The organism is Ensifer soli, from assembly GCF_041928815.1.
In the GTDB taxonomy this organism is placed as follows: Bacteria; Pseudomonadota; Alphaproteobacteria; order Rhizobiales; family Rhizobiaceae; genus JBHFEI01.
Genome location: NZ_JBHFEI010000001.1, coordinates 338,857 through 450,823 on the forward strand (window position 1 = coordinate 338,857; position 111,967 = coordinate 450,823).

Annotated in this window: 103 protein-coding genes, 3 tRNA genes and 1 riboswitch (1 of these 107 cut by a window edge); of the genes, 58 read left to right on the plus strand and 48 right to left on the minus strand. The window is 67.3% G+C overall.

Annotated features, from left to right (window positions below; all coding sequences use genetic code 11):
• Positions 1-1,331: the 3' portion of a 3-hydroxyacyl-CoA dehydrogenase NAD-binding domain-containing protein gene (locus tag ACEVQ6_RS01495; RefSeq protein WP_374887114.1), read on the plus strand. It extends 880 nt beyond the left edge of the window; only the last 1,331 of its 2,211 coding nucleotides appear in the window; the start codon falls outside the window, past its left edge; the stop codon is at positions 1,329-1,331.
• Between the two features lie 201 nt (positions 1,332-1,532).
• On the opposite strand, the gene ACEVQ6_RS01500 is transcribed toward ACEVQ6_RS01495, so the two are convergent.
• A complete protein-coding gene (locus ACEVQ6_RS01500) occupies positions 1,533-2,627 on the minus strand; it encodes a calcium:proton antiporter (protein WP_374887115.1) in 1,095 nt (364 codons plus the stop codon).
• A 273-nt stretch (positions 2,628-2,900) separates the two neighbouring features.
• Here ACEVQ6_RS01500 and ACEVQ6_RS01505 point away from each other — a divergent pair, with 273 nt between their 5' ends.
• The 3 genes from ACEVQ6_RS01505 to ACEVQ6_RS01515 all read left to right on the plus strand — a co-directional run bounded on the left by ACEVQ6_RS01505 (position 2,901) and on the right by ACEVQ6_RS01515 (position 4,876).
• On the plus strand, positions 2,901-3,566 hold the full coding sequence (locus ACEVQ6_RS01505; RefSeq protein ID WP_374887116.1) for a S24 family peptidase: 666 nt from the start codon (positions 2,901-2,903) through the stop codon (positions 3,564-3,566).
• A gap of 46 nt (positions 3,567-3,612) precedes the next feature.
• Positions 3,613-4,407, plus strand: coding sequence for a thermonuclease family protein (locus ACEVQ6_RS01510; protein WP_374887117.1), 795 nt, complete (start codon positions 3,613-3,615; stop codon positions 4,405-4,407).
• 61 nt (positions 4,408-4,468) lie between these two features.
• Positions 4,469-4,876, plus strand: a complete 408-nt coding sequence (locus ACEVQ6_RS01515; protein ID WP_374887118.1) for a tellurite resistance TerB family protein — start codon at positions 4,469-4,471, stop codon at positions 4,874-4,876.
• Between the two features lie 122 nt (positions 4,877-4,998).
• Here ACEVQ6_RS01515 and ACEVQ6_RS01520 read toward each other — a convergent pair whose 3' ends face one another.
• Complete coding sequence (locus tag ACEVQ6_RS01520) at positions 4,999-5,814, minus strand: transporter substrate-binding domain-containing protein (RefSeq protein WP_374887119.1); 816 nt, start codon at positions 5,812-5,814, stop codon at positions 4,999-5,001.
• Positions 5,815-5,920: 106 nt separating this feature from the next.
• On the opposite strand from ACEVQ6_RS01520, the gene ACEVQ6_RS01525 reads away from it, so the two are divergent.
• Positions 5,921-7,843 carry a glycosyltransferase family 2 protein gene (locus ACEVQ6_RS01525; protein ID WP_374887120.1) on the plus strand — a complete coding sequence of 641 codons (1,923 nt, stop codon included), beginning with the start codon at positions 5,921-5,923 and terminating at the stop codon, positions 7,841-7,843.
• A 20-nt stretch (positions 7,844-7,863) separates the two neighbouring features.
• Here the strand turns inward: ACEVQ6_RS01525 and ACEVQ6_RS01530 are convergent.
• Positions 7,864-7,937, minus strand: a tRNA-Gly gene (locus ACEVQ6_RS01530).
• A 51-nt stretch (positions 7,938-7,988) separates the two neighbouring features.
• Positions 7,989-9,086: a 2'-deoxycytidine 5'-triphosphate deaminase gene (locus tag ACEVQ6_RS01535; RefSeq protein ID WP_374887121.1), complete on the minus strand. Its 1,098-nt coding sequence runs from the start codon at positions 9,084-9,086 to the stop codon at positions 7,989-7,991.
• 78 nt (positions 9,087-9,164) lie between these two features.
• Positions 9,165-9,244, plus strand: a riboswitch (SAM riboswitch).
• 47 nt (positions 9,245-9,291) lie between these two features.
• Between ACEVQ6_RS01535 and ACEVQ6_RS01540 the strand changes: the two genes are divergently transcribed.
• Both ACEVQ6_RS01540 and apaG read left to right on the plus strand, forming a co-directional pair.
• Entirely contained in the window at positions 9,292-10,476 is a 1,185-nt protein-coding gene (locus tag ACEVQ6_RS01540) for an O-succinylhomoserine sulfhydrylase (RefSeq protein ID WP_374887122.1), read from the plus strand.
• Positions 10,477-10,663: 187 nt separating this feature from the next.
• Positions 10,664-11,056, plus strand: a complete 393-nt coding sequence (apaG, locus tag ACEVQ6_RS01545) for a Co2+/Mg2+ efflux protein ApaG (protein ID WP_374887123.1) — start codon at positions 10,664-10,666, stop codon at positions 11,054-11,056.
• Between the two features lie 37 nt (positions 11,057-11,093).
• Here apaG and ACEVQ6_RS01550 read toward each other — a convergent pair whose 3' ends face one another.
• The 3 genes from ACEVQ6_RS01550 to ACEVQ6_RS01560 form a co-directional block, all read right to left on the minus strand.
• Entirely contained in the window at positions 11,094-12,083 is a 990-nt protein-coding gene (locus ACEVQ6_RS01550) for an Hsp33 family molecular chaperone (RefSeq protein WP_374887124.1), read from the minus strand.
• Between the two features lie 161 nt (positions 12,084-12,244).
• Positions 12,245-13,162 carry an ornithine carbamoyltransferase gene (argF, locus tag ACEVQ6_RS01555; protein WP_374887125.1) on the minus strand — a complete coding sequence of 306 codons (918 nt, stop codon included), beginning with the start codon at positions 13,160-13,162 and terminating at the stop codon, positions 12,245-12,247.
• Positions 13,163-13,204: 42 nt separating this feature from the next.
• The gene (locus ACEVQ6_RS01560) at positions 13,205-14,404 is read right to left on the minus strand and encodes an aspartate aminotransferase family protein (RefSeq protein WP_374887126.1); all 1,200 of its coding nucleotides are present in this window, start codon (positions 14,402-14,404) and stop codon (positions 13,205-13,207) included.
• A 437-nt stretch (positions 14,405-14,841) separates the two neighbouring features.
• Between ACEVQ6_RS01560 and ACEVQ6_RS01565 the strand changes: the two genes are divergently transcribed.
• A complete protein-coding gene (locus ACEVQ6_RS01565; RefSeq protein ID WP_374887355.1) occupies positions 14,842-15,378 on the plus strand; it encodes a GcrA family cell cycle regulator in 537 nt (178 codons plus the stop codon).
• 105 nt (positions 15,379-15,483) lie between these two features.
• On the opposite strand, the gene phoB is transcribed toward ACEVQ6_RS01565, so the two are convergent.
• The 7 genes from phoB to phoR form a co-directional block, all read right to left on the minus strand.
• Positions 15,484-16,167, minus strand: a complete 684-nt coding sequence (phoB, locus tag ACEVQ6_RS01570) for a phosphate regulon transcriptional regulator PhoB (protein ID WP_374887127.1) — start codon at positions 16,165-16,167, stop codon at positions 15,484-15,486.
• A 151-nt stretch (positions 16,168-16,318) separates the two neighbouring features.
• Positions 16,319-17,029, minus strand: a complete 711-nt coding sequence (gene phoU / locus ACEVQ6_RS01575) for a phosphate signaling complex protein PhoU (protein WP_374887128.1) — start codon at positions 17,027-17,029, stop codon at positions 16,319-16,321.
• 28 nt (positions 17,030-17,057) lie between these two features.
• A complete protein-coding gene (pstB, locus tag ACEVQ6_RS01580; RefSeq protein WP_374887129.1) occupies positions 17,058-17,873 on the minus strand; it encodes a phosphate ABC transporter ATP-binding protein PstB in 816 nt (271 codons plus the stop codon).
• Between the two features lie 13 nt (positions 17,874-17,886).
• Entirely contained in the window at positions 17,887-19,206 is a 1,320-nt protein-coding gene (gene pstA / locus ACEVQ6_RS01585) for a phosphate ABC transporter permease PstA (RefSeq protein WP_374887130.1), read from the minus strand.
• The gene (gene pstC, locus ACEVQ6_RS01590; RefSeq protein WP_374887131.1) at positions 19,203-20,687 is read right to left on the minus strand and encodes a phosphate ABC transporter permease subunit PstC; all 1,485 of its coding nucleotides are present in this window, start codon (positions 20,685-20,687) and stop codon (positions 19,203-19,205) included. The genes pstA and pstC overlap by 4 nt, the downstream gene beginning before the upstream one ends.
• A 203-nt stretch (positions 20,688-20,890) precedes the next feature.
• The gene (locus ACEVQ6_RS01595) at positions 20,891-21,925 is read right to left on the minus strand and encodes a PstS family phosphate ABC transporter substrate-binding protein (protein WP_374887132.1); all 1,035 of its coding nucleotides are present in this window, start codon (positions 21,923-21,925) and stop codon (positions 20,891-20,893) included.
• 192 nt (positions 21,926-22,117) lie between these two features.
• On the minus strand, positions 22,118-23,392 hold the full coding sequence (phoR, locus tag ACEVQ6_RS01600; RefSeq protein ID WP_374887133.1) for a phosphate regulon sensor histidine kinase PhoR: 1,275 nt from the start codon (positions 23,390-23,392) through the stop codon (positions 22,118-22,120).
• A gap of 149 nt (positions 23,393-23,541) precedes the next feature.
• Here phoR and ppk2 point away from each other — a divergent pair, with 149 nt between their 5' ends.
• A complete protein-coding gene (gene ppk2 / locus ACEVQ6_RS01605; protein ID WP_374887134.1) occupies positions 23,542-24,438 on the plus strand; it encodes a polyphosphate kinase 2 in 897 nt (298 codons plus the stop codon).
• Between the two features lie 32 nt (positions 24,439-24,470).
• On the opposite strand, the gene ACEVQ6_RS01610 is transcribed toward ppk2, so the two are convergent.
• The gene (locus ACEVQ6_RS01610; protein ID WP_374887135.1) at positions 24,471-25,583 is read right to left on the minus strand and encodes a biotin transporter BioY; all 1,113 of its coding nucleotides are present in this window, start codon (positions 25,581-25,583) and stop codon (positions 24,471-24,473) included.
• 315 nt (positions 25,584-25,898) lie between these two features.
• Here ACEVQ6_RS01610 and ACEVQ6_RS01615 point away from each other — a divergent pair, with 315 nt between their 5' ends.
• Both ACEVQ6_RS01615 and ACEVQ6_RS01620 read left to right on the plus strand, forming a co-directional pair.
• Positions 25,899-26,873: an NAD(P)H-dependent flavin oxidoreductase gene (locus ACEVQ6_RS01615; protein WP_374887136.1), complete on the plus strand. Its 975-nt coding sequence runs from the start codon at positions 25,899-25,901 to the stop codon at positions 26,871-26,873.
• A 130-nt stretch (positions 26,874-27,003) separates the two neighbouring features.
• A tRNA-Thr gene (locus tag ACEVQ6_RS01620) sits at positions 27,004-27,079 on the plus strand.
• A gap of 610 nt (positions 27,080-27,689) precedes the next feature.
• On the opposite strand, the gene ACEVQ6_RS01625 is transcribed toward ACEVQ6_RS01620, so the two are convergent.
• From ACEVQ6_RS01625 to ACEVQ6_RS01640, 4 genes are all read right to left on the minus strand, one after another.
• Positions 27,690-28,316 (minus strand): hypothetical protein, encoded by a 627-nt coding sequence (locus ACEVQ6_RS01625; RefSeq protein ID WP_374887137.1) that lies wholly within the window; start codon positions 28,314-28,316, stop codon positions 27,690-27,692.
• A 199-nt stretch (positions 28,317-28,515) separates the two neighbouring features.
• Positions 28,516-28,592: transfer RNA gene (locus ACEVQ6_RS01630), tRNA-Arg, on the minus strand.
• Between the two features lie 173 nt (positions 28,593-28,765).
• Positions 28,766-30,247: a sensor histidine kinase gene (locus tag ACEVQ6_RS01635; RefSeq protein ID WP_374887138.1), complete on the minus strand. Its 1,482-nt coding sequence runs from the start codon at positions 30,245-30,247 to the stop codon at positions 28,766-28,768.
• A gap of 141 nt (positions 30,248-30,388) precedes the next feature.
• Positions 30,389-32,392 (minus strand): methyl-accepting chemotaxis protein, encoded by a 2,004-nt coding sequence (locus tag ACEVQ6_RS01640; RefSeq protein ID WP_374887139.1) that lies wholly within the window; start codon positions 32,390-32,392, stop codon positions 30,389-30,391.
• Positions 32,393-32,767: 375 nt separating this feature from the next.
• On the opposite strand from ACEVQ6_RS01640, the gene rpmH reads away from it, so the two are divergent.
• The 5 genes from rpmH to yihA all read left to right on the plus strand — a co-directional run bounded on the left by rpmH (position 32,768) and on the right by yihA (position 36,926).
• Positions 32,768-32,905 carry a 50S ribosomal protein L34 gene (gene rpmH / locus ACEVQ6_RS01645; RefSeq protein ID WP_374887140.1) on the plus strand — a complete coding sequence of 46 codons (138 nt, stop codon included), beginning with the start codon at positions 32,768-32,770 and terminating at the stop codon, positions 32,903-32,905.
• Positions 32,906-32,958: 53 nt separating this feature from the next.
• Positions 32,959-33,345 (plus strand): ribonuclease P protein component, encoded by a 387-nt coding sequence (gene rnpA / locus ACEVQ6_RS01650; protein ID WP_374887141.1) that lies wholly within the window; start codon positions 32,959-32,961, stop codon positions 33,343-33,345.
• Entirely contained in the window at positions 33,345-35,144 is a 1,800-nt protein-coding gene (yidC, locus tag ACEVQ6_RS01655; protein WP_374887142.1) for a membrane protein insertase YidC, read from the plus strand. The genes rnpA and yidC overlap by 1 nt, the downstream gene beginning before the upstream one ends.
• 156 nt (positions 35,145-35,300) lie before the next feature.
• Positions 35,301-36,212, plus strand: a complete 912-nt coding sequence (locus ACEVQ6_RS01660; RefSeq protein WP_374887143.1) for a DMT family transporter — start codon at positions 35,301-35,303, stop codon at positions 36,210-36,212.
• A 60-nt stretch (positions 36,213-36,272) separates the two neighbouring features.
• Positions 36,273-36,926: a ribosome biogenesis GTP-binding protein YihA/YsxC gene (gene yihA / locus ACEVQ6_RS01665; RefSeq protein ID WP_374887144.1), complete on the plus strand. Its 654-nt coding sequence runs from the start codon at positions 36,273-36,275 to the stop codon at positions 36,924-36,926.
• Positions 36,927-37,174: 248 nt separating this feature from the next.
• Here yihA and ACEVQ6_RS01670 read toward each other — a convergent pair whose 3' ends face one another.
• The 3 genes from ACEVQ6_RS01670 to ACEVQ6_RS01680 form a co-directional block, all read right to left on the minus strand.
• A complete protein-coding gene (locus ACEVQ6_RS01670; protein ID WP_374887145.1) occupies positions 37,175-37,735 on the minus strand; it encodes a fasciclin domain-containing protein in 561 nt (186 codons plus the stop codon).
• A gap of 400 nt (positions 37,736-38,135) precedes the next feature.
• Positions 38,136-38,846 carry an anti-sigma factor gene (locus ACEVQ6_RS01675; RefSeq protein WP_374887146.1) on the minus strand — a complete coding sequence of 237 codons (711 nt, stop codon included), beginning with the start codon at positions 38,844-38,846 and terminating at the stop codon, positions 38,136-38,138.
• The gene (locus tag ACEVQ6_RS01680; RefSeq protein WP_374887147.1) at positions 38,843-39,388 is read right to left on the minus strand and encodes a sigma-70 family RNA polymerase sigma factor; all 546 of its coding nucleotides are present in this window, start codon (positions 39,386-39,388) and stop codon (positions 38,843-38,845) included. The genes ACEVQ6_RS01675 and ACEVQ6_RS01680 overlap by 4 nt, the downstream gene beginning before the upstream one ends.
• A gap of 171 nt (positions 39,389-39,559) precedes the next feature.
• Between ACEVQ6_RS01680 and argB the strand changes: the two genes are divergently transcribed.
• On the plus strand, positions 39,560-40,447 hold the full coding sequence (argB, locus tag ACEVQ6_RS01685; RefSeq protein WP_374887148.1) for an acetylglutamate kinase: 888 nt from the start codon (positions 39,560-39,562) through the stop codon (positions 40,445-40,447).
• Positions 40,448-40,451: 4 nt separating this feature from the next.
• Here argB and ACEVQ6_RS01690 read toward each other — a convergent pair whose 3' ends face one another.
• Entirely contained in the window at positions 40,452-41,243 is a 792-nt protein-coding gene (locus ACEVQ6_RS01690) for a sterol desaturase family protein (RefSeq protein ID WP_374887149.1), read from the minus strand.
• 178 nt (positions 41,244-41,421) lie between these two features.
• On the opposite strand from ACEVQ6_RS01690, the gene ACEVQ6_RS01695 reads away from it, so the two are divergent.
• The 3 genes from ACEVQ6_RS01695 (at position 41,422) to ACEVQ6_RS01705 (ending at position 43,606) form a co-directional block, all read left to right on the plus strand.
• A complete protein-coding gene (locus ACEVQ6_RS01695; RefSeq protein WP_374887150.1) occupies positions 41,422-42,126 on the plus strand; it encodes a pyrimidine 5'-nucleotidase in 705 nt (234 codons plus the stop codon).
• Between the two features lie 147 nt (positions 42,127-42,273).
• Positions 42,274-42,801, plus strand: a complete 528-nt coding sequence (locus tag ACEVQ6_RS01700) for an EF-hand domain-containing protein (RefSeq protein WP_374887151.1) — start codon at positions 42,274-42,276, stop codon at positions 42,799-42,801.
• Positions 42,802-42,967: 166 nt separating this feature from the next.
• Positions 42,968-43,606, plus strand: a complete 639-nt coding sequence (locus tag ACEVQ6_RS01705; protein WP_374887152.1) for a FecR family protein — start codon at positions 42,968-42,970, stop codon at positions 43,604-43,606.
• Between the two features lie 4 nt (positions 43,607-43,610).
• Here ACEVQ6_RS01705 and ACEVQ6_RS01710 read toward each other — a convergent pair whose 3' ends face one another.
• Positions 43,611-45,479, minus strand: a complete 1,869-nt coding sequence (locus ACEVQ6_RS01710; RefSeq protein ID WP_374887153.1) for a CHASE2 domain-containing protein — start codon at positions 45,477-45,479, stop codon at positions 43,611-43,613.
• Positions 45,476-46,180: a Crp/Fnr family transcriptional regulator gene (locus ACEVQ6_RS01715; RefSeq protein ID WP_374887154.1), complete on the minus strand. Its 705-nt coding sequence runs from the start codon at positions 46,178-46,180 to the stop codon at positions 45,476-45,478. The genes ACEVQ6_RS01710 and ACEVQ6_RS01715 overlap by 4 nt, the downstream gene beginning before the upstream one ends.
• Before the next feature lie 260 nt (positions 46,181-46,440).
• Here ACEVQ6_RS01715 and ACEVQ6_RS01720 point away from each other — a divergent pair, with 260 nt between their 5' ends.
• Positions 46,441-46,824, plus strand: coding sequence for a DoxX family protein (locus ACEVQ6_RS01720; RefSeq protein WP_374887155.1), 384 nt, complete (start codon positions 46,441-46,443; stop codon positions 46,822-46,824).
• Between the two features lie 76 nt (positions 46,825-46,900).
• Here ACEVQ6_RS01720 and ACEVQ6_RS01725 read toward each other — a convergent pair whose 3' ends face one another.
• A complete protein-coding gene (locus ACEVQ6_RS01725; RefSeq protein WP_374887156.1) occupies positions 46,901-47,329 on the minus strand; it encodes an RbsD/FucU family protein in 429 nt (142 codons plus the stop codon).
• Positions 47,329-48,558 carry an ROK family transcriptional regulator gene (locus tag ACEVQ6_RS01730; protein ID WP_374887157.1) on the minus strand — a complete coding sequence of 410 codons (1,230 nt, stop codon included), beginning with the start codon at positions 48,556-48,558 and terminating at the stop codon, positions 47,329-47,331. The genes ACEVQ6_RS01725 and ACEVQ6_RS01730 overlap by 1 nt, the downstream gene beginning before the upstream one ends.
• A 316-nt stretch (positions 48,559-48,874) precedes the next feature.
• On the opposite strand from ACEVQ6_RS01730, the gene ACEVQ6_RS01735 reads away from it, so the two are divergent.
• From ACEVQ6_RS01735 to ACEVQ6_RS01765, 7 genes are all read left to right on the plus strand, one after another.
• Complete coding sequence (locus ACEVQ6_RS01735; RefSeq protein WP_374887158.1) at positions 48,875-49,900, plus strand: sugar ABC transporter substrate-binding protein; 1,026 nt, start codon at positions 48,875-48,877, stop codon at positions 49,898-49,900.
• 221 nt (positions 49,901-50,121) lie between these two features.
• Entirely contained in the window at positions 50,122-51,204 is a 1,083-nt protein-coding gene (locus ACEVQ6_RS01740; protein ID WP_374887159.1) for an ABC transporter permease, read from the plus strand.
• Entirely contained in the window at positions 51,204-51,986 is a 783-nt protein-coding gene (locus tag ACEVQ6_RS01745) for an ATP-binding cassette domain-containing protein (protein WP_374887160.1), read from the plus strand. The genes ACEVQ6_RS01740 and ACEVQ6_RS01745 overlap by 1 nt, the downstream gene beginning before the upstream one ends.
• The gene (locus ACEVQ6_RS01750; protein ID WP_374887161.1) at positions 51,983-52,612 is read left to right on the plus strand and encodes a nucleoside triphosphate hydrolase; all 630 of its coding nucleotides are present in this window, start codon (positions 51,983-51,985) and stop codon (positions 52,610-52,612) included. Before ACEVQ6_RS01745 ends, ACEVQ6_RS01750 begins: the two co-directional genes overlap by 4 nt.
• 121 nt (positions 52,613-52,733) lie before the next feature.
• Complete coding sequence (pyrC, locus tag ACEVQ6_RS01755; protein WP_374887162.1) at positions 52,734-53,774, plus strand: dihydroorotase; 1,041 nt, start codon at positions 52,734-52,736, stop codon at positions 53,772-53,774.
• Positions 53,775-53,777: 3 nt separating this feature from the next.
• Positions 53,778-54,476, plus strand: coding sequence for an orotate phosphoribosyltransferase (locus ACEVQ6_RS01760; RefSeq protein ID WP_374887163.1), 699 nt, complete (start codon positions 53,778-53,780; stop codon positions 54,474-54,476).
• Between the two features lie 40 nt (positions 54,477-54,516).
• Positions 54,517-55,443: a carbohydrate kinase family protein gene (locus tag ACEVQ6_RS01765; RefSeq protein WP_374887164.1), complete on the plus strand. Its 927-nt coding sequence runs from the start codon at positions 54,517-54,519 to the stop codon at positions 55,441-55,443.
• Between the two features lie 59 nt (positions 55,444-55,502).
• Here the strand turns inward: ACEVQ6_RS01765 and pgi are convergent, their stop codons facing one another.
• Together pgi and ACEVQ6_RS01775 are read right to left on the minus strand one after the other, a co-directional pair.
• Positions 55,503-57,128 carry a glucose-6-phosphate isomerase gene (gene pgi / locus ACEVQ6_RS01770; RefSeq protein WP_374887165.1) on the minus strand — a complete coding sequence of 542 codons (1,626 nt, stop codon included), beginning with the start codon at positions 57,126-57,128 and terminating at the stop codon, positions 55,503-55,505.
• A 122-nt stretch (positions 57,129-57,250) separates the two neighbouring features.
• Complete coding sequence (locus ACEVQ6_RS01775; RefSeq protein WP_374887166.1) at positions 57,251-58,945, minus strand: long-chain-fatty-acid--CoA ligase; 1,695 nt, start codon at positions 58,943-58,945, stop codon at positions 57,251-57,253.
• Between the two features lie 398 nt (positions 58,946-59,343).
• On the opposite strand from ACEVQ6_RS01775, the gene ACEVQ6_RS01780 reads away from it, so the two are divergent.
• The 3 genes from ACEVQ6_RS01780 (at position 59,344) to ACEVQ6_RS01790 (ending at position 62,409) form a co-directional block, all read left to right on the plus strand.
• Positions 59,344-60,555, plus strand: coding sequence for an MFS transporter (locus ACEVQ6_RS01780; protein ID WP_374887167.1), 1,212 nt, complete (start codon positions 59,344-59,346; stop codon positions 60,553-60,555).
• Between the two features lie 165 nt (positions 60,556-60,720).
• A complete protein-coding gene (locus ACEVQ6_RS01785; protein WP_374887168.1) occupies positions 60,721-61,926 on the plus strand; it encodes an AI-2E family transporter in 1,206 nt (401 codons plus the stop codon).
• Positions 61,927-61,989: 63 nt separating this feature from the next.
• Positions 61,990-62,409 carry a DUF4174 domain-containing protein gene (locus tag ACEVQ6_RS01790; protein ID WP_374887169.1) on the plus strand — a complete coding sequence of 140 codons (420 nt, stop codon included), beginning with the start codon at positions 61,990-61,992 and terminating at the stop codon, positions 62,407-62,409.
• 10 nt (positions 62,410-62,419) lie between these two features.
• On the opposite strand, the gene ACEVQ6_RS01795 is transcribed toward ACEVQ6_RS01790, so the two are convergent.
• Complete coding sequence (locus tag ACEVQ6_RS01795; RefSeq protein WP_374887170.1) at positions 62,420-62,878, minus strand: Lrp/AsnC family transcriptional regulator; 459 nt, start codon at positions 62,876-62,878, stop codon at positions 62,420-62,422.
• Between the two features lie 144 nt (positions 62,879-63,022).
• Here ACEVQ6_RS01795 and ACEVQ6_RS01800 point away from each other — a divergent pair, with 144 nt between their 5' ends.
• Positions 63,023-64,276 carry a D-amino acid dehydrogenase gene (locus tag ACEVQ6_RS01800; protein ID WP_374887171.1) on the plus strand — a complete coding sequence of 418 codons (1,254 nt, stop codon included), beginning with the start codon at positions 63,023-63,025 and terminating at the stop codon, positions 64,274-64,276.
• A 220-nt stretch (positions 64,277-64,496) separates the two neighbouring features.
• Here the strand turns inward: ACEVQ6_RS01800 and ACEVQ6_RS01805 are convergent, their stop codons facing one another.
• The 3 genes from ACEVQ6_RS01805 to ACEVQ6_RS01815 form a co-directional block, all read right to left on the minus strand.
• Positions 64,497-65,117 (minus strand): YceI family protein, encoded by a 621-nt coding sequence (locus ACEVQ6_RS01805; protein WP_374887172.1) that lies wholly within the window; start codon positions 65,115-65,117, stop codon positions 64,497-64,499.
• A 47-nt stretch (positions 65,118-65,164) separates the two neighbouring features.
• Entirely contained in the window at positions 65,165-65,980 is an 816-nt protein-coding gene (locus ACEVQ6_RS01810; protein ID WP_374887173.1) for an arylamine N-acetyltransferase family protein, read from the minus strand.
• Between the two features lie 85 nt (positions 65,981-66,065).
• Positions 66,066-66,527: a cupin domain-containing protein gene (locus tag ACEVQ6_RS01815; RefSeq protein ID WP_374887174.1), complete on the minus strand. Its 462-nt coding sequence runs from the start codon at positions 66,525-66,527 to the stop codon at positions 66,066-66,068.
• A gap of 178 nt (positions 66,528-66,705) precedes the next feature.
• On the opposite strand from ACEVQ6_RS01815, the gene ACEVQ6_RS01820 reads away from it, so the two are divergent.
• Entirely contained in the window at positions 66,706-67,179 is a 474-nt protein-coding gene (locus ACEVQ6_RS01820) for a pyridoxamine 5'-phosphate oxidase family protein (RefSeq protein ID WP_374887175.1), read from the plus strand.
• Positions 67,176-68,519, plus strand: coding sequence for a pyridoxamine 5'-phosphate oxidase family protein (locus ACEVQ6_RS01825; protein ID WP_374887176.1), 1,344 nt, complete (start codon positions 67,176-67,178; stop codon positions 68,517-68,519). The genes ACEVQ6_RS01820 and ACEVQ6_RS01825 overlap by 4 nt, the downstream gene beginning before the upstream one ends.
• Positions 68,520-68,616: 97 nt before the next feature.
• Here ACEVQ6_RS01825 and ACEVQ6_RS01830 read toward each other — a convergent pair whose 3' ends face one another.
• A complete protein-coding gene (locus ACEVQ6_RS01830; RefSeq protein WP_374887177.1) occupies positions 68,617-69,519 on the minus strand; it encodes an AraC family transcriptional regulator in 903 nt (300 codons plus the stop codon).
• Positions 69,520-69,619: 100 nt separating this feature from the next.
• Between ACEVQ6_RS01830 and ACEVQ6_RS01835 the strand changes: the two genes are divergently transcribed.
• Positions 69,620-70,363 carry an SDR family oxidoreductase gene (locus ACEVQ6_RS01835; protein ID WP_374887178.1) on the plus strand — a complete coding sequence of 248 codons (744 nt, stop codon included), beginning with the start codon at positions 69,620-69,622 and terminating at the stop codon, positions 70,361-70,363.
• 297 nt (positions 70,364-70,660) lie between these two features.
• On the opposite strand, the gene ACEVQ6_RS01840 is transcribed toward ACEVQ6_RS01835, so the two are convergent.
• Positions 70,661-73,396 (minus strand): caspase family protein, encoded by a 2,736-nt coding sequence (locus tag ACEVQ6_RS01840; protein WP_374887179.1) that lies wholly within the window; start codon positions 73,394-73,396, stop codon positions 70,661-70,663.
• Between the two features lie 278 nt (positions 73,397-73,674).
• Between ACEVQ6_RS01840 and ACEVQ6_RS01845 the strand changes: the two genes are divergently transcribed.
• Positions 73,675-74,769: a helix-turn-helix transcriptional regulator gene (locus ACEVQ6_RS01845; protein ID WP_374887180.1), complete on the plus strand. Its 1,095-nt coding sequence runs from the start codon at positions 73,675-73,677 to the stop codon at positions 74,767-74,769.
• Positions 74,770-74,774: 5 nt separating this feature from the next.
• Here the strand turns inward: ACEVQ6_RS01845 and ACEVQ6_RS01850 are convergent, their stop codons facing one another.
• Positions 74,775-75,038, minus strand: coding sequence for a hypothetical protein (locus tag ACEVQ6_RS01850; RefSeq protein ID WP_374887181.1), 264 nt, complete (start codon positions 75,036-75,038; stop codon positions 74,775-74,777).
• Between the two features lie 230 nt (positions 75,039-75,268).
• On the opposite strand from ACEVQ6_RS01850, the gene ACEVQ6_RS01855 reads away from it, so the two are divergent.
• The gene (locus ACEVQ6_RS01855; RefSeq protein ID WP_374887182.1) at positions 75,269-76,294 is read left to right on the plus strand and encodes a LacI family DNA-binding transcriptional regulator; all 1,026 of its coding nucleotides are present in this window, start codon (positions 75,269-75,271) and stop codon (positions 76,292-76,294) included.
• Positions 76,295-76,605: 311 nt separating this feature from the next.
• Here the strand turns inward: ACEVQ6_RS01855 and ACEVQ6_RS01860 are convergent, their stop codons facing one another.
• Both ACEVQ6_RS01860 and ACEVQ6_RS01865 read right to left on the minus strand, forming a co-directional pair.
• A complete protein-coding gene (locus ACEVQ6_RS01860) occupies positions 76,606-77,556 on the minus strand; it encodes an alpha/beta hydrolase (protein ID WP_374887183.1) in 951 nt (316 codons plus the stop codon).
• Positions 77,556-78,722: a Gfo/Idh/MocA family protein gene (locus ACEVQ6_RS01865; RefSeq protein WP_374887184.1), complete on the minus strand. Its 1,167-nt coding sequence runs from the start codon at positions 78,720-78,722 to the stop codon at positions 77,556-77,558. The genes ACEVQ6_RS01860 and ACEVQ6_RS01865 overlap by 1 nt, the downstream gene beginning before the upstream one ends.
• Positions 78,723-78,895: 173 nt before the next feature.
• On the opposite strand from ACEVQ6_RS01865, the gene ACEVQ6_RS01870 reads away from it, so the two are divergent.
• From ACEVQ6_RS01870 to ACEVQ6_RS01910, 9 genes are all read left to right on the plus strand, one after another.
• Complete coding sequence (locus ACEVQ6_RS01870; RefSeq protein ID WP_374887185.1) at positions 78,896-80,296, plus strand: ABC transporter substrate-binding protein; 1,401 nt, start codon at positions 78,896-78,898, stop codon at positions 80,294-80,296.
• An 80-nt stretch (positions 80,297-80,376) separates the two neighbouring features.
• On the plus strand, positions 80,377-81,231 hold the full coding sequence (locus ACEVQ6_RS01875) for a carbohydrate ABC transporter permease (protein WP_374887186.1): 855 nt from the start codon (positions 80,377-80,379) through the stop codon (positions 81,229-81,231).
• On the plus strand, positions 81,228-82,064 hold the full coding sequence (locus ACEVQ6_RS01880; protein WP_374887187.1) for a carbohydrate ABC transporter permease: 837 nt from the start codon (positions 81,228-81,230) through the stop codon (positions 82,062-82,064). Before ACEVQ6_RS01875 ends, ACEVQ6_RS01880 begins: the two co-directional genes overlap by 4 nt.
• A gap of 2 nt (positions 82,065-82,066) precedes the next feature.
• Positions 82,067-82,888, plus strand: a complete 822-nt coding sequence (locus tag ACEVQ6_RS01885; RefSeq protein WP_374887356.1) for a sugar phosphate isomerase/epimerase family protein — start codon at positions 82,067-82,069, stop codon at positions 82,886-82,888.
• A gap of 10 nt (positions 82,889-82,898) precedes the next feature.
• Positions 82,899-83,975, plus strand: coding sequence for a Gfo/Idh/MocA family protein (locus ACEVQ6_RS01890; protein ID WP_374887188.1), 1,077 nt, complete (start codon positions 82,899-82,901; stop codon positions 83,973-83,975).
• Complete coding sequence (locus tag ACEVQ6_RS01895; RefSeq protein WP_374887189.1) at positions 83,975-84,793, plus strand: sugar phosphate isomerase/epimerase family protein; 819 nt, start codon at positions 83,975-83,977, stop codon at positions 84,791-84,793. The genes ACEVQ6_RS01890 and ACEVQ6_RS01895 overlap by 1 nt, the downstream gene beginning before the upstream one ends.
• 34 nt (positions 84,794-84,827) lie before the next feature.
• Entirely contained in the window at positions 84,828-85,553 is a 726-nt protein-coding gene (locus tag ACEVQ6_RS01900; RefSeq protein WP_374887190.1) for a ribulose-phosphate 3-epimerase, read from the plus strand.
• On the plus strand, positions 85,550-86,542 hold the full coding sequence (locus ACEVQ6_RS01905; protein WP_374887191.1) for an ROK family protein: 993 nt from the start codon (positions 85,550-85,552) through the stop codon (positions 86,540-86,542). Before ACEVQ6_RS01900 ends, ACEVQ6_RS01905 begins: the two co-directional genes overlap by 4 nt.
• Positions 86,535-87,617 (plus strand): ABC transporter ATP-binding protein, encoded by a 1,083-nt coding sequence (locus ACEVQ6_RS01910; RefSeq protein ID WP_374887192.1) that lies wholly within the window; start codon positions 86,535-86,537, stop codon positions 87,615-87,617. Before ACEVQ6_RS01905 ends, ACEVQ6_RS01910 begins: the two co-directional genes overlap by 8 nt.
• 156 nt (positions 87,618-87,773) lie before the next feature.
• Here ACEVQ6_RS01910 and ACEVQ6_RS01915 read toward each other — a convergent pair whose 3' ends face one another.
• Both ACEVQ6_RS01915 and ACEVQ6_RS01920 read right to left on the minus strand, forming a co-directional pair.
• Positions 87,774-88,112 (minus strand): antibiotic biosynthesis monooxygenase family protein, encoded by a 339-nt coding sequence (locus ACEVQ6_RS01915; RefSeq protein WP_374887193.1) that lies wholly within the window; start codon positions 88,110-88,112, stop codon positions 87,774-87,776.
• 32 nt (positions 88,113-88,144) lie between these two features.
• Positions 88,145-90,208: a TonB-dependent hemoglobin/transferrin/lactoferrin family receptor gene (locus ACEVQ6_RS01920; RefSeq protein WP_374887194.1), complete on the minus strand. Its 2,064-nt coding sequence runs from the start codon at positions 90,206-90,208 to the stop codon at positions 88,145-88,147.
• Positions 90,209-90,380: 172 nt separating this feature from the next.
• Here ACEVQ6_RS01920 and ACEVQ6_RS01925 point away from each other — a divergent pair, with 172 nt between their 5' ends.
• The 6 genes from ACEVQ6_RS01925 (at position 90,381) to ACEVQ6_RS01950 (ending at position 97,480) form a co-directional block, all read left to right on the plus strand.
• Entirely contained in the window at positions 90,381-91,289 is a 909-nt protein-coding gene (locus ACEVQ6_RS01925; protein WP_374887195.1) for a heme/hemin ABC transporter substrate-binding protein, read from the plus strand.
• On the plus strand, positions 91,286-92,374 hold the full coding sequence (locus ACEVQ6_RS01930; protein WP_374887196.1) for a FecCD family ABC transporter permease: 1,089 nt from the start codon (positions 91,286-91,288) through the stop codon (positions 92,372-92,374). The genes ACEVQ6_RS01925 and ACEVQ6_RS01930 overlap by 4 nt, the downstream gene beginning before the upstream one ends.
• Positions 92,371-93,153, plus strand: coding sequence for a heme ABC transporter ATP-binding protein (locus ACEVQ6_RS01935; protein ID WP_374887197.1), 783 nt, complete (start codon positions 92,371-92,373; stop codon positions 93,151-93,153). The genes ACEVQ6_RS01930 and ACEVQ6_RS01935 overlap by 4 nt, the downstream gene beginning before the upstream one ends.
• A 114-nt stretch (positions 93,154-93,267) precedes the next feature.
• Positions 93,268-94,311: a calcium-binding protein gene (locus tag ACEVQ6_RS01940; RefSeq protein ID WP_374887198.1), complete on the plus strand. Its 1,044-nt coding sequence runs from the start codon at positions 93,268-93,270 to the stop codon at positions 94,309-94,311.
• Between the two features lie 189 nt (positions 94,312-94,500).
• On the plus strand, positions 94,501-95,811 hold the full coding sequence (locus tag ACEVQ6_RS01945; RefSeq protein ID WP_374887199.1) for a calcium-binding protein: 1,311 nt from the start codon (positions 94,501-94,503) through the stop codon (positions 95,809-95,811).
• Positions 95,812-95,965: 154 nt separating this feature from the next.
• Positions 95,966-97,480, plus strand: coding sequence for a calcium-binding protein (locus ACEVQ6_RS01950; RefSeq protein WP_374887200.1), 1,515 nt, complete (start codon positions 95,966-95,968; stop codon positions 97,478-97,480).
• A 40-nt stretch (positions 97,481-97,520) separates the two neighbouring features.
• On the opposite strand, the gene ACEVQ6_RS01955 is transcribed toward ACEVQ6_RS01950, so the two are convergent.
• The 5 genes from ACEVQ6_RS01955 to ACEVQ6_RS01975 form a co-directional block, all read right to left on the minus strand.
• Positions 97,521-98,111, minus strand: coding sequence for an IMPACT family protein (locus tag ACEVQ6_RS01955; protein ID WP_374887201.1), 591 nt, complete (start codon positions 98,109-98,111; stop codon positions 97,521-97,523).
• Positions 98,112-98,306: 195 nt separating this feature from the next.
• Entirely contained in the window at positions 98,307-101,993 is a 3,687-nt protein-coding gene (gene putA, locus ACEVQ6_RS01960; protein WP_374887202.1) for a trifunctional transcriptional regulator/proline dehydrogenase/L-glutamate gamma-semialdehyde dehydrogenase, read from the minus strand.
• A gap of 152 nt (positions 101,994-102,145) precedes the next feature.
• Positions 102,146-102,454, minus strand: coding sequence for a YkgJ family cysteine cluster protein (locus ACEVQ6_RS01965; RefSeq protein WP_374887357.1), 309 nt, complete (start codon positions 102,452-102,454; stop codon positions 102,146-102,148).
• 36 nt (positions 102,455-102,490) lie between these two features.
• Positions 102,491-103,297 (minus strand): 2', 3'cyclic nucleotide phosphodiesterase SpdA, encoded by an 807-nt coding sequence (gene spdA / locus ACEVQ6_RS01970; RefSeq protein WP_374887203.1) that lies wholly within the window; start codon positions 103,295-103,297, stop codon positions 102,491-102,493.
• A 20-nt stretch (positions 103,298-103,317) separates the two neighbouring features.
• A complete protein-coding gene (locus tag ACEVQ6_RS01975) occupies positions 103,318-104,091 on the minus strand; it encodes a LamB/YcsF family protein (protein WP_374887204.1) in 774 nt (257 codons plus the stop codon).
• Positions 104,092-104,212: 121 nt separating this feature from the next.
• On the opposite strand from ACEVQ6_RS01975, the gene ACEVQ6_RS01980 reads away from it, so the two are divergent.
• Together ACEVQ6_RS01980 and ACEVQ6_RS01985 are read left to right on the plus strand one after the other, a co-directional pair.
• Positions 104,213-104,929: an SDR family oxidoreductase gene (locus tag ACEVQ6_RS01980; protein ID WP_374887205.1), complete on the plus strand. Its 717-nt coding sequence runs from the start codon at positions 104,213-104,215 to the stop codon at positions 104,927-104,929.
• Between the two features lie 110 nt (positions 104,930-105,039).
• A complete protein-coding gene (locus ACEVQ6_RS01985; RefSeq protein WP_374887206.1) occupies positions 105,040-106,074 on the plus strand; it encodes a proline racemase family protein in 1,035 nt (344 codons plus the stop codon).
• A 2-nt stretch (positions 106,075-106,076) separates the two neighbouring features.
• Here the strand turns inward: ACEVQ6_RS01985 and ACEVQ6_RS01990 are convergent, their stop codons facing one another.
• Positions 106,077-106,976 carry an LOG family protein gene (locus tag ACEVQ6_RS01990; RefSeq protein WP_374887207.1) on the minus strand — a complete coding sequence of 300 codons (900 nt, stop codon included), beginning with the start codon at positions 106,974-106,976 and terminating at the stop codon, positions 106,077-106,079.
• 98 nt (positions 106,977-107,074) lie between these two features.
• Between ACEVQ6_RS01990 and dapD the strand changes: the two genes are divergently transcribed.
• From dapD to ACEVQ6_RS02010, 4 genes are all read left to right on the plus strand, one after another.
• Positions 107,075-107,929 (plus strand): 2,3,4,5-tetrahydropyridine-2,6-dicarboxylate N-succinyltransferase, encoded by an 855-nt coding sequence (gene dapD, locus ACEVQ6_RS01995; protein WP_374887208.1) that lies wholly within the window; start codon positions 107,075-107,077, stop codon positions 107,927-107,929.
• A gap of 31 nt (positions 107,930-107,960) precedes the next feature.
• Positions 107,961-108,284, plus strand: coding sequence for a DUF805 domain-containing protein (locus tag ACEVQ6_RS02000; protein WP_374887209.1), 324 nt, complete (start codon positions 107,961-107,963; stop codon positions 108,282-108,284).
• A gap of 72 nt (positions 108,285-108,356) precedes the next feature.
• Entirely contained in the window at positions 108,357-109,553 is a 1,197-nt protein-coding gene (gene dapE, locus ACEVQ6_RS02005; RefSeq protein WP_374887210.1) for a succinyl-diaminopimelate desuccinylase, read from the plus strand.
• The gene (locus ACEVQ6_RS02010; RefSeq protein WP_374887211.1) at positions 109,540-110,136 is read left to right on the plus strand and encodes a hypothetical protein; all 597 of its coding nucleotides are present in this window, start codon (positions 109,540-109,542) and stop codon (positions 110,134-110,136) included. Before dapE ends, ACEVQ6_RS02010 begins: the two co-directional genes overlap by 14 nt.
• 10 nt (positions 110,137-110,146) lie before the next feature.
• On the opposite strand, the gene truA is transcribed toward ACEVQ6_RS02010, so the two are convergent.
• Complete coding sequence (truA, locus tag ACEVQ6_RS02015; RefSeq protein ID WP_374887212.1) at positions 110,147-110,890, minus strand: tRNA pseudouridine(38-40) synthase TruA; 744 nt, start codon at positions 110,888-110,890, stop codon at positions 110,147-110,149.
• Positions 110,891-111,829 carry a methionyl-tRNA formyltransferase gene (gene fmt, locus ACEVQ6_RS02020; RefSeq protein WP_374887213.1) on the minus strand — a complete coding sequence of 313 codons (939 nt, stop codon included), beginning with the start codon at positions 111,827-111,829 and terminating at the stop codon, positions 110,891-110,893.
• Positions 111,830-111,967: the final 138 nt, after the last annotated feature.

Genomic DNA, 111,967 nt, shown 5'->3' on the forward strand with positions numbered 1-111,967 from the left:
CGACCGAAGCGTTTTCGATGATCCGCTCGCTGTTCATTTCGATGCAGGAACTCGGCAAGGGCGCGCGCCGGCCGGCCGGCATTGCGAAATCGCGCTTCGCCAAGATCGGCGTCGTCGGCGCCGGCTTCATGGGCGCGTCGATCGCCTATGTGACGGCCGCCGCCGGCATTCCGGTGACGCTGATCGACCGCGACATCGCGGCGGCGGAAAAGGGCAAGGCGCATTCGGAAAAGCTGGTGAAGGACAGCGTCGGCAAGGGCCGTTTCAGCCAGGAAGAGGGCGAGGCGCTGCTTGCCCGCATCACGCCGTCGGCCGACTATCAGGATCTCGCCGATGCCGGCCTCGTCATCGAGGCGGTGTTCGAGGACCGGGCGGTCAAGACCGCCGTGATCAAGGCGGTCGAAGCCGTGATCGCGCCGGACGCGATCTTCGCCTCCAACACCTCCACCCTGCCGATCTCGGGTCTGGCCGAAACCTCGATCCGGCCGGAGCAGTTCATCGGCATCCACTTCTTCTCGCCTGTGGAAAAAATGATGCTGACCGAGGTGATCCTCGGGGAGAAGACCGGCGACGGGGCGCTGGCGACCGCGCTCGATTTCGTCGCCGCGATCAGGAAGACGCCGATCGTCGTCAACGACACGCGCGGCTTCTACGTCAACCGCTGCGTCTTCCGCTACATCCACGAAGCCTATGACATGCTGATCGAGGGCGTGCCGCCGGCGATGATCGAGAATGCGGCGAAGATGGCCGGCATGCCGGTCGGACCGCTGTCTCTCAACGACGAGGTGGCGATCGATCTCAGCCAGAAGATCCTGAAGGCCTCGATCGCCGATCTCGGCGCGGCCTCCGTCGATCCGGAGCACATGGCGCTGATCGACCGGATGGTCGACGATCTCGACCGGCGCGGCCGCAAGAACGGCCACGGCTTCTACGAATATCCGGCGAAGCCCGCGAAGAAATATCTCTGGCCGGAGCTGAAGACCTTCTACCCGCAGCAGCCGGCGGAGGCGGTCGATGTCGAGGTCTTGAAGAGCCGCTTCCTCGTCACCATCGCGCTGGAGGCGGCCCGCACCGTCGAGGAGGGCATCGTCACCGATCCGCGCGAGGCGGATGTCGGCTCGATCCTCGGCTTCGGCTTTGCGCCCTATACCGGGGGGACGCTCAGCTATATCGACGGCATGGGCGTGAAGGCCTTCGTCGCGCTCTGCGAACGGCTCGCGGCCGACCACGGCGACCGCTTCCGCCCGACGGCGCTGCTTGAGGAGATGGCGGCGAAGGGCGAGACCTTCTACGGCCGCTTCGACCCTTACGCGAAGAGCAGGGCGGCCTAAAGCGTGTCTCGCAAAGGTGTGCAGCAGTCTTGCGAAAAGACACGCGTAGAAACAAAGACCTAAAGCTTACAAGCGAATCTGAAAGATCGCGACACGCTTTAAGCCATGTCCAGCCGGAGCGGGATCGCTTCGGCGTCGGACACAGCGCAGAAGCCAGAGGAGAGAGCGCTCTGGGGACCCCGCTCACCGGAACGCCTGAGATCACAGCCCCAGGATCGAGAGCATGACGAAGGTGGCAAAGAGCACGAAATGCGTCATGCCCTCGATCGCATTGGTCTCGCCGTCGTTGAGGTTGATGGCGGCGACGACCAGCGTGATCGCGACCATCACCGTCTGCACCGGCGTCATCGCCATGATGAAGGGCTGGCCGGTATAGAGCGCGATCGCCTCCATCACCGGCACGGTGAGGATGACGGTGGAGAGCGACGCGCCGAGCGCGATGTTGACGACGGCCTGCATCCGGTTGGCGAGCGCGGCCCTCATCGCCGTCAGGATCTCCGGCGCGGCCGAGATGGTCGCGACCACGATCGCGGCGATCGCCGGCGGCGCGCCGCTGCCGCGCAGGCCCTCGCCGAGCAGCGTCGACATCATCTCTGCCAGGACGCCGATCACCACGATGCCGAGGACGAGGAGGCCGATGGCCCGCGTCACCGGTTCCTCCTCCTCCGTCCCGTGCTCCGCGGCGGAGGCGGCGCGCGGCGCGCGCGGATAGGCATAGGAGAAGAAATAGCTGTGCGCGCCCACCTGCATGCGCAGGAACAGCGTGTAGAGCAGGATCATCGCGCCGATGGTGAAGGCGGAATAGAAATGCCATTTCGCCTGCGGGATGAATTCCGGCACCACCATCGAAATGCCCATCGCCGTCAGGATCATCACGCTGTAGGTGCGGCTGGAATCGTCGTTGTAGGGCTGCTCGCCGTGCTTCAGGCCGCCGAGAAGCGCGGCAAGGCCGAGGATGCCGTTGATGTCGAGCATGACGGCGGCGTAGATCGTGTCGCGGACCAGCGTCGGCGAGCTTTCCCCGCCCATCATGATCGCCAGGATGATCACCTCGACGAGCACCGCCGACAGCGTCAGGATCATCGTGCCGTAGGGATCGCCGACCCTGGCGGCCAGCACCTCGGCATGGTGGGCGACGCGCATGGAGGCGGCGACGATCGCGACGATCAAAAGCCCCGCACCGATGAGCGCCGTCATTCGTCCCGCGTCGAGCAATGTGTGCTCGGCCATGGCCCCGGCCGCGGCGGCGAGGATGGCCGCGATCAGCAGGCGTTCGGATTTCAGGATGGACAGCATGGGAAAACTCGCTGGGATCGACGGAATAGGGCGCACCCGTGAACGGTCCGCCGGGCAATCGTCCGGAACACCTTCCTTCTTTGTTTTAAAGTGATCGCCGATGCAAGGGCGGATGGACCGTTTGCCACCGGTCTGTCCTTAGGTCCCACGCCGAGACGCCTGCGAATTCAGGATTATTTTCCTCTCCATATTTACTCAGGGAACCGCTTCGGCTAGGGTATCCCATGCTCGTTCCCGCACCGTTCGGGCGTGCCGGCCTTTCCGGGATCCAGGATGCTTTCACACGACCGCATATGGGGCGCGATCGATGCGCTCGCCGAAAGCCACCAGCTTTCCCCCTCCGGTCTCGCGCGCCGCGCCGGTCTCGACCCGACCGCGTTCAACAAGTCGAAGCGCCAGTCCGGCGATGGCCGCGAGCGCTGGCCGTCGACGGAATCGATCGCCAAGGTGCTGGAGGCGACCGGCGCCTCCCTGGAACAGTTCATGGAACTGATGCGCCCGGCGCCCCCCGCCTCCGGCCTGCCGGAGGGAAGCTTTCCGCCGCAGGCCGGCTCGATCCCGCTGCTGGGCTTCGCCCAGGCCGGGTCGGGCGGCTTCTTCGACGATGGCGGCTTTCCGGCGGGACAGGGATGGGACATCGTCGAGTTCCCGAAGAGCCCCACGGAGCAGACGGGGGTCTACGCGCTGGAGATCCAGGGCGACAGCATGGCGCCGCTCTACCGCGACGGCGACGTGCTGATCGTCGACCCGGGCGCGCAGGTGCGGCGCGGCGACCGCATCGTGCTGAAGACCCGCGACGGCGAGGTCATGGCGAAGATCCTGCTGCGCCGTTCGCCCCGCAGCATCGAACTCCTGTCGCTCAACCCCGAGCATCCGAACCGCAGCTTCGACCTTGCCGATGTCGAATGGATCGCCCGGATCATCTGGGCCAGCCAGTGATGCGGACGCGGCAACCGGGCCTCCGCGCCCTAGGATCATTTTCCTGATGCGTGGGCAGATGTTTCTCTCCGCCGGCCATGGCGTGGCGATCCTCGCCTTTCTCGGCCTGCTCGCCGCCGGCAGCGTCCGCATCGGCGCGCGCGAGGCGGACCCGTCCACGACCTTCGTGCTCGAGACGCCGGACGGCGACGGGGCGGAGGTCGATCCCCCGGGAACGCCGTCCGAAGATCCCATGCCTTTCGACGCAGGGACGATGCCACCGGCAACCGACGAGGCGGTGGAGAGCGCACCCTTGCGCGAGGTGCCGGCCGACCCAGGCGTGGACGCCAGGGACGGCACGCCGCTCGAACGGGTCGCGCCGCGCCCCGCCGCGTCCGGCACACAGGGTGAGGCGCCGGCGAAGCCGGTGCTCCTTGCCCGTCCGGTGCCGCTCAATGCCGGGTTGATCGCCTTCGATCACAGCCGGCGGCTGCAGCTCGACGGGATCGAGCCGCAGGATGCGGCGCGGCGCTGCGGTGCCGACGAATGGCCCTGCGGCGCGCTCGGCCGGACGGCGTTCCGCAACTTCCTCCGCGGCCGCTCGATCGCCTGCGACGTGCCCTCCGCCACCTGGGAGGAGACGGTGACGGCCCGGTGCACGGTTGCCGGCCAGGACCTCGCCGAATGGCTCGTGCGCAACGGCTGGGCCGAAGCCGGTCCCGGCTCCGCCTTCGCCGAGGCGGGGGACGACGCGCGGGCGGCCGGCCTCGGCATCTTCGGCACGGACCCGCGCCGGCGGCCGGTCCAGCCGTCGCCGCTGCCGCCGATCATGCCCGAGGACGGCGCGACGGACACCTTGTAAAGCGGCCCCGCGCTTCCCACACTGAAAGGCGCTCTCCACACTCCAACAGGATCCTTCCCGCATGAAAACGCTCAGCCACCACGACGCCCTCGTCTATGTCATGGTGACGATGTCGGCCGTCGACAGGACGATGACTGACCAGGAACTCGCCCGCATCGGCCGCCTCTGCCGCTTCCTGCCGGTCTTCGACGGTTTCGACGACGAACGGCTCGTCGCCGTGTCGCGCGAATGCGGCGCGCTGCTCGCCGGGGCGGAGGGTCTCGACATCGTTCTCGAAGTGATCCGCGAGGCGCTGCCGCCGCGCCTCTTCGACACGGCCTATGCGCTCGCCGTCGAAATCGCCGCCGCCGATCTTTCAGTGCGCGACGAGGAGATCCGACTCCTGCAACTCTTGCGCGACCGGCTCGGCCTCGACAAGCTGACCTGCGCCGCGATCGAACGCAGCGCGATCGCGAGGTTCCGCGCCTGAGGTCTCAGTCCGATCCAATCGAATCAGAACGACGCTCCCAGCGCTCTGTTTTGAAGCATGGTCTTGCGGAGGATCCCCGTTCCACTCCGTCCGGATGATGCTCCAAGGCCACGCAGAGGCGATCAGTAGATGCCGTCCGGGAAATAGCGCAGATAGAGATCCGCGAGTCGCCCCTGACGCGACAGCGCGAGCAGCGCGTGGTCGAGCGCCTGCGTCAGCAGCGGCGCATCGCGGCGATGCAGGATCGCAAGCCCCTCGCCGAGGAAACGCTGGGAGACATAGGCGCCGTCGATGAGGCTGCAGCAGCCGGCGGCCTCGGTGCTCGCGACCCAGAAGGAGAGCTGCACGCCGTCGGAAAAGGCGGCGGCCACCTCTCCCATGCGCAAGGCCGACAGCATGGCGCCGCGCGCCGGAAAGGCGCGGGCGTTCAGCTTGGGGAAGAAGGCGCGGAACATCGCCTCATGCGTCGTTCCCGCGACCACGCCCACCGGCTTCCCCGCAAGGCCTGCGACATCGCCCTTACCGCCGGCCGCCTTCGTGTTGACCGCGAAGCGGGCCGGAAGCTGCATGTAGGGCCGCGAGAAGGCGTAGCGCCCGCGCAGCTCCGGCGTGACCGCGATGCCGGCGATGATCGCCTCCCCCTCGCCCGCATCGAGCGCCGGGCGCAGCTCGTCGAAGGGCAGCGCCTGGATCTGGCATTTCGCCTCGATCTCCAGCTCCCGGCAGATCTCGCGCGCGAGATCGACATGGAAGCCCGACAGCTTCCCCGACTGGTCGATGAAATTGAAGGGCGGGAAATCCACCGTCGTCAGGAAGCGCAGCCGCGCCAGGGGCGTGAGATCCGGCTGGGCGATGCGCTCGCGCGCGTCGAAGAGCAGCGGCAAGGCCGGTCGCGCCGGATCCTGCGCCCGAGCCTGCGGCAGGCAGAATGCGGACATTGCGGAGACAAGCACGAAAAGCCCGTAAAATCTTAGGGATGTCCGGAACGGGTTTGGCATTATCTTCAAGGACCGGGAATGCCGCGTCGGCGGGAGTTGCGGAGGCATGCAGACCTATCCCTACAGTGATGCCGCAGCCCCGGTCAATCTGGAGGGGGTGCCGGCGGCATCGTCGCCCCTGCCCGCCCCCGCCGCCTCCGTCGACCTGTCGGACCGGTTCCGGGAATGGCGGACGCTGTACGACCTCGGCATCGAGCGGGCGCTGCTCGCGCGCTGCCTCATCGGCGCGCAGAAGGGAGGCACGACGATCGAGGCCCAGCTCGTCGCCTGCGGCGAGGCGGTGCAGCGGATCTACTTCGCCGCCGTCGCGCGCGTCCTCGGCCTGCCCTTCCTCGCCGAGATCGAACCCGACGCCGTTCGCGACACGCCGGCCCTCGACCTCCAGCTGCTCTGCCCGGAGCTGGTGCGCGTCTATCATCCGACGCGCCCGCCCGTGGTGGCGATCGTCCCGCCGCTTGCGGGCCTGGAGGCGATCGCCGAGGCGATGGCGGCGCGGCCCGGGCTTGGCGCGAGCCTCGCCGTGACGACGCCGGCGGCATTGCGTCGGGCCGTCTGGGGCGCGGGCGGGCGGCGCAGGGTCGAGGCGGCGGTCGGCACCCTCTTCGAGCAGGCGCCGCATCTCAGCGCCCGCGTCACCCTGCAGGGAATGCAGGGCTTCGCGATCGGCCTTCTGGTCTGGGGCATCGCGACCGCGGCCTATGCCGTGCCGCTGGCGAGCATCATCGCGCTCCATCTCGCCCTCTCGCTCTTCTATCTCGGGCATCTGGCGATCCGCATGATGGCGCTCGGCGCGCGGCTGCCGGAGCGGATCGCGCCCCTGCCGGGCGAAGAGGCGGAGCTTCCCGTCTACACGGTGCTGGTCGCGCTCTATCGGGAACGCGCCATCGCCGCCCAGCTCGTCGGCGCGCTGAACCGGCTCGACTGGCCGCCGGACCGGCTCGACATCAAGCTCGTCTGCGAGGCCGACGACCGCGAGACGATCGACGCCCTCAAGGCCGAAGGTCTGGCGGCCCATTACGAGATCGTCGAGGTCCCGCCCCGCCTGCCGCGCACCAAGCCGAAGGCGCTCGCCTATGCGCTCGCCGGCGCGCGCGGCAGCCTGATTACCGTCTACGATGCCGAGGACCGGCCGCATCCGGGCCAGCTACGCTCCGCCTATCGCCATTTTCGCAAGGGTCCGGACCGGCTCGCCTGCCTGCAGGCACCGCTGATCGTCACCAACAGCGGCCGCTCCTGGCTGAGCGCCCTGTTCGCGCTGGAATATTCCGCCCTCTTTCGCGGCCTGCTGCCGCTGCTCGCCCGCGTCGGCCTGCCGCTGCCGCTCGGCGGCACGTCGAACCATTTCCGCACGCAGGCGCTGAGGGACGCCGGCGGCTGGGACCCCTACAACGTCACCGAGGACGCCGATCTCGGCCTGCGCTTCTGCCGCCTCGGCTATACGGTCGGCGTCCTGCCGGAGCCGACGCTGGAGGAGGCGCCGACGGAGGTGCGGGTCTGGCTGGCGCAGCGCACGCGCTGGTTCAAGGGGTGGCTGCAGACCTGGCTGGTGCTGATGCGCGAACCGCGCCGGCTGAGGCGCGAGATGGGCAGCGCCGCCTTCCTCGTCTCGCAGGTGCTGATCGCGGGCATGCTCCTGTCGTCGCTGAGCCACCCCTTCATCCTCGCCTTCCTCGTCTATCTCGGCTGGCTGCTGGCCTTCGGCGACTTTGCCGCGCGGCCGGTCCTGAACGGCGCGCTGCTCGGCTGCGACATCGTCAACATCTTCGGCAGCTATACGGTGTTCATCCTGCTCGGCCTGCGCAAGATGGGCCGCCTCGAGCGCCGTGCCGTCGGCTGGCGATGGCTCGCCGCGCCCGGCTACTGGCTGCTGGTGTCGCTCGCGGCCTGGCGGGCGGTCGTGGAGCTCAACCGCCGCCCGTTCCAGTGGAACAAGACGCCGCACAAGCCGGTGTCAGCCGGAAAACCATGAGCATTGGATCGTGGGAGGGCTGGAGCGGGCAGCGGGAATCGAACCCGCACGAAAAGCTTGGGAAGCTTTCAGGCTACCACTACATCATGCCCGCAGCCGGGATGCAAAATCCATGAAGCGGCGCGTCGTGTCAAGCCGGCCGGCGTCACGCCATGCGGAAATGCTTGGAGAGCTTCAGCCCCTGCGCCTGGTAGTTGGAGCCGAGGCCGAGGCCGTAGAGGCCGGCGGGGCGCTCCAGCATGTGCTCGTAGACCAGCCGGCCGACGATCTGGCCGTCCTCGAGGATGAAGGGCACCTCGTGGCTGCGCACCTCCAGCACAGCGCGGCTGCCGCCGCCGCCGGCCGGGCCATGGCCGAAACCCGGATCGAAGAAGCCGGCATAATGGACGCGGAACTCGCCGACCAGCGGATCGAAGGGCGTCATCTCGGCCGCGTAGAGCGGCGGTACATGCACCGCCTCGCGCGAAACGAGGATGTAGAACTCGTCCGGATCGAGGATCAGCTCGCTGCGGCCGCGATTGTGGAGCGGCTCCCAGAAGTCGAGCACGTCGTGCACCGCCTTGCGGTCGACGTCGATCACGGCGGTGTGGTGCTTGCCGCGATAGCCGATCAGCCCGTCCGGCCCCGTGCCCTTGAGATCGATCGACAACGCGATGCCATTGCCGGTGACGTTCGGGCTTTCGCTCGCCACCAGGGTATCGGTCCCGTGCAGGGCCGTCAGCGCCGCGCCGTCGAGCAGCGCGTCGCCGATGCGGAAGCGGATCTGCGACAGGCGCGAGCCGCGCCGCACGACGACCGGGAAGGTGCGCGGGCTGATTTCCAGATAGAGCGGCCCGCGATAGCCGGGCGCGATCTTGTCGAATTCCTGCGCCCGGTCAGTGATGACACGGGTGAAGATGTCGAGGCGACCGGTCGAGCTCTTCGGGTTGGCCGAGGCCGACATCTCCTCCGGCAATTCCAGGCTTTCCATCAGCGGCACGATATAGACGCAGCCCGTCTCCAGCACCGCCCCCTCGGTGAGGTCGACGACGTGCAGCTTCAGCCTGTCGAGCTTGTCGGCGACGAGATGGGCGGGGCCCGGCAGGAAGCTCGCCCGCACCCGATAGGCCTTGGGGCCAAGGCGCAGGTCGAGGCTCGCCGGCTGGATCTGGTCGCCGTCGAGCGCCGCGTCGGCCTTCAGCCGGCCGGTTTCGAACAGCGCCGCGATCGCGCGGTCCGGGAGTATTCCTGAAGTCCGGCCCATCGTCTCTTTCCCCTTCGCTCGGCTGCGACAAAACCAAATACGGCCAATTGACGCAAGCGGAAGCCGGCAGTATGAGAGGCTTATTCCCGTGGTGATTTGGCCGGCCGGCTTGCAGCCACGTTAAAGAAGTCGCTAAAAAAGGCCGGGTTCGACGAACCGGCCCTGCATTGCACGGCCGGTTTTTTTGTTGTGATAGGGACTGCACATGAGCAAGAACTGGCGCCCGGCAACCCGACTCGTCCATGCCGGCACGAGCCGCTCCCCCCATGGCGAGACCTCCGAGGCGATCTTCCTGACGCAGGGCTTCGTCTACGAGACCTCGGAATCCGCCGAGGCCCGCTTCAAGGGCGAGACCGACGGCTTCATCTATGCGCGCTACGGCAGCCCGACCAACGCGATGTTCGAGGAGCGCATGTGCGCGCTCGAGGGTGCGGAGGACGCCCGCGCCACCGCCTCGGGCATGGCCGCCGTCTCCGCCGCCATCCTCTGCCAGCTGAAGGCCGGCGACCACATCGTGGCGGCGCGCGCCCTCTTCGGCTCCTGCCGCTGGGTGGTCGAGACGCTGGCGCCGAAATACGGCATCGGCTGCACGCTGATCGACGGCCGCGACCTCGACACCTGGGAGAAGGCGGTGACGCCGGCGACCAAGGTGTTCTTCCTCGAAAGCCCGACCAATCCGACGCTCGAGGTGGTCGACATCGCCGGCGTGGCGGCGATCGCCAATGCGCACGGCATCAAGGTGGTGGTCGACAACGTCTTCGCCACGCCGCTCTTCCAGAAGCCGCTCGAACTCGGCGCCCATGTCGTCGTCTATTCGGCGACCAAGCATATCGACGGCCAGGGCCGCTGCCTCGGCGGCGTCATCCTGTCGTCGAAGGACTGGATCGACGAGAACCTGCAAGACTATTTCCGCCACACCGGCCCGGCGCTCTCGCCCTTCAACGCCTGGACGCTGCTGAAAGGCCTGGAGACGCTGCCCCTGCGCGTGCGCCAGCAGACGGAGAACGCGGCGAAGATCGCCGACTTCCTCGCCGGACGCAACGAGGTCGCCCGCGTGATCTATCCCGGCCGCGCCGACCATCCGCAGGCCGACATCATCGCCCGGCAGATGACCGGCGGCTCGACGCTGGTCTGCTTCGAGCTGAAGGGCGGAAAGGAGGCGGCCTTCGCCTTCCAGAACGCGCTGGACGTGGTGCGCATCTCCAACAATCTCGGCGACGCCAAGAGCCTGATCACCCATCCGGCGACGACGACGCACAAGAACCTGACGGAGGAGGCGCGGCAGGAGCTCGGCATCTCGCCCGGCACCGTGCGGTTTTCGGCCGGCATCGAGGACGGCGACGACCTCGTCGAGGATTTCGCCCGCGCGCTCGACGCCGTGCGCGCCTGACGCCGATGCTAGGAACGGCCGCCATGCTGCGGCCGTTCCTTTTCGATACGCGTGTCAAGAACAATCGGCGCGATCTTTGTGCTTTCTTGACGAAGTTCCGCTAATGTATGGAAAAGAAAGGTCGAAGCAGCCGGCGGTCTCCGCGGCGGGAGGCCGGAGACGGGCCGGCGAGGCAAGGGATGATCAGATGTATCGCGCCAAAACACGCGACATCGAGGTGACGGTCGAACCGTATTACCTCGAGGAACAGTCCGATCCGGATGACAGCCGCTATGTCTGGGGCTATCGCATCGTCATCGCCAATCATTCCGAGATCGCCGTGCGGCTGCTCAGCCGCTACTGGCACATCACCGACGAGAACGGCCAGGTCGACGAGGTCAGCGGCCCCGGCGTCATCGGCGAGCAGCCGCTGCTCAACCCCGGCGACAGCTACGAATATTCGTCCGGCTGCCCGCTCGACACGCCGTCGGGCGTCATGTTCGGCCGCTACGGCATGCAATCGGCCGACGGCGACACGTTCGAGGTGGACATCCCCGCCTTCTCCCTCGACACGCCGGGCCTCGTGCGCACGCTCAACTGAAAGCTCTCCCGCCGGGGACGCGGGACGGCCGTGCGTGTCACTGCGGCAGGATTTCCGCAGCCTCGAAACGGTAGGTCGTCGAGCAGAACTCGCAGGTGACCTCGATGCCGCCCTCCGTCGACACATGGTCGATCTCCTCGCGGCTGAAGCCCGCGAGAACCTCCGCCAGCTTCTCGCGCGAGCAGCTGCAGCGATCCAGGACCTCCTGCGACGGGAAGACCGTGACACCGCGCTCGTGAAACAGCCGGTAGAGCAGCCGCTCGACGCCGACGGTCGGATCGGTCAGTTCATCCGCATCGACGCTCGCGACCATGACCTGCGCTTCCGACCAGAGGTCGTCCTCGTTCGAGAGCGTGTCGCGGGTGTCGCCGTCGCCGCCGTGCAGGTCGGGATGGCGCATGCGCTCCAGGGCCTGCGGCAGGAACTGCGCAACGAGACCGCCCGCCCGCCAGCGATGGCGCGGCCGGCCCTCGCCGTCGCGGTCGATCAGCTCGGCCGCCTCCAGCCGCACGCGGGTCGGGATCTGCTCCGACTGGCGGAAATAGACGCCGGCGATCTCCTCCAGCGTGGCACCGTCGAGTTCGACGATGCCCTGGTAGCGCTGCGTGTCCGGGCCCTGGTCGATGGTGAAGGCGAGCACGCCCTTGCCGAGCAGGTCGTGCGGCGCCGTCCTTCCGGCGGCAACGGCGGCGGCGAGCGCGTCGGCGTCGAAGCGGGCATAGGCGCGCACCGCCTGCGGCGTCGAGAAATCCGCCACGACGAGATCGACGGGCCCGTCGCCGCGGGTCTGGACGATCAGCTTGCCGTCGAACTTCAGCGAGGTGCCGAGCAGCACGGTCAGCACGATCGTCTCCGCCAGAAGGCGGGCGACCGGGGCCGGATAGTCATGGCGGCCGAGGATGGCGTCGAGCATCGGCCCTAGCTGGACCGCCCGGCCGCGCACGTCGAGCGCGTCGACCTGGAAGGGCACGACGTGATCGTCGCCGGCATGGCCGAATTCGCCAAGAACGCTTTCGGTGGTGGTCATGGTCAAAACTCCCGCGCCCCCGACCCGCGGTCGATCACGGGACGAGGCGCATGTCAAAACGGGCGCAAGGCGCCCTCGCCTGTTCGGTATGGGCCGCATGTAGGAATTCGCCGATCGTCATCAAGGGGACGGCATCAGGCGACAGACCGGGGCGGTTCCGTTTAGAATGCGTTGAGGCACCAGGCGAGGATCGACTTCTGGGCGTGCAGGCGGTTCTCCGCCTCGTCGAAGACGACCGACTGCGGTCCGTCGATCACTTCGTCGGTCACCTCCTCGCCGCGATGCGCCGGCAGGCAATGCATGAACAGCGCTCCCGGCGCCGCCTTGGCCATCAGGGCGCTGTTGACCTGGTAGGGCTGGAAGACGTTGTGGCCGCGGGCGCGGTGCTCCTGGTTCATCGACACCCAGGTGTCGGTGACGATGCAGTCGGCGCCGGTGACCGCCTTGTCGGCATCATGGGTCAGCACGATGTCGCCGCCATTGTCGCGGGCCCAGTTGAGGAACCTGTCCTTCGGCTCGGAGCCGAGCGGCACGGCCATGGTCATGCGGTAACCGAAGCGGGCCGAACCCTCGACCAGCGAATGCAGCACATTGTTGCCGTCGCCGGTCCAGGCGAGCGTCCTGCCCTTCACCGGGCCGCGATGCTCCTCGAAGGTCATGATGTCGGCCATGATCTGGCAAGGGTGGGTGTCGTCGGTCAGCCCGTTGATGACCGGTACGGTCGCGTGCTCGGCAAGCTCCAGCAGGCGGTTGTGGTCGGTGGTGCGGATCATGATCGCATCGACATAGCGCGACAGCACCTTGGCCGTGTCGCCGATCGTCTCGGCGCGGCCGAGCTGCATCTCGGTGCCGGAGAGGAACAGCGTCTCGCCGCCGAGCTGGCGCATGCCGACATCGAAGGAGACGCGGGTGCGGGTCGACGGCTTCTCGAAGATCATCGCCAGCATCTTGCCGGAAAGCGGCTTGTCGTCGGTGCCCGCCTTGGTCGCCACCTTGCGCAGCTTGGCGTCGTCGATGATGACGCGCAGGTCGCCGGCCGTCATTGCCGAGAGATCGAGAAAATGCCTGGTGCCGGCCATGTCCGTCTGTCCCTGTCCTTAGCTGTCGTCGCCTTCCGCCGGTCAGGCGGTCTTCCGTTCCGTCGCGGCCGTGATCCGTTCCGCCGCCCGCTCGAGACGCGCCAGCCCCTCGCGCGCCTCCTGCGCCGTCGTCGTCAGCGGCGGCAGCAGGCGCAGCACGTTGTCGCCCGCCGGCACCGCCAGCATATGCTCCGCCCGCACGGCCTTCAGGAACTCCGCCGGCGGAATGCGGGTCTTGACGCCGAGCATCAGCCCCTCGCCGCGGATCTCCTCGACCAGGTCCGGGTAGCGGTCCTTCAGCGAGGCGAGCCCCTGGCGGAAGACCAGCGCCACGTCGCGGACATGCTCGAGGAAGCCATCGGCCAGCACGACGTCGAGGACGGCATTGCCGACGGCCATCGCAAGCGGATTGCCGCCATAGGTCGTGCCATGGGTGCCGACGACCATGCCGGCGGCGGCCTCCGCCGTCGCGAGGCAGGCGCCGAAGGGAAAGCCGCCGCCGATGCCCTTGGCGACCGCCATGATGTCCGGCGTGATGCCGGCCCATTCATGGGCGAAGAGCTTGCCGGTGCGGCCGACGCCGCACTGGACCTCGTCGAGGATCAGGAGCAGGCCGTATTCGTCGCAGAGCGCCCGCAGTTCCTGGAGAAACGCGTTCGGCACCGGCCGGATGCCGCCCTCGCCCTGCACCGGCTCGATCAGGATCGCCGCGGTCTCCTCGGTGATCGCATCCTTGACCGCCTGCATGTCGCCGAAGGGTACCTGCAGGAAGCCCGGCACCTTGGGGCCGAAGCCCTCGAGATACTTCGCCTGCCCGCCGGCGGCGATCGTCGCCAGCGTGCGGCCGTGGAAGGCGCCCTCGAAGGTGATGACGTGGAACTTTTCCGGATGGCCCTTGGCGAAATGAAAGCGGCGCGCCGTCTTGATCGCGCATTCCAGCGCCTCGGCGCCGGAATTGGTGAAGAAGACCTTGTCGGCGAAGGTCACCTGGGTCAGCCGGCGGCCGAGCGTCTCCTGCCCGGGCACCTCGTAGAGATTGGAGAGGTGCCAGAGCTTGTCGGCCTGCCCCTTCAGGGCCGCGACCAGATGGGGATGGGAGTGGCCGAGCGAGCTGACGGCGATGCCGGCGGCGAAATCGAGGTAGCGCGTCCCGTCCTCGGCGATCAGCCAGACGCCGTCGCCGCGCTCGAAACGCAGCGGTGCGCGGGCATAGGTGTCGTAAAGCGGCGTGGCGTCGGCCATCTCGCGTCTCCCTCGATCGCTGCGGTGGAATGCCCGCGGATCAGGCGCCGCTGGCCCGAACACCGGCCCGAAAAATCAAAAACCGCCTTTCGGCGGCGCCGCACTATCATCATTTTTAGGCTGTGATGTCAACAAAGCGACGCCGTTTCGCCGCATGCGGGAGGGCGAAAACGCCGATCGATTTTTTTGGCCGGAAGGGCTTGCAAAAATGCCACGGCCTGAAAGCAAGTTGGGGAAAACCCAGATTTCGATTCGCAGCGATTCCATGGACTCTTGCCACGGAGTCCCCGGGCCGGTACCTTAATATCCGATTAAGAGACGCATGCGGCGGACCTAGTCACCGAAACACAAGTTGTCGCGTTGGCGCTCCGCCGGATGGCCGGGGCGGGATGGTTGATTCCATCGATGCCGGCGCCGGGACACGGGAGACGATGATCATGAACTGGACGGACGAGCGGGTCGAGAAGCTGAAGAAGCTGTGGTCGGAGGGGCTCAGCGCCAGCCAGATCGCCGCCCAGCTCGGCGGCGTCAGCCGCAACGCGGTGATCGGCAAGGTGCACCGGCTGAGCCTGCCGGGACGCGCCAAGGCCGGCGGCCCCGCCGCCGCGACACGCAACACCAAGCGCACCACCTCCGCCCCGAAAGCGCCGAACTATGCTGCGACCCGGGTGACGACGCGCACCGTGGTCCACCAGGCCGGCGCGACCATGCTGAAGGAAGAGGTCGAAGTCGCCGAGGAGGTCGTCGAGACGGTGGTGGAAGTGGCGCCGGTCCGCAGCAACGTCGTGGTTCCGATGACCCGCAGCATCGGCCTCACCCAGCTGACCGAGCGCACCTGCAAATGGCCGATCGGCGATCCGCTGAACGAGGAATTCCACTTCTGCGGCAACGACTCGCCCGACAGCTCGCCCTATTGCAGCTTCCATGCCCGCATCGCCTATCAGCCCTCCGCCGAGCGCCGCCGCGCCCGCTGACGGGGCAGGCCGGGACGGACCGGTGCCGATCTCAAAGACGAAAGCGACCGTGACCCTTTCCGGATCACGGTCGCTTTGTTTTACCGTTGCGGAATACGGCGCCCGTCAGCTCTCGAGGGAATAGCCGGCGCCGCGGACCGTGCGGATCACGTCCTGCATGTTGGAGAAATTCAGCGCCTTGCGCAGCCGGCCGACATGGACGTCGACGGTGCGCTCGTCGACATAGATGTCATGCCCCCAGACGCCGTCGAGGAGCTGCGAGCGCGAGAAGACCCGGCCCGGCGAGGTCATCAGGAATTCGAGCAGGCGGAATTCGGTCGGCCCCAGCCGCACCTCGCGCGACTTGCGATGGACGCGGTGCGTCTCGCGGTCGAGCTCGATGTCGCCGCATTTCAGCAGGGTCGACAGGACCTCCGGCTTGGCGCGGCGCAGCATCGCCTTGATCCGCGCCATCAGCTCTGGCGTCGAGAAGGGCTTGACGACATAGTCGTCGGCGCCGGTCGCAAGGCCGCGCACCCGCTCGCTCTCCTCGCCGCGCGCCGTCAGCATGATGATCGGCAGGCGCTCCGTTTCCGGCCGCTGGCGCAATCTCCGGCAGAGCTCGATGCCGGACACGCCGGGCAGCATCCAGTCGAGGACCAGGAGGTCCGGCACGCGCTCCTGCAGCCGGATCTCCGCCTCGTCGCCGCGATGGATCGTGTCGACCTCGAAGCCCTCGGCCTCGAGATTGTAGCGCAGGAGCACGCTCAGCGCCTCCTCGTCCTCGACAACGGCAATTCTCGGATTCATGGGGTCTGTTGCTCCCTGGCATGAGGCCCGCGGTCGGCGGGTCGCGGGACGGAAAACGTCCTCCCGCCGCAGCCGACGGAGACCGGCGGGCGAGCCCGCCGGGAAACCGTCCGGTCCGTTCTCCCGCGCGATGCGCGCGCGGCCGCGTTCCTCAGCCGGCGATGGCGCCGAGCGAGGCGGTGGTGTCGTCCTTCGGGCGCTCGCCCTCCGGCTGGGCGCCGGTCGCCATGTAATAGATCGTCTCGGCGATGTTGGTCGCGTGGTCGCCGATGCGCTCGATGTTCTTGGCGCAGAACAGGAGATGGGTGCAGGGCGTGATGTTGCGCGGGTCTTCCATCATGTAGGTGAGCAGCTCGCGGAACAGCGACGTATAGATCGCGTCGATCTCGTCGTCGCGCTCGCGGATGCTCTTCGCCTTCTCGGGAAGCCGCGAGGCGTAGACGTCGAGCACCTCCTTCAGCTGGGTCAGCGCCAGTTCGGCGAGATGCTCGAGGCCGCGGGCGAGCTGGCGCGGCACGCCGGAACCGGCGACCGAGGTCACGCGCTTGGCCGTGTTCTTGGCGAGGTCGCCGACGCGCTCGAGATCGGCGGCGATGCGGATCGACCCCATGATCTCGCGCAGGTCGCTCGCCATCGGCTGGCGCTTGGCGATGGTGACGATCGCCTTCTCGTTGATCTGGCGCTCGGCGTCGTCGAGGATGACGTCGTCGGAGATCACCTTCTGGGCGAGGCCGGTGTCCGAATGCACGAGCGCGCGGACGGATTCGGCCACCATCTGCTCGGAAATCCCGCCCATCTCGGAAATGCGGCGGGAGAGATACTTCAGTTCGTCGTCATAGGCGGAGACGATATGCGATGCCATGGTCGTGTTCCTTGAACGGGGGCGCGGATCAGCCGAACCGGCCCATGATGTAATCCTGGGTGCGCTGGTCGTCAGGATTGGTGAACATCTTGTCGGTGTCGTTCTCCTCGACGAGATTGCCGAGGTGGAACATGGCGGTGCGCTGCGAGACGCGGGCGGCCTGCTGCATCGAATGGGTGACGATGACGATCGTGTAGTTGGCGCGCAGCTCGTGGATCAGTTCCTCGACCTTGGCGGTGGCGATCGGGTCGAGGGCCGAGCAAGGCTCGTCCATCAGGATGACCTCGGGGCTGACGGCCACGGCACGCGCGATGCAGAGGCGCTGCTGCTGGCCGCCGGAAAGCCCGGTGCCCGGCTCGTGCAGCCGGTCCTTCACCTCGTTCCAGAGGCCGGCCTTCTGCAAGCTGGTCTCGACGATCTGGTCGAACTCGCTGCGGCCGCGCGCAAGCCCGTGGATCTTCGGCCCGTAGGCGACGTTCTCGTAGATCGACTTCGGGAAGGGGTTCGGCTTCTGGAACACCATGCCGACGCGGGCGCGCAGCTCGACGACGTCGATCGCCGGGTCGTAGATGTCGTCCTGCTCGAGCGTGATCCTGCCGGTGACCCGGCAGTTCTCGATCGTGTCGTTCATGCGGTTCAGCGTCCTGAGGAAGGTGGACTTGCCGCAGCCGGACGGGCCGATCAACGCCGTCACGGTGTTTTCGCGGATGTTCAGGTTGACGTCGAACAAGGCGCGCTTCTCGCCGTAATAGACGGAGACGTCCTTGCCGATCATCTTGTAGGGAACGCTGTTCATCTTCTCACCCACGGCTTTCTCGATCGCTGCTTCCGTCATCATGTTCATGATCAGTATCCTTCTACCAGCGACGTTCAAATCGGCGGCGCAAAAGAATGGCGCCGAGGTTCATGACAATGAGGAAGATCAGGAGAATGATGATCGCCCCCGAGGTGCGTTCGACGAAGGCGCGTTCCGCCTCGTTGGCCCACATGTAGATCTGCACCGGCATCGCGGTGGCCGGATCCAGCGGCGAGGCCGGAAAATCGGCGACGAAGGCGACCATGCCGATCAGCAGCAGCGGCGCGGTCTCGCCGAGCGCATGGGCGAGGCCGATGATCGTGCCGGTCAGGATGCCGGGCATGGCGAGCGGCAGGACGTGGTGGAACACGGTCTGCATCTTCGAGGCGCCGAGCCCGAGGGCGGCGGCGCGGATCGACGGCGGCACGGCCTTCAGCGCCGCGCGGGTGGCGATGATGATCGTCGGCAGCGTCATCAGCGTCAGCACCAGGCCGCCGACGATCGCGGCGGAACGCGGCAGGCCGGCGAAGTTGATGAAGACCGCGAGGCCGAGCAGACCGTAGACGATCGAGGGCACCGCCGCCAGATTGTTGATGTTGACCTCGATCAGGTCGGTGAAGCGGTTCTTCGGCGCGAATTCCTCGAGATAGATCGAGGCGGCGACGCCGATCGGCAGCGACAGCACCAGCACGATGAGCATCATGTAGAGCGAGCCGAGAAAGGCGACGCCGACGCCGGCGGCTTCCGGACGGCTGGAGGCGCCGTTGGTGAAGATACCGGTGTTGAAATGCTTGGCGAGCGCGCCCGCTTCCGCGAGCTGGTTCATCCAGCCCACCTGCCTGTCGGAGACCTTTCGGCTCGTCTCGGCGACCGAGAGGTCGATCTGGCCCTTGAAGGCCGAGTCGAGGTCGCCATGGGCGAGCATGGTCACCGGGACCGTTCTGCCGATCAGCGACGGGTCGGCGACGACCATCTTGCGCAACTGCACGCGGACGCTGTCGGAGATCATGCCGTTGACGGCGCGAAGGCCTGCGCGGTCGCTCATCTCGACGCCGAGCACCTTGGCGAGCGCGTTGCGGGCGACGACCGGGTAGTTGGCGCTGACGAGCTTGGCCGGGTTGGTCGCCCGCTCGTTGTCCTTGTCGATGATCTGCTCGGAAAACTCGACCGGGATGGTGATCATCGTCTGCTGGAACGCGGTGTAGCCCTTGGAGACGACCGAGAACAGCAGCAGGAAAAGGAACAGGAGGCCGAAGCAGATCGCCGCCAGTCCATAGAGGCGGAAGCGGCGCTCCGCGGCGTAGCGGCGGGAGATCCCGATGTCGCGACGCGTCTGCTTGACGCCGGCATGGGCGGCGTTGGCCGAGATGACCTGGCTCATTCGTACTGCTCCCGGTACTTGCGGACGATGTAGAGGGCGTAGATGTTCAGGCAGAGCGTGATCACGAAGAGCGTGATGCCGAGCGCGAAGGCGACCAGGGTCTGCGGCGAGGTGAATTCGAGGTCGCCGGTCAGCTGGTTGACGATCTTGACCGTCACCGTGGTCATCGGGTCGAAGGGGTTGAGCTGCATGCGGGCGGCGACGCCGGCGGCGAGCACCACGATCATCGTCTCGCCGATGGCGCGCGAGGCGGTCATCAGCACGGCGCCGACGATGCCCGGCAGCGCCGCCGGCAGGATCACACGCTTGATCGTCTCCGAGCGGGTGGCACCGAGGCCGAGCGAACCGTCGCGCAGCGACCGGGGCACGGCGGTGATGATGTCGTCGGAGAGCGAGGAGACGTAGGGGATCAGCATGATGCCCATGACGAAACCGGCGGTCAGCACGCTCTGCGCCTGGATGAAGCTGGTGAAATTTCCGGTGGCGATGCCGGCGATCTGGGCCGAGATGTCGCGCAGGAACGGGCCGACCGAGACGAGGGCGAAGAAGCCGTAGACGATGGTCGGGATGCCGGCCAGCACTTCGAGGAGGGGTTTGGCGGCGGCGCGGAACTTCGGCGAGGCGTATTCCGCCATGTAGATCGCGGCGAAGAGGCCGATCGGCACGGCAAAGAGCATGGCGACGAGGCCGATATAGAGCGTGCCGAGCAGAAGCGGGATCAGGCCGAACTGGCCGGAGGTGCCGGCGGCACCGGCGGCGGCGAAGCGCGGATCCCAGACCGTGCCGAAGAAGAACTCCCAGGGCGAGACCATGGTGAAGAAGTGGATCGCCTCGGTCAGCATCGAGGCGACGATGCCGACGGTCGTCAGGATGGCGATCGAGGAGGCGGCGATCAGCGCGCCGAGGATGACGCGCTCGACGCCGTTGCGGGCCCGAAAGCGCGGGGCGATCGACCGGAAGGCGAGCGCCGCGCCGAGGGCGGAGGCGAGAAGGGCCGCGACGGTGAGGGCGATGCGGCTCGTGGCCGACATCGCGTTCAGGTCCTTCGCCGCCTCGATCATGTAGGGCTGCGGCTGGTCGGCGAGCGGCACGCCGCGCGAGGCGAGCAGCGCGCGCACGTCGCCCGAACCGCTCTCGGCCTCGGCCAGTTCCTGCGGCGTCAGCAGCACGAGGCCGCGCGCGATCGAGCCGACCATGTTGTAGGCGAGGTTCTGCGTCGCCTGCGGCTGGGCCTTGACGTCCTCGGGAAACGAGGCGCGCACGGAGGAATTGATATAGGCCGGCGCGGCGATCACCCAGACGAAGATCAGCGCCAAAGCGGGCAGGATGGTCCAGACCGCGACATGCGCCCCGTAATAGCCCGGCCGGGAATGAAGGTTCGACGACTTGCCGTTGGCAAGCGCGAAGGCACGCCTGGCGCCGAACGTGTAGCCGAAGAGGCCGATCACGACGATGACCAGGACAAGGATTGAAACATTCATAGAGGTGTCCCCCGGCGCGACGACCGTCCTGCCCGTCACGGGCCCTGAACGACGATCCGGCGCCTTGCCGCCCAGACTCCGGCATCGGAGCCGTTGATTCCGTCCTCACGCCGCCGGGCCCGGCCTCCGGCGCCCGCGCGCGTCAGGCCGCCCGCGGCGGACGGACGGCGGCGCGTCCCGATGCGCCGCCGTCCGGTTGCCGGTTACATGATCTTGCCGTCTTCGAAGCTCTTGCGGATCTCTTCGCGCTCGGCGTCCGGAGCGGCGACGAGGCCGTATTCGGCGAGCGGGCTGTCGGGGCCGATCATGTCGTCGCTCGTGAAGAACTCGACATATTCCTTGAGGCCCGGGATGACGCCGAGATGCGCCTTCTTCACGTAGAAGAACAGCGGGCGCGACACCGGATATTCGCCCGAGGCAATCGTTTCGGTCGAAGGCACGACGCCGTTGACGGTCGCGACCTTCAGCTTGTCGGCGTTGTTTTCATAGAAGGACAGGCCGAAGACGCCGATGCCGGACTTGTTGGCGGCGATGCGGGCGAGCGTCTCGGTGTAATCGCCGTCGATGTCGACAGCCATCCCGTCCTTGCGCACGGCGACGCACTTGGCATGCTGTTCCTTCTCGTCGGAGACGGCGGCCTTGATCGCATCGAGGGCGCCGACGTCCTTGCAGCCCTGGGCGAGGATCTTTTCCTCGAAGACTTCGCGGGTGCCGTGCTTCTCGCCCGGGATGTAGGCGGCGATCTCGGCGTCGGGCAGCGAGGCGTTGACCTCGGACCACTTCTTGTAGGGGTTGGCGACGAGCTTGCCGTCGACGACGACTTCGGCCGCGAGCGCCGCGTAGAGGTCCTTCGGCTCGAGCTTCAGGTCGGCATTGCCGCTGTCGGTGGCAAAGACGATGCCGTCATAGCCGATCTTGATTTCCTGGATCTCGGTCACGCCGGCGGCCTTGCAGGCCTCGACCTCGGAGGCCTTGATCGGGCGCGAGGAGTTGGCGATGTCGATGGTGTTCGGGCCGACGCCCTTGCAGAATTCCTTCAGGCCGCCCGAGGAGCCGCCCGACTCGACGATCGGCGTCTTGAAGTCCGGATAGGTCTCGGCAAAGGTCTCGGCGACGATCTTGGCATAGGGCAGGACCGTCGAGGAGCCGGCGACCTGGACCTGGTCGCGGGCGGCGGCAGCGCCGGCAAACGCGACGGAGGCGGCGAGCGCCGCGACGGTGAGGGTCAGAGATTTCATTGCGTGCTCTCCCGTAAGGGCTTGTGGGGCGCGCCCTGGCGTGGCGCTCGTGTCACCGACGTCATCGGTGGCTCTAGTTAGCCGCCGACGCCCGCATCTTTTATGTCAATTCTGCGAAACATTTGTGACACGTCACATCATTGAAATACATCGATAATTTAAAATACAGATCGAAGAGGACAGGGTTTTGTGTCAGAATCTGACGACGAAGGTCGTGCCGTTCCCGACCTCGGAACGGATGATCAGCCGGGCCCGGTGGCGCGTCAGGATATGCTTGACGATGGCAAGCCCGAGACCCGTGCCCTTTTTCGAGCGGCTCGCCTCGACATTGACCCGGTAGAACCGCTCGGTGATGCGCGGAACATGCTCGGCCGGAATGCCCGGCCCATGGTCGCGCACGGAGACGTCGACCGGCCGCCCCTGGCCGCCGCCGATCGCGACCTCGACCCGCTTGCCCTCCTGCCCGTACTTGCAGGCGTTCTCGATCAGGTTTTCGAACACCTCGATCAGTTCATCCCTGTCGCCCTGGACGAGGGCGGGCTCACGCGGTGGATCGAACAGGATCTCCACGTCGAGTTCCTCGGCGAGCGGCGTGATCGTGTCGATGACCCGGCCGATCAGCGGGCCGAGGTCGACGCGCTCGTCCGGCGCGATGTGCGACTTCAGCTCCAGCCGCGACAGGGAGAGAAGATCGTCGACGAGCCGGCTCATCCGGTTGACCTGCTCGTGCATGATCCCGAGGAAGCGCTCCTGCGCGGCCGTATCCCTGCGCGCCGGCCCCTGCAGCGTCTCGATGAAGCCGCGCAGCGAGGCGAGCGGCGTGCGCAGCTCGTGGCTGGCATTGGCGACGAAATCCGAGCGCATCCGGTCGATGCGGCGCTCATGGGAGATGTCGCGGTAGGAAATCAGGAACAGGTGGTCCGGCAGCAGGCCGGGCAGGTCCGCCCGCGCCACGCGCACCGTATAGACGGCCTCGGACGGCAGCCGCTCGGAATGCTCGATCTGGTTGGCCCGGCCGGTCGCGATCGTCTCGCGCACCATGTCGAGGATGCCGGGCGAGCGGATCCGCGCGGCGAGATAGGTCTCGGCCGGAATGGTGCCGAAGGCCTTTTCCGCCGCTCCGTTCTGGAAGAGGACGGTTTCGTCCGCCGCGACCACGAGGACCGGAACGTCGAGCGCATTCAGCAAGGCGAGCTGCGGCGCGGCGCTCAGCGCCGGCGGCCCGGCCACCTCCGCGACGGGGCCCCTCTCCCGCCCGCGCGGCGGCGCGCGCAGGAGCAGGACGGCGGCGAGCAGCAGCCAGAAGGGGAAGACGACGAGCGGGTGCATGCCCGCGGCGGCGAGAAGCAGGGCCATCGCGCCGGAAACGGCAAGCGTGGCGCGCTCGGCCATCACCCTGCGCATGACCTCGCGCTCCCAGCTCTCCACCTCCCGCGCCTTCCCGTCCCGCCCCTTCCCGTCCAGCATGCGCCTCACCCCGGACCAGGCGCAGCCGATGGGCCCGGATCATCACCCCGACGGATAAACGTCGTTCGTGACATGATTTTCACGCCGCGCTTGAATTCGCAATGGAGTTGTGGCCTCCTCGCCCGACCATGGCATGGAAGGGCAGGACGATGCTGGGCGAGGCGCATTACGAGCCGGTGGAACTCGAGATCGGCGGAACCAGGCGGACCTTCGACATCGACGATCCCGTGCTGCCCGACTGGATCGACAAGAAGGCGTTTTCCTCCGGCGGCTTCCCCTACGACGACAAGCTCTCCAGCCAGGACTACGAAAAGACGCTCGAAAAGCTGCAGGTCGAGCTGGTCAAGGTTCAGTTCTGGATGCAGGCCAAGGGGCGCCGGGTGATCGCGGTGTTCGAGGGCCGCGACGCCGCCGGCAAGGGCGGCGCCATCCAGGCGACGATGGCCAACATGAACCCGCGCTCCGCCCGCATCGTCGCCCTGACCAAGCCGACCGAGACGGAGCGCGGCCAGTGGTACTACCAGCGCTACGTGGCGACCTTCCCGACGGCCGGCGAGTTCGTGCTGTTCGACCGCTCCTGGTACAACCGGGCCGGCGTCGAGCCGGTGATGGGCTTCTGCACCGCCGAGCAATACGAGCATTTCCTCAAGCAGACGCCGCGTTTCGAGAAGATGATCGTCGAGGAGGGCATCCATTTCTTCAAATTTTGGCTGAACATCGGCCACGAGATGCAGCTGAAGCGCTTCCACGACCGCCGGCACGATCCGCTGAAATGCTGGAAGCTCTCGCCGATGGACATCGCAGCGCTGAAGAAATGGGACGACTATTCGGAAAAGCGCGACCGGATGCTGAAGGAGACCGACAGCAACCATGCGCCCTGGACGGTCGTGCGCGCCAACGACAAGCGGCGGGCGCGGATCAACCTCGTGCGCCACATCCTGACGACGCTCGACTATGACGGCAAGGACAAGGCGGTGATCGGCGACGTCGACGACAGGATCGTCCAGACCGCCGCCGCCTTCCTCAAGGACGACAAGCGGGCCTGACGCAAGGACGGACAGACCCGCCATACCTTTCCCTACTGCCCGGGCAGCACCCGCACGGCGAAGAGATCGACGGCCGAGGGCGCGCCCGAGAGCGCGGTGTTGAGCAGGAGCCGGCCCGGCCTGTCCGGCGCGAGGCTTCGATCGAAGCGCACCTTCACCAGCATGTCGACCCGTTCGTCGAGCACGGTGAACCGGTGGCGCCCGCAGGTGCCGAGCGAGCCGAATTCGCATTCGACGGAGAAGTCCGCCGGCCGGCCGTCGGCGGCCCGCACCGTCAGCGCGATGGTCGAGGTCTTGCCGGACAGCGCCGCGAGCACGGTTGGCGGCATCTCGATCGTGATGTCGCCCTCGGCGCCGCCGCTGCGCGAGGTGAGCACCACCCGTGCCCCGTCCTCGTCGCTGAGCGGCTCCACGGCAGCAGCCGTGGCCGCCTCGATGCCCTTCGGATCGGCCGCCTGGAACACGTCCGTCCAGTCGGAGGAGAAACTGTCGGCGGTGTCGAGCGGGCTGCGGGCGCGCGTCTGCCCGTTGCTGTCGTCGATGACGACGTCGCCGCCGGTGAGGAGCGCCATCAGCGGCTGCAGCATGCCGTTGTTGTCGGCCCACCAGAAGACGCCGCCGGCGGCAAGCCCGAGCGTCACGACCACCATCAGGAAGGACGAGAGCAGCCGGGCGCCCCGCCGGCGCGGCGGCGGCGCGGAACGCTCTTTCACCCGTCCGGCGCGCGTGACGCGCGGCGACGGCGGCGTGGCGGCGGCCGCCCCGCGCCCGTCGCGCTCCGCCCGCAGGCCCGCCAGACCGGCATCCGGATCCGCCTTGAGCGCATCGTCGTCGCGCCGTGCCGTCAGGACCGGCGACGCGACGGGGTCGGGAACCGGCCCGGGGGCCCGGTCAGGCTCGACGAACGGCGCGGCCTCCACCTCGGGCGGATCCACGCCGTCCTGCTCCTCGCGCTCGATGCGCTGGATGAGCGCCTCCAGCCTGTGCTGCTGCTGGGTGACGACCGAAACATCGACGATCTGCTGCCGCTTCAGGCCCGCCTGAAGCGCATTGCGGGCCGACTGGTAGATCCGCTGGCGCGTCTCCGCGTCGGTCCGGTCGGACCGCTCGAGGGCATTGCGAATGGCCGTTTCAAGTCCGCTCAATGGCTTCCCTTATCGATGATCGCCGGAGCGGCCCGTCCGGACCGGCGTCATAAAGCGCGTCGCGATCTTTCAGATTCGCTCATACGCTTTAGTCTTTGTTTTTACGCGTGTCTTTTCGCAAAACCGCTGCACGGCTTTGCGAGACACGCTTTAGCGCGCTGCGGGCGATGGCGGACCATCGCGATGGCCGGGCGCATTTTCGGGCGTCCGTTCATGCTTCGGTAACCTCTGCGTATCGAATCTGCAAGGGCGGGACGGAAGAGGCGGCCGCTTTCCGCCCCGCCCGCAACCGGCAGACCGAGAAGGACGATCCCGATGGCGCTTCCCGACATCCTCACGCGCGGTCTTCGCCTGCCGGTGATCGGCGCGCCGCTGTTCATCGTCTCCCATCCGGCGCTGACGCTGGCCCAGTGCCGCGCCGGGGTGGTCGGCGCCTTCCCGGCGCTGAACGCCCGCCCCGAAAGCCAGCTCGACGCATGGCTGGCCGAGATCACCGAAACGCTCGCGGCCGAGCGGACCGCCCGTCCGGAGGCGCCGCCGGCGCCCTTCGCCGTCAACCAGATCGTCCATCGCTCCAACACGCGCCTGGAAAAGGATCTCGCGCTCTGCATCAAGTATCGCGTCCCCGTGGTGATCTCCTCGCTCGGCGCGGTGCCGGAGGTCAACGCCGCGGTCCACTCCTATGGCGGGATCGTGCTGCACGACGTCATCAACGACCGCCATGCCCGCTCCGCCATCGCCAAGGGTGCGGACGGGCTGATCGCGGTCGCCGCCGGTGCCGGCGGCCATGCCGGTTTCTGGTCGCCCTTCGCCCTCGTGCAGGAAATCCGCGCATGGTTCGACGGCCCGCTCGCCCTTTCCGGCGCGATCGCCACCGGCGGCGCCATCCTCGGGGCTGAGGCGATGGGCGCGGACCTCGCCTATATCGGCTCGCCCTTCATCGCGACGACAGAAGCCCGCGCGAGTGCCGGCTACAAGGAGATGATCGTGGCGAGCGGCGCCGCCGACATCCTGACGACGCGGGCAGTGACGGGCATCAGCGGCAACTACCTGCGGCCCTCGATCGTCGCGGCCGGGCTCGATCCCGATGCCCTGCCGGACAGGGAGGCCGCCGCGATGGACTTTGCCGCGGCGGACGGCGGGGGCGCGAAGGCCTGGAAGGACATCTGGGGGGCGGGCCAGGGCATCGGCGCTGTGCGCGCCATCGTTCCGGCAGCCTCCCTGATCGCCCGGCTGGCGGAAGAATACGCAACCGCCAAGATGCGGATCGCCGCGCCGACCGCACGCTGACGCTCTCTGCCCGCCGGTCCTAGACCTCCACCTATTTTTTGCGTTTCACGACAGACAGCGCTTGAACTCGCCGGTCTTTGCCTGTATCAGCGCCGCACGAACCGTTCGGAACGAACCGAACCGGCGTCGTGCCGCTTTAGCTCAGTCGGTAGAGCACGTCATTCGTAATGACGGGGTCACGTGTTCGAGTCACGTAAGCGGCACCAAATTCCTTCTTTCAAAACAATATATTGCCTCATCGCCTCGCCTGAGCTTCGACGAGGAGAATCGGAACAATCGGGAAACAAAACGCACAGACGGGAACAAGTATCCCCACATTTTCCCCCACGCTGCCCTCCTTCTATTGCAGGGTGGAGGGCGGTCGAGATGAGCGACGTCGAATCTCTTATCGCCCTTCTGTACGCGAGCGCGGCGCCAAGCCCGGAGCTTGAGGCCGCCGTTGGTAAAGTCTTCGGGCTTCCGCCGAAATGTCAGGCGATCTACAAACTCTTTGGGCTCGAAGCTGCGTCTTATCCTCCGTACACGGCGTCCATCGACGCGGCTGTCGACCTCCTGAAGGCCATAGGAAATAAGAAAGGATACTCGATCCGCGCTGGTTGGGATAGGAATGAAGCCGGTATCGGAATGTCGTGGCGGTTTGCACAGCGATGCGCAACACATCGATGTTTCTCGTCGCGCCGCTGGTCACATACTATAGCGAACAGGATCTGCGTCGGCTGCAACTGGCCAACCAGTTCGCCGCGATCATTGATCGGACGTCAGCCAATGGAACGTGTCGACCGATTGCTCTTGGTTAAAACACCCAGATCGAATGTTTCATTGTCTCTCAAGCGGACCAAACTGGGGTGACATAAGCAGAAACCACAGTATCGATAGGCAACCAACAAAGCGATCATACGCCTTAGCTTCGTTGCCAAACTCTCCTCTAAATCCGATGAAGCCGGTCCGGTCGATGAGCGTATAGCCGGGTTCCCGATCGTCAGGGGTGGCTACCTCAGCGAAGATGGCACTCTCATCGATAAGATCTTGCTTGGATACAAGCGATAGCTCTTGACATGCCGCCGCAATAGCAGGTGTATCAAACGTTGTCTCAGGAGCCGAATGCGCAAACGCGTTTCGAATATCGTTTGCCCACACGAGGTCACTAGCAGCTCGTTTGTTAACAAGACCCGTCGCGAGCGCAATTTGAATCTTGGACGCCGTCGTTGAAAACACGCCAAAAGCAGCGAACATCTTCTCTTCAACGACTCCTAGTTTTTCAAGGTGGTGTCTTAGCCCCTGCTCAAGCGCTACATCGATTAGGGCTCCTCCGACGATCGCTAGAGTGCGATCATCGCCTTTCTTAGCTGCAGACAGGCTATTGTGCATTTGTCCAATATCTAAGCGTTCGTGGCTCAGTTTTTGCAGATTGGACTTTGCGTCGCTGGATCTCTTTTTGCTCATTCCAGGCTGATCCTTAAGCATCTTCAGATGCGGCTCTCCCCTCCGTACCTGCCATGCTGCCGGAGCCATCAGCATGTTGCAATCCACGTCTCGTCGAGCCGTTGCAAATCGATGACAATCATTGAAAATCAGTTGCAACACGACTGCAACACGCCAATTCGGCACCTAAAAGCAAGTGATTGATTTTCATTAAAAAAAATGGCGCACCCGAAGAGATTCGAACTCCTGACCCCCAGATTCGTAGTCTGGTGCTCTATCCAGCTGAGCTACGGGTGCGTGCCGCTTGGCCATCCGGCCGGCGTGGCGATCCTCTAAAGCTTCCTTTGCCCGATTGCAAGCGCCATGCCGAAGAAATTTGCGATTTTCGCCATTCCTCCATTGCCGAATGGCCGTACCGTCTCGACGGTCGCGATACGACACGGTGTCGCCGTGGATGCGAGGCGTTTCCGTCAGGGGCGTGCCTTGGAGCGGAAGATGTCGAGGGACACCGGCCGGTCGGGCAGTTCGATGCGGAAGAGCGTGCCGGGCGCGGCCTTCTCCACCAGCGCGATCGTGCCGCCATGGGCGAGTACGAGTTCGCGGGCGATCGCCAGACCCAGGCCGGTGCCGCCGGAGCGGGCGGAGCCGCGAAAGGCGGCAAACAGGTTCTCGCGCGCCTTCTGCGGCATGCCCGGCCCCGTATCGTCGACGGAAATCGTCACGACGGCGCCCGTCCGCATCGCCGACACCGAGATGATGCGCTCCGCCGTCGCTCCGACCGGCGTGCCGGCAAGGGCCTGCACCGCGTTGCGGCAGATGTTGTTGAGGATGCGGAAAAGCTGCTCGTTGTCCGCATCGACCTCCAGTTCCTCCGGCACCTCGATGCGGAAATCGATCTCCAGCTGAGGATCGAGCGCCAGGGTCTCGACGACATCGGCCACCATCGGCCCGAGCATCAGGAAGCGCCGCGAGGGCGCCGGCTCGGTCGTCCGGCCGTAGGAGAGAACGTCGGTCGTGTAGCCGACCGCCCGGTCGATCGTGCGCAACAGCTTCGGTGCGAAGCGCTTGACGATCGGATCGTCGACATCGGCGAGCCGGTCGGACATCAGTTGGGCGGAGGCCAGGATGTTGCGCATGTCATGGTTGATCTTGGAGACGGCAAGGCCGAGGTCGACGAGGCCTTTCTGCTCCTTCAGCGTGCGCTGCAACTGGCCCTGCATGGTGGCGAGGTGCTGCCCGGCAACGGCGAGCTCGTCCGTGCCGGCCGGCGGCAGGAAGATGCGGCCGGGATCGGCGGGATCGGCGGCAAAGGCCTGCATGCTGCCCGTCAGCCGCCGGATCGGCGCGATCATCATCCGGTTGATTGCAAGGAAGATCAGCGCCGCGGTGAAAAGCGAGATCACCAGAGACAGGAAGAAGACGTTGCGGGAATAGGCGAGCATCGCCTTGCGCAGGCTCTTGTCGCCCATCACCACCTCGATCGTGGTGTCGCTCTCGCCCATCGGGCCGTAGACGCGCACGATGCGGTCGCCGCCGAAGAGGAGCGTGTCGAACGCATCCCGGATCGCCGCCGGCGCCGAGACGCTGGAAAGGTCGAAATGGGCGTCGATGTCGGCCGGCAGATCGACGGCGGCGATCATGCGCGATTCGTCCTTGCGCCTCAGCGCGATCGCCTTGGTGCCCGTCGCCATCAGCGTGTCCTTCTGCACGGCCGGCGGCAGTTCGACATCCTGCAGGCCGTCGACGACGACGCCGGCGGCGGCGGCCGTGTTCAGCTTGTCCTCGAGCCAGCGCAGCCGCATGTTGGCGACCGACGGCACGAAGATCAGCACTTCGGCGAGCATGACGAAGATGACGGTCAGGAGCAGCAGCTTGCCGGAAAGGCCGCCGAAAAAGGAAAGGCGTGCCGGAGGGGATGCTGCCGGCACGGCCAGGTCGGGGGTGTTGGTCATCGCTTGGCCGATCGTCACAACCTCATGCGCGAGGCCCGGATGCGCCCGCCCTGCTGCCGCTAGCGGCAGATTCCGGCAATCATAGGACAGGGTTGACGATTTTCAACGTTTGCGTGACCGGCCGGCCGTCCGGGGCGGGACTCAGAACTCCTCCCAGCCCTCGCTCACGACCGCGGCAGCCTGGCCGCCGCCGAAGGCGCGCGCGACCGTGCCGGCCATGCGGCGCGCCGGCGAGGCATGCGCGACCTCGGCGCGGCGGCCGGGCGCGACGACGCGCGGCCCCTGCCGCTCGCCGATCTGGAAGTGCGCGATCATGCGCGACAGGCTCTCGGCCTCGCCGGAGAGCTTGTGGGTGGCGGCGTTCGCCTCCTCCACCATCGCGGCGTTCTGCTGCGTCACCTGGTCCATCTGGTTGACGGCGGTGCTGACCTCGGCAAGGCCCGTCGCCTGCTGGCGCGCCGTCGCGGCGATCGAATGGATATGGTCGTTGATCGACAGCACCTGCGTCTCGATCTGGCCGAGCGCGGTGCCGGTGGCCTCGACCATCTTGACGCCGGTCGCGACCTCGGCGCCGGACTTGGCGATCAGCCCCTTGATGTCCTTCGCGGCGGCGGCGGCGCGCTGGGCGAGCTCGCGCACCTCCTGGGCGACGACGGCAAACCCCTTGCCGGCATCGCCCGCCCGCGCCGCCTCGACACCGGCATTCAGCGCGAGAAGGTTGGTCTGGAAGGCGATCTCGTCGATGACATTGGTGATCTGGCCGATCTCGCTCGAGGCCTGCTCGATCCGGCCCATCGCCGCGACGGCGGAGGCGACGACGCCGGCCGACTGAGTGGCGCTGTCCTTCGCCCGCGTCACCATCTGGGCCGCCTCGGTCGCGCGCTCGGTCGAGTTGCGGACGGCGGCCGTGATCTCGTCGAGGGCGGCCGAGGTCTCCTCGAGGGCCGCCGCCTGCTGCTCCGTGCGCTTCGACAGGTCGTCCGCCGCCGCCCTCAGTTCGAAGGAGCTGCCGTTGATCGTGTCGCTCGTCGTGCGCACGTTGCCCATCGTCTGCCGGAGCGTCGAGAGCGTGTCGTTGACATTGGTCTGAAGCTCGGCGAAGGCGCCGTGGAAGGTGCCAGCCATGCTGTCGTTGAGATTGCCGGCGGCGAGCGAGGCGATCACGCGCCGCGTCTCGCCGACGCCGACATCAATATTGCCGACCAGCTGGTTGATGCTGGCGGCGAAATGGTTGAGGTCGTCATTGTCGTAGTGCTTGCCGATGCGCTTCGAGAAGTCGCCGCGCGCGGCCGCGTTGACCACCTCGGCCATGTTCGACTGGAGGTCGGCGCTCTGCGTGCGCAGCGCGGTCTCCTGGGCGCTGAGATCGCGCATGGCGAGGCTGTTCTGCCGGAGCACGGCGACGGCGGCGGCCATCTCGCCGATCTCGTCCCGGCGACCTTCGGCGGCGATGCGGGTGTCGAGTTCGCCGGCGGCCAGCCGCGTCATCGCTTCCGTCAGCGCGCGGATCGGCGCGCTCAGGTGGCGGTTGCCGATATAGAGGGCCGCGCCGACGCCGGCGGCGACGCCGAACGCGGCGGTCAGCACCACCATCAGCGTCATCAGGCTGCCGATGTCGCTGACCTCGGCCTTGATCGCGCCGAGCGTCTCGCGGTCGCCGTCGACGATCGTGTCGATTTCCGCCTGGAACGCCTTGCGATTGGCGCGGTTGGCCTCGTTGTTGCCCTGCTCGTTGGCCGCGGCCGGTCCGACCTCGGCGCCGAGCCGCGCCGTTTCCGTGCGGAAGGTGCGGAACTCGGCGGCGCGGGCGACGACCGCCTCGAAGGCGGGACGCTGGGCGTCCGGCACAAGCGGACGCCAGTCGGCGAGCACCGCGTCGATCTTGTCGAGGTTCTTGCGGATGCCGTCGGCGAAGGGCTTTGCCTTCTCGACGGAGGGAGAGGCATAGATGCCGCGCGCATCCATCACCACGGCGGTGACGAGACGGTTCATCTGTTCGCCGTGATAGGCCCTGTCGGAGGCATTCTCGTAGGTCTTCAACCGGCTGTCATAGATCGACACGACCGCAAGGGCGATGCCGGCGATGGTGAAGGCGACCAGACCGAGGATGCCGACGATCAGAAACAATCTGCCACGAATTTTCAATGCACCGCTCCGCGTAAGCCCTGGCACGGCCTGATCGGAAAAGCGGCCGCCGGAATTGGAAAGGCGGTCAGCATATGCGAACAATCTTAATAAAAATGTTCCGTTCGGCTCTCCCAGAACGGGGCGCGACATCGGCAGGCGGCAGGGCGGCGGGCGGCAAGGCACGGACGGGAGCGCGGCGCCCGAACCGGGTTTCACCGTCGCGGGAAGGCAGCCGCGGGAGGCCTGCCGGCGTTGACTTTCACCCGGGATTGCACCATAAGCCGCCCGACGTCCGGTCACGCGCTTTCGCGTTCGCGCGCGCATGCCTGGCTTCAAGACGCTCCTTGCTAACACGCAAATCCAAGAAGGGCCGCACACCGCGGTATTAAATAAATGTCGAAGCGTACCTATCAACCGTCCAAGCTGGTCCGCAAGCGCCGGCACGGATTCCGCGCCCGCATCGCAACGAAGGGTGGCCGCAAGGTCCTCTCCGCCCGCCGCTCGCAGGGCCGCAAGCGCCTGTCGGCCTGAGGCCGGCCGCATGAGGGATCAGAGCCCCGCCCGACCGGCATGGGACGCCGGGCATGACGCCTGATCAGACCAGAAAGACTGCCGGTCGGCTGAAGAGCCGGCCGCAGTTTCTCGCCGTGCGCAACGGCGAACGCAGGAAGGGGCCGTTCTTCGTCCTCGAAGTCCTCGACCGGGGCGCGGCGGCCGAAGCGCCGCGGGTCGGCTTCACCGTCACGAAGAAGCACGGCAACGCGGTCGAGCGGAACCGGATGCGCCGGCGCCTTCGGGAAGCGGTGCGGCTTTTTGCCGGGGATGCGATGAAGCCCGGTCATGATTATGTCGTCGTCGCGCGCCGCGAGGTTCTGGCGGCGCCCTTCGCCAAGCTCTCCAAGAGCCTTCGCGACCGCATCGCGAACACGCCGCGGCAGGCGCCAAAGCCGGCCGGTCCAGGGAAAGAATGATGGAAAACAATCGCAATTATTTCGTGGCCATTGCCCTGTCCGTGCTGATCCTGATCGCCTGGCAATTTCTCTACGTCAATCCGAAGATCGAGCAGGAACGGGTCGCCGCCGAGGCGCACCAGGCTCGCCAACAGACGCAGCAGCAGGCGGAAAACCCCGCCGCCGGCCAGCAGGCGACGCCCGCGGGCGCGCTGCCGGGTGCCGGCGCGGTTCCGGGCACCTCTGAGAACCGCGACCAGGCGCTGTCGCGTTCGGCCCGCATCCCCGTCGACACGCCCTCGCTCAGCGGATCGATCAACCTGACGGGCGCGCGCTTCGACGACCTGAAGCTGAAGAAGTTCCGCGAGACCGTCAATCCGCAGAGCCCGATCATCACGCTGTTCAGCCCGGCTGAGACGCCGGAGGGCTATTTCGCCGAACTCGGCTATGTCGGCAGCGCCGAAACGGGTGCCGTGCCCGGCCCGCAGACGGTCTGGACGCTTGCGAGCGGCACGACGCTGACATCGGCGACGCCGGTGACGCTGAGCTACACCAACGACAAGGGCGTCATCTTCACCCGCACCATCTCCGTCGACGACGACTACATGTTCAGCGTCGCCGACACGATCGAGAACACCGGCAGCACGCCGCTCTCGCTCGGCAGCTACGGCCGCGTGACCCGCTTCTCGAAGCCCGCGACGCCGAGTGTCTACGTCATCCACGAGGGCTTCATCGGCGTCATCGGCGAGCACGGCCTTCAGGAGGTCAGCTACGGCAAGGCCGAGGACGACAAGTCGATCGAGCCGGGACCCGCGACCGGCGGCTGGCTCGGCATCACCGACAAGTACTGGGCCGCGACCCTCGTGCCGCCGCAGGCCAAGCCCTTCGACACGCGCTTCTCGCACTTCACCGACGGCCGCGAGCGCTACCAGTCGGACTACCGCCAGGACGGCGTCACCGTCGCGCCGGGCGCGAAGGCGGATGTGAAGACCCTGCTCTTTGCCGGCGCGAAGACCGTGCCCGTCGTCGACCGCTACGAACAGAGTTATGCGATCCCGAAATTCGACCTCCTGATCGACTGGGGCTGGTTCTATTTCATCACCAAGCCGATGTTCAAGATGATGGACTATTTCTTCCATCTGTTCGGCAATTTCGGCGTGGCGATCCTCATCACCACCATCGTCGTCAAGCTGCTCTTCTTCCCGCTCGCCAACAAGCAATATGCCTCGATGGCGAACATGAAGAAGGTTCAGCCGAAGATGGAGGAACTGAAGAAGAAGCACGGCGACGACCGCATGGCCCTTCAGCAGGCGATGATGGCGCTCTACAAGGAGGAGAAGATCAATCCGGTCGCCGGCTGCTGGCCGATCCTCCTGCAGATCCCGGTCTTCTTCGCGCTCTACAAGGTGATCTACGTCACCATCGAGATGCGCCACGCACCGTTCTTCGGCTGGATCCAGGATCTCTCCGCGCCCGATCCGACCTCGCTCTTCAACCTGTTCGGCCTGCTGCCCTTCGCCGTGCCGCCGATGCTGCATATCGGCATCTGGCCGCTGATCATGGGCGTGACGATGTTCCTGCAGATGCGCATGAACCCGACGCCGCCCGATCCGACCCAGGCGATGCTGTTCAACTGGATGCCCGTCGTCTTCACCTTCATGCTGGCGAGCTTCCCTGCCGGTCTGGTGATCTACTGGGCCTGGAACAACACGCTGTCGATCATCCAGCAGGCGATCATCATGAAGCGCCACGGCGTCAAGGTGGAGCTCTTCAGCAACCTGACCTCGCTCTTCTCGCGAAAACAGAAGACGGCGGGATAGCAATTCCTTCAAGGCCGGATGCCCCGCATCCGGCCTTTCTTCATAAGGCGCCCGCCGGAGGCAGGACGGCGCCGCGTCGTGAATGCGACGGCCCGGAGACGAGCCTCGTGCTAACTCCGCCCCAATATTCCTGCGACGCTTCTTCCGGATCGTTCCATGACCGCGACAACGGCCCCGACCCGCGCCCCGACGAGCCAGCGCACCGGCATCCTGCTCGTGCTCGGCTCGGCGCTGGTCTGGAGTTTCGGCGGCACGCTGGTCCGCTTCCTCGCCATCGAGGACGGATGGACCGTGGTCTTCTGGCGCTCGCTGTTCGCCGCCCTGTTCCTGCTCGGCTTCCTGCTCTGGCGCGACGGCCGGCGCACGGGATTGGCTTTTCGCGAGATGGGGCTGCCGGGTGTCGCGGTCGCGCTCTGCTTCGCCGTCGCCTCCATGGCCTTCGTCCTCGCGCTCGCCTATACCACGGTCGCCAATGTCGTGCTGATCCAGGCCGGCGTGCCGCTGATCGCGGCGCTCGCCGGCCGGGTGCTCTTCGGCGAAAGCGTGTCGCCGACGACCTGGGCCGCGATCGCCGCGGTCATCGCAGGCGTCGCGATCATGGTGTCGGGCTCGATCACCGGCCGCGTCTCCCCGGTCGGCGACGTGCTGGCGCTGGTGATCGCCTTCTCCTTCGCGACCGCGACGGTGATCACCCGGCGCTACGCCCATCTGCGCATGACGCCTGCGGTCTGCCTCGGCACGGTGATCGCCTGCGCGGTGGCGGCGACGCAGGCCTCCGGCTTTGCCGTCACGCCGGACCAGTTCTGCATCCTCTCCGTGTTCGGCGCCTTCAATTTCGGCCTCGGCCTGGCGCTTTTCGTCACCGGCGCACGGCTGCTGCCGGCCGCTCTCGCCGCGCTGATCGGCACGCTCGAGACCGTGCTCGGGCCGCTCTGGGTGGCGCTGATCCACGGCGAGGTGCCGGGCATCGAGACGGTCGCCGGTGGTCTGATCGTGCTGTCCGCGCTGCTCGCCTATCTGGGGCTCGAACTGCGCCGCCTGCGCGGCCCCGCCACGGCCGGTGCTTGACAAAGGGCCGCGAAAGCCTGAAGCCCCTCCCGGTCGGGCCAGTCAGAACGGGAAAAGCGCATGAATGACGAGACGAAGCCGGGCGGGCGACCGCTGTTCGGACATCCCTGGATCTTCATTCGCGGCGTGCCCTCCCTCATGCACCTGCCGCCGGAAGGGCCGGCGGAGATCGCCTTCGCCGGTCGCTCCAATGTCGGCAAGTCGTCGCTGATCAATGCGCTCGTCGGGCAGAAGGCGCTGGCACGCACGTCGAACACGCCGGGCCGGACGCAGGAGCTCAACTATTTCGTCCCCGACGGTTACTCGGGTGCGGCGGACGACCTGCCGCCGATGGCCCTCGTCGACATGCCGGGCTATGGTTACGCCGAGGCGCCCAAATCACAGGTCGATGCCTGGACGAAACTCGTCTTCGACTATCTGCGCGGCCGCTCGACGCTGAAGCGCGTCTATGTGCTGATCGATGCCCGGCACGGCATCAAGAAGAACGACGAGGATGTCCTCGCGCTCCTCGACAAGGCGGCCGTCTCCTACCAGCTCGTGCTCACCAAGACCGACAAGATCAAGCCGCCGGCCGTCGCCGCGCTGACGGCAGAGACGCTGGAGAAGATCCGCAAGCGCCCGGCCGCCTTCCCCGATGTCGTCGCCACGTCCTCGGAAAAGGGTGTCGGGATCGAGGCGCTGCGGAGCGCGATCGAACAGGCGATCGCGCGCTGAGAGCGGTCTTACGAAGCCCGAACGTTCCTCGCGCCGGCGACGATGTCCCCGGTCCGAGGCGCGAAAACGCCACCGGCACGACGGCCGGTGGCTTCATCGGAAGGCATGTCCGCCGGATATCGGTCCGCCGGACATGCTCCATCTCCGTTTAAACGCATTATCCGTACATCGAATCCGGTCCGGATTGGACCGGACAAGCTTGGAGCGAGGCGCCCGCGTTCGGCGCCGGCTACGAAGCGGCCTGGACGTCAGGCCTTCGGCAGCAGCACCTTGTCGATGACGTGGATGACGCCGTTCGACTGCTTGACGTCGGCGATGGTGACGGTCGCGACGCCGCCGGTCTCGTCGGTCAGCGTGATCGACGATCCCTCCATCTTCGCCTTCAGCACGCAGCCGCCGACCGTCTTGACGTCATGGGTGCCGCCATCATCGGCGATCATCTTGCCGATCGCGTCCGACAGTGCATTGGCGGCAACGACATGGCACGTCAGTACCTTGACGAGCGTCTCCTTGTTCTCCGGCTTCAGCAGGGTGTCGACCGTGCCCGCCGGCAGGGCGGCGAAGGCCTCGTTGGTCGGCGCGAAGACGGTGAAGGGGCCGGCGCCCTGCAGCGTGTCGACGAGGCCTGCCGCCTTGACGGCCGCCACCAGCGTCGTGTGATCCTTGGAGTTCACGGCATTCTCGACGATCGTCTTCGTCTCGTACATCGGCGCGCCGCCGACCATCGGATTTTCCGCATGGGCCGAAAGGGCGCCGAGGGCGAGCAGGGCTGCGGCCGCCGTCGCGGTACGGAAGAGGGGAGCGAACATGGTGATGGTGTCCTTCCTGTTTTGACGCTCAAGGCCTTCGGCCGGCGTCTGCTGTTCAGTGTTCTGGTGTTCTTTCGCGATCGGAACACGTTTTAAGACGGGACGGCGCGGGATGAAGTTTCAGCTCTCGACGCGGTTTCGGGGATTTTACGGCGCAAGCTCTCAGGATGGCGCAACCGGACACCGTTCGGCCGTCCGGGGGCCGATCAAAGGAGATTATCCGATTGTTTCAAAAGATTTTTCGGACAGAGAGCGCAGTTGCGTCAGCGCGGCGTTCAGGGTCAGTGGAGCTCGGCTCCACGACAATCGAGTTTGTTCGGCGGGACCTGCGGCAGCGTGACGCATCCGGCTGTCGATGCCGGCGCCGCGCGGCATGTCCGCCTCTCTCGGAGGCGGGCCTTTAAAGGCTGCGCGCGGCGCCCGAGGCGATGACGGGGCCGGTCGGCGCGCCGCTCGGAGAGCCGCCGAACGGCTCGATGCTGACGGCGAAGACGGCGCCGCCGGAGAGCTTGCCGCGCAGCGCATCCGGGATCACGATCTCGCCCTCGCCTGTCTGCGGCAGGACGCCGAGCGAGGCGGGCGCCTGCCCCGGCTCGACCAGCCAGAGCTCCAGCGATTTCGTCCGCGCATCGCCGGCGGCGACCGGCGTCACGCGCAGCACGCCGCTTGCCTGCTCGTATCGCGCGACGAGGTTGACGTTCGTGCCCTCGCCGGCCAGTTCGGCGGTCAGGACGGGTGCGGCGGGCGCCGGCGGGCGCACCTCGATGAGGGCGACGGCGATCAGTGCGGCGACCGAGCCGAAGCTCAGGCCCCGCCAGACGAGAAGCGAGTCCCACAGCTTCCTCGGGCCCCGCGCGGCCATCGGCGCGGGAAAAAGACGCCGCTCCACCGTCGCGAAGACGCGCGGATGCGGGTTCACCGGCTCGTACTCGTCGTCCAGGGGCAGGAGGTTTGCCTGCCAGCGCCCGACCATGGTGGCGAACACGGTGTCGCGGGCGAGCCGTGCCTCGACCTTGCGCCTGTCCTCGGCGGAGAGCACGCCCAGAACATATTCGCCGGCGATCACCTCGTCGCGGCGGGAATCTCGGCTTTCGGGCTCGTCGGGCGTCATCGCTCCATGCACTCTCTCAGTTTGAGCAGGCTGCGGCGCAGCCATGTCCTCATCGTGTTCAGCGGAACACCGAACATCTCCGCCAGTTCCTGATAGCTCAGTCCCTCGACATAGGCCTTGCGCACGGCGTCGGCACGGCCTTCCGCAAGCTCGCCCATGCACAGGTCGATCCGTCGGCCTTCCGCGCGCGTCATCGCCGATTTTTCCGGGTTCGGCGCAGGATCGGCCAAATCATAGACCTCGTCAATCGTGTTCGCCACGGGCTTCCTCGCCCGGATGATGTCGATCGCGTGGTTGCGGGCGATCGTCGACAGCCATGCGAGCGGGCTCGTGCCGCCCGCGGCATAACGATCGGCGCGCTGCCAGATCTTGACGAAGATCTCCTGCAGCGCCTCCTCGGCCTCGTGGCGGTCCTTCAAGATACGCAGGCACACGGCAAAGAGTTTCGGGCTCGCTGCCACGTAGAGCGCGGAGAACGCGGCGCGGTCCTTCAGCGCCACGCGGGCGATCAGCGCGGACATGTCCTCGGTGCTCCTCTCCATGCAGACGATCCTCCGGCGTGAGCTTACGTAAGCCGGCGATGCCCTGCAAGTCGCAGGCGCCCGCCGGCCGCGGAACGCCGTCATTACGGCGTTATCTTCCGGACGGATCATTCCCTGCCGGCCGGTCTTGCGCTAAAGAGCAGCCGGTCCCTCATTTCAGGAACATGCCCCATGTCCGCAAACGAAAGCGAAATCCAGGCCCGGCTTCTGGCCCAGGCGCTGCCCTACATGCAGCGATACGAGAACAAGACGATCGTCGTGAAATATGGCGGCCATGCGATGGGCAATGCGGACCTCGGCAAGGCCTTCGCCGCCGATATCGCGCTGCTGAAACAATCGGGCGTCAATCCGATCGTCGTTCATGGCGGCGGCCCGCAGATCGGCGCGATGCTGAAGAAGATGGGGATCGAATCGAAATTCGAGGGGGGCCTGCGCGTCACCGACGAGAAGACGGTCGAGATCGTCGAAATGGTGCTCGCCGGCTCGATCAACAAGGAGATCGTCGCGCTGATCAACCAGACGGGCGAATGGGCGATCGGCCTTTGCGGCAAGGACGGCAACATGGTCTTCGCCGAAAAGGCGCACAAGACCTTCCGCGATCCGGATTCCAACATCGAGCGGGTGCTCGATCTCGGCTATGTCGGCGAGGTGGTCGAGGTCGACCGCACCCTGCTCGACCTGCTTGCCCGCTCGGAGATGATCCCAGTCATCGCCCCGGTCGCGCCCGGCCGCGACGGCCATACCTACAACATCAACGCCGACACCTTCGCCGGCGCGATCGCCGGCGCGCTGAACGCCACGCGCCTCCTCTTCCTCACCGACGTCCCGGGCGTGCTCAACAAGGACGGCGAACTGATCAAGCAGCTTTCGGTCACCGAGGCCCGCGCGCTGATCGCCGACGGCACGATTTCCGGCGGCATGATCCCGAAGGTCGAGACCTGCATCGACGCCATCAAGGCTGGCGTTCAGGGTGTCGTCATCCTCAACGGCAAGACCGCCCATTCCGTGCTGCTCGAGATCTTCACCGAGCACGGCGCCGGAACGCTCATCGTTCCCTGAGCCGTTATTCCGCCGGCTGGCTGCCGCCGGCACGCTTCAGCGTGATCGCCGGGGCGGTCTCCTCGATCGCCGCCACGCGGCGGTCATAGGTCGGCGACACGGTGCCGAGCAGGCGATCCCAGAACGAGAAGTAGTTGGCGTAGTTGTAGCGGAACTCCGCGTGATGCTGGTCGTGATAGGTCGTGCACAGCATCGGCCAGGGATGGCGCGCGGTCTTCGAGGCGAAATATTCGAAACCGGCATGGCCGAACGTGCCGTTGATCTGGTCGAAGGCGCGGTGCAGGATCAGGATCACCGGCGAGAACGGCACGAGGAACACCACGACCGCGTAATAGCCCTGGGAGAGGGCGGTGTCGACGAGGCCGATCGAATCGTTGCTCCAGACCGTCGGCGCCACGCTCTTGTGATGCAGCGCGTGAAAGCGATAGAAGGGCTTGGTGTGCAGCAGCCGGTGGGCGAAGTAGAACCAGGCGTCGAAGAGGATCATGCAGAGCACGAACTGCGGCGCCGCCCACAGCCAGCTGAATTCCCACGGGCCGATCGTCCAGCCCTTCCACTGCGAAAAGAGCCCGATCGCGACCATCGCCGACGTGACGAGGATCGAGGCGAGGCTCTGGCGGATCTCCTGCGCCCGGCGCTTCTCGCCGCGACGGTTCTTCTGGATGCGCCGCTCGGGATTGCGCGCGTTCACCCAGGTGATGCCGAAGCCGAGGATGAAATAGGCGAGCACGGTCACGGCATAGACGGCGGCAAGCAGGGCGAGGAACTCCGCCGCACCCATCACGACATCGGACATTGGCGATCCACTTCAACCGTTTTGCTTCTGCCTATCACAACCGTCGGCGCGGACAACGGGAAATGCCTCGCCGATGCCGGCGAGGCCCGCGGCCCGCACCGCCTGTGTCCGAAATGCATCGCCCTTATCGCAAGGAAAGCCGTTTGTTTCGCGCGGCCGCCGTGGCATAAGGACGGCCATGCCGACACTGAAAAACCTGCCCGACCGTGCCGATTTCGCCCATGTCACCGACTGGGTCTTCGATCTCGACAATACGCTCTATCCCCACCATGTCGATCTCTTTTCCCAGATCGACCGCAACATGACGGCCTATGTGTCGGAACTCCTGTCGCTCGAACCCGGTGCGGCCAAGGCGCTGCAGAAGCAATATTACCGCGACCACGGCACGACGCTGCAGGGACTGATGATCCATCACGGCATCGATCCGGACGGCTTTCTCAGCCGGGCCCATGCGATCGACTACGGCGTGCTGCCGCCCGATCCCGCGCTCGGCGAGGCGATCAAGGCGCTGCCGGGCCGGAAGTTCATCTTCACCAACGGCAGCGTCCGCCATGCCGAGATGACGGCGCGGGCGCTCGGCATCCTCGACCATTTCGACGACATCTTCGACATCGTCGCCGCCGGCTACCTGCCGAAGCCGGCCGGCGACACCTATGACAAGTTCATGGCGCTGCACCGGGTCGACACCCGCCACGCCGCCATGTTCGAGGACCTGCCGCGCAACCTGACGGTGCCGAAGGCGCTCGGCATGAAGACCGTGCTGCTGGTGCCGCGCAATCTCGAATACGGGCTTACAGAAGCCTTCGAGCGCGTCTCCGACGAGACCGACCATGTCGACTTCCTGACCGACGATCTGGCGGGATTCCTGTCGCGCCTCGCCTGAGGATCGCCGCCTTCGTTTTGCCACCGAAAAAACCCTTTTTTGTCAAAGACTTGAATTACCGATTTGTAACTGGAAGGCCGGGCGTATCCGTCTATTCTCCCTCCCAAGGGACATCAAGGAGATGACTCCGGGAGAAAAGGAAACCGCATGACCATCAAGACACCGATCCTCGCAGCCCTCGCCGCCAGCCTCGCCCTTGGCGGCTTCGGCGCGCCTGCCTTCGCCAATGCCGGCAAGGACAAGCCCTCGCGCGAGGCACGCGCGATGCAGATGATCGAGCGCCTCGACACGAACAAGGACTCCAAGGTCAGCCTCGACGAGATGAAGCTGCACGTCGCGGACCTCTTCAAGGCCTTCGACGCCAATGGCGACGGCAAGGTGACAAAGGACGAGATCAAGGCGCGCCAGGCGGCGTTCCGCGAGGCCCGCAAAGCCGTCAAGGATGCCCGCGCCACGGGCGGGGCGGCGCTCGATGAGGCCCGCGCGGCGTTGCAGGCGGCCCGTCCCGCCATGCTGCCCGGCGCCCGGCCGAAGATGTTCGATCGCGTCGATACCGACAGGAACGGCAGCCTCGACGCCGCCGAGGTGACGGCCGCCGCCGAAGCGATGTTCAAGCGCCGCGACCGCAACGGCGACGGCGTCATCGACGCCGCCGACATCGCCCGGAAGATCTGATCCCGACGTCGCTCTCCGGGTTCCGTCAAAGGACCGCGCTGTTCCGCAGGGCACAGCGCGGTCCTTTCCTTTTCGGCATCGTCGCCTTCGATCCGTCGCCGATGCCGCTTGCAATGCGGCCGGCCGGGCGTATCGATGAGGCGTGGACGGAGAAGGGAGAACGGAGATGGATGGCGCGATCCTGGACGTACGGCGCAGGCGGTTCCTCATGGGAGCGGCCGTCGCGACCGTCGGGGCCATTGGCCTGCGGGCGCCGCCGGCCTTTACGGCGGAGATCGTCGGAACGGCGAATGCGGTGCGCGGCACGGCGCTGCGGCGCCGGGACGGACGGGAGGAAGGGCTCCGGGCCGGCTCGTCCGTCCTCGACAGGGATACGGTCGCGACCGGCGAGGAGAGCTTCGCCGACCTGATGCTCGGCGGCGACACCCGCATTCTCCTGGGCAGCCTGACGGAACTGCTGATCGACCGTTTCATCGCCGGCCAGGGCGGCACGCTCGAACTCGGCGGCGGCCAGATGGTCTTCGACAGGCCGGAGGGCCTGCCCAAGGTCGATCTCGCGGTGCGCACCACCTTCGGCATGATCGGCGTGCGCGGCACCAAGTTCTTCTGCGGGCCGAGCCGGGGCGTCTTCGCCGTCTTCGTCGAGCACGGCCGCGTCTCCGTCGAAGGCGGCGGCGCGACGCGCATGGTCGGTGCGGGCGAAGGGGTCGACATCGCCGCCCCCGGGTCCGTCCCGACCGTGCCGGCACGATGGGGCGAGGCGCGCATCCGCGAGGCCTATGCCAGCGCCGGCCTGCCCGGCTGACGCATCACGGGCCTGCCTCCCCCGCGTCGTCGATCGTGAACAGGTCCATGCTGCCGAAGCCGCGGATCTCGTGGATGCCGAGCGCGCGCAGCGGCCGGCCGTATTCGCGGGCGGCCTGCGGCCCGATGCAGATCGCCGTGCCGAGGAACTTGTTGGCATCCTGCAGCCGCGCGGCGAGGTTCACCGCGTCGCCATGGGCGGTGTAGTCGAGCCTGCCGCCGGCGCCGACCTCGCCGAGCACGGCGATCCCCGTTTCGATGCCGATGCGGGTGCGGCCGAAATCGTTCCGGGCGAAATCCGGCCGGGCGCGCATCGCTTCGGTCAGGGAGCGGATCGCCCGCGCGCAGGCGATCGCCTTCTCCACATGGCCGTCCAGGTCCTCCGGCGCATTGAAGAGCGCGTGCACGGCATCGCCGACGATCTTATCGACCATGCCGCCATGGGCGGTGACGAGGGCGGTCACCTCGGCGAAATAGCGGTCGAGCAGGCCGATCAGCTCGCGCGGGCCGATGCGCTGCGCCAGCGTCGAAAATCCCTCGATATCGGTGAAGAGTGCCGTCACCTGCCGCTCTTCGCCCGCCATGCGGGCCGATTCCGGCGCGTCGAGGAAGCGGCTGACGACCGATTGCGGCAGGTATTGCGAGAATTTCCGCCGCGCCGCGGCCTCTGCGCGCCGTGCCCGGGCAAAGTTCAGCGTTCCGGACAAGACGAGCACGCCGGCGAGCGCGACGGCGATGCCGGCGCCGTCGGTGAGGTGTCCGCTTGCGGCGTGAACGGCGAGCGACCCGGCAAGGACCAGCACGATCGCCCCGACCCCCGCAGCGGCTGCGGCGACCGGCCGGAGACCCCGCGTGGCAAGCACGAGGACGAGGGCCGCGATCGCGGCGAACGCCGCCTCGACGAGGCGCAGCCGCGGATCGCGCGACGGGACGAAGCCGGTGAGGATGCCGCTCGCGATGTCGGCATGGATCTGCACCGAAGGCTCAAGCGGCATCGACGCGCTCTGGCGCAGGCCGCCGAGGGTGGGAAGGCTGCTGCCGACGAAGACGAGCCGGTCCGCGAGCCGGTCGCCCGGCGCCGTTCCTGCGAGGATCTCCGAAGCCGAGAGCGTGCGCGCGGCGATCGCCGCGCCGTCGCTGGCGGAGAAGCGCAGGTCGCCGTCCGGATCGAGCGCGATCGCATGTTCGCCGAAGCGCAAGGTCGCCGGCTCGCCGCCGAGCACGGGCGTCGGCGCGCCGGCGGCGATCCGCACCGCCTCGATGGCCAGCGCCGGATAGGGCGTGCTGTCGAGAATGGCATAGGCCTGCACCCGGCGCACCCGCCCGTCCTCGTCGCCGACGAGGAAGGCCGCCGCCGCCGAGCGCGCCCGATCCTGGAACAGCGGGCAGGACGTTTCCGCGCCGTCGATGAACCAGAGCTCGGGAATGGTCAGCGGCCGGCGCACCGCCACCGGCGGCGCCGGATGCGGCATGCCGGCGGCGACATCGGCGATCAGGAATCCGAGCACGACCGGGGCCGCGCCGATCGCCTCGGCAAGCGCGGCATTGGCGGCGTTGTCGGCGATGCAGTCACGGCTGAAGAGGAAATCGACGGCGATCGCGGCGGGTTTCTCGGCCGCGATGGCGCGGATCAGCCGCGCCATGTCCGCGCGGCCCCAGCCCGTCGTCCCGGCGGCGGCGAAGGAGGCGCGGTCGATGTCGACCACCACCACCTCCGGGGAACGCGGCGCCCCCGCCCATTGGGTCAGCCGGTCGAAATAGAGTTCGCGCGGCGTGTCGAACAGGCCGCCATGGGAGAGGAGCAGCAGGAGAGCCGCCGCGAGGCCGGCGCCGAGCGCCGGAAGAGCCCGCCGGAGGAATACCCTCGCCTTCATTCCTCGTCCGGATCCGCCAGCCGCTTCAATCGTGCCACATGGCAGGCGATGACGGCGCCGGACCGGGTGATCGCGCCGCTTTCCTCGAGCGACAGGATGGCCCGGTTCACCTTGGGCCGGCTGGCGCCGAGAATGCCGGCGATGTCGGTCTGGCTCAGCGCAAGCTGCAGGTTGGCGCTTTCCGGCAGGTCCTCGCCATGGATCTGCCGCAGCGCGGCGAGGAAGAAGCGGGCGACGCGCTGGTCGAGATCGTAAAGCGCGATCGTCTCCATCTGCTCGGTCGTCTCGCGCAGGCGCGCGCAGAGATAGCGGATGACGGCCTCAGCCGTCCCGGGCCGCGCGGTGATCAGGTCGAGGAAGGCACGTTTGCCGATGGCATAGGCTTCCGTCGCCGCCGTGGTCGTCGCGTCGGCCGAACGCGGCGCGCCGTCGAGGATCGCCATCTCGCCGAGGATCTGGCCCGCCTCGAGATGGCGCAGCGCCAGTTCCTTGCCCTGCCGCGTCAGCACGGAGAGCTTGATGCGGCCCGAGACCACCACCAGCATCTCGTTGCCGTCGTCGCCGCGCTGGAAGATCACCGTGCCTGCGGGCCATTTCCGCCAGGTGGCGATGCCTGCGACGGCAAGCAGCGTCTCCTTGTCGAAATCCTCGAAGATCGGGAAGGAACGCCAGAAGGCGGCACTCTTGTTGACTTCGCTCATCCGCCCGCCTGAATGCGCGGCGAAGCGCGCCGCCGCCTGTTCCCGCACGGCCCCGCCGTCCGCCCGCCCGATTGTTCCAGCAGTGCCGCCGGCTTGCAACAGGATTTCCGCATGAAGGACGCTGCCGGCGACTTCGCGGTTGACAAATGGGCACCGTCGTCTCGTTTCAGTGAACGATCTGTTTCGCCCCGGCCGGATGTCGCCTTTCGCGATTCCTGATATTCGTCCTGCCAATCGTGCAATCCAACGGAGTTTCCCCCATGCAGCAGAACGCCGTCGTCCTCGTCGGACGCATCCTTCTCTCGATCATCTTCATCACTGCCGGCTACGGCAAGCTGACCGCTTTCGGCGGCACCGCCGGCTATTTCGGCAGCCTCGGCCTGCCGGTGCCGACGCTGACGACCGCGATCGTCATCGTCGTCGAGCTGATCGGCGGCCTTGCGATCCTGGCCGGCGCATTCACCCGCCCGGTCGCCTATGTGCTGGCGCTCTTCTGCGTTGCCTCGGCCCTCGTCGCCCATTTCGACTTCGCCGACCAGGCCCAGTCGATCAACTTCATGAAGAACCTGGCGATGGCCGGCGGCTTCCTCGTCCTCGCCGCCTTCGGTCCCGGCGCGCTGTCCGTCGACGCGCGCCGCGCCTGACGGCCGCGCCCGGCCTGTCCCGGTGTTTCGCGGGCCCCTCGCCGCGGTCTGCGGCGGGGGGCTTCTGTCTTTGTCTCTACGGGTAGAACACGCCCTTGCGCAGGATGACGTTGCCGGAGAGGCGCGGCTCGCTCGTCTGGATCACCGCATGGGCGGCCTTGACCCGGGGATAGAAATCCTTGCCGAGAAGCGCGACCACCTTGCGCTCCGGCTCGTGCCTGGCGCAGCAGGCGATGATGTCCTCATGCACGGGGTCGGCAGCGTTAACGTCGTTGCGCACGGTGGCGCGGAAGATCGCCTCGGGCACCATGTCGTCGATCGGCATGACGCTGAGGATCGCGTCGAGGATCGGGATCAGGTGATGCCCGTCGCAGCGGATCAGCCGCTGTCCGTGCTCCAGCCCCGGATAGTTGCCGTCGACGAGGGCGATCTCGTCGCCATGGCCCATGGCGCGCAATGTGAACAGCAGCTCGGGCCCGAGCAGCGGGTTCAGTCCTTTCAGCATCAGTCCAACTCCTTGAAAAGAACGTTCTTGTCGATGAGGTAGCGCGAGAACAGCGGCAGGCTCGCCCCGCCGATCGCGCGCGCCTGGTGGCCGACGGTGCCCTCGACGATGTCGGGCGCCACCACGCCCTCCAGATCGAGCTCGCGGATCGCCTCGCGCGTCGCCGCGACGATGCGGGCGCGCACCCATTCCGGAAATCCGCCGTCGATGACGGCGGCGGCGAAGTCGATGATCGATTCGGCCGAGATGATCGCCTGGGCGAGCGCGGCCGCGGTCGAGCGGATCCAGGTTTCGAGCGGCGCGCCGAAATCGACCCAGCCGTCGGCCGAGTACCAGAGCGGCTTCGGATCGATCCCCTGTTCGCGCAGCAGGTTCTCGAGCACGTAGATCGAGGCGACCTTGAGGAGCTGCCGCGTGCCGTCCGGCGAGGAGACATGCAGCGGCCCGACCGCGCCTGCGGAACCGGTCCGCCCGGAAAACAGCGCGGAATTCAGCACGATGCCGCCGCCGATGAAGGTGCCGATGTAGAAATAGATGAAGTCGGGATAGGTGGAGCCGACACCGAAGACGAGTTCGGCGCCGCAGGCGCTCGTCGCATCGTTCTGCAGGAAGACCGGGTAGTGCGTCAGCGCCGAGACCTCCTTCTGCAGGTCGACGCTGCGCCAGGTGTCCATGTCGGCCTGCGGCGCGCCGATCTCGCTCGCCCAGTTCCAGAGCAGGAAGGGCGCGGCGATCCCGACGCCGGCGATGCGGTCGCGCTGGCGCGGATCGAGGTCGCTCTCGAGCATCGAGATGCCGCGCGAGACGAAGGAGAGCAGCGCGTCGGGCATGGGATAGGGATGGTGCTCGCGGATCTGCCGGCGGACATTGCCGACAAAGTCCATCAGGATGATGTCTGCCGAGCGGCGGCCGATCTTGACGCCGAAGGAATAGGCGCCGTCGGGATTGAGCAGCATCGGCGTCGAGGGCTGGCCGACCCGGCCGCGCACCGGCGTGCCTCGGATCAGCAGGCCGTCGTTTTCGAGCGAGCGCATGATCACCGACACCGTCTGCGCCGAAAGGCCGCTGCGCCGGGCGATCTCCGCCTTCGACAGGCCGCCGTGGCGCCGGACGAGCGACATGACGAGACGTTCGTTGTAGGCGCGCACACGCGTCTGGTTGGCGCCGCCGGTCGGATCGATGACATCCGGCGCCGTCGGTCCGTTCTCCGGACCGGCTATCCATGTCATGCCCCCGCTCCTCCCGTTGGCATTGTCCCGAACGAAGCGGGGCGGCCCGGCCGGTCCGCCAATCCCTTCATCCGCAAGGCAGGTAACTGCTTGTTTCTGTTGCACTGCACACAGGGCTCTCCACACCCTGCGTAAAGCGAGTATGCCGCATATAAATAATAATTCAATTTGATTTATTTATTGACAGGAGGAATTTTTGATGGTCTTTTCGTGGCCGGAACCACCAGTCGCAGCGGAGGAGAACGGCTGTTGCGGGTGGTGAGGCCTGACGGGACCGGCCGCCGGTTCCCTTGTGTTTCATCCTTGGGAGGACTTCATGAAGACTTCGATTCTTTCCGCCGCCATCGGTGCGCTCGCCCTCGGCGTGGCCTTCGCCGCTCCGGCCAGCGCCGCCGACATCGGCGCCTGCCTGATCACCAAGACGGACACCAACCCCTTCTTCGTCAAGATGAAGGAAGGCGCGACGGCGAAGGCCGCCGAGCTCGGCGTTACCCTGAAGAGCTATGCCGGCAAGATCGACGGCGACAGCGAGAGCCAGGTCGCCGCGATGGAAACCTGCATCGCCGACGGCGTCAAGGGCATCCTGCTCGCAGCCTCCGACACCAAGGGCATCGTCTCGAGCGTCAAGCAGGCGCGTGACGCCGGCATCGTCGTCATCGCGCTCGACACGCCTCTCGAGCCGGCAGACTCCGCCGACGCGACCTTCGCGACCGACAACCTGCTTGCCGGCAAGCTGATCGGCCAGTGGGCCGCCGGTTCGCTGGGCGACGCCGCGAAGGACGCCAAGATCGCCTTCCTCGACCTCAACGCCTCGCAGCCCTCCGTCGACGTCATGCGCGACCAGGGCTTCATGATCGGCTTCGGCATCGACCCGAAGGACCCGAACAAGATCGGCGACGAGGACGATCCGCGCATCGTCGGCCACGACTACACCGACGGCAACGAGGAAGGCGGCCGCCGCGCGATGGAGAACCTTCTCCAGAAGGATCCGACCATCAACGTCGTGCACACGATCAACGAACCGGCCGCAGCCGGCGCCTATGAGGCGCTGAAGGCCGTCGGCAAGGAAGGCGACGTGCTGATCGTCTCGGTCGACGGCGGTTGCCCGGGTGTCAAGAACGTCGTCGACGGCGTCATCGGCGCGACCTCCCAGCAGTATCCGCTGCTGATGGCCGCCCTCGGCGTCGAGGCGATCAAGAAGTTCGCCGACACCGGCGAGAAGCCGGCGCCGACGGAAGGCAAGTCCTTCTTCGACACGGGCGTCGCGCTCATCACCGACAAGCCGGTCGCCGGCGTCGAGTCGATCGACACCAAGGAAGGCCTGGAGAAGTGCTGGGGCTAAGGCTTCCGGCGGCCCGATTTATCGGACCTTGAGCGGAGGGGCGGCATCGCCCGGGCGCGTTTCGCGCCCGGGACGGGCAGTCGCCCCTCCTTTTTTCGCAGGCACGGCTGCGCGCCATGCCGCAGGCTTCGATCTGACCGGAGGACGCCTGGTCGCCGCGCTCGCTTTGCACGGCCGCAGGACGCCCGTCGATCGCGGGGATGAGAGCGGGAGGAGCATCCATGAGTGACCCAAATGTCGCGGCGCCGCGAGGCCAGGACTTCGAAAAGGAGCTCGCGAACAGCTCCCGTCAGGTCGCCTCGTTCGATACGCACGAGAAATCAAGCATCCAGAAATTCCAGCACTTTCTGCATTCGCGGCCGTCCGCCGTCTCGCTGATCGTGCTCGTCCTGTCGGTGGCGATCTTCGGCTCGCTGCTCGGCACCAAGTTCTTCTCGGCCTTCTCGCTGACGCTGATCCTGCAGCAGGTGGCGATCACCGGCATCGTCGGCGCGGCGCAGACGCTGATCATCATGACGGCCGGCATCGATCTCTCGGTCGGCGCCATCATGGTCCTGTCCTCGGTCGTCATGGGCCAGTTCACCTTCCGCTACGGCCTGCCGCCGACGGTGGCGATCGCCTGCGGCTTTGCCGTCGGCGCATTCTGCGGCGCGGTGAACGGCTGGCTGGTCTCGCGCGTCAAGCTGCCGCCCTTCATTGCCACGCTCGGCATGTGGCAGATCGTGCTCGCCGCCAACTTCCTCTATTCGGCGAACGAGACGATCCGCGCCCAGGACATCACCGCCACCGCGCCGATCCTGCAGTTCTTCGCCAACAGCGTCCGCTTCGGAGGGGCCGTCTTCACCTATGGTGTCATCACCATGGTGTTGCTGACATGTCTGCTCTGGTACGTGCTGAACAAGACCGCCTGGGGACGGCATGTCTACGCCGTCGGTGACGACCCGGACGCGGCCGAACTGTCGGGCGTCAACGTCAAGAACATGCTGATGTCCGTCTATGTCCTCTCCGGCATCATCTGCGCGCTCGCCGGCTGGGCCCTCATCGGCCGCATCGGCTCGGTCTCGCCGACCGCCGGCCAGTTCGCCAACATCGAATCGATCACCGCGGTGGTGATCGGCGGCATCTCGCTCTTCGGCGGCCGCGGCTCGATCATGGGCATGCTGTTCGGGGCGCTGATCGTCGGCGTGTTCCAGCTCGGCCTGCGCCTGATCGGCACGGATCCGCAATGGACCTACCTGTTGATCGGCGTGCTCATCATCGCGGCCGTGACGATCGACCAGTGGATCAGAAAGGTGGCAGGCTAATGCAAAAGGACGTCATCCTCTCCGCCAAGGGACTGGTGAAGCGCTATGGTCGCGTCACCGCCCTCGACCATGCCGATTTCGAACTGCACCGGGGCGAGATCCTCGCGGTCATCGGCGACAACGGCGCCGGCAAGTCCTCGCTGATCAAGGCGATTTCCGGCGCGGTCCATCCCGACGAAGGCGAGATCCGCCTCGACGGGCAGGTCGTCAACTTCCGCTCGCCGATCGAGGCGCGCGAGGCCGGCATCGAGACCGTCTACCAGACGCTCGCGCTGTCGCCGGCGCTGTCGATCACCGACAACATGTTCCTCGGCCGCGAAATCCGGAAGAAGGGGCCGCTCGGCCAGTATTTCCGCATGCTCGACCGCTCGGCGATGGAGAAATTCGCCCGGGACAAGCTGTCGGAACTCGGGCTGATGACCATCCAGAACATCAACCAGGCGGTGGAGACGCTCTCGGGCGGCCAGCGCCAGGGCGTGGCGGTGGCGCGCGCCGCCGCCTTCGGCTCCAAGCTCATCATCCTCGACGAGCCGACGGCCGCGCTCGGCGTCAAGGAAAGCCGCCGCGTTCTGGAACTGATCCTCGACGTGCGGGCTCGCGGCCTGCCGATAGTGCTCATCTCGCACAACATGCCGCATGTGTTCGAGGTCGCCGACCGGATCCACATCCATCGTCTCGGCAAGCGCCTCTGCATCATCAATCCGAAGGATTACTCGATGTCGGATGCGGTCGCCTTCATGACGGGCGCGAAGGAGCCGCCGCGCGAGGCGCTCGCCGCATGACGCCGGGCGACATCGCGGACGACCTTCTGCGGCGGGCGGGATCCCGGTCCCGCTTCGTCGCAGGCATTGCCGGCCCCCCGGGGGCCGGCAAATCCACTTTGTCCGAAGCGCTGCTCGCCGAACTGACGGCGCGCGGCGAAACGGCCGCCATCCTGCCGATGGACGGCTTCCACATGGACAACGGCATCCTGGAGGCGCGTGGCCTGCTGTCGCGCAAGGGCGCGCCGGAAACCTTCGACGTGCGCGGCTTTCTCGACATCGTCGCGGCCGTGCGGCGCGGCGACGAGGAGGTGCTCGTCCCGGTCTTCGACCGGTCCCGCGAGATCGCCATCGCCTCGGCCCGCGCGATCCTGCCGGAGACGCGCATCGTGCTCGCGGAAGGCAACTACCTGCTGCTCGACGAGGCACCCTGGACGCGGCTCGACGGCGCCTTCGACATGACGATCTTCGTCGGCCCCGCCTATGAGGTGTTGCGCGACCGGCTGAAGGCGCGCTGGGAGGGCTACGGGCTCCCGGCGGACGAGGTGATGCGCAAGCTCGACGGCAACGACCTGCCGAACGGCCGGCGCGTCATCGAGCGGTCGCGGCCGGCCGATCTGTCCGTCGACATCGTCGCGATCGGCTGATGACTGCCGCCGTGCCGGTGGACAGAGGCGCGCTTCGTTGACGGGACGGATTGTTCGCACCGGTGAAACGGTGATATCGGACGGGGATATCCGCTGTAACGTGATCTTGAAGGAAGTCAGCATGACCGAGCTCGTCATCCGCCGCCCGGACGACTGGCACCTCCATCTCAGGGACGGCGCCATGCTTAAGGGCGTCGTCGGCGACACGAGCCGGCATTTCGCCCGCGCCATCATCATGCCGAACCTGGTGCCGCCGGTCGTGACCACCGCCGATGCCGAGGCTTATCGCGCCCGCATCCTCGCAGCGCTTCCGGCCGGCGATCGCTTCGAGCCGCTGATGACGCTCTACCTCACCGAACACACCGATCCGGACGATGTCGCGGCCGGCCACGCATCAGGGCTCGTCAGGGCGGTGAAACTCTATCCGGCCGGCGCCACCACCAATTCCCATGGCGGCGTGCGCGACATCGACAAGGCGATGCCGGTGCTGGAAAGGATGGCCGCGATCGGCCTGCCGCTTTGCGTCCACGGCGAGGTGACGACGCCCGAGGTCGACATCTTCGACCGCGAGGCGGTCTTCATCGAGACGGTGCTCGATCCGCTGCGCCGCCGGCTGCCGGAACTGAAGGTGACGATGGAGCACGTGACGACGAAGGACGGCGTCGACTATATCGCCTCCGCCGGATCCAACCTCGCCGGTTCGATCACCACCCATCACCTGATCATCAACCGCAACGCCATCCTCGTCGGCGGCATCCGCCCGCATTACTATTGCCTGCCGGTCGCCAAGCGCGAACACCACAGGCAGGCGCTGCGCAGGGCGGCGACCTCAGGGGATGCGCGCTTCTTCCTCGGCACGGATTCGGCACCCCATGTCGATCCGCTGAAGGAATGCGCCTGCGGCTGCGCCGGCATCTATACATCGATCAACACGATGAGCTGCCTCGCCCATGTGTTCGAAGAGGAAGGCGCGCTCGACCGCCTCCAGGCCTTCGTCTCGCTGAACGGCCCTGCCTGGTACGGCCTGCCCGCCAACGAGGAGACGATCCGGCTCGTCAGGCGCGCCGAGCCCGTCGCCTATCCGGCGAAGATCGACACCGGCGCCGGTCCCGTCACCGTTTTCGATCCGATGTTCCCGCTCCACTGGGCGGTCGAGGAGTAGACCATGATCTCCGTCCCGTTTTCCGATCCCGCCGTGATGGCCGAGCAGATGGCCCGGATGCTCTGGGAGATCAAGGCCGTGCATTTCCAGCCGGAGACACCCTACAAGCTCGCCTCCGGCATGCGCAGCCCCGTCTATATCGACTGCCGCAAGCTGCTCTCCTATCCGCGCATCCGCTCGACGATCATGGACTTCGCCGCCGCGACGGTTGTGGCCAATGCCGGGTTCGAGCAGTTCGACGTGATCGCCGGCGGCGAGACGGCCGGCATTCCCTTTGCCGCCATGCTCGCCGAGCGGCTGGCGCTGCCGATGGTCTATGTGCGCAAGGCGCCGAAGGGCCACGGCCGCAACGCCCAGATCGAGGGCCACATGCCGGAAGGGTCGCGCGTCCTCGTCATCGAGGATCTGACGACCGCTGGCGGCTCGATGTTCACCTTCATCGACGCCGTGCGGGCGGCCGGCGGCATCGTCGACCACGGCATCGCCCTCTTCTATTACGGCATCTTCGCCGATGCCGAGACGCGTTTCCGCGACGGCAAGGTGCGGCTGCATCACATCGCCACCTGGCAGAACGTTCTTGCCGTCGCGCGCGAAAAGCACCTTTTCGATGCGGCGACGCTGTCGGAGGTCGCCTCCTTCCTCGAGGCGCCGCTCGAATGGTCCGGCCGCCATGGCGGCGTCACCACGCTGTCAAAGGCCTGAACGACAAGAAAACCGCCTATCCAGAAGAGGGAACGCCGTCATGATCCTGTGCTGTGGGGAAGCTCTGATCGACATGCTGCCGCGTCAGACGACGCTCGGCGAAAGTGCCTATGCGCCCTATGCCGGGGGCGCGATTTTCAACACGGCGATCGCGCTCGGCCGGCTCGGCATTCCGACCGCCTTCTTCACCGGGCTTTCCGACGACATGCTCGGCGACATCCTGCGCGAGACGCTGGCCGCGTCCAGTGTCGATTTCGCTCCGTGCGCGACATTGTCGCGGCCGACCACGGTCGCCTTCGTCAAGCTCGTCAACGGCCAGGCGACCTATGCCTTCTACGACGAGAACACCGCCGGGCGGATGATCACCACCGAAAACCTGCCGGTGCTCGGCGACGATTGCGAGGCGCTGCATTTCGGCGCGATCAGCCTGATCCCCGACCCGTGCGGCGAGACCTACGAAACGCTGATGGCGCGCGAGGCGGCGACGCGGGTGATCAGCCTCGATCCGAACATCCGCCCCGGCTTCATCAAGGACAAGCCGAAGCATCTCGGCCGTATCAGCCGCATGGCGGCGATGTCGGATATCATCAAGTTTTCCGACGAGGATCTGGACTGGTTCGGCATGGACGGCGACCACGACGCCCTTGCCGCCGAATGGCTGAAGCGCGGGCCGAAGCTGGTGGTGATCACCAAGGGCGCCGAAGGGGCCGTCGGCTACACGAAGGACCACAAGGTCTCCGTGCCGGGGGAAAAAGTGACCGTGGTCGACACGATCGGCGCGGGAGACACGTTCGATGCCGGCGTGCTCGCATCGCTCAAGCGCGACCACCTGCTGACCAAGGCTGCTGTCGCATCGCTGGATGAGAGCGCGGTGCGCAATGCACTGGCATTGGCCGCGAAGGCTGCGGCCGTCACGGTTTCCCGCGCCGGGGCAAACCCGCCCTGGGCACACGAGATCGGCCTCTGATCGTATCAGACATCTGACATCGAAAGGGCGCGGAACGTGGGTTCCGCGCCCCTTTCGTCTTACGTCGCCGCCTTCAGCAGGGCAGCCACCAGTCCGGCCGTCGAGGAATCATGCCCCTCGGCGCTTTCCCGGCCTTCCACCACCGGCAGCAGGCCGGTCGCCAGTTCCTTGCCGAGCTCGACGCCCCACTGGTCGAAGGAGTTGATGTTGAAGAGCGCGCCCTCGACGAAGACGCGGTGTTCGTAGACGGCGATCAGCCGGCCGAGCAGGTTCGGCGTCAGCCGGTCGTAGACGAAGGTGATCGACGGGCGGTTGCCGGGGAAGACGCGGTGGGGGGCGATCCGGTCGGCCTTGGCCTCGTCCATCCCCTTCGAGGTCAGCTGCGCCTTCGCCTCTTCGAGCGTCCGGCCCTTCATCAACGCTTCCGACTGCGCCAGGCAGTTGGCGATGAGGAGCTGGTGCTGGTGGCGCAGGTTGGGCTCGTGGCCGTTGGCGGCGATCATGAATTCGGCCGGGATGATCGTCGTGCCCTGGTGGATCAGCTGGTAGAAGGCGTGCTGGCCGTTGGTGCCGGGCTCGCCCCAGACGACCGGTCCGGTGTCGCCCTCGACGGGCAAGCTGTCCATCGTCACCGCCTTGCCGTTCGATTCCATGTCGAGCTGCTGCAGATAGGCGGGAAAGCGCGACAGGCGCTGGTCGTAGGGAAGGATGGCGCGCGAGGGATAGCCGAGCACGTTGCGGTGATAGTAGCCGATCAGGCCGAGCAGCACGGGGATGTTCTCGGCAAGCGGCGCGGTCTGGAAATGCCGGTCGATCGCATGCGCGCCGGCGAGGAAATCGGCGAACTTCTCCTTGCCGATGGCGATCATCAGCGGCAGGCCGATCGCCGACCAGATCGAATAGCGCCCGCCGACCCAGTCCCAGAAGCCGAAGACGCGCGTTCCGTCGATGCCGAAGGCGGCGACCTTGTCGAGCGCGGTGGAGACGGCGGCGAAGTGGTGGCCGACGGCGGCCTCCCCGAGCGCGTCGGCGATGAAGGCGCGGGCCGTCGCGGCATTGGTCATGGTCTCGATGGTGGTGAAGGTCTTCGAGGCGACGATGATGAGCGTCGTCTCGGCCTGGAGCAGCTTCAGCGTGTCGGCGATATGGGCGCCGTCGATGTTGGAGACGAAGTGCAGGCGCGGCCCGTCATGGTCGGGCGCGAGCGCCAGCGTCGCCATCACCGGGCCGAGGTCGGAACCGCCGATGCCGATGTTGACGACGTCGGTGATCGCCTTGCCGGTCGCCCCCTTGATCGCGCCCGAGCGCACCGCGTCCGAGAAGGCGCCCATCGCGTCGAGCACGGCGTTGACGTCCGGCATCACGTCGCGGCCGTCGACGATGACCGGCGTGTTGGAGCGGTTGCGCAGCGCCGTGTGCAGCACGGCGCGCTCCTCGGTGATGTTGATGATCGCGCCGGAGAACATTCGGTCGCGCTTCTCCTCGACGCGCGCTGCCCGGGCGATCTCCACGAGCCCGGCCATCACCGCCTCGTTCACGGCCGTCTTGGAATAGTCGAAAAGAAGATCTCCGAGCGTCAGGCTGAAGCGGGCGAAACGCTCCGGATCGGCCGAAAAGGCGGCGCGGATGTCGGTGGCACCGGTTTCGGACACAGTCGATTTCAGCTGTTCGACAAGCGATTTCATGGATGTCTCCTGCGGACGATGGTGTGGCGAGGCACGGCGGAACAGGGTGCTGTGCAACGCTCTAATCGATTTGAACGCGGCAGATCAAGCCCGCCCGCCCGGCGTGCCGCCGTTTGCGGCGGTCAGCCGCGCAGATCCTTGCGCAGGATCTTGCCGACCGGCGATTTCGGCAGCGCGTCGCGGAATTCGACGAGCTTCGGACGTTTGTAATTGGTCAGGCCGGCGGCGCAATGGGCCTTCACGTCGTCCTCGCTGAGACCCGGCTCGCGGCGGACGACGAAGAGCTTGACCGCCTCGCCGGAATGCGGATCCGGTACGCCGATCGCGGCGCATTCGAGCACGCCGGGATGGCCCGCCGCCACCTCCTCCACCTCGTTCGGATAGACGTTGAAGCCGGAGACCAGGATCATGTCCTTCTTGCGGTCGACGATGCGCGTGTAGCCGGCCGCATTGATGAAGCCGATGTCGCCGGAGCGGAAAAAACCGTCCGGCATGATCGCCTTCGCCGTCTCCTCCGGCCGCTGCCAGTAGCCGGCCATGACCTGGGGCCCACGGATGCAGATCTCGCCGATCCCGCCGACGGGCAGCGTGCGCCCATCCTCGTCGCGGATCTCGATCTCGGTCGAGGGCAGCGGCAGTCCGATCGTGCCGGTGAAATCCTCAAGATCACAGGGGTTGGCCGAGACGACCGGCGAGGTTTCCGAAAGTCCGTAGCCCTCGGTGACGACGCAGCCCGTCATCGCCTTCCAGCGCTCCGCGACCGGTCGCTGCACCGCCATGCCGCCGCCGAGCGTCAGCCGCAGGGCGGAAAAGTCGAGTTTGCGGAAGTCCGGATGGTTCATCAGCGCGTTGAACAGCGTGTTGAGCCCGGGGAAGATCGTCACCGGATGCTTCGACAGTTCCTTGACGAAGGCGGGAATGTCGCGGGGGTTGGCGATCAGCACGTTGTGGCCGCCGAGCATCAGCCCGATCATCGCGTTCACGGTGAGGGCGAAGATATGGTAGAGCGGCAGGGCGCAGACGAAGGTCAGGACCTCCGGCCTCGGCTGCCGCGTGAACGCGGTCGCCAGCCACAATTCCATCTGCGCCATGTTCGACAGGAGATTGGCATGGGTCAGGGCCGCGCCCTTGGAGACGCCCGTCGTGCCGCCGGTATATTGCAGGAAGGCGATCTCCGCCGCGCCGACATCCACCTTTGAAAGCCCGCCCTCATGCGCGAGCGCCGTGCGGAAGGGGACGTGGCCGGGGAGAGACCAGGCCGGCACCAGCTTCTTCACCCGGCGCACGACGAGGTTGACGAGGTGTCCCTTCAGTCCCAGGAGGTCGCCCATCGCCGTGACCACGACATGGGACGTCTGCGTCTTTCCGATCGCCTGCTCGACCGTGCGGGCGAAATTTTCCAGGACGAAGAGGACCTTCGCGCCGGAATCCCTCAGCTGGTATTCGAGCTCGCGCGGCGTGTAGAGTGGATTGACGTTGACGACAGTAAAGCCGGCCCTGAGGATGCCGAAGGTGACGACCGGGTTCTGCAGGATGTTCGGCATCATCACCGCGACCCGGTCGCCGCGCGTGAGGCCGATCGATTGCAGCCAGGCGCCGATGCGGGCCGACAGCCGGTCGAGATCGGCGAAGGTCAGGCTCCTGCCCATCGACGTATAGGCGAGACGCTCGCGATGGCGCGCGACGGCCTCGTCGAAGAAGGCGCCGATCGAGGCATGGCGCAGCGGCGGGATCTCCGGCGGCACGATGGCCGGATAGGAGGCGAGCCAGAACCGGCCGGCCGGGGCATCCGCGCGTGTCGTGTCCGTCTCGCCCATCGTTCCTCCCGCGGCCCCGCCTTTTTTAGCGAATGCACGCATCCTCCCCGGCCCGGTGCCCGCCCTCAGGACGAGGATGACGCCTTTCCCCGCCGGCGACAAGCCGGACCGGCCCGTCTGCGGATGTCGCCCGCGAGAATGGGCGAAAAGACTGAAGGTTTTTATAATCTCGGGCACGAAATCCCCCGCCGCACGGCGCGCGGCGGCGCTCCCGGGGCGCCGGCACCATTCGGCGGACGCCCCCAGATTTCGCCACGCCTCGGCCTGAAAATCCTTTGCAGGGCAGCGCGAACGGGTATATTGCATTGCATCAGAAGCGTCCTCCCACGCCTCGCCACCCTTTATATTCCATCTCCCTGTTCGCTCTGGCGGCCGAAGCGTGCCGCTTCCGGTGTTCGATGTCCGATCCACGATTGTCCACGCCCCCTGTCCGGCGCGTCGCCGGCGTTTCCTTGCCAGAATTGGCGCTTGCCGTCGGCAGTTTCGCGATCGGCACCGGCGAGTTCGCCATCATGGGCCTGCTGCCCGACGTCGCCGACGATCTCGGCATCTCGATCCCGACAGCCGGCGGCGTCATCAGCGCCTATGCGATCGGCGTCGTCGTCGGCGCGCCGCTGATCGCGGTGCTCGCCGCGAAGATGTCGCGCCATGTCATGCTCCTCATCCTGATGACGGTGTTTGCCGCCGGAAATTTCTTAAGCGCGATGGCCGAAAGCCATGGGCTGCTGCTCGCCGCCCGCTTTGCCGCCGGCCTGCCGCACGGCGCCTTCTTCGGCATGGCGAGCCTCGTTGCCGCCGGCATGGTCGCGCCGAACCAGCGGGCCCGCGCCATCGGCCGGGTGATGATGGGGCTGACGATCGCCACCCTGGTCGGCACGCCGGTCGCGGCGTTCATCGGCCAGCTTTTCGGCTGGCGCGCCGCCTTTGCCCTGGTCGGCGTGATCGCGCTCGCCTGCGCCGTGCTCACGCGCCTCTTCGTGCCGCGCGACAGGCCGCAGCCCGGCGCCTCGCCGTTGCGCGAACTCGGCGCGCTCGCCAATCTCCAGGTCTGGCTGATGCTCGGCATCTGCGCCATCGGCTGCGGCGGCATGTTCGCCGTGTTCAGCTATATCAGCCCCGCGCTCACCGAAAGTGCGGGCATGTCGGTCGCAAGCGTGCCGATCATGCTGTCCGTCTTCGGCGCCGGCATGATCCTCGGCAACATCGTTGGCTCGAGGCTGGCCGACTGGGCGCTGCTGCCGGCGATCGGCATCGCGCTCACCTTCAATCTCGTCGCCTATGTCCTGTTCTATTTCACCATGAGCAGCCCGTGGCTGGCGGTGATCAACGTGCTGCTGATCGGCGGCGGCTTCACCGTCGTTCCCGGCATCCAGACGCGGCTGATGGACGTCGCGGGACAGGCGCAGACGCTGGCGCAGGCGCTCAGCCATTCCGCCTTCAACATCGCCAACGCGCTCGGCGCCTGGCTCGGCGGCGTGGCGATCGCGTCGGGCTACGGCTACACCTCGACCGGGCTGGCCGCAGCCGTGCTCGGCCTTGGCGGCCTCGCCATCTACATCGTGGTCCTCGCGCTTTCGATGCGCGGCACGCAGGCGGCGGCCGCCACCTGAGCGGACGCAGCGGCAGTGTCGCACCGGCGTCGCAGCCGCCATCTTCGCGCGCGACATTTGGCGCGCCGTCCTCTATGAATGTCATCGTCTGATCACGATCGGGCGCTAGACCAGCCGCCGGTGGGCCACCGGGTGGCCCGGCTCGGTTGCGCCCGCCATGTTCGGATGTCGGAACCACACGGAGGCAGTCGGGTGCAGATCAGCAAGGTCGAAGCGGAAAAGGCCCGCATGGAGCCACGCTTCTTCGGACAGGCGGCGGCGACGCGCTCAGCACTGGTCCTGCCCATTTCCGCCGCGCGCTGGCTGCTGCTGCTGGTTCTCCTCGCCGGGGTCTATTTCTTCCACGGCTTCCTCGTGCCGGTCCTGGCCGCGCTGGTCATCGGCTTCGCGAGCTGGCCCGTCTACCGGCGCTTGCTCGACGCCATCGGTGGCAACAGGACGTTCGGCGCCACGATCGCCATCCTTTGCGTTCTTTCCTTCATCATCGTGCCGATCTCGATCGCGACGGCCTATGCGGTCGACGAGGTGCGCATCTGGGCGATCTGGGCGATCGAGGCGAACGCGCAGGGCGCCGATACCCCCTCCTGGCTGACGGGCATTCCCGGCGTCGGCGCCTGGCTCGGCACCCAGTGGGCCACCCATGTCGGCCGTCCCGGCGCGCTCGGCGAACTGATCCAGCTCGTCAGCGGCTCGAACATCGGCAACATCTATCGCGGTGTCCTGGTCGTCGGCGCGTCGGCCTTCCAGTCCTTCCTCACGCTTCTCTTCATGCTGATCTCGCTCTTCTTCGTCTATCGCGACGGCGAGCGTTTCGCCGCCCAGATCGACCGTGTCGGCGAGCGCATCTTCCCGATGCGCTGGGAGCGCATCTCGCGCATCGTGCCGCTGACGATCAGCTCGACGGTGATGGGCATGGGCACGATCGCCATCGGCGAGGGCATCCTGCTCGGCTTCTGCTACTGGCTTGCCGGCGTTCCCTCGCCGGTGACGCTCGGCCTGATCACCGGCATGATGGCGCTGATCCCGGGCGGGGCGCCGCTCTGCTTCACCCTCGTCTCCGTCTATCTCGTCGCCAGCGGATCGGTGTTCGAAGGCGTCGCGCTTTTCGCCTGGGGCACGATCGAGCTCTTCATCGTCGACAAGACGCTGCGGCCCCGCCTCGTCGGCGGACCGATCCAGCTTCCCTTCCTGCCGACCTTCTTCGGCCTGATCGGCGGCGTCAAGACCATGGGCTTCCTCGGGCTCTTCGTCGGCCCGGTGCTGATGGCGCTGCTGGTGGCGATCTGGCGAGAATGGCTGCGCGAGGTCACCTCCCATCCCGTCGAGGAGGCGACGATCGAGGCCGCGCGGCCGCCCGATCTCGCACGCTGAGCCTAAGGACGGGAACAACCAGGCCTCGCTCCGCATTTCCCGTGGCACCCTGGGGGATACCGGATGAAGATGATCGTCACCGTCATGCTTGCCTCTTTCTTCGCCCTTCCGGCCGTTGCGGCGCCGCTTGCGGAACTACAATGGAAGAACCGCGCGCTGGTGATCTTCGCCGACACCGCCGATCCCGCCTTCCAGAAGCAGAAGGACATGCTGAAGGCGGAGGAGCCCGGCCTTTCCGAGCGCCAGCTCGTCGTGATCCATGTCGACGGCGAGACGGCGGAGACGCTGGCCGGAGCCGACGACTACGACGGCAAGGCGCTCCGGGCCGCCCTTTCCGAGGGCGGACGCGCGACGTCGTTCGAGCTGGTGCTGATCGGCAAGGACGGCACGGTCAAGCTGCGTCGCGGCGAACCGGTGGCGATGGCGGAGCTTTTCGGTGTCATCGACGCCATGCCCATGCGCGCCGGAGAGGCGGGGCAGTAGCCGTCGGGCTCTACCGCGCCGGCCGGCCGGCCAGCACGTTGCGGATCGAAAAGCTTGAATGGATGCGCAGGATCCCGGGCAGCGTCGACAGGATGTCCTTGTGGATGCGCTCGAACTCGCCGGCGCTCGCCACGTCGACGCGCAGGAGATAGTCCGAACCGCCCGTCATAAGGTAACACTCCCGGATTTCGGGATGGCGCCGGACGGCCGCCTCGAAGCGGTTGAGATAGTCCTCCGTCTGCCGTTCGAGCGTGATGTTGATGATGACGGCGATCGCGCTGTCTCCGGCGCCGCTGTCAACGAGCGCGGTGTAGCCGCGGATGACGCCGGACGTTTCCAGGATGCGGATGCGCCTGAGGCAGGCCGAGGGCGACAGGCCGACCTCGGCGGCGAGAGCCGCATTGCTGATGCGCGCGTTGAGCCGCAAGAGCCGCAGGATGTTGCGATCGATCCCGTCCAGGGCGCCCATGCACGAATCTTTCCCATTTTCGCCGTATCGTCGAAGGATAGTCGAAGATTGGCACGATCTGCGCGGAAAAGCCGGAACATTCTTCGATCCTGCGCCTAGTCTTGTCGTCGCGGCGAGTGTCCCGCGGGCAGGATGGGGAAAGCCATGAAGGTCGTTGTTCTCGGCGCGGGCGTCATCGGTGTCACCAGCGCCTACGAACTGGCGAAGGCGGGGCACGAGGTGACGGTGATCGACCGCCAGCCTGGCCCGGCGCTGGAGACGAGCTTTGCCAATGCCGGCGAGGTCTCGTTCGGTTATTGCTCGCCCTGGGCGGCGCCCGGCATCCCGCAAAAGGCGCTGAAATGGCTGTTCATGACCCATGCGCCGCTGATCCTGCGCCCAAAGCTGGATCTGGCGATGCTGTCCTGGATGGCGCGGATGCTGCGCAACTGCACCAGCGAGCGCTATGCCCTGAACAAGAGCCGCATGTTGCGGCTTGCCGATTACAGCCGGGTGTCGCTGGCCGCCGTCCGCGCCGATACCGGCATCGCCTATGACGCGCGCATGCAGGGAACGCTGCAGCTTTTCCGCACGCAGGCCCAGCTCGATGCCTCCGGTAAGGACGTCAAGGCGCTTGCCGCCGACGGCATTCCCTTCGAGGTGCTCGACCGGGACGGCTGCATCCGCGTCGAGCCGGCGCTGCGCCACCAGAGGGACAAGATCGTCGGCGGGCTGCTGACGCCGAAGGACGAGACCGGCGACTGCTTCCTGTTCACCAACGCGCTGGCGACGATCGCCGCGGATCTCGGCGTGCGCTTCCTGCAGGAAACGACGGTGACGGGCCTTCGCATCGAGGGCGGGCGCGTGCGCGGCGTGGAGGCCGGCGGCGCGACGCTTGCCGCCGACGCCGTCATCGTGGCGCTCGGCAGCCACTCGCCGCTCATCCTGCGGCGCTACGGCATCCGCCTGCCGGTCTATCCGGTCAAGGGCTATTCGCTGACGATCCCGATCGTCGATGCCGACCGCGCGCCGGAATCGACGGTGATGGACGAGACCTATAAGATCGCGATCACGCGGCTGGGCCGGCGCATCCGCGTCGGCGGCATGGCGGAGATTTCCGGCTACACCAACGATCTGGCGCCGGCGCGCCGAAGGACGCTCGAACATTCCGTCGGCGACCTCTTCCCCGGCGGCGATCTCTCACAGGCGACCTTCTGGTCCGGCCTGCGGCCGATGACGCCGGACGGCACACCGGTGATCGGCCCGACCGGGATCGGCGGCCTCTTCCTCAACACCGGCCACGGCACGCTCGGCTGGACGATGAGCTGCGGCTCCGCCCGCCTGATCCGCGACCTCGTCGAGGGCCGCACGCCCGAGATCGACGCCACCGACCTCTCGATCGCCCGCTATGCCGCCTGACGTCTGACATCAGGGACGATCGGAGACGACAGATATCCCCGGTGTCGCCCGTTTGATCGGGCGAAGCGCCTGAGAACCTCCCGGGGAACGCATTTGCGTTCCTCTTCCCCATCTTTCTCCTCAATGACAAAAGTACATCGGTTGACCGCTCTGCTGTTCGAATGGATGCTGCCGCGCGCCGAATGCCGGCGGGCTCGCCGCCGAGACGCTGCCGCACCGCCTATTCGAAACGGTGATCTTCGGGAACCATCTGCGTCTCGATGACGAGGGTCACCACGTCGCCGAGGTCCGGAACGGCGACGTCGAGGCCCCAGTCGCTGCGGCGGAGGCTCGCCGTCGCCGAGAAGCCGATCTTCGGCACGCCCATCATCGGATGCTCCGCCATCGATCCGTTGAAGACAACGTCAAGCGTCGCCGGATGTGTCTCGCCGCGCAGCGTCAGCAGGCCTTCGACGGTGCCGGTCCTGTCGCCGGTCACGTGGATCGCCCTTGAGACGAAGACGATCGGCTTTCCCGCGAGGAAGGTGTCGTCGCCGCCGATCTTCGCGTCGAAATCGACCAGTTCCGGCCAGGGATAGTCGGTGCGCATGGAGAGCGGGTCGATCGTCACCGAAAGCCTCGAGGTTTCCGGCGTCTCCGGTCGCCAGTCGAGACGGGCGTCGACGCGCGTGAAGCGCGCGGTGTAACGCGAAAGGCCGAAATGGCTGAAGGAGAAGAGAAGGCTCGAATGGGACGGGTCCGTCTTGTAGACCCCCGCGGGTGCCGCCCCGGGGAGACCCGCGGCGGAGGAAAAGGCGGTGTTCAGCGCGAAACTGAGACAGAAGGCGACAGTGCGGAGCATGAATAAGGTCCTTTTGACACGCAGTGGACGGGAAAGTCGGGGTCGTTTCACGCGGCCTCCCCGCGACGGACCGTGACGATCCTGTCCCAGACGCGGGCGTGCTGCGGGACATCGAGGTCGAAGACGGTCTCGACGATCTCGGCGAGATGATCGGCGGAGGTGACGCGCGCTTCGGTGTCGCCGGCCGGCGTCACCCGGCGCAGGCGATCGTTCTGCAGGGCGACATAGCCTTCGGGCGTATGCCGGAAGACGGCGAGCGCGTGGGTGAAGGGCGACGCGTCATCGCGGAGCAGCCAGGCCTGGGTGGCGGCGAGCGCCGCCTCGTCGCTGTGGTCGGCGCGGAAGTCGAAGCTGCGCGCGATGCCTTGCGGATGATTGTTGAACCGCAGCCAGCCGTCGCCCGTCGGCATGATCGAGAAATCGAAGCCGCGCTGGCTGAACGGCCCGACGGCGATCGGCACGGGCGCGACGATGGCATCGGCGACGCCGACCTCGGCGAGATAGGCACGGTCGAGATCGACACGCAGGGTCAGGTGGTTGCCGATGGCGCGGTCGCCGAGCCTTTCCCGGTCGACGCCGCCACAGAGGCGGGTGACGCGGAAGCCGAGCGCGGCGAGTGCCGCGCCGAAGAGCCCGTTCATCTCGTAGCACCACCCGCCGCGGCGTCCCTCCACCATCTTCGCGAAGGCGGCTGCCGGCGCGATCGCGGAGGGCCAGCCCATGAAGGCGTCGAGCGCCTCGAAGGAAAAAGTCATCAGATGGGCGCGATGCAGCCGCGACAGGCCGGCAAGATCGGGGCGGACCGGCCCGTCGACGCCGATCCGGGCGAGATAGGCGTCGAGTTGCGCGGGGGTGAGCATCATGGCGGTGTCGTTTGAAGGGACGTGCGTCATCCTTCGGTCTCCTTTCGATGGACCGTCGTTGAGGTTCGGACAGGGGTTGGGGAGCTCAGGCGGCCTTGCGGTCGCCCTCAAGGGGGAAGGTCAGGCCGAATTCCGCGGCGATGGCGGAAAGTTCGTCCGGTGTCTCCGGGCGGCAGAGATCGATGAGGAGGAAGAAGTCCTCGAAACCTCCCGGAGTGACGACGACCATCAGCTGGCCGTCGCGCTCGCCGATGTTGCGGAACCGGTGCGGCACGCCGCGCGGCAGGGCGATGCAACCGCCCTCCCCGAGCTCGACATAATCGCCGGCGCACCAGAAGCCGAAGCGGCCCGAAAGCACGCGGAAAAACTCGTCCTCGCGCTCGTGCGCATGCCAGGGCGGCCCGTCTCCCGGGCATACGGTCGCCTCGAACAGGCCGAGCGCGCCGCCGGTGGTGGCAGCCATCAGGCGGACGACATGGCCGCCGAAGGCGCCGACAGGCCAGCCATGGCCGGGCCGCGACACGGCCGCGTAGGTGAAGGCGTTCATTTTTCCCTCCGTTGCGGGATCTCTTCGGTCCGAAGCGCGGGGCTTCCTGCCCGCCGCCTTCGTATGGTGCTGCTATAGCGCGTGAGAAAAGGCGGCGTTCCTAAATGAAGGTGCAGGCCGGTGCCGAATATCCTAAAACTTTGCTAAGACGGCTGCAGATTGCGCGACGGGGACGACAGTGCGGCTCGACGACAGGCTCATCGACTTCCTGACACGGCCGCTGATGTGCATCATCGCCGTTGCCGACGCGGCGCGGCGTCCCACGGCCGGGCGCGGCGTCGGCCTTCACGTCGACGAGGGACGGGAGGCGATCGACGTCATCTTCTCCGGCTGGCAGTGGCCGCGGCTGGAGCCGGCGATCCGGCAGACGCACCGGGCCGCCGTCACCTTCGTCAGCCCTTCCGACTATGTCAGCTTCCAGCTCAAGGGCCAGGCCACCCTGCGCGAGATCGAGGCGCGCGATCACGCGGCCGCCCACCTGTTCATGGCGAAGGCGACCGGAGAACTGGAATCGCTTGGCGTGGCGCGCGGCATCATCGCGCCCTGGCTCACCGGCCGCGACGCGCGGGTCGTCCGGATCGCCGTCGACGAGATCTACATCCAGACGCCGGGCCCGAGCGCCGGCATGCGCGCCGGGGCAAGGACGCAATGAGCCTCACGCTCGACGATCTCGCCGCCTGCTTCGAGGGCGTCATCCCCTCGATCATCGCCACCGCCTCGGCGGACGGCATGCCGAACATTTCCTATCTTTCCCATGTCGTGCGGGTAGATGCGGACCATGTCGCGCTCTCCAACCAGTTCTTCGCCAAGACGGCCGCGAATGTGCGCGCCAATCCGCATGTCACGCTGATCCTCGTCGACGGCGTCACCGGCGACCAGTTCCTGCTCGATATCGGCTTCGTCCGCTCCGTCGACAGCGGCCCGCTGTTCGAGCGGATCGCGCTGCACCTGAAGGCGAGCAGCGCGCAGGTCGGCATGGCGGAGGTGATGCGGCTGCGCAGCGCCGACATCTTCCGCGTGCACGCGATCGAGAAGGTCCCGTCGCCGGTCGAGACCGCGCAGGCGCCCGTCCGGCGCGGCCCCGTCAGCCTTCCGGCACTTGCCGAGGCCGTCCGTGCGATCGAACGGCAGGAGGAGGCGGACGAGACGATCGACGCGCTGTTTCTCGCCATCCGCGCGGTTCTCGGCTACACCCATGCGGTCGTGCTCATCCGCGACGGCCATCGCGGCTCCCTCGTCACCACCGGCAGCATGGGCTACCCGCGTTCGGGGCTCGGATCCGAGGTGGCGGGCGACGACGGCCTGATCGGCGCGGCGGCGGCAAGCGGCCGGACGATCAAGGTCAGCGACATGAGCCGCATCCGGCGGCTGGGGGAAGCCATCGGCCTCGATGCCGATGCGCTCGAGGACCGGACGCGCATCGTCGCCTTTCCCCGCCTGTCCGGCGCGATGAGCCAGATCGCCGTGCCGATGGTCTCGCGCGGCATCACCGTCGGCGTGCTCTTCGCCGAAAGCGTCGAGCGGCTGGCCTTTCGCGCGGAGGACGAGGCCGCGCTCGACATCCTCGCGGGCCAGGCTGCGGCCGCGCTGGCGGCCGGCGAGCGCAGGGCAGCGACCGCCGAACCGGCGCAGCGACCGGCGCGCCACGCCGAACCACCCGCCGGCCCCAGCATCCGCATCACCCATCACCGCGTGGACGACAGCGTGTTCATCGACGATGCCTATGTCGTCAAGGGCGTTGCCGGCGCGCTCTTGCGCCAGATGCTCGACTGGCACCTGAGCGACGGGCGCGTCGAGTTCTCCAACCGGGAGATGCGGCTGGCGATCGGCGGCCGCATGCCGGACATCAAGGACAATCTCGAAACCCGGCTGCTGCTGCTGCGACGCCGGCTTGAGGAGAAGCAGGCGCCGCTGCGGATCGTGCGGAGCGCGAGGGGCCGGGTGCGGCTGGAGGCGGAGGGCGCACTGCTGCTCACGACCGCGGGAGAATGAAGCCGCGCCGAAGCGGATTCCTCCGCCGCAGGCGCGCGGCGCGCGGAAATGGTCGGGCGAAGAGCCGCCCGGCGCAGCCCTTAGCGGCCTGTCCGCTTCACGGCGCGGCACCGCGGGCATAGCGCCCCGGCGGCTGACCGACATGGCGGCTGAAGGCGGTGCTGAAGGTGCTGGCCGAGCCATAGCCGATCCGCCCCGCGACCTCCGCGATGTCGATCCGCTGCCGGCGCAGCATATCCTTCGCCACCGCCATCCGCCAGGTGAGGAGGTAGTCCATCGGGGCCATGCCGACCAGCCGTGAGAAGCGCTCGAAGAAGACGGAGCGCGACAGGGCCGCCTCCCGCGCCAGTTCGGCGACGGTAAGGCTGCGGGCCGGATCGGCATGCATGCGCCGGATCGCCTCCGCCAGGCGCGGATCGGCGAGCCCGCTGAGGAGGCCCGGCGGCGCGTCCTGTACCTGCGCATGACGCAACGCCTCGACGAGCAGGACCTCCACCAGCCGGGCGAGCACCAGCGTCCGGCCCGGGCGGTCGCGCCCAGACTCCTCGACGAGGATCCTGACGAGGGTCGAAAACCGGTCCTCGCCGCGCACATGGATCTGCCCGGGCAGAAGCGAGACGAGCAGCGCGGAATCCGCGCCTTCGAAGACGAAATATCCGCCGAGCAGGCGCACATCCGGGGCACGCTGCGGATCGCCGTGCCGGAGGTCCTGCATCTCCCGTGCCGCGGCATGGGGATCGACGCGGTCCGGGCGCACCGGTGCGAGGCCCGAAATCGTGAACCCCGGCGTTGCCGGCAGGAGCACGAAATCGCCGCTCCTCAGGACGAGATCCACTTCCCCGTCCACCGCCAAACGGCAGGCGCCCTCGATGACGACGGCAAAGCTGGGATGGCCGAAATCGGCGTAGCGCACACCCCAGCGCCCCGCCCCGCTGATCTCCTTGGTGAAGACCGCCTGCGGGCGCATCAGCGTGATGATATCCGAAAGAGGATCGGCCATTTCCGGACTATCGGCAATAAAATCCGGATGGTCAATCGTAGATCATCCGTTCAGGATCGGGGAAAAGGAGGCATCGACCCACACAACAAAGGAGTGCCCCATGCCATCCATCCTGATCACCGGCTGCTCATCCGGCTACGGGCTCGCGACGGCCCGCCTCTTCCTCGCGCGCGGCTTCACCGTCATCGCCACGATGCGGACGCCGCGCGAAGACATCCTGCCGCCAGCGGCGAACCTCCGCCTGCTGCCGCTCGACGTCACGGATGAGGCAAGCATCGCCCGGGCGGTCTCGGCGGCGGGACCGATCGACATGCTCGTCAACAATGCCGGCATCGGTGCGGCGGGCGCCTTCGAAACCATGCCGATGGCAAGAGTGCGGGCGGTCTTCGACACGAACACCTTCGGCGTCATGGCGATGACGCAGGCCGTCATCCCGCAGATGCGCCTGCGCCGCGCCGGAGTGATCGTCAACGTAACCTCCAGCGCCACGCTGGCGCCGATGCCGCTGGTGGCCGCCTACACCGCTAGCAAGCAGGCGATCGAAGGCTTCACCGGATCGCTCGCCCATGAACTCGGCCATTTCGGCATCCGCGTCAAGCTGGTCGAGCCTGGCTACGGACCGACCACGCGCTTCACCGAAAACACCTCCGCATCCGCCGGCGCAATGATCCCGGAGCCCTATGCCGACTTCGCCGCCCCCGTCTTTGCCCGGTTCGCAGCACCCGCGCTGACGACGCGGGAGAGCGACGTCGCCGAGGCGGTCTGGACGGCGGTGCACGACGAAAGCGGAAAGCTCCGCTTCCCCGCCGGTCCCGACGCCGTGGCGCTCGCCCCGGCGGGGTGACGCCCTGGCAGGCGGCGCGGGCGCGTCCGGCGGGCCTCCATCGGAACGGATGTCCGCGCACGACATGTCGATGCCGTCTCCCTGGACCGGGCCGCGCATCATGTCCGACGATGGCAGGCGGGGTTGAGGGCCAGGAGGGCTTTTGCTGGCCGGCGTTTGACCGCATGCCCGCGTTGCGCGGTCACGGCGGCCGCTGCGGATTAGAACACGCTCGGTGAACACCGGCCCACCGAGCGTGTTCCAAAATTTTGCTTTTGCTTGATAATCCGACGCAATCCCGCTTCGGCTGGACATGCTCTAGCGGAGATCGGCGCCGAAGACCCCGTCCATCGCGGCGTAGGTCGAGGCGCCGAAGCGCCCGTCGATCGCGCCCTGGTACTGGCCGGCACCGCGCAGCCGCTGCTGCAGCGCCCGGCGGAATTCCGGCGACCAGGGCTGGCCGTCGCGCATTTCCTGATGGGTCGGCTCGTCGCCCCGCCGGAGCGCCTGCTCGACATAGCGGGCCGCCTCGGCATAGTCCTGCGTGACGCCGTCGCCATTGTGATAGAGGACGGCGATGCTGCGCAGCGCGGAGGTGTTGCCTCCGTCCGCCGAACGGGCGTACCAGCGCATCGCTTCCCCGCCGTCCTTGGCGACACCGTCGCCCTGCTCGTACTGGACGCCGATATTGTACATGGCGAGCGCCTCGCCGAGGTCGGCGGCCTTGCGGTACCAGGTCATCGCCTCGGCCTTGTCCGCAGCCACGCCCCTGCCCTCGTCGTAGAAGAAGCCGATATTGTTCATTGCCGTCGCATGGCCGAGATCGGCCGCCTTTCGGTACCAGACCATCGCCTCGGCATAGTCCTGCGGCACTCCGTCGCCATATTCGTACTGGACGCCGACGTTGAACATGCCGGCCGACTCGCCGCCCTCGGCGCTGCGGCGATACCAGGCCATCGCCTGGTCCTTGTCCGTCGTCGTGCCGCGGCCGACATCGTAGAAGAAGCCGACCTTGTTCATGGCGCCGGCATGGCCCGCCTCGCTCGCCTTCACATACCACTGGAAGGCCTGCGCGTCGTTCTGCGCCACGCCGTCGCCGAATTCGTACTGGGTGCCGACATTGAACATGGCGAGCGCATTGCCGAGATCGGCCGATTTGACGTACCACGCCATCGCCTGGTCCTTGTCGGCGGGCACGCCTTTGCCTTCGTCGTAGAAGAAGCCGATATTGTTCATCGCCATGGCATTGCCGAGATCGGCGCCCTTGCGATACCAGACAAGCGCCTCGGCATCATCCTGCGCCACGCCGGCGCCGAGCTCGTACTGGCGGCCGAGATTGACCATGGCCAGCGGATCGCCGAGATCGGCGGCGCGGCGATACCAGTCGGCCGCCGCCGCCTTGTCGACCGGAACGCCCCGGCCTTCGTCGTAGAAATAGCCGATATTGTTCATCGCCCGCGCATTGCCGAGGGATGCCGAGCGACGATACCACTCCATCGCCGCCGCGTCGTCCCTGGCCACACCCTGGCCCTGGGCGTGGAGGAAGCCAAGATTGAGCATGGCGAGCGCATTGCCGAAATCGGCCGCGCGACGGTACCAGACCGCGGCCTCCGCCTTGTCGACGGCGACGCCTCGGCCCTCGTCGTAGAAATAGCCGATATTGTTCATCGCCATCGCATGGCCGAGACCGGCGGCCTTGCGATACCAGGCGAGCGCCTCGGCGGGATCGGCGCCGACCCCCTCCCCGCCGTCATACTGAAGGCCGATCGCGAACATCGCGGCGACGCTGCCGAGATCGGCGGCCTTGCGGTACTGCCAGAGGGCGCCGGGGTGGTCCTTGCCGGCGGCGAGCGACCGGCCGTACTGGAAGAACAGCCGGGCCTCTCCGGGGAACCGCTCCGTCGCCTCCTTGCAGGCGGGGACCGCCGCGGCGGGATCGACCGCCGCGAGGTCCAGGCCCGCGACCGAGGCGATCCTCTGCGGATCGTCGGGACCGGCGGCCAGCCGGTCGCAGGCGGTTTCGGCCCCGGCAAGGCTTTCCTCGGCAAGCCGCGCCATCTCGGCCCGCGCCAGCGAAGCGAAGGCGCAGGCACCGAAGAGCGACAGGTGCTCCTCATAGAAGGCCTTGCTGTTCTTGTCCCGGATCGCCGCCCAGTGGGTGCCGGCGTCGCGGCAGGCATCCTGAGGCGCGGCCGCGCGCGGATAGGCGGTCGAAAGCGCGCTCACCTCCGCACCCTCCGCCTTCGGCGCAGGCTGGCCCGCAGCCGGCGGGACAAGGTAGACCTCCCGGTCGGGAAGGCTGCCATATTCGAAGGGGGTCTGCCGGTTTTCGGTCGCCTCCTTCACGTCCGCCCGGACGCGACGCAGCATCATGGCAAGTTCGAGGCCGGGCGTCTCCATGTTCTTCAGCAGCGCCGCCGCATAGGGGCTGTGGTCGCCGTCACCGTCCGAGGCGACCGTGCCGGCGGCCGCGGCATAGCTGATCAGGAGGCCGTTGTCCGGCTCCTTCGGCACGGCGAGCCCGCGGGAAACCGCGCGATTGCCCCCCTTCAGCCGCATGCCTTCCAGGAAGGGATTGTTGCGGCAGGCATCGAGCAGGACGATCTTCAGGCCCTTCACATAGGCGACGGCCGAGAGCACGTCGTCGAGATCGATGGTCTCGAAGGCGACGCGGCTGTCGGAGGAGAGCTTCGCATCGGTTGGGATGAGGAAATTGCTGCCTTTCAGCTCCATCGCATGGCCGGCATAGTAGATCAGCGCCAGATCCGCGCCCTCGGATTTCTCCGCGAAATCGGCAAGCGTCGTCTGGAAGGCGGACTTGCCGAGATCGGTGGCGAGCATCACGTCGAAGTCGAGGCGCGCGAGCGCCGCGCCGACCGCCCGGGCATCGTTCGCGGGGTTGCGCAGAAGGCCGGCCGACTGGTAGTTCGAATTGCCGATGACGAGGGCGACACGACCCGCGGCCCGGCTTTCGCCGCCCGCCGCGACAAGTGCCGCCAGCATGATCATGGCGCAGGCGAGCGCAAGACCGCCCCTCTCGATCCAACCCCTCATCCGTCCCGTTCCCCGACAGAAAACATCTGCGCCGCCGTTCCATTGTGGCAGATCGGCCCGATTTTTGAAGGGCGAATTTCGGGGCAAGGGCCGCGATCGCGCGCCGCGACACGCCCTTGAGCACCTGACCGAGATGCGGAACTGGTTTCCGATCCCTTAACGCCGCTAACCATAGTCGCACAGCCGACGGGACTGCCCGTGTCCTTGCATGCTATCGTCCTTTCGACCGACGAAGCGGAACGCCGCCGTCGACCTCAAGGAGCATGGAGCGACACATCTTGGAGAGGGACGTCCTGATCGACAGGATCTACGAAGCCGCGATGATCCCCGACGGGTGGAGCGACGTCTGCGACCTGATCAGCGCTGAGGTCGATGCGTTTTCCGCCGCCGTCATCTCAATCTCGCCGGACGGCGCGGTGCGCTGGGTGGCGAGCGAGTGCGTGACGGAGGACATGCGCCGGTACCAGGACAGCGGGCTTGCGGCCGAGAACAAGCGGCTCATCCGGGCGCTGCAGTCCGGCGACACGTCCTTCAAGCGCGACATCGACGTACTGACGGCGGAGGAATTCGAGAACGACAGCATGCTGCGGGAGCTGCTGCGGCCGATCGGGCTTGGATGGGAGATGGGCGCGGCGGTGCGCGAGCCGTCCGGCACCATGCTCGTCCACAGCCTGCTCAGGCGCACCGAGCACGGGCCGTTCACGCCCGACCATGTCGAGAGGATCAACGGCCTGCGCCCCGACCTCGCCCGCGCCACCTTCATGGCGGGACGGCTCGGCTTCGAGGAAGCGCGCACCATGGCGCGGACGCTCGATCTGGTCGGTCTTCCCGCCGCCGTGATCGGCGACGGCGGGCAGGTCGTGGCGATGAATGCCGGAATGGACGCGATGGGACCGCGCATCCGCACCGGCTTCATGGACCGGCTCGTCCTCAGCGACACGCAAGCCGCCGCCCTTCTCCAGGATATCTTCGAGCGGCTGCAGCGCGGTTTTGCGCCCCTCGTCCAGTCGGTTCCGGTCGCGGCAGGCGAGGCGGCGCCGCCGCTGGTGCTGCAGGTGATCCCGATCCGCCGCGATGCGCGCGACATCTTCGCGCGAAGCCGGGCCGTCGTCATCGCCACCACCGTCGGCGTGGCGGGTCCGCCGGACCAGAGGGTGCTCTGCGGCCTTTTCGACCTGACCCGGCTCGAGGCGCGGGTGGCGCAGGAGGTGACGCGCGGCCTCTCCGTCGAGGAGACCGCCGGCCGCCTCGGCATCGGCCGCGAGACAGTCCGGACCCATTTGAAGGCGGTCTTCCGCAAGACCGGCGTGGGGCGGCAGTCGCAGCTCGTTGCCCTCCTGTCCGGGCTCGGCAGGCCGAGCGACGCGGCGTGACCCGATCAGCGCGGCGGCCAGTCGTCGACGAAGCGCCGGTCGAGGAGAACGAGGTTGCGGTCGGGACCGACCCGATAGGTCTCGAACACCATGCCGCCCTGGTAGAGGAAGCGGTGATGGTGGATGCTTCCGGGCGGCGCCTTGCGCAGCGGCGTCGCCCGGCCGCCGTAATGGATGCTGCCGGGAAGCGGCTCGAGGTCCGGCGGCGCCGTGGTACAGCCGGCAAGCGCCAGTCCGAGGACGGCGGCGATGAAGGGAGCGTTTTTCATGCGGATGTCCTCCTGTCGTTCTCGTGACCGCAACGGATAAGCTCCGGCCACGGTTTCATCCCGTCTCGCCTTTGTCGGAACTCTTTTCTTTACATGGGATAATTTTTTAAGATCCACACTGAAAATTATTTCATGCGATGGAATGTTTCCGTCTTGCGCCGCGGCCTGTCCCCGACCATTCTCCCCGCACGCAGTCCACGCCTTTCCGATGAAACGGACATGACACCGCAATGAAAACGCCGCGCCACCGGACGATGGAGGACTTCGCGCAATCCTGCGGCGTGTCGCGGCCGACGCTTTCCAAATATTTCGACAATCCCGCCAGCGTAAAGCCCGCCACCCGGCGGCGCATCGAACAGGCGCTGGAGGCCTCGGACTACCAGCCGAACCATTATGCGCGCAACCTCAACCGCAAGCGCACGCGCAATGTCGGCATCATCGTACCGACGCTCGCCGATCCTTTCTACACCGCCGCCGTCAGCGAGATCGAACTGAGGCTGCGCGAGGAGGGCTACTGGCCGATCGTCATCTCGTCGCATGGCTCGCAGGCGCTCGAATCCGAGGCGCTGCGCACGATCATGGCGCTGAAGGTCTCGGGCGCGATCATGGCGCCGCTCGGCCTTGCCTCCGACGCGCGCGGCTTCGAGACGATCACCCAGTCGATCCCGATCGTCTGCTTCGACACCTATATCGCCGGGACCGCCCCCTTCATCGGCAACAACAACCGCCAGAGCGTCGCCACCATGGTCGATTATCTCTGCCGCTCCGGCGAGGCGCCGGTCTATTTCGACATCCCCCATGTCAACCACAACTCACCGGAGCGCCTCAAGAGCTACATCGACACGATGACGGCGCTTGGCCACGAGCCCTTGGTCTTCGGCAACACGCGCGACTATACCTGGGACTTCGAGCGTATCGGCTACGAGCAGATGGAGGCGATCCTGTCGCGCAACGCGCTGCCGGGACGCACCGTGCTCTGCGCCAACGACCGCCTCGCCTTCGGCGTCATGGCGGCGGCCTTCTCGCAAGGCAAGAGGGTCGGACGGCGCGGCGACTGCGACCTGCGCGTCGCGGCCCATGACGACCATCCCTTGAGCCGCTTCACCGGGCCGGCGCTGACGACGATGGCGCAGGATTTCAGCGGCATTGCCCGGCGCAGCGTCGAGACGCTCTTGGCGCTGATGGGGGACGAGCGCGCCGACGTGGCGCCCATGCTTTATTTCGACGCGACGCTGGCGATGCGCCAGTCCGCCTGATCCGGCTCCAGGGTCCGTCGGGTTCATCCGGAAGCAGGCAGGTTCTCTCCCCTTTTGCTGCCATTTGTCCTTTCGGGACAACCGGATCCCACGTGATCCCCGGCAAACGCTACACGTTCGATGAGCACCGGTTCACGGAACGTGTCATAACATTTTGTCTTTGCAGCATTGTCCGACGCCGAAGCGATCCCGTTTCGGCCGGACACGCCCTAAAGCGTGTCGCGATCTTTCAGATTCGCTCGTACGCGTTAGGCCTTTGTTTTTACGCATGTCTTTTCGCAAAGCTGCTGCACACCTTTGCGAGACACGCTCTAGCCGAAGGCCGGGTCGTAGGACCTCCACGCCGCGACCGCCGCCAGCACCACGGCATGGGCGTCGGGCGTATAGCGGCCCATCGAGGCGAAGCCGTGGATCTGGCCCGGCCGGTCGAAGCGTGCGAGCGGCACGCCCGCCTCCTCCAGCCGGTCGGCATAGGCCTCGCCCTCGTCGGCAAGGATGTCATAGCCGGCGATCGCGACGAAGGCGGGCGGCGCGCCGGCAAGGCTCTTCACCCGCAGCGGCGAGGCGCGCCAGTCGGCGATGTCGCCGTCGGTGCGGATGTAATGATCGCGGAACCAGGCCATGGTCCGCGCCGTCAGTCCGTAGCCCTCGGCGAAGCGGCGATAGCTGTCGGCGGTCTGGGCCGCATCGGTGTTCGGATAGATGAGGAGCTGCGCCGTCACCTTCGGCGCGTCGCCGTCGCGCGCCATCAGCGCCACCACAGCCGCGAGGTTGCCGCCGGCGCTGTCGCCGGCCACCGCGACCCGTGCGGGATCGATGCCGAATTCCGACGCGCGGGCGACCACGGCGGCAAGCGTTGCCCGGCAGTCCTCGACGGGCGCCGGAAACTTGTGCTCCGGCGCCAGCCGGTAGTCCGGGCAGACGACGACGCAGGCAGCCGCATTGGCGAACCAGCGGCAGATTTCGTCATGGCTGTCGAGCGAGCCGATCACCCAGCCGCCGCCGTGGTAATAGACGAGCGCCGGTGCATCGTGCTCCGGCGCGCCGAGGCCGCGATAGACCCGGACGCGGATCGGCCCGGCCGGGCCGTCGACGACGCGGTCATGGACGGAGGCGACGCCGACGCGCTCGCCCTGCAGCGTCGGGCCGCCGGCATTGTAGGCGCCGCGCGCCGCGTCGACGGTGCCCTCCTCGAAGGGCTTGCCGCCGGCGGCGCGCTGGAGGTCGAGGACGCGCCGGGCGCCGGGATCGAGTGCCACCATCACGCAGCCGCCTTTGCCGGAGCGAGAAGGCTTTCGGCCTCTTCCTCGCCGAGGAGCCGCGGCTGCGCGACGCTGCCCTCGATCGCGACGGAGGTGCCGGAGACGCCGGAGGCAAGAATGCCTTCCATGATTTCCAGGACATGCAGCGCAAGGTCGCCGGAGGCGCGGTGCGCCTCTCCGGTCTCGAGCGCGCGCACGAGGTCGGCGACGCCCAGCATGCGGTAATTGGCGCGGTCCGGCGCGGCAAAGGGCCAGTTGCGGGCGCCATAGAGTTCGCCGTCGCTGTCGAAATCGCGCCAGTCGGCGCCGCGCTCCGACAGCGAGACGGTGCCGCCGAACGTGTCGGGGTCGGGAAGCCGGATCGACCCTTCCGTGCCGTGCAGCTCGATCGGATGGTTGGAGTGGCGGAAGACGTCCCAGGAGGCGCCGAAGGTGACGGTGGCGCCGGAGCGGAACTCGATCAGCGAGAGGATGTTGGTCGGGGTACCGACCTTGAACGTCGTGTTCTTGTAAGGGCCGTCCGCCGTGATCAGGCGCTCCTCCTGGCCCTTGGTCGCCATCGCCATGACGCGGGCGGCGGGGCCGAGCAGGTTGACGAGCATGGTGAGATAGTAGGGACCCATGTCGAGCACCGGGCCGCCGCCGGGCTGGTAGTAGAATTGCGGGTTCGGATGCCAGTGCTCCATGCCGCGCCCCATCATGAAGGCGGTGCCGGTGATGGCGCGGCCGATCGCGCCCTCGTCGACCAGCCGGCGGGCACGCCGCCCGGCGGCACCGAGGAAGGTGTCGGGCGCCGAGCCGAGCAGCAGGCCGCGCGAGGCGGCTTCCGCGACCAGCCTGCGCCCCTCGGCGGCCGTCGTCGCCAGCGGCTTTTCGGTGAAGACGTGCTTGCCGGCCGACAGCGCCGACATCGTCACGTCGTAATGGACGGCCGGAATGGTCAGGTTGAGCACGAGATCGACCTCGGGGTCGGCGAGCAGCCCGTCGACCGTCTCGGCCCGGATGCCGTATTCCTTCGCCCGCAGCGCCGCCATGTCGGCCGAGATGTCGGCGCAGGCCTTCAGTTCCACGCCGGAAAACAGCGCCGCATTGCGCAGATAGGTCATCGAAATATTGCCGCAGCCGATCACGCCGATGCCGATCGGGCGCTTGCTCTTCCCAGTCACGTTCTTCTCTCCTCGAACCCTGCCGGCAGGGCGACCGCCGGCGTCGCGGCGCAAACTGCCACGATGCGGATGCGCGATAAAGGATTTTAATTCTTGACGTGCGACAAATTTTTATCGATCATGCGCCAACGCTTCAGGCAGAGGAGTGCCGTGGCGTTTTTCGGGAGGACACCATGACGGACATTTCGAAAGGGCCGGATGCCGGCTCGGATCTCGCTGGCCTCGAGGCCGGCCCCACGGCCGCCGGCGCGCCCCGTGCCTTGCCTGCCACCTTGCCCAACCACGTCACGCGCGCCGACCGGCGCCAGTTCCTGATGGCATCGGCGGGGCTGATCGGCGCCGCCGCGCTCGGCACGGGTCTTGGCGTCCGCAAGGCCCGGGCGCAGGACCGGGCCGAGATCAGCTTCGCCAGCGCCGCCTTCTTCGGCAACGAGACCTTCGGCGACCTGATCAAGACCTTCAACGAGTCGCAGGACCGGGTGCTGGTCAAGAACATCGAGCTGCCGCCGCCGAGCTCGTCGACCGAGGTCTATCAGGGCCTAGTGCAGCAGCTCGCACGCAAGAGCGGCACGCCGGACGTGTTCAGCCAGGACGTCATCTGGATCGCCGGCTTCGCCGCCGCCGGCTGGGCGCTCGCGCTCGACGAGTATTTCCCCGCCGACAAGCGCGGCGATTACTTTGCCGGCACGGTCGCCGCCTGCACCTATGACAACAAGCTCACCGCGCTGCCCTGGTTCCTCGATTCCGGCATGTTCTACTACCGCAAGGACGTGCTGGAGAAGCACGGCGGCACGGTGCCGACCACCTGGGACGACATGGCGACGATCGCGGCGGCGGCGCAAAAGGCTGGCGACGTCGAGTTCGGCTATCTCTGGCAGGGCAAGCAGGCCGAGGTCCTCGTCTGCGATGCGGTCGAGATCATCACGTCGGCCGGCGGCGCGATCCTCGCACCCGACGGCAAGTCGTCGCTGATCAACCAGGAAGCGGCGGTCAAGGCGATCCAGTTCCTGCATGATACGATCAACAAGACCAAGATCAGCCCGCAGAACGTGCTTTCCTGGGACGAGGAGCCGTCGCGCCAGCCGTTCACCTCAGGTCAGGCGCTGTTCATGCGCAACTGGTCCTACGTCTATCCGATCGCGCAGGACCCGAAGGCTTCCGAGGTCGTCGACAAGGTCGGCGTCGCGCCCCTGCCCGCCTTCCCCGGCGGCAAGTCGTCGGCCTGCCTCGGCGGCTACCAGCTCGGCGTCAACGCCAACTCGAAGAACCGCGAGGCGGCGATCGAGCTGCTCACCTGGCTGTCCTCGACCGAGACGCAAAAGCGCATCGCGCTGAACTTCGGCCTCGCGCCGACGCGCCCCGCCCTCTTCGCCGACGAGACGATCAAGAAGGACCAGCCCTTCATGGCGAGCCTGCAGGACGTCTTCACCGGGGCGACGCCGCGGCCGGTGACGCCGGAATACGCCAAGGTGACGCTCGCCTTGCAGTCGGGCATCTCCAAGGCGCTGGTCTCCGGCAATGTCCAGGCCGAGATGGACGCGCTCGCCAACACGATCAACGGCATCGTCGGCTGACCATGTCGTCTGCGGTCGCCCCATCCTCCTACAGACGGCCGCGTCGGGCCGGGAGGGCGCTTTCGGGCGCCCTCTGGCCCTTGCTCCTGCTGCTGCCGGCCTTCATCTCGCTGGCCTCGGTCTCCTTCTACCCGATCCTGAACGGCCTCTACCTGTCGCTGACCAACACCTCGCTGATCACGCAGGAGGACGACTTCGTCGGCTTCGCCAACTATGTCCAGCTCTTTGCCGACAGCCAGTTCTGGAACGCCTGGTGGCACACGATGTGGTTCACCGCCGTCTCCACCCTGCTCGAAACGCTGATCGGCCTCGGCATGGCGCTGATCCTCTACGAGCATTTTTCCGGACGCGGCCTGGTGCGCGCGGCGATGCTGGTGCCCTGGGCGATGCCGACCGTGGTGACATCAAAGATGTTCGGCTGGCTGTTCGACGGCCAGCACGGCATCATCAACTTCATCCTCGTCTCGCTCGGCATCGCCGACCAGAACATCAACTGGTACGGCTCGCCCGACACGGCGATGACGACGATCATCATCGCCGACGTCTGGAAGACGACGCCCTTCATGGCACTTCTTCTGCTCACCGGCTTGCAGACCGTGCCGAAATCGCTGACCGAAGCCGCGCGCATGGACGGCGCGAAGAGCTGGAAGACCTTCTGGTACATCCGCCTGCCGCTTCTCCTGCCGACGCTGCTAATCGCCGGGCTGTTTCGCGCGCTCGACGCCTTCCGCATCTTCGACCTCGTCTACGTGCTGACCGGCGGCGGGCCCGCCGATTCCACCGAGACCCTGTCGACGCTCTCCTACAAGGTGCTCTTCGCCACGCTGCAGTTCGGCTACGGCTCGGCCGTGTCGACGGCGATGTTCATCACAGAGGGGCTGATCGCGGCGGTGCTCTGCCTGTTCCTGATCCGGCAGATCCGGAGGGTGTCATGAACGAGGCGCGCAAGCCGCTCCAGTCGGTCCTGCTCTACCTTGGCGCCGCCTTCATCCTCGTCTGGTCGGGCGGGCCGTTCCTCTGGCAGTTCTCCACCTCGTTCCAGCTCGACAAGGCGCTGACCTCGGGCACCCCGTCGCTGATCCCGGACCCGTTCACGCTGGAACACTACTACAACGCCTTCGTCGAGAAGGGCCTGCACCGCTACGTCTGGAACTCGCTGGTCGTGTCGCTGGCAACCACCTTCCTCTGCCTCGTCGTCGGCTCGCTCGCCGCCTTCTCGCTGTCGCGGCTGAACGTCAAGGGGCGCTTCGGCATCCTGATGGTCATCCTCTCGGTGTCGATGTTCCCGCAGATCGCACTGGTCGGCCCGCTCTACCTGATCGCCTCGGAGCTCGGCCTGCTCGACACCTATACCGTGCTGGTCATCACCTACCTGGCGCTCGGCCTGCCGCTCGTCACCTGGGTGCTGTTCGGCTATTTCGAGACGCTGCCGCGCGAGATCGACGAGGCGGCGCGCATGGACGGGGTCAAGACCGTCGGCCTTCTCTGGCACATCATCCTGCCGATGTCGCTGCCGAGCCTCGTCACCACCGGCCTGCTCGCCTTCATCACCGCTTGGAACGAATTCCTCTTCGCGCTCGCCTTCACCTCCAATATCGACACGCAGACGATCCCCGTCGGCATCGCCAACTTCACCAACCTCTATTATGTACCCTGGGGCGACATCGCGGCCGCGTCCGCCGTCGTCACCGTGCCGCTGATCCTTCTCGTGCTCTTCTTCCAGCGGCACATCATCGAAGGCCTGACCCAGGGAGGTATCAAGGAATGACAGTGACCACCAAGGACATCAAACTCGGCTGCCAGACGTTCACCTGGGAGATGCTTGGCAAGGGGTTCACCGGCGGGCCGGACGACCTGCTTTCCGCCATTTCCAAGGGCGGCTACAGCGGCATCGAGATCACGGACAAGATGATCGGCCACTATGGCGACGATCCCGCCGGCTTCGCCAGCGCGCTTGAAAATCACGGCCTGACGCTGGTCGCCTTCGCCTGCGCCGCACCAAGCGGCTACACGGAAGCGGCCGAGATCGAGAACGACGTGGCGCGCACGCGCCGCTGGATCGATTTCGCCGCCCAGTTCCCCGGCGCGGTCGTCTCGATGGGCTCGGCGACGGTGATGTCGCCCGGCGCACGGGCCGACAAGTATAAGGTCGCGGCGGAAGTCTACAACAAGGCTGGCGCGGCCGCCGCAAGCGCCGGCGTCACCCTCGCCGTGCATCCGAGCTCGCACCGCGACACGCTGCTCTTCGACCGCGCCGACTACGACGCGATCTTCGCCCTTCTCGATCCGACGCTGGTCGGCTGGGTGCCGGATACCGGCCATATCCTGCGCAGCAGGATGGACATCCTCGACACGCTTGCGACCTACCGCGACCGCATCCGCTACCTGCACCTGAAGGACGTCGACGCAAACGGCGACTGGGCGATGCTCGGGGAAGGCGTCTGCGACACGAAGGCGGTGGTCGACGCCGTCCGCGCTGGATCGCACTTCAACGGCTGGCTCATCGTCGAGGAGGAATCCGAGACGGCCGGCAGGGATCCCGCCGCCGCCGTCAAGACGAACCGCGACACCATGCGCCGCTACGGTTTCTGAGGACGGACCCATGTTACGCAAGGACGACCGGCGGCTTCGCGTCGGAGTGCTCGGCTGCGGGCCGATCGCGCAATTCGCCCATCTCGAATCCTGCGTGAAGGCGCGCAATGCTGATCTCTACGCGATCTGCGACGCGGCACCCGATCTCCTTGCCCGCATGGGCGCGACCTACGAGCCGGAGAAGCAGTATGGCGACTACGACGCCATGCTCGCCGACCCGGAACTGGAGGCCGTGATCGTCGCGACCTCCGACGCCTATCACGTGCCGATGACGATCAAGGCGCTCGATGCCGGCAAGCATGTGCTGTGCGAAAAGCCGGTCGGCGTCTCGATCGAAGAGGGCATGGCGCTTGCCGAGGCGGTGAAACGCTCCGGCAAGGTCTACCAGGTCGGACACATGAAGCGCTTCGATCCGGCGCTCGAGGCGGCGCGCGATTTCGTCCGCGACGAGATCGGCACGGTCCTGGCGCTGAAGGCCTGGTACTGCGATTCCACCCATCGCTACACCAACACGGACGCCGTCCAGCCGCTGCCGGTGACGAGCAGGCTGGCGAAAAAGCCCGCCGGCAATCCGAAGGCGGATCTGCGGCAGTATTTCATGCTGGCGCACGGTTCGCACCTCGTCGACACGGCCCGCTTCTTCTGCGGCGAGATCACCGCCGTCCGGGCGCGGCTCAACGAGCAGTTCGGCGCCTATTGCTGGTTCGTCGAGACGGAATTCGCCAGCGGCGCGCTCGGCCATCTCGACCTCACCGTCGCCGTCCGCATGGACTGGCACGAGGGCTTCCAGCTTTATGGCGAGAACGGCTCTGTGATCGCCAAGACCTTCAATCCCTGGTATTTTCGCGCGAGCGAGGTCGACATCTTTCGTGAAAAGGATGCGACGGCCCGCCGGCCGCTCGGCGCGGACGGCCATTTCTTCCGCCGCCAGCTCGAAGGCTTCGCCGACACGATCCTCGACGGCAAGCCGATGCGCGGCGCGACCGTCGACGACGGCGTCGCCTCGATCCGCGCCATGGTCGCGATCGCCCGCTCGGTCGAGAGCGGCGCGCGCGTGTCTCTCACCGATGTCACGGGAGCCGTCTGATGCAGATCGGGATTTTCGCCAAGACCTTCGCGGGAACGGATGCCGCGACCGTGCTCTCCGCCACGCGCGGCGCCGGCTACGACACAACCCAGTTCAACCTCGCCTGCGTCGGCCTGCCGTCGATGCCGGAGACGGTCGGCGACGATGTGATCGCCGCGATCGCCGAGGCGGCACGCGCAACCGGCGTCTCGATCGCGGCGCTGTCGGGCACCTACAACATGGCGCATCCGGAAAAGCGCGTCCGTGACGACGGCCTTGCCCGGCTCGGTACCGTCATCGAGACCGCTGCCCGGCTCGCCATTCCGCTGGTGACGCTCTGCACCGGCTCGCGCAACGCCGCCGACCAGTGGGCACACCATCCGGACAATCAGGCGCCGGAGGCCTGGGCCGACATGGCGGCGGAGATGGAGCGCGCGCTGGCGCTTGCCGAGGCCCATGGCGTCGACCTCGGCATCGAGCCGGAACAGGCGAATGTGGTGACCTCGGCCGAAGACGCCGTGCGCCTGATCGGCGAGATGGGATCATCGCGGCTGAAGATCGTGCTCGATCCGGCCAATCTCTTCGAGGAGGCGAGCCCGCAGGAGGCGCGCGCCATCGTCGCCGACAGTCTCGATCGCGCCGCCCCCTTCCTCGCCATGGCCCATGCGAAGGATCGCCATGCCGACGGTCGTTTTACCACCGCCGGTACCGGCGTCGTCGATTTTCCCGACTTCATCGCGCGGCTGAAGGCTGCGGGCTTTGCCGGGCCGGTCGTCACCCACGGGCTTTCCGCGGCAGAGGCGCCGGGCGTCGCCCGTTTCCTCCGAAGCCTTCTGTAAGCATTTGCTGACCATAGAACGGAGTCCGCCTCTGATGACCGACAAAACCCTGAAGGGCCAGGCCGCCATAAACGCGCTGCCGCGCGACCGCCTGCTCGGCGAGTTCTCCACCTGGTCGGCCGACCTCTGCAATCTCGAGCGCGACCTCGCCCGCGTCGAGGACCATGCCGACATCCATCACATCGACGTCGCGGACGCCCGCTTCACGCCGGGCTTCCTGTTCTTCCCCGATCTGGTCGCCCGCATCGCCGGGCTGACGGCACGGCCGATCCATGTGCATCTGATGGTGGAGGCGGAGATCGTCGAGGAGCAGACCCGCCAGTTCCTCGACGCCGGCACCGACCTCGTCAGCGTCCACGCCGAAAACGGCGCGGCCGGCCTTCGCGCGCTGGAGATCGCGCGGACACGGGGTGCCGCCGGCGGCGTCGTGCTGCGGCTGGAGACGCCGGTCGCCGCGGTCGAGCCGTTCCTGCCGCATGTCTCCTTCGTCACGCTGCTCGGCACCTCGATCGGCGTCAAGGGGCAGAGCCTGTCGGAGAAGGCCTGCGACCGGCTCGCCGAGGCACGCGCGCTGATGCGGCAGGCGGGCCGTGAGGCCGACATCATCCTCGCCGCCGACGGCGGCATCCGCCACGAGACGGTGCCGCGCCTCAGGGAAGCCGGCGCGGAGACGGTGGTGCTCGGCTCGCTCGCCTATGGCGACAGCGACCTTGCCGGCCGCATCGCCTGGCTGCATGGCCTGAAGACGAAGGCCGCATGACCGACGACCGGCCCCCGGCGGCGCTCGCCTTCGATCTCGGCGGCACCGAACTGCGCGCCGCCCTCGTCGCCGCCAGCGGGACGATCCTCGCCTTCGCCTCGGCCGCGACGCTTGCGAAAGCGGGTCCGGCGGCGGTGATCGAGCAGATGGTGGCGCTCGCCGGCACGGTGCAGGCCCATGCGCCCGCCGTCCGCCTGCTCGGCGTCGGCGTCGGGGCGCCGGGTCCGCTCGATCCGGAGGAGGGCGTCGTGCTCGACGCGCCGACGCTCGACGGCTGGCGGCAGGTGCCGCTCGCCGAGCGGCTCGGCGCCAGGCTCGGCCGAAGCGTGCGGATCGAGAACGACGCCAATGCGGCGGCCCTCGGCGAATGGCGATACGGCGCCGGGCGCGGCACGCGGTCGATGGTCTTCGTCACCGTCTCGACCGGCATCGGCGGCGGCATCATCGCCGGCGGGCGCATCCTGCACGGGCGGCGCGGCCTTGCCGGCGAAATCGGCCACATGGCGATCACCGGCGAGAGCCGGCCCTGCTTCTGCGGCGCGATCGGCTGCTTCGAGGCGGTCGCCTCCGGGTCGGCGCTCGGCGAGGAGGCGACGCGTGCGACCGCGCCCGGCGACGGGTCCGACCTCCGGCGCCGCTCGGAGGATGGACCGGTCAGCGCCCGCCATGTGGTCGAGGCGGCGCGGGCGGGCGACCTGAAGGCGCTGGCGCTTCTCGATGCGGAGGCGCGCTGGCTCGGCATCGGCTTCACCAATCTTCTGCATCTCTACTCGCCGGAGGTGATCGTCGTCGGCGGCGGGCTGTCGAACGGGCTCGACCTGATGGCGCATGGCATCACGACCACGATCGGGGCGCGCGCGATGCGGCCCTATCGCGACGTGCCGGTGCGGCGCGCGACGCTCGGAAACCATGCGGGGCTGATCGGCGCCGCCAGTCTGATTCTCGCCGGCGACGGCGAGGCCATATCGAGGGAGGCGAACCATGGCTGATCTGACGCTGCGCGACGTGCGCAAGTCCTACGGCGCCGTCGAGGTGATCAGGGGCATCGACCTCGACGTCAAAGACCGCGAATTCGTTGTCTTCGTCGGCCCGTCCGGCTGCGGAAAATCGACGCTGCTGCGCATGATCGCCGGGCTCGAGCCGATCACCGGCGGGGAACTCTCGATCGACGGCCTGCGCGCCAACGAGGTCGACCCGTCCGAGCGCGGCCTTGCCATGGTGTTCCAGTCCTATGCGCTCTACCCGCACATGACGGTGGCGGACAATATGGGTTTCGCGCTGAAGATCGCCGGCGTGCCCATCGCCGAGCGCGACGCCAAGGTGCGCGAGGCCGCCGAGATCCTCCAGCTCACCCCCTATCTCGACCGTCGGCCGAAGGCGCTGTCCGGCGGCCAGCGCCAGCGCGTCGCCATCGGCCGCGCCATCGTGCGCAAGCCAAAGGTGTTTCTCTTCGACGAGCCGCTGTCGAATCTCGACGCGGCGCTGCGCGTCAACATGCGCCTCGAACTGATGCGCCTGCACGAGCAGCTCGCGGCGACGATGATCTACGTGACTCACGACCAGACCGAAGCGATGACCATGGCCGACAAGATCGTCGTGCTGAACGGCGGCGTCATCGAACAGGTCGGCTCGCCGCTCGACCTTTACGAGCGTCCCGCCAACACCTTCGTCGCCGGCTTCATCGGCTCGCCGAAGATGAACCTCTTCGACGTCCCGGTGACGGCGGCGGGTGCGGACGGGATCGGGGTGACGCTGCCGGGCGGGGCGGGGCTGGCGCTGCCGGCGCCGTCGCATAGCCTGAACGCCGGCGATACGGCGATCCTCGGCATCCGGCCGGAACACCTGCGGCTGGCTGAGGCGGGCCCCTTCGAGGGCGTGGTCGAGATCGCCGAGCGGCTCGGCAGCCTGACGATCCTGCATGTCTCGGTCGCGCCCGGGGTCACGCTCGTGGTCCAGGCGGACGGCAGTGACCGGACGCAGCCGAAAAGCCGCGTCCGCCTTACCGTCGATCCCGGCGCCTGCCACCTGTTCCGCACGGACGGCACGGCCGTCGCGCGTGCCTGACGGCGGGCCGCGACGGCACGAGCCCGTCCCGCCGAGGCGCCTTCGCTTCGGCGTCGGAGATGCGGTCAGCAAGAAACCGCAAAGCCATCCCGGTGATCCGGTGAGAACCGGAATGGCGCCAGGCGGACCGCGATCGCCCGGATCCGCTTCCCTGCGTCAGGCGGCTTCGGCCGAAGCGCCGTCGCGGCCTTCGTCGATGATGACGGAAAAGCCTTCGAAATGCGGACCGGAGAGATACTGGACCTTGCCCTTGCCGGCATTGGCATGGGCGGCGCGGAACTGTTCGGACTTCGTCCAGGCGACGAAATGGTCCTGGCTTTCCCAGACCGTGTGCGAGGCGTAGAGCGTGTGGTCGTCCGCCTTCGGTCCCTTCAGCAGCTTGAACGCGACATAGCCGGGCACCTCGGCGAGACGGCGCTCGCGGCCCTTCCAATTGGCCTCGAACTCGTCCTCGAAGCCGGGAACGACGCGGAAGCGGTTCATCGCGATATACATGGGGAATTTCCTTTCGTGCTGGAGGGGGTCGATCATCCGCCGATCCGGCCCGAGAGCGTCACCAGAACAGACAGGCCGGGTGAGGCATCCTCGTCGAGATAGCGGGTGTACTGGGTGTTGAACAGGTTCTTCACCTTGACGCCGACATTAAAGTCGGCATCGGGCTCAAGCGTGGCGAAGAGGTTGACCGTGTCGAAGCCGTCGCTTTCCGGCGCGCCGGCGGGGACGCGGCGTTGCGCCGCCGCATGCTCCCACTGGATGCCGGCCGTCAGTGTGTCGTCGAGGAAGCGACGGCCGAGCGTCGTCGTCACAGTGTCGGGCGCGATCGTCCCGAGCGGCCCGCCGGTCTCGGTGTTGTCGCCGCGCAGGATCGATCCCGAAAGCGAGGCGAAGACGATCCCGGTGTCGTAGGTCGCCTCCAGTTCGACGCCGTGGATCGTCGCGGAGGCAACATTCTCGTACTGGTAATAGTCGGCCGCGCCGCCGGTGCCGGTGTGGTAGACGCCGTCGATGTAATTGTCGACGTCGTTGTGGAAGTAGGCCGCCTTCAGCCGGAGACTGTCGCCGCCGCTGAAGATGCCGTCGCGGGCATAGTTGACGCCGACCTCGATCGTGTGCGCCGTCTCGGGGATCAGGTGCGGATTGGGGCGGAACTCGAAGCTGAACGAGCCCGGATGGGTGCCGGTGATCAGCGTTTCCGTCGTCGAGGGGGCGCGATAGCCTTCCGCATAGCTTGCATAGAGTTCGAGGCCGCCGGCCGCCGTGCCCTCGAAGGGCATGATGCCGGCACCGATCTTCGGCGAAAGCCGGTTGCCGTCGGATTCCGTTCCGTCCCTGCCGTCAAGGCTGTAGCCGTCATAGCGCACGCCGCCGATGACGCGCAGCCAGTCCTGGTAGCGGACCTGGTCCTGCACGAAGGCGCCATAGGCGAGCCGCGTCCCACCGGGGGTGAAATAGGCGGCCGTGCCGAAGGGATCGGCACTCGTCACCTTGTCGTGGAAGACATCGCCGCCGATCGTTACCTCGTGTTCCAGGGCGCCCGTGTCGAAGCGCGAGGTGTTGGCGACGTCGGTGCCGTAGGTCCGGATGCCGAGGTCGCGCGACGTGCCGAGGAGCGCGGGCGTCGAGGTGTAGCTGCGCACCTCCTCCTTGTCGGTCGTGGTCCAGTAGACCGAGGCGTTGACGTTGAAGAGCCGGTCGTCCGGATTGTCGTAGCGCCACTTGGCCGTCGCGGTCCGCGTATCGACCAGCGTGTCGTATTGCGTCGCGCCGGGGCTGCCGGTGACGTAGTCGAACCGGTTGAGCATGTAGCCCGCCGTGATCGTGTTGAAATCGTTCAGGACGAACTCGGCCTTGCCGAGCCCGGAGACGACCTCCTCGCCGGAATTGTAGATCGCCTTGCCGTCGCCGTCCTGATATTCGCCGGACTTGCGGTAGTTGACGTTGCCGAGCACCGAAAGCCCGTCGCCGATCCTGTAGGCACCCGTCGTGCCGACGGTCGGGGCGCCGCCATTGGTCTCGAAGCCGGTGGTGCCCGAGAGCGCCCAGGTCTCGCCGTCGCGCAGGAATTCGGACGGATTGATCGTCTCGAAGGACACGACCCCGCCGATCGCGCCGGACCCGTAGACATTGGCGATCGGCCCGCGTGCCACCGTCACCCTTCGGATCAGCGCCGGGTCGAGGAAGAAGGTGCCGTTCGCCCGGTGGCCGGTCTGCTGGAAGTTCTGCCGCGCGCCGTCGACGATGACGGCGACGCGGCCGAAATCCTGCAGGCCGCGAATGTTGACCGCCGTCCCCGATTCGTCGCCCGCCCCGTCCGTCGAGACCCCCGGCACGCCGGCGAGCAGGTCGGCGACGCGGCCCATCCCGCTGACGGCCGGCGCGTTCGTCTCGATGACGCTGACGCCGCCGAGCGCCCTGATCGGCGCCTCGTTGGTCCGGGTCGCGGAAATGGTGATGGCGTCGAGCGCGGTGGTGTTGGCGCAGGCGACGCTGCCGACACAGTCGTCCGCCGAAGGATCCGCCTCCTGGGCAAGCGCCGGGAGCGATGCGAGCCCTGTTCCGACGAGAAGGGTAAGACGAAACAGACGCAGCATGACACGGACCCCCTGAACTCCGGCGCTCCGACCACCCCGACGGAGCACGCTTGATCTTCATAGATAAACATGATTCTTATTGTCAAGATAAGAGCGACCGGCTAAACGACGGCGCGACCCAGCGGACGGAGCGACACTTCCGACCGCTTCCCCGAAGCCAGGACCCTGAACGATGCGACATCCCTGCCCTGCCTCCGCGCGCCGGCTGGCGCTGCCTCTCATGATTGTCGCGGGCCTGATCGTCGCGGGGCCTCTCGCCTCCGGGGCGAGGGCCGCAGACGGCGGCAAGGCGGATGCGCGGCGGATCGTCTCCGTCGGCGGCACGATCACGGAAATCCTCTACGCGCTCGGCGCGTCCGACCGGATCGTCGCGGTCGACAGCACCTCCTCCTATCCCGCCGAGGCGCGCGCCAAGCCGAATGTCGGCTATCTGCGCGCGCTTTCGGCCGAGGGCGTGCTGGCGCAGACGCCGGACCTGGTGCTCGCCGAGGGCGATGCCGGCCCGCCGGACGTGATGGCGATCCTGAAGGCGAGCGCGGTGCCCGTCACCATCGTCGCCGGCGCGCCGGACGGCGCCGCGATCGCCGGCAAGATCCGCGACGTCGGTGCGGCCGTCGGGCTTGCGGACAAGGCCGCGCCGCTGGCAAAACGCGTCGATGACGCCTTCGCCGCGCTGGCGGCCGAGACGGCGGCGCTGCCGCAACCGCGCAAGCGCGTCCTCTTCGTCCTCTCGCTCGCCAATGGCCGGATCATGGCGGGCGGCGCGAAGACGGAGGCCGACGCGATCATCCGGCTTGCCGGCGGCGTCAACGCGCTTACGGGGGTCGAGGGCTACAAGCCTGTGACCGACGAGGCGGTGATCGCCGCCGCCCCCGACGCGATCCTCGTCATGCAGCGCGGCGAGCACAGGGCGACGCCCGAGCAGGTGTTCGCGATGCCCGCCTTCCAGACGACCCCGGCGGCGGCAGGAAAGACGCTGATCGCCATGGACGGCCTCCTGCTGCTCGGCTTCGGCCCGCGCACGCCGGAGGCGGCCCGCAGCCTCGCGTCGACGCTCTATCCCGGCGCGATCACGCCATGAGCCTCGCCGTGGCGGTGCGCGCGGGCGATGCCGGGATCCTGCGGCGGACGGCGCCGCGCTCCGGCCCGGTGCTCGGCGCGCTCGGCCTGTTGCTTTGCGCCGCCTGTCTCGTTTCGCTCGCCACCGGCCCCTCGGGCGTCAGCCTCGGCGAACTCGCGCTCTACCTTTACGGAACGTCCTCCGCGCTGACGGCGCAGCAGACCGTGATCATCGAGGCGGTGCGCCTGCCGCGCACGCTGCTCGGCCTTCTCGCCGGCGCCGGCCTCGGCCTCTCCGGCGCGATGCTGCAGGGCCTCTTCCGCAATCCGCTCGCCGATCCCGGCCTCGTCGGCGTCACCTCCGGCGCGGCGATGGCGGCCGTCGCCGCGATCGTGCTCGGCACCGGCCTGCTGGCGCCGCTCACCCATCTCTTCGGCGTGGCCTTCCTGCCGCTGATGGCCTTTCTCGGCGCGCTCCTCAACACGAGCCTCCTCTACCTGATCGCGACGCAAGGCGGGCGCACCTCGACGGCGAGCCTCATCCTCGCCGGCATCGCGCTCGGGGCGCTCGCAAGCGCGGTGACCGGGCTGATGATCTTCTCGGCCGACGACACGGCGCTGCGCGACATCACCTTCTGGAGCCTCGGCTCTCTCGGCGGCGCGACGATGACGCGGGTTCTCGTGCTTCTTCCCTTCGTCGGCGCCGTCGTGCTGCTCATGCCCTTCGTCGCGCGCGGGCTCGATGCGCTGGTGCTCGGCGAGGCGGCCGCCTTCCACATGGGCGTGCCGGTGCAGCGGCTGAAGCGGCTGGTCATCGTCGGCGTCGCCGCCGCCTGCGGCGCCACCGTCGCCATGACCGGGTCGATCGCCTTCGTCGGCATCATCGTGCCCCATCTCGTGCGCCTGGTGCTCGGGCCGGCCCATCGCCGCGTCCTGCCGGCCTCCGCGCTCGGCGGCGCGGCGCTGATGCTTCTCGCCGACAGCCTGGCCCGGGTGGTCGCCGCACCCGCCGAACTGCCGATCGGCATCATCACCGCCCTTCTCGGCACGCCGGTCTTCCTGATGCTGCTCGTCGGCCGCCCGGGGCGGGCGAGGATCGAGCCGTGATCCGCGCGGACGGCGTGTCGCGGCGCGCCGGCGGGCGGGCGCTCGTCGACCGGGTCACGCTCGCGCTCGCGCCCGGCCGCATGACCGTGCTGGTCGGGCCGAACGGCGCCGGCAAGTCGACGCTCATCGGCATGATGACCGGCGAGGTGCGGCCGAGCGCGGGGCGGGTGGAAATCCACGGTCGCGACATCGCCGGCCTGACGCCGCGCGCCATCGCCATGCTGCGCGCCGTGCTGCCGCAGGCGACGCCGGTCGCCTTTCCCTTCAGCGTCCTCGACGTCGTCCGCATGGGCGCCGTTGCCCGCGCGGCCCGCGATCCGGACGGCGCGGCCCTTGCCGCTCTCTCCCGCCTGGGTCTCGCCGCGTTTGCCGGCCGGTCCTATCCCTCGCTCTCCGGCGGCGAGCAGCAGCGCGTCCAGTTCGCCCGCGTGCTCGCCCAGATGCCGGCGCCGGCCGAGGACGGCCTCGCCCGCGCCCTCTTCCTCGACGAGCCGGTGGCGAGCCTCGACCTCGCCCACCAGATCGCCGTCCTCGACGTGGCGCGCAGCTTCGCCCGCGGCGGCGGCATGGTGCTCGCCGTGCTGCACGACCTCAATCTCGCCGCCGAATATGCCGACAGCCTCGTCTTCCTGAAGGAGGGGCGGATCGTCGCCGAAGGACCGCCGTCCGAAAGCCTGACGGATGCGGCGATCGCCGCGGTCTACGGCGTCAGCGGCACGGTCGGGCGCCTTCCGCCACCTGGCACACCCTTCGTTCTGACCCAGGCGCGTGACGCCTGACATCTGTCGCAATGAAATATGATTATTTTCATCATGTTTTTTCCGATAAAACTTGACAGTAAAAGTCATCTTACATATCCGATGTCCGACGGCAGCCGCTGAAGGAGAAAACTCATGGCAATCAGGATCGTGGCGAAGGATGCGAACGGGGACGGCACCGGCATCAATCTTCTCGCCTATCTCGACACTTTCGAAGACACGTTCGTGCGCAGCGGCTACGGCCAGTTCAGCGGCGCGAACCGGATTTCCGGCAAGGAATACGCCTTCACCGACGGCGGCGCCGACAAGTATGGCGTGGTGCTCGGCGCGAGCCAGACCGACTGGGCCTACAACATGACGACCCATGTGGTCGGCGGCTCGCTCGGCTCCGTCAGCTTCGGCACGCAGACGACGCTCGATGCGGCGAAGGGCGCCTTCACCCAGGTGCTCGACCTGAAGATCAGCGGGCTCGGCATCGACGACGCCGACGCGGCGGCCGTCGCCCTTTCCGAACTGATGGCGGCGGACGCCGACAGCATCGTCGACGCGCTGAAGAGCGACACGCTCGTCTTCATCGGCAGCACCGGCAAGGATACGGTGACGGGTTACGGCGGCAATGACAAGCTCTACGGCCATGGCGGCAACGACCTCCTGACCGGCGGCGCCGGCAACGACCGCCTCGTCGGCGGCGACGGCAACGACGTGCTTCTCGGCGGCAGCGGCAACGACGTGATCTTCGGCCAGAACGGCAACGACCGCGTGCGCGCCGGCACCGGCAACGACACGGTCAAGGGCGGCGCCGGCAACGACACGCTCTATGGCGATGCCGGCAACGACAAGCTCTACGGCGAGGCCGGCAACGACGTCATCCATGGCGGCGCCGGCAATGACCGCATCAATGGCGGCGCCGGCGACGACCGGCTGACCGGCGGCGCCGGCCGCGACGTCTTCATCTTCGGCAAGAACACCGGCAACGACGTGATCACCGATTTCGACGCCGGTGCGGCGGTCGGCGACCAGATCGTGCTCGACAAGGACGTGATCGCCAGTTTTGCCGCGCTTCAGGCGGCCGCGGAAGACAGCGCCGCCGGCCTCGTCATCGCCTATGGCGAGGGCTCGATCACGCTGACCGGCGTCGAACTGGCCGACCTCCACCGCAACGACTTCGCCTTCGTCTGAGACGGCGTCCCGGCGGAAAACCCGATCCTTGCGAAACCCGGCCGATGGCCGGGTTTTCCCGTTTGCGACACGTGGGAACAGTCGCGCTCGATTTTTTCATCCGAATATGTCATATTAGAAATTATTGACTTTTTTATAAGATCTGGCTAGGCCACATCTTGCAGGACGACACTGCAAAAGGGGGCCCCCATGGCATTGCGCATCGTAGCGAAGAACCTGAACAATGATGCCGTCGGCATCGACATCGAGACCTATCTGACAAGCTTCCAGCAGACGTTCGTTCCAGCCGGCAACGGCCAGTTCAGCGGCGCGGGCAATTCCGGACGGGAATACGCGATCACCGACGGCACGGAGAACAGTGCCGGCATCGTCATCGGCGCGGGCGCGACTGAGCTGACCTACGACCCGATCACCCAGCAGGTCATCGGCTCCGTCGATTCCGTCACCTTCGGCTCGAACATCCGCCTCGGCACGGTGTCGCCGCGCTTCGGCATCAAGCCGGAACTGTCGATCACCGGCCTCGGCGTCAACGTCGCCGCCGATGCGACGATCCTGCTCGCCAAGCTCGCCGCTGCCGACGCCTCCGGCCTGCTGCCGGAACTCGCCAAGCTCTCGGTCAATTTCTACGGCTCGACCGGCGCCGACAAGATGGGCGGCTTCCGGCAGAACGACAAGCTCTACGGCTATGGCGGCGACGACACCCTGTCGGGCGATGCCGGCGACGACACGCTCTCGGGCGGCGTCGGCAAGGACGCGCTTTCCGGCGGCGGCGGCAACGACCGCCTCGACGGCGGCGCGGACGACGATGATATGTCGGGCGGGGCGGGCAACGATTCGCTGCTCGGCCGCGGCGGCAATGACCGCCTCTTCGGCGGCGACGGTGCCGACACGCTCGACGGCGGCGCAGGCGATGACACGCTGAACGGGGATCGCGGCAACGACAAGATCAACGGCGGCGCCGGAAACGACAAGATCGGCGGCGGCATCGGCAACGACCGCATTCTCGGCGGCGCCGGAAACGATACCGTTACCGGTTTCCACGGCAAGGATTCGATCTTCGGCAATGACGGCGACGACTTCCTTTCGGGCGACAACGACAACGACACGATCGAGGGCGGCGCCGGCAACGACAAGCTCCTTGGCGGCGCCGGCGATGACCTGCTGAAGGGCGGTGCCGGCGATGACACGATCAACGGCGGCACCGGCAACGACCGCCTCTATGGCGGCGGTGGGAAGAACACGCTCACCGACATCGTCGGCAACGACACGTTCTTCTTCACCGAGGGCGGCCAGACGACGACGGTCTCCGGCTTCAGCGGCGGTACGGCGAGCCTCGACAAGATCATCTTCTCGAAGGCGGACCTCGCCACGTTCCAGGACGTGCTCGATCATGCGGTGGACAGCGCCGCCGGCCTCGTCATCACCGTCGACGACATCAAGGTGACGCTCGCCGGCGTCAAGGAAGCCAGCCTCGTCGCCGACGATTTCGGCTTCATCTGAGACCCGCCACGGCCATCGGAAAATCGAGGAAGACCCGGCACCGCCGGGTCTTTCTGCGTCCGCGGCCTGCCAGGGTTAAAATTTCATGTTCCTGATGGATAAAATTTGCACGTGAAGCCCGGCGCCGATACTGCCCGGCCCGGACATGGCCTGCTTGCCCGACTTGGGGGAAAGAGTATGGCGGTTCGAATTACCGCAAAAACATCAACAACGACGCCGTCGGCATCGACGTCGAGGCCTATCTGACCGGCCTGCCGACCACGTTCAGGCCGGTGGGCGAGGGCATGGTCAGCGGCCTCGACGGCAATTCCGGCAGCGAATAGCCGTCACCGACGGCACGGCGGCCAATTACGGCGTCGTCGTCGGCGCCAGCGCGGGCCTTCTCAGCCGCGATCCGGCGACGGATATCGTCACCGGCACGGCCGATTCCGTCTCCTTCGGCACCGACAACCGCCTCAACAGCATTTCGCGCCGCTTCATCCTGGATTTCGAGCTGAAGATCGCGGGCCTCGGCATCACCGTCAACGACGACGTCAACACGCTGCTGACGACGCTGTCGACCGCCGACGCCTCCAGCGTCATCGAGAAGATCGGCGCGCTCGCCATCAACTTCGTCGGCTCCACCGGCGCCGACCGGATGACCGGCTTCAGCCAGAACGACAAGCTCTATGGCTATATTGGCGACGACGTGTTCGCGGGCGGCGCGGGCAACGACACGCTGGTCGGCGGCAATGGCAACGACACGCTGTCGGGCGGGGCCGGCAACGACAAGCTCGACGGCGGCGCGGACAATGACGTGCTCTCCGGCGGCGCAGGCCGTGACGTCATCCTCGGCGGCGCCGGCAACGACACGATCTCAGGCGGCGGCGACGTCGACAAGATCAGGGGCGGCGCCGGTGACGACAAGATTGCCGGCGACGAGGGCAACGACGTGCTGCAGGGCGATGCCGGCGACGACACGATCGACGGCGGCGCCGGCAATGACCGCATCCTCGGCGGCGAGGGCACCAACAGGCTTTTGGGCGGCGCCGGCAAGGACACGATCCTCGGCGGCGCCGACAACGACAAGCTCTACGGCAAGGGCGGCGACGACATCATCGATGGCGGCGACGGCAATGACACGATTGAAGGCGGCGATGGCAATAACCGCCTCACCGGCGGCAGGGGCGATGACGTCATCAATAGCGGAGCCGGCAATGACACGATCTTCGGCGGCGACGGCGATGATAGGATCACATCGACTGGCGGTACCGACACGCTTGATGGTGGCGACGGCAACGATAGGATCTCATACCACGGCTGCGGTAACAGTCTGCTGATGGGGGGTGCCGGCGACGACCAGTTCTACGGCGGGCCTGGCGCGAGCCGCTATTACGGTGGACCCGGGACCAATTCTGTTTTCGTGACTTTCGATCGCAGTGGAGATACCTATTTCTTCACCGGCGGAGGCGAGAAAACCACGGTATCTGGATTCGACTTCTCCAAGAAAATGGCATCCCTGGACAAAATCGTTTTCGAGAAGGAGATCTTCTCCTCCTTTGACGATGTGATGGCGCATGCGACGCAGGCTTCCATTGGTGTCGTCATCACCGTCGACGCCGACAACATCCTGACGTTGCATGGAGTTCAGCGCGCCGATCTCGACAAAGGCGATTTCGCCTTCGTCTGAGACGGCTCCGCGACTGTTGCCAGATGACGATGGACCCGGCTCAGGTCGGGTCTTTCCGTTTGAAGCGGGCGCGTCCCCGGCTGATGTCGCGCACCAGCGCGCCCACGGCTTCCACCCCGGCTTCGGGAATATCGACGCAGAGCTCGGCGCCGGTCGCGGTGAACGCCTCGTCCCTGACGACGGCGCCATGGGCGGCGATGCGGGCGCGGATCAATTGCAGGTCGGAGAAATCGGCGACGATCACCGCCTGGACCATGACGATCCGCTCGACCTTCTCCACCTGCCGCAGGCAGCTCGCCGCCGTGCCGCCATAGGCGCGGATCAGCCCGCCGCTGCCGAGCAGAATGCCGCCGAACCAGCGGATGACCAGCACCGCCACCTGATCGAGCTCCTGCCCGTCGATCGCCTGCAGGATCGGCTTGCCCGCCGTGCCGCCCGGCTCGCCGTCATCGTTGAAGCGATAGACGGAGCCGATGCGCCAGGCCCAGCAATTGTGGGTGGCACCGGGATCGGAATGCCCGGCGATGAAGGCCTTCGCCTCCGCCTCGCTGCCGACCGGACCGCAGATCGCGGTGAAACGGCTCTTCTTGATCTCCTGCGAGAGATGCCCGACGTCGCGGATGGTGAACATGGGTGCCTCCCTTTCCATCCGCGCTCATAACGCAGTCGGCGCCGGACCGGAACAGGCGACCGGTCCGCGATCCCGTTGGCGCGGCCGATCCGATGGGAACGGGACGGCGCACCCGATGCTCCGTTTCAAGCATCCTCTTGCCGATCCCCGCGTCACCATGGTCGTATCATGCGCTTGGGGAGAGAGGCCGGGCGCCTACCCGATCGCCATCAGGCTGGCATTGCCGCCGGCCGCCGCTGTGTTGATCGAGGTCGAGACCTCCTCCAGCAGGAAATTCAGGCAATAGGCCTCGGCATTGCGGGCAAGCTCCGCGCTCGACGCCGCCTGCGTCAGCACAAGGGGACCGGGAAGCGCGGCGATTGCCCGGTTGGCCGCCCGCACGGCGTCCTCCTCGCCCTCGATGAGCGCGCCGGCGAAGGGCGCGTCGGCGGCCCAGTCGTCCGACCAGGCAAGCCGGGCCGCCACGGTGGCCGGAACGCCAGAGAGCGCGCCCTGGAGCCCGCAGGCCGCATCGACGACCGCCATGTTTCCGGTCGCAAGCACCGCCGCAAGCTGGCGACGGAGCCCGGCCGGCGTCTTCGGGACGAGCAGGATGCGGCCGCGCGGATGCAGCGCATAGAGGTTGCGCTCGCCGGCCGGGCCCGGCAGTTCCAGTTCCAGCCCGAGCGCCGAGGTGCCGCCGAGGTCGCGCGCCGCCTCCGCATCCTCCGAAAGCCCCTGGCCATCGAGCCAGGCGGCGAAATCGAGGAGCGCCGGATCGGTGTGGACCGAACTCGTCTGCGGCGGGATCGGCGCGGTCGAGACGAGGCGGCCGAGATAGAGCGGTCCGCCCGCCTTCGGCCCCGTGCCCGAGAGCCCGCGCCCGCCGAAGGGCTGCACGCCGACGACGGCGCCGATGATGTTGCGGTTGACATAGATGTTGCCGACCTTCACCCGGCTCGTCACATGGGCGATGGTCTCGTCGAGGCGGGTGTGCAGGCCGAAGGTAAGGCCGTAGCCGGTGGCATTGATGTCGGAGATCAGCCGGTCGAGATCGGCGCGGCGGTAGCGCAGCACATGCAGCACCGGGCCGAACACCTCGCGCTTCAGTTCCGACATGCTTTTCAGTTCGACGATCGACGGCGGCACGAAGGTGCCGGCGCCGGTTTCGCCCGAAAGCCGGATCTGCTCGACAGGGTTGCCGGCGGCGCGCATGCGCGCGATATGCGCCTCGATCGTGTCCCTCGCCTCCGCGGTGATGACCGGGCCGACATCGACCGAAAGCCGGTCGGTGCGGCCGATGCTCAGCTCCTGCAGCGCGCCCTTCAGCATGGCAAGCACGCGATCGGCGACCTCCTCCTGCAGGCAGAGCACGCGCAGCGCCGAGCAGCGCTGGCCGGCGCTGTCGAAGGCGGATGCGATCACGTCGGCGACGACCTGCTCGGCGAGCGCGGAACTGTCGACGATCATGGCGTTCTGGCCGCCAGTCTCGGCGACGAGCGGGATCGGCCTGCCCTCGGAGGAAAGGCGGTCGGCAAGCTGTGCCTGGATCAGCCGCGCCACCTCGGTCGAGCCGGTGAACATGACACCGGCAATGCCCGGATCGGCGACGAGAGCCGCGCCGACGTGGCCGTCGCCGGGGATGAGCTGCACGACATGCTCGGGCACGCCGCAGGTCTGCAGGATACGCACGGCTTCCGCCGCGATCAGCGGCGTCTCCTCGGCGGGCTTCGCCAGCACCGGATTGCCGGCGGCGAGCGCGGCCGCCACCTGCCCAGCAAAGATCGCCAGCGGAAAATTCCACGGGCTGATGCAGACGATGGGCCCGAGCGCCCTGTGCGCCGGACCGAGCGTCCGCACCGCCTGTTCGGCATAATAGCGCAGGAAATCGATCGCCTCGCGCACCTCGGCAATCGCATTCGGCAGCGACTTGCCGGCCTCGCGCACGATCAGCCCGAGAAGGGTCGGCATGGTCTCCTGCAGCCGGTCGGCCGCCTTCAGCAGACATTCGGCCCGCTCGGCGACGGGACGCGCCGCCCAGTCGCCGACCGCCGCACGCGCCGCCCTGACGGCATCCGGCACCGCCGCCGGATCGGTTTCCAAGACGGAGCCGACACGGTCGGCGTGGTCTGCCGGATTCAGCACCGGCCGGGGCGCGGCGTTCGCGGCGGCACGCGCCGGCGGTGCCGCCGTCCAGTCGCGCGCGACGCTGTCGGTGAGCGCCTCGCTCAAGGCGGCCAGCGTCTGCTCGTCGGAAAGGTCGAGGCCGGCGGAATTGCGGCGCGCACCGTAAAGCGCCGAAGGGGCGGCGATCTTCTCGTGCGGCGCCCCGGGGACGGCGAGCGCGCGGACGACATCGACGGGATCGGCGATCAGCTCGTCGATGGAGACGGCCGGATCGGCGATGCGGTTGACGAAGGAGGAGTTGGCACCGTTTTCGAGCAGGCGGCGAACGAGATAGGCGAGCAGCGTCTCGTGCGTGCCGACGGGCGCGTAGATGCGGCACGGCCGGTTCAGCTTGTCCGCGCCGACGACCTCGTCATAGAGCGGCTCGCCCATGCCGTGCAGGCACTGGAACTCGTAGCGGCCGGTGGAGAAGTCCGGGCCGGCCATCTCGTAGATGGTGGCGAGTGTCTGGGCATTGTGGGTGGCGAATTGCGGGAAGACGGCGTCGGTCGCCGCCAGCAGTTTTTTCGCGCAGGCGATATAGGAAACGTCCGTGTGGATTTTTCGCGTGAAGACCGGAAAATCCGTAAGCCCGTCGACCTGCGCCCGCTTGATCTCGGCGTCCCAGTAGGCACCCTTGACGAGGCGCACCATGATGCGGTGGCGCGAGCGGCGGGCAAGGTCGATGATGAAATCCAGCACGAAGGGGCAGCGCCGGCCATAGGCCTGCACGACGAAGCCCATGCCGTTCCAGCCGGAAAGATCCGGATCGAGGCGCAGCGATTCCAGGAGATCAAGCGACAGTTCCAGCCGGTCGGCCTCCTCGGCATCGATGTTGAGGCCGATGTCGTAGGACTTGGCGATCAGCGCCAGCGCCTTCACCTTCGGCAGGAGTTCGCCCATGACCCGGGCGGCCTGCGAGCGGGCATAGCGCGGATGCAGCGCCGAAAGCTTGATCGAGATGCCCGGCCCGTCGAAGATGCCGCGACCGGCGGCGGCCCTGCCGATCGCATGGATGGCGTTCTCGTAGTCGGCATAGTAGCGGCGGGCGTCGGCGGCGGTCGTCGCGGCCTCGCCGAGCATGTCGTAGGAGTATCGGAAACCGCGGGCTTCCAGCGTGCGGGCGCGGGCGAGCGCCTCGTCGATGGTCTCGCCGGTAACGAACTGCTCGCCCATCATCCGCATGGCCATGTCGACGCCACGGCGGATCACCGGCTCGCCGGCGCGGGCGATCAGCCGCGTCAGCGCGGCCGACAGGCTGCGGTCGGCGACGGTCGAGGTGAGCTTGCCGGTGATGGCGAGGCCCCAGGTGGCGGCGTTGACGAAAAGGGAGCGGCCGCCGCCGAGATGGGACCGCCAGTCGCCATCGGCGATCTTGTCGCGGATCAGCGCATCGCGGGTGGCGGTGTCGGGAATGCGGAGCAGCGCCTCGGCCAGGCACATCAGCGCCACGCCTTCCTGGCTCGACAGCGAATATTCATGCACCAGCCCCTCGATGCCCGAGCCCTTCGCCTTGGCGCGCAGCGCCGTGATCAACAAGCGGGCGGTGTCGCGGATACTTGCCTTCAGCGCCTCGGGCTGTGTCGCTTCAGCGAGGAGCGGCGTGACGCAGTCGATTTCCGGGCGGCGATAGGCGGCGGTGATCGCCCGGCGCAGCGCTGTCTGCGGCCGGATCGGCGGAGCGAAACCGGCAAAGGGAGCGGGATCGGCGGCGTGGCTGACGGCGGGCAGGTTCATCGGGCGTCCCTCTCTGGCGAGCAAGGCCGGCGGCCTTTTGATCGGCAAACTCTATGAAGCGTCGCGGCGGATATCCATCGGGCAATTTCGGCTTGGTGCCGGATGTTTCACTAAAAATGCCACGCCGGAACGTGACTTCAGCGGCAGGCGTTTCACGCGGCGGACGGCAGCGTCAGCCGTGCCATCAGGCATTCGTCGTCGCCGGGCATGCAGGTGCGGCAGACGATCGGCCGCACGTCGTAGATGCGGCAGGTGACATGCTTGCCGATTTCGCCGCCGAGCGCCGAACAGCGGTCGCCGTCGCAGCGCATGCCGGAGAGATCGGCGGCGACGAACGCGGCCGGGATTCGGTCCAGCTCCTCGTCGCTTTCCATGGAAAAGCGCGGCCAGTCGGCCGAATAGCCGCAGCACGCGCCGCAGCTCTGGCAATCGAATGTCTCGTCCGGAATGGTCATCGACAGGACAATAGCGCATCCGCCCGCCGGAAGCGATGCGCCTCAGGCATTCGCGGCAACCGCGCCGGCCGCGATCTCGTAATCCTCCGTATGCACCAGCACGCCCTCCGGCGTGACGACGAGGATGCCGTAGGCGGCCGGCTCGTCGACGGAGAGCGACGGATCGGGCTGCGCGAAGGGCATCGGCTGCTGGTGCACGGTGCTCTTGAAGACGGAGAAAGAGATCCCCCGATATGAGCCGGAAATCGTGCGGTGCACATGCCCCGCGACGATGTGGCGGACATGGCCGAAGCGGCCGATCAGGTCGTGCAGCGCCTCGCCGTTGACCAGCCGGATCATGTCCATGCCGGAAAAGCCGGTCGGGTGCGGCGGATGGTGCAGGAAAAGGAAGGAAGGCCTGCCGTCCGCCTGCAATTGCTTCCCGAGCCAGTCGAGCCGCGCCGCGCAGAGAATGCCGGCATGGCTGTCCGGATAATCGTAGGGCGGCGCCATCAGCGTGTCGAGGAGGATCAGGCGCGCATCGGCAAGGTCGACGACCTGCTGGACGAAACCGTTCTCGTCCGGCACGACGTCCGCGAAGACCTTAAGGAACGTGTCCCGCCGGTCGTGGTTGCCGATGGTGAGCGCCACCGGCGGCGCGAGCCGGTCGATAAGCGTCTTCAGTCGCCGGTAGGAGTCGCGGTCGCCATGATGCGTCAGGTCGCCGGTGACGACGACACAATCGGCATCGGCGTGATTCGCGTTGACATGGGCGATCCCCGCTTCGAGACGTTTATAGGGGTCGAGACCGATGATGGTCTCGCCTTCAGGCACCATGTGGAGGTCGGTGAAGACGATGATCTTGCTCATGGGACGGTCCGATCGAAGGTTCAAGCCAGGAAATTGCGCACCGTGACGCCACCCGCTTCCAGCCCCGCGCGCACCCGGCGGGCAATGGCGACGGAGGACGGCGTGTCGCTGTGGACGCAGATCGAGCCGATCGGCGTCGGCAGGCTCTTTCCGGTGATGGTCTCGATGGCGCCGGCCCTGACCATGCGCAACACCCGCGCCGCCGCTACGTCGGCATCGTGGATGACGCTGCCGGCGATCTTGCGGTTTACGAGGAACCCCTCGTCGGTATAGGCGCGGTCGGCAAAAATTTCCGCGACCGTCGTCAGCCCCATCTCTTCCGCCTGGCGCTGCTGGTGGCCGAGCGCGATGGTCAGGCAGACGAGGCGCGGATCGACTGCCCTGATCGCCCGGTTGACGGCCATTGCCACGTCGGCATCCTGCTGCGTCAGGTTGCCGAGCGCGCCATGCGCCTTGACATGGGTGATCGGATGGCCGGCATAGGTGGCGAGCGCCTGCGCCGCGCCGATCTGGTAGGCGACCAGCCGCTCGATCTCGCCGGCGGAAAACGGGATGTTGCGCCGGCCGAACCCCCAGAGATCGGGAAAGCCCGGATGGGCGCCGACCGCGACGCCGCGCGCCTTTGCCAGCGCGAAGGTTTCGGCCATCACCTCCGGGTCGCCGCCATGGAAGCCGCAGGCGACATTGGCCGAGGTGACGATGTCGAGGATCGCGGCATCGTCCCCCATGCGATAGGCGCCGAAGGCCTCGCCCATGTCCGAATTGAGGTCGACCGTCAGGGAGGCGCTGTTCATGTCCGTGCCGTTTCGTAGACTGTTGCTGGACTTCCAGTCTAACCGTGTCACAGGCGAAACAAAGATCTGGCGTCGCTCCGCCGTCTGATATATCAGAGCGCAAACCGAGGGAGAGTTCAGCATGGCAGGACAGGATGCAACGGGACCGGTCGCGATCGTCACCGGCGGCGGACGCGGCATGGGGGGCGCCATCGCCCGCGAACTTTCGGCCAACGGCTACCGCCTGGCGCTGATGTCGCCCTCAGAGAGCTGCGAGACGCTGGCGGCGGAACTGGGTGCCGTGGCGAGGCGCGGCAGCACGGAAACGGCCGCCGACATCGAGGCGATCGTCGCGCTCGCCATGGACACCTATGGCCGCATCGATGCCGTCGTCAATTTCGCCGGCCATCCGCCGAAGGGCGACCTCCTCGACATCTCCGACGAGAACTGGGCGCGCGGCTCGGACATGATGGTGTTGAGCCTCGTTCGGATGGCGCGGCTGGTGACGCCGATCATGCTGAAACAGGGCAAGGGCGTCTTCCTCAACCTCACCACCTATGCGGCCTTCGAGCCGTCGCTGGTCTTCCCGGTCTCCTGCGCCTACCGCGCCGCCGCCGGCGCCTTCACGAAGCTTTATTCCGACCGCTACGCCGCCGACAATATCCGCATGAACTGCCTGCTGCCCGGCTTCATCGACAGCCTCGCCCACAAGCCGGAAACCGCCGACAAGGTGCCGATGAAGCGGATCGGCACGATGGAGGAGATCGCCAAGACGGCGGCCTTCCTGCTCTCCGACGGCGCCGGCTATATCACCGGCCAGAACATCCGCGTCGACGGCGGCGTCACCCGGCACGTCTAGAGTTTGTCAGGGAAACGTGGAACCCGGTTTTCCCGAAAGACAAACGCCATCACAAACAACGAGAGTCTGACGGGTTCAGAATGAACCTGACAGACTCTGAGGATAACGCGATGAGATGGAAGCGCACGATCCAGCTGCTGGACGTCCACTGCGAAGGCGAGATCGGCCGGGTCGCCATCGGCGGCGTGCCGAAGATCCCCGGCAACAGCGTCGCCGAGCAGATGCACCACATCAACACGGTCGACGACGGCATCCGCCGCTTCCTCTGCCTCGAGCCGCGCGGCACGCCGCTCGGCTCGGTCAACCTCCTGGTGCCGCCGAAGCGGCCGGAGGCCGATGCCGGCTTCATCATCCTGCAGGCCGATCAGGCGCATGCCTCCTCCGGCTCCAACTCGATCTGCGTGACGACGGCACTGCTTGAATCCGGCATGGTGGAGATGAAGGAGCCGGAGACGATCGTCACGCTCGACACCGCTGCCGGCCTCGTGCGCGCGGTCGCGACCTGCCGCGACGGGCGCTGCGAAAAGGTGACGCTGACCATGGTCCCCTCCTTCGTGCAGGAGCTGGACGTCGTCATCGACACGCCGCACTGGGGCAGGATCACCCTCGACCTTTGCTATGGCGGCATCTTCTACGCGCTGGTCGATGTCGGCCAGATCGGCACCACCATCGACAAGCCGAACGCGAAAGCGCTGGTCGAGGCGGGCATGGCGATCAAGGACATCCTCAACCGGACGATGGAGATCGTCCATCCGGAGATCCCGGAAATCCGCGACGTCGCCTATGTGATGTTCCGCGACCGGGACGAGGACGGCGCCGTGCGCACCTGCACCACCATGTGGCCCGGCCGCTGCGACCGCTCGCCCTGCGGCACGGGAAGCTCGGCCAATCTCGCGACGCTCTACGCGCGCGGCCTCGCCAAACCCGGCGACGTCTTCCGCTCGCGCTCGATCATTGGCTCGGAATTCGAGGTGACGCTCGACAGCATGACGACCGTCGCCGGACGACCGGCGGTCATCCCCAAGGTGACGGGGCGCGGCTGGACCTTCGGCCTGACGCAGGTGGCGCTCGACCCGTTCGACCCGCTGGCGGACGGCTTCGCCATGACGGACACCTGGGGGCCGCAGGCGGGCGAGATCCGCTGAATTCAGCGTTCCCCGGTCGAAACGGGGACGGCGGCCGGATCGACCTTGGCGTAGAACTCCGAGATGATCGACCAGGCCGCGTCCGCCGTGTCGACGAAACGGATCAGATTGACGTCCTCCGGCGCGATCGTGCCGAAGGCGGCAAGCGCGTCGAAATCGACGATGCCGCGCCAGAAGGCCTCGCCGAAGAGGATAAGCGGCACCAGCGCCATCCGCCCCGTCTGCATCAGCGTGATCGTCTCGAAGAGTTCGTCGAGCGTGCCGAAACCGCCGGGAAACACGGTGACCGCCTTCGCCCGCAGCAGGAAATGCATCTTGCGCACGGCGAAATAGTGGAAGTTGAAGCTCAGGTCGGGCGTGACGAAGGGGTTCGGCGCCTGCTCGTGCGGCAGCACGATGTTGAGCCCGATCGAGGGCGCACCGACATCGGCGGCGCCCCGGTTGCCGGCCTCCATCACCCCCGGCCCGCCGCCGGTGACGACGACATATTCGCTGAAGCCGGAAAGACGGGCATGTTCCGAACAGAGCCGGGCGAACTTTCGGGCCTCCTCGTAATAGACCGAGGCGTCCATCAGGTTCCTGCGCTGCGTCTCGTTCTTCGCCGCCCAGGCGTCCTTGCCGGGTTCCGGAATGCGGGCGCCGCCGAACATGACGACGGTCGACTTGATGCCGTGCTCGGCGAGCATCATCTCGGTCTTTAAAAGTTCGAGCTGGAGACGGATCGGCCGCAACTCTTCGCGGCAGAGGAACTCCTCGTCGGTATAGGCGAGCCGGTAGCTCGGCGACACCGACTGCGGCGTCGGCGGCACGCCGGCGGCGCGGTTGCGGTCGTGCTCGCTGGTGGCGAGCGCATCCCAGACCCCGTCCTTGCGCCTCAGGTTCCGCTTCTTCATCCGTGCCATCGCGTCCAACTTTCCCGGTGCCCCGAAAGCCTCTTCAACTTTGCGGGCCTATGCTCTACAGGGGTGAAACGATAGAGGCCGAAGTTTAAGGAATTCCGATGACGAGCCATGATCTCTCCAGCCTGTCGCAGACGATCGAGACCGCCTTCGACACCCGCGACGCGGTCAATGTCTCGACCCGGGGCGAGGTGCGCGACGCGGTCGAGACCGCGCTGAACCTGCTCGACAGCGGCAAGGCGCGCGTTGCCGAGAGAGGCGCCGACGGCAGCTGGACGGTTCATCAGTGGCTGAAGAAGGCCGTCCTCCTGTCCTTCCGCCTCAACCCGATGGAGATCGTCAAGGGCGGCCCCGGCGACGCGTCCTGGTGGGACAAGGTGCCCTCGAAGTTCGACGGCTGGAGCACCAACGAGTTCGAGCGCGCCGGCTTCCGCGCCGTTCCGGGCGCGATCGTCCGCCGCTCGGCCTTCATCGCGCCGAACGCGATCCTGATGCCGTCCTTCGTCAATCTCGGCGCCCATGTCGGCGAGGGGACGATGGTCGACACCTGGGCGACCGTCGGCTCCTGCGCCCAGATCGGCGCCCATGTGCACCTCTCCGGCGGCGTCGGCATCGGCGGCGTCCTGGAGCCGATGCAGGCAGGACCGACGATCATCGAGGACAACTGCTTCATCGGCGCCCGCTCGGAGGTCGTCGAGGGCTGCATCGTGCGCGAGGGCTCGGTGCTCGGCATGGGCGTCTTCATCGGCAAGTCGACCAGGATCGTCGACCGCGCCACCGGCGAGATCACCTATGGCGAGGTGCCCCCCTATTCCGTCGTCGTCGCAGGCTCCCTGCCCGGCAAGCCCTTCCCGAACGGCGAGCCGGGACCGAGCCTCTATTGCGCCGTCATCGTCAAGCGCGTCGACGAGAAGACGCGCTCGAAGACCGGCATCAACGAGCTGCTGCGGGACTGACGGCGTGGCGGCGGGGCCCGGATCGGCGGAGATGCTCCGCCTGTTCTTCCACCCCGCCGGGCGCATCGGCCGCCAGCTCTTCACGCTCCTGTGGCTGTTCTGGCTGGCGGTGCTCTTCGCCAATGTCGCCCTCGTCGCCGCCAACGAGGCGAACGAGGTGCGGCTCGTCGGCTACACGCTGCTGCTCTTCGTCACCTCGCTCGCCGGCACCGCCTCGCTTCTGACCGCGACGCTGAAGCGCCTGCGCGATGTCGGCCTGCCGCCCGTGCTTCTCATCGCGCTCTTCATCCCCGTGGCGGCGCCGCTTCTCGTCGGCACCCTCTGCCTCTGGCCCGGACGGCCGGAGGACGGCTGACACGGCCGAGGCCGCGTGACACCGGGCCGGCGATCGGCTACACCTCGAAAACACCATGATGGCCTGCCCCCGATGACCCGAACCGATCCCGCCGACATCCTCGCCCGCCTGATCCGCTGCCCGTCCGTCACGCCCGCCGAGGGCGGCGCGCTCGCGGTGCTCGCCGAGGTGCTGGAACCGCTCGGCTTCTCCGTCGCGCGGATGACGGCCTCGGAGGAAGGCACGCCCGACATCGAGAACCTCTACGCCCGGCTCGGGACGGAGGGGCCGCACCTGATGTTCGCCGGCCACACCGACGTCGTGCCGCCCGGCAATGTCGAACGCTGGACGCATGATCCCTTCGCCGCCACGATCGCCGACGGGCAGATGTACGGGCGCGGCGCGGTCGACATGAAGGGGGGCATCGCCTGCTTCGCCGCCGCCGTCGCCCGCCATGTCGAGAGGCACGGGCCGCCGCCGGGATCGATCTCCTTCCTGATCACCGGCGACGAGGAAGGCCCCGCCGTCAACGGCACCGTCAAGCTCCTCGAATGGGCGGCGGAAAAGGGCGAGCGCTGGGATGCGGCGCTCGTCGGCGAGCCAACCAATCCGGCGGCGCTTGGCGACATGATCAAGACCGGCCGGCGCGGCTCGCTCTCCGGTCGCATCACGGTCGAGGGCATCCAGGGCCATGCCGCCTATCCGCATCTCGCCGACAATCCGGTGCGCGGCATCCTGCAACTGACGCAGGCGCTGATGCATCCGCCCTTCGATGCGGGCACGGCCGATTTCCAACCCTCCAACCTGGAGGTGACGACGATCGACACCGGCAATCCGGCCGTCAACGTCATCCCGGCCAAGGCGACCGCCGCCTTCAACATCCGCTTCAACGACAGCTGGACCGCCGACAGCCTGAAGGCGGAGATCCTGTCGCGCCTCGAGCGGGCGGCGGCCGAGGGAAGCCTTAGGCCCGGCCGGAAGCCGGTCGACTGGGCGATCGCCTGGAGCGAGCGGCCGAGCCATGTCTTCCTCACCCGCAACGATGCGCTGACCGCATCGCTCTCCGGCGCAATCGAGGCGGTGACCGGCCGCGTGCCGGCGCTGTCGACCACCGGCGGCACCTCGGATGCGCGCTTCATCAAGGATTACTGCCCGGTGGTCGAGTTCGGCCTGGTCGGCCAGACCATGCACATGGTCGACGAGCGCGTCGCGCTTGCCGATCTGGAAACGCTGACGGCGATCTACGAGGCCTTCCTTCAGCGCTGGTTCGGTGTTCATGCCGCAGATTGACAGCGTGCTGGACTATTGCCGGGGGCTCTGGCAGCTGATCCTCGCCGACGAGCGCGGCTTCGAGAGGCTCGACATGACGGCGCTCGGCGTCTGGCGCTCGTTCCTCGCCTTCCTCTGGTGCCTGCCGGCCTCGGCGGTCGGCTGGGCATCCTGGCGGATGTATTATCTCGACGGCATGCCGTCCGGGGCCGTCACCGGTCCGCTTTTCTTCGCAAAACTTCTTCTGATCGACCTGTCCGTATGGCTGCTGCCGCTGCTGCTGACCGGACTTTTGTCGCTGCTCCTGGACTTTTCCGCCGCCTTCGGCGCCATCGTCATCACCACCAACTGGCTGATGGTCCCCCTTTCCTATGCCATTGCTGTGCCGACCGCCGTGGCGCTGGTCATTCCGCCGACAGAGCCGCTCGCGGCCCTTCTGTCGCTTGTCGTCCTGGCCGGCTCCTGTGCCGCCCTGTTCCGGCTGATGCGGACGGTCACGGGCGGTCAGACACTTCTTGCAGCTGCGATCACGATCGTCTTCGTCGTCCCTCCGCTGATGCTTGTCTCGCTCCTGCGCGGCTGGCTCGGCGTGATGCCGGGCTGACGGCCGATCCTCAGTAGTCGACCTGCAGGAAATAGAGGCCGCAGGGCGGCGCCACGGGTCCGCAGGCCTTGCGGTCACGCGCCGCAAGGGCGGCGCGCACGTCGTCCGCCGTCCACTTGCCCTGCCCGACGAGCTTCAGCGTTCCGGCGAAGGAACGAATCTGGTTGTGCAGGAAGCTCTGGGCCGAGGCGCGGATCTCGATCAGGTCGCCGCTGCGGCCGACATCCAGCCGGTCAAGCGTGCGCACCGGGCTTGCCGCTTGGCAATGCGCGGAGCGGAACGTCGTGAAGTCATGGTGGCCGACGAGCACCTGGGCGGCGGCATGCATCGCCTCCGCATCCATCGGCTGCGCCACCCACCAGGCACGGTCGCGCTCGACGGTGAGCGGCGCGGGGCGCGACAGGATGCGATAGAGATAGTGGCGGCGCAGGGCCGAGAAACGCGCATCGAAATCGGGCGCGGCTTCCGCGGCATCGACGATCGCCACCCGTTCGCCGGCCTGCATGAGATGGGCGTTCAGCGCGTTGCGCAGCGTCTCCGGCTTCCAGGCCCGGGAAAGGTCGAGATGGGCGACCTGCCCGAGCGCATGCACGCCGGAATCGGTGCGGCCGGCGCCGCGCAGCGACACGGTTTCGCCGGTCAGCGCGAGCACCGCCGCCTCGATCGCGCCCTGCACGGAGGCGCCGTTGGTCTGGCGCTGCCAGCCGACATAGTCCGTGCCGTCATATTCGACGGTCAGGCGGAAGCGGGGCATTCAGGCGAGCCTCGTGCCGGGCGCGACCGGCGTGCCGCGCAGGAAATCACCGGCCGCGAGTGCCTTGCCGCCCGCCTTCTGCAGCGTCAGCAGGCGAACCGCACCGGCACCGCAGGCAACGACCAGCCCCTCGCCGGGCAGCACCGCGCCCGCAACGCCGTCACCCTCCGCACGCGCGGAGCGGAGCACCTTGACGCGTTCGGCGCGGCCATGAACAGTGAGCTCGAACCAGGCGCCCGGCGAAGGCGACAGGCCGCGAATGTGATTGTGGACCTCGGCGGCGGAGCGGGAAAAGTCGATCCGCGTCTCGTCCTTGCCGATCTTGGCGGCATAGAGCACACCCTCCTCCGGCTGGGGGGTGAGCGGCAGGTCGCCCGCCGCGAGCTTTTCCATCGCCTCGCGCAGCAGCGTCGCCCCGGCCTGCATCAGCCGGTCGTGCAGGTCGCCGGCGGTCATGTCGGCCGAAATCGGCACGACCCGCGTCAACGCGACCGGGCCGGTGTCGAGCCCCTTGTCCATCTTCATCACCATCATGCCGGTCTCGGCATCGCCGGCCATGATCGCGCGCTGGATCGGTGCCGCACCGCGCCAGCGCGGCAGCAGCGAGGCGTGGCCGTTGTAGCAGCCGAGGCGGGTGCCGTTCAGGATCGCCTCGGGCAAGAGCAGGCCGTAGGCGACGACGACCGCGACATCCGCATCGAGGTCGCGGAAGGCGGCACGGTCCGCCTCATCACGGAAATTGACCGGCGTCAGCACGGGAATGCCGAGCAGCTCGGCGGCCTGGTGCACCGGCGACTTGGTGAGGTCCAGGCCGCGCCGCCCGGCAGGACGCGGCGGCTGGGTGTAGACCGCCACGACCTTGTGGCCGGCCTCGACCAGGGCGGCGAGCGACGGCACGGAAAAGGCCGGCGTACCCATGAAGATGATCCTCAGCGCCATCGTCGACGGCCTCCCGCTTCGATTGCCCGTATGGGGCAGGCCTCAAGCGCCTGAAGCGTGTCGCGATCTTTCAGATCCGCTCGCCCGCTTCAGGTCTTTGTTTTTACCAATGTCTTTTGGCAAGACCGCTGCGCCGCT

Coding starts and splice junctions, on each gene's coding strand:
- putA (WP_374887202.1), bottom strand. CDS start 101,993: ATGAACCTGCCCGCCGTCAGCCACGCCGCCGATCCCGCTCCCTTTGCC.
- ACEVQ6_RS01500 (WP_374887115.1), bottom strand. CDS start 2,627: ATGCTGTCCATCCTGAAATCCGAACGCCTGCTGATCGCGGCCATCCTC.
- yihA (WP_374887144.1), top strand. CDS start 36,273: ATGAATGACGAGACGAAGCCGGGCGGGCGACCGCTGTTCGGACATCCC.
- ACEVQ6_RS01595 (WP_374887132.1), bottom strand. CDS start 21,925: ATGAAATCTCTGACCCTCACCGTCGCGGCGCTCGCCGCCTCCGTCGCG.
- ACEVQ6_RS02010 (WP_374887211.1), top strand. CDS start 109,540: ATGCCGCAGATTGACAGCGTGCTGGACTATTGCCGGGGGCTCTGGCAG.
- ACEVQ6_RS01690 (WP_374887149.1), bottom strand. CDS start 41,243: ATGTCCGATGTCGTGATGGGTGCGGCGGAGTTCCTCGCCCTGCTTGCC.
- ACEVQ6_RS01840 (WP_374887179.1), bottom strand. CDS start 73,396: ATGAGGGGTTGGATCGAGAGGGGCGGTCTTGCGCTCGCCTGCGCCATG.
- dapE (WP_374887210.1), top strand. CDS start 108,357: ATGACCCGAACCGATCCCGCCGACATCCTCGCCCGCCTGATCCGCTGC.
- ACEVQ6_RS01725 (WP_374887156.1), bottom strand. CDS start 47,329: ATGCTGAAAGGACTGAACCCGCTGCTCGGGCCCGAGCTGCTGTTCACA.
- ACEVQ6_RS01985 (WP_374887206.1), top strand. CDS start 105,040: ATGAGATGGAAGCGCACGATCCAGCTGCTGGACGTCCACTGCGAAGGC.
- ACEVQ6_RS01660 (WP_374887143.1), top strand. CDS start 35,301: ATGACCGCGACAACGGCCCCGACCCGCGCCCCGACGAGCCAGCGCACC.
- ACEVQ6_RS01785 (WP_374887168.1), top strand. CDS start 60,721: ATGTCGGAACCACACGGAGGCAGTCGGGTGCAGATCAGCAAGGTCGAA.
- ACEVQ6_RS01835 (WP_374887178.1), top strand. CDS start 69,620: ATGCCATCCATCCTGATCACCGGCTGCTCATCCGGCTACGGGCTCGCG.
- ACEVQ6_RS01815 (WP_374887174.1), bottom strand. CDS start 66,527: ATGAACGCCTTCACCTACGCGGCCGTGTCGCGGCCCGGCCATGGCTGG.
- ACEVQ6_RS01735 (WP_374887158.1), top strand. CDS start 48,875: ATGAAGACTTCGATTCTTTCCGCCGCCATCGGTGCGCTCGCCCTCGGC.
- ACEVQ6_RS01695 (WP_374887150.1), top strand. CDS start 41,422: ATGCCGACACTGAAAAACCTGCCCGACCGTGCCGATTTCGCCCATGTC.
- phoU (WP_374887128.1), bottom strand. CDS start 17,029: ATGGCATCGCATATCGTCTCCGCCTATGACGACGAACTGAAGTATCTC.
- ACEVQ6_RS01520 (WP_374887119.1), bottom strand. CDS start 5,814: ATGTCCGCATTCTGCCTGCCGCAGGCTCGGGCGCAGGATCCGGCGCGA.
- ACEVQ6_RS01740 (WP_374887159.1), top strand. CDS start 50,122: ATGAGTGACCCAAATGTCGCGGCGCCGCGAGGCCAGGACTTCGAAAAG.
- ACEVQ6_RS01670 (WP_374887145.1), bottom strand. CDS start 37,735: ATGTTCGCTCCCCTCTTCCGTACCGCGACGGCGGCCGCAGCCCTGCTC.
- ACEVQ6_RS01625 (WP_374887137.1), bottom strand. CDS start 28,316: ATGAGCAAAAAGAGATCCAGCGACGCAAAGTCCAATCTGCAAAAACTG.
- ACEVQ6_RS01790 (WP_374887169.1), top strand. CDS start 61,990: ATGAAGATGATCGTCACCGTCATGCTTGCCTCTTTCTTCGCCCTTCCG.
- ACEVQ6_RS01910 (WP_374887192.1), top strand. CDS start 86,535: ATGGCTGATCTGACGCTGCGCGACGTGCGCAAGTCCTACGGCGCCGTC.
- ACEVQ6_RS01680 (WP_374887147.1), bottom strand. CDS start 39,388: ATGGAGAGGAGCACCGAGGACATGTCCGCGCTGATCGCCCGCGTGGCG.
- ACEVQ6_RS01720 (WP_374887155.1), top strand. CDS start 46,441: ATGCAGCAGAACGCCGTCGTCCTCGTCGGACGCATCCTTCTCTCGATC.
- ACEVQ6_RS01615 (WP_374887136.1), top strand. CDS start 25,899: ATGGCGCTTCCCGACATCCTCACGCGCGGTCTTCGCCTGCCGGTGATC.
- rpmH (WP_374887140.1), top strand. CDS start 32,768: ATGTCGAAGCGTACCTATCAACCGTCCAAGCTGGTCCGCAAGCGCCGG.
- ACEVQ6_RS01955 (WP_374887201.1), bottom strand. CDS start 98,111: ATGTTCACCATCCGCGACGTCGGGCATCTCTCGCAGGAGATCAAGAAG.
- rnpA (WP_374887141.1), top strand. CDS start 32,959: ATGACGCCTGATCAGACCAGAAAGACTGCCGGTCGGCTGAAGAGCCGG.
- ACEVQ6_RS01535 (WP_374887121.1), bottom strand. CDS start 9,086: ATGGGCCGGACTTCAGGAATACTCCCGGACCGCGCGATCGCGGCGCTG.
- ACEVQ6_RS01550 (WP_374887124.1), bottom strand. CDS start 12,083: ATGACCACCACCGAAAGCGTTCTTGGCGAATTCGGCCATGCCGGCGAC.
- ACEVQ6_RS02000 (WP_374887209.1), top strand. CDS start 107,961: ATGCTCCGCCTGTTCTTCCACCCCGCCGGGCGCATCGGCCGCCAGCTC.
- ACEVQ6_RS01945 (WP_374887199.1), top strand. CDS start 94,501: ATGGCATTGCGCATCGTAGCGAAGAACCTGAACAATGATGCCGTCGGC.
- pyrC (WP_374887162.1), top strand. CDS start 52,734: ATGACCGAGCTCGTCATCCGCCGCCCGGACGACTGGCACCTCCATCTC.
- ACEVQ6_RS01855 (WP_374887182.1), top strand. CDS start 75,269: ATGAAAACGCCGCGCCACCGGACGATGGAGGACTTCGCGCAATCCTGC.
- dapD (WP_374887208.1), top strand. CDS start 107,075: ATGACGAGCCATGATCTCTCCAGCCTGTCGCAGACGATCGAGACCGCC.
- argF (WP_374887125.1), bottom strand. CDS start 13,162: ATGGCCGGCACCAGGCATTTTCTCGATCTCTCGGCAATGACGGCCGGC.
- ACEVQ6_RS01800 (WP_374887171.1), top strand. CDS start 63,023: ATGAAGGTCGTTGTTCTCGGCGCGGGCGTCATCGGTGTCACCAGCGCC.
- ACEVQ6_RS01750 (WP_374887161.1), top strand. CDS start 51,983: ATGACGCCGGGCGACATCGCGGACGACCTTCTGCGGCGGGCGGGATCC.
- ACEVQ6_RS01710 (WP_374887153.1), bottom strand. CDS start 45,479: ATGAAGGCGAGGGTATTCCTCCGGCGGGCTCTTCCGGCGCTCGGCGCC.
- ACEVQ6_RS01975 (WP_374887204.1), bottom strand. CDS start 104,091: ATGAACAGCGCCTCCCTGACGGTCGACCTCAATTCGGACATGGGCGAG.
- ACEVQ6_RS01715 (WP_374887154.1), bottom strand. CDS start 46,180: ATGAGCGAAGTCAACAAGAGTGCCGCCTTCTGGCGTTCCTTCCCGATC.
- apaG (WP_374887123.1), top strand. CDS start 10,664: ATGTATCGCGCCAAAACACGCGACATCGAGGTGACGGTCGAACCGTAT.
- ACEVQ6_RS01870 (WP_374887185.1), top strand. CDS start 78,896: ATGACGGACATTTCGAAAGGGCCGGATGCCGGCTCGGATCTCGCTGGC.
- ACEVQ6_RS01780 (WP_374887167.1), top strand. CDS start 59,344: ATGTCCGATCCACGATTGTCCACGCCCCCTGTCCGGCGCGTCGCCGGC.
- ACEVQ6_RS01900 (WP_374887190.1), top strand. CDS start 84,828: ATGACCGACAAAACCCTGAAGGGCCAGGCCGCCATAAACGCGCTGCCG.
- ACEVQ6_RS01830 (WP_374887177.1), bottom strand. CDS start 69,519: ATGGCCGATCCTCTTTCGGATATCATCACGCTGATGCGCCCGCAGGCG.
- ACEVQ6_RS01705 (WP_374887152.1), top strand. CDS start 42,968: ATGGATGGCGCGATCCTGGACGTACGGCGCAGGCGGTTCCTCATGGGA.
- fmt (WP_374887213.1), bottom strand. CDS start 111,829: ATGGCGCTGAGGATCATCTTCATGGGTACGCCGGCCTTTTCCGTGCCG.
- yidC (WP_374887142.1), top strand. CDS start 33,345: ATGGAAAACAATCGCAATTATTTCGTGGCCATTGCCCTGTCCGTGCTG.
- ACEVQ6_RS01510 (WP_374887117.1), top strand. CDS start 3,613: ATGCGTGGGCAGATGTTTCTCTCCGCCGGCCATGGCGTGGCGATCCTC.
- ACEVQ6_RS01730 (WP_374887157.1), bottom strand. CDS start 48,558: ATGACATGGATAGCCGGTCCGGAGAACGGACCGACGGCGCCGGATGTC.
- phoR (WP_374887133.1), bottom strand. CDS start 23,392: ATGCTGGACGGGAAGGGGCGGGACGGGAAGGCGCGGGAGGTGGAGAGC.
- ACEVQ6_RS01560 (WP_374887126.1), bottom strand. CDS start 14,404: ATGGCCGACGCCACGCCGCTTTACGACACCTATGCCCGCGCACCGCTG.
- ACEVQ6_RS01700 (WP_374887151.1), top strand. CDS start 42,274: ATGACCATCAAGACACCGATCCTCGCAGCCCTCGCCGCCAGCCTCGCC.
- ACEVQ6_RS01880 (WP_374887187.1), top strand. CDS start 81,228: ATGAACGAGGCGCGCAAGCCGCTCCAGTCGGTCCTGCTCTACCTTGGC.
- ACEVQ6_RS01515 (WP_374887118.1), top strand. CDS start 4,469: ATGAAAACGCTCAGCCACCACGACGCCCTCGTCTATGTCATGGTGACG.
- ACEVQ6_RS01505 (WP_374887116.1), top strand. CDS start 2,901: ATGCTTTCACACGACCGCATATGGGGCGCGATCGATGCGCTCGCCGAA.
- ACEVQ6_RS01805 (WP_374887172.1), bottom strand. CDS start 65,117: ATGCTCCGCACTGTCGCCTTCTGTCTCAGTTTCGCGCTGAACACCGCC.
- ACEVQ6_RS01810 (WP_374887173.1), bottom strand. CDS start 65,980: ATGATGCTCACCCCCGCGCAACTCGACGCCTATCTCGCCCGGATCGGC.
- phoB (WP_374887127.1), bottom strand. CDS start 16,167: ATGAATCCGAGAATTGCCGTTGTCGAGGACGAGGAGGCGCTGAGCGTG.
- ACEVQ6_RS01930 (WP_374887196.1), top strand. CDS start 91,286: ATGAGCCTCGCCGTGGCGGTGCGCGCGGGCGATGCCGGGATCCTGCGG.
- ACEVQ6_RS01565 (WP_374887355.1), top strand. CDS start 14,842: ATGAACTGGACGGACGAGCGGGTCGAGAAGCTGAAGAAGCTGTGGTCG.
- ACEVQ6_RS01795 (WP_374887170.1), bottom strand. CDS start 62,878: ATGGGCGCCCTGGACGGGATCGATCGCAACATCCTGCGGCTCTTGCGG.
- ACEVQ6_RS01940 (WP_374887198.1), top strand. CDS start 93,268: ATGGCAATCAGGATCGTGGCGAAGGATGCGAACGGGGACGGCACCGGC.
- ACEVQ6_RS01905 (WP_374887191.1), top strand. CDS start 85,550: ATGACCGACGACCGGCCCCCGGCGGCGCTCGCCTTCGATCTCGGCGGC.
- pstC (WP_374887131.1), bottom strand. CDS start 20,687: ATGAATGTTTCAATCCTTGTCCTGGTCATCGTCGTGATCGGCCTCTTC.
- ACEVQ6_RS01990 (WP_374887207.1), bottom strand. CDS start 106,976: ATGGCACGGATGAAGAAGCGGAACCTGAGGCGCAAGGACGGGGTCTGG.
- ppk2 (WP_374887134.1), top strand. CDS start 23,542: ATGCTGGGCGAGGCGCATTACGAGCCGGTGGAACTCGAGATCGGCGGA.
- ACEVQ6_RS01980 (WP_374887205.1), top strand. CDS start 104,213: ATGGCAGGACAGGATGCAACGGGACCGGTCGCGATCGTCACCGGCGGC.
- ACEVQ6_RS01775 (WP_374887166.1), bottom strand. CDS start 58,945: ATGGGCGAGACGGACACGACACGCGCGGATGCCCCGGCCGGCCGGTTC.
- pstA (WP_374887130.1), bottom strand. CDS start 19,206: ATGAGCCAGGTCATCTCGGCCAACGCCGCCCATGCCGGCGTCAAGCAG.
- ACEVQ6_RS01890 (WP_374887188.1), top strand. CDS start 82,899: ATGTTACGCAAGGACGACCGGCGGCTTCGCGTCGGAGTGCTCGGCTGC.
- ACEVQ6_RS01540 (WP_374887122.1), top strand. CDS start 9,292: ATGAGCAAGAACTGGCGCCCGGCAACCCGACTCGTCCATGCCGGCACG.
- ACEVQ6_RS01765 (WP_374887164.1), top strand. CDS start 54,517: ATGATCCTGTGCTGTGGGGAAGCTCTGATCGACATGCTGCCGCGTCAG.
- ACEVQ6_RS01860 (WP_374887183.1), bottom strand. CDS start 77,556: ATGGTGGCACTCGATCCCGGCGCCCGGCGCGTCCTCGACCTCCAGCGC.
- ACEVQ6_RS01635 (WP_374887138.1), bottom strand. CDS start 30,247: ATGACCAACACCCCCGACCTGGCCGTGCCGGCAGCATCCCCTCCGGCA.
- ACEVQ6_RS01745 (WP_374887160.1), top strand. CDS start 51,204: ATGCAAAAGGACGTCATCCTCTCCGCCAAGGGACTGGTGAAGCGCTAT.
- pgi (WP_374887165.1), bottom strand. CDS start 57,128: ATGAAATCGCTTGTCGAACAGCTGAAATCGACTGTGTCCGAAACCGGT.
- spdA (WP_374887203.1), bottom strand. CDS start 103,297: ATGAGCAAGATCATCGTCTTCACCGACCTCCACATGGTGCCTGAAGGC.
- ACEVQ6_RS01825 (WP_374887176.1), top strand. CDS start 67,176: ATGAGCCTCACGCTCGACGATCTCGCCGCCTGCTTCGAGGGCGTCATC.
- ACEVQ6_RS01760 (WP_374887163.1), top strand. CDS start 53,778: ATGATCTCCGTCCCGTTTTCCGATCCCGCCGTGATGGCCGAGCAGATG.
- ACEVQ6_RS01895 (WP_374887189.1), top strand. CDS start 83,975: ATGCAGATCGGGATTTTCGCCAAGACCTTCGCGGGAACGGATGCCGCG.
- ACEVQ6_RS01525 (WP_374887120.1), top strand. CDS start 5,921: ATGCAGACCTATCCCTACAGTGATGCCGCAGCCCCGGTCAATCTGGAG.
- pstB (WP_374887129.1), bottom strand. CDS start 17,873: ATGAACATGATGACGGAAGCAGCGATCGAGAAAGCCGTGGGTGAGAAG.
- ACEVQ6_RS01850 (WP_374887181.1), bottom strand. CDS start 75,038: ATGAAAAACGCTCCCTTCATCGCCGCCGTCCTCGGACTGGCGCTTGCC.
- truA (WP_374887212.1), bottom strand. CDS start 110,890: ATGCCCCGCTTCCGCCTGACCGTCGAATATGACGGCACGGACTATGTC.
- ACEVQ6_RS01920 (WP_374887194.1), bottom strand. CDS start 90,208: ATGCTGCGTCTGTTTCGTCTTACCCTTCTCGTCGGAACAGGGCTCGCA.
- ACEVQ6_RS01925 (WP_374887195.1), top strand. CDS start 90,381: ATGCGACATCCCTGCCCTGCCTCCGCGCGCCGGCTGGCGCTGCCTCTC.
- argB (WP_374887148.1), top strand. CDS start 39,560: ATGTCCGCAAACGAAAGCGAAATCCAGGCCCGGCTTCTGGCCCAGGCG.
- ACEVQ6_RS01675 (WP_374887146.1), bottom strand. CDS start 38,846: ATGACGCCCGACGAGCCCGAAAGCCGAGATTCCCGCCGCGACGAGGTG.
- ACEVQ6_RS01915 (WP_374887193.1), bottom strand. CDS start 88,112: ATGTATATCGCGATGAACCGCTTCCGCGTCGTTCCCGGCTTCGAGGAC.